At 57.1% G+C, this 115,343-nt stretch carries 95 protein-coding genes, 1 tRNA gene and 1 pseudogene (2 of these 97 cut by a window edge); 40 read left to right on the forward strand and 57 right to left on the reverse strand.

All coding sequences use genetic code 11. The annotated features are described in order from the left end of the window. The 5 genes from C6A40_RS07215 to bglX form a co-directional block, all read right to left on the reverse strand. Positions 1-682, reverse strand: partial view of an ABC transporter permease gene (locus C6A40_RS07215; protein WP_045334394.1) — the 5' portion only. It extends 56 nt beyond the left edge of the window; 682 of the gene's 738 nt are visible here — the first part of the coding sequence; it begins with the start codon at positions 680-682; its stop codon lies beyond the left edge, outside the window. Then, on the reverse strand, positions 666-1,616 hold the full coding sequence (locus C6A40_RS07220) for an ABC transporter ATP-binding protein (protein WP_045334392.1): 951 nt from the start codon (positions 1,614-1,616) through the stop codon (positions 666-668). The genes C6A40_RS07215 and C6A40_RS07220 overlap by 17 nt, the downstream gene beginning before the upstream one ends. Further along, the gene (locus C6A40_RS07225; RefSeq protein WP_008500898.1) at positions 1,609-2,766 is read right to left on the reverse strand and encodes an ABC transporter permease; all 1,158 of its coding nucleotides are present in this window, start codon (positions 2,764-2,766) and stop codon (positions 1,609-1,611) included. Before C6A40_RS07225 ends, C6A40_RS07220 begins: the two co-directional genes overlap by 8 nt. A gap of 12 nt (positions 2,767-2,778) precedes the next feature. Then, a complete protein-coding gene (osmF, locus tag C6A40_RS07230) occupies positions 2,779-3,696 on the reverse strand; it encodes a glycine betaine ABC transporter substrate-binding protein OsmF (protein WP_021241490.1) in 918 nt (305 codons plus the stop codon). A gap of 146 nt (positions 3,697-3,842) precedes the next feature. Continuing rightward, complete coding sequence (bglX, locus tag C6A40_RS07235) at positions 3,843-6,140, reverse strand: beta-glucosidase BglX (RefSeq protein ID WP_045334389.1); 2,298 nt, start codon at positions 6,138-6,140, stop codon at positions 3,843-3,845. 189 nt (positions 6,141-6,329) lie between these two features. Between bglX and dld the strand changes: the two genes are divergently transcribed. Together dld and C6A40_RS07245 are read left to right on the forward strand one after the other, a co-directional pair. Continuing rightward, positions 6,330-8,078, forward strand: a complete 1,749-nt coding sequence (gene dld, locus C6A40_RS07240) for a D-lactate dehydrogenase (protein ID WP_023293821.1) — start codon at positions 6,330-6,332, stop codon at positions 8,076-8,078. 111 nt (positions 8,079-8,189) lie between these two features. Further along, positions 8,190-8,744, forward strand: a complete 555-nt coding sequence (locus tag C6A40_RS07245; protein ID WP_008500902.1) for a GNAT family N-acetyltransferase — start codon at positions 8,190-8,192, stop codon at positions 8,742-8,744. Between the two features lie 83 nt (positions 8,745-8,827). Here the strand turns inward: C6A40_RS07245 and pbpG are convergent, their stop codons facing one another. Both pbpG and C6A40_RS07255 read right to left on the reverse strand, forming a co-directional pair. Further along, complete coding sequence (pbpG, locus tag C6A40_RS07250) at positions 8,828-9,751, reverse strand: D-alanyl-D-alanine endopeptidase (protein ID WP_023293820.1); 924 nt, start codon at positions 9,749-9,751, stop codon at positions 8,828-8,830. Between the two features lie 167 nt (positions 9,752-9,918). Next, complete coding sequence (locus C6A40_RS07255) at positions 9,919-10,506, reverse strand: Yip1 family protein (protein ID WP_008500904.1); 588 nt, start codon at positions 10,504-10,506, stop codon at positions 9,919-9,921. 157 nt (positions 10,507-10,663) lie between these two features. On the opposite strand from C6A40_RS07255, the gene C6A40_RS07260 reads away from it, so the two are divergent. Beyond that, positions 10,664-11,236: a DedA family protein gene (locus C6A40_RS07260; protein WP_008500905.1), complete on the forward strand. Its 573-nt coding sequence runs from the start codon at positions 10,664-10,666 to the stop codon at positions 11,234-11,236. Positions 11,237-11,318: 82 nt separating this feature from the next. Here C6A40_RS07260 and C6A40_RS07265 read toward each other — a convergent pair whose 3' ends face one another. The 8 genes and pseudogenes from C6A40_RS07265 to C6A40_RS07300 form a co-directional block, all read right to left on the reverse strand. After that, positions 11,319-12,083 (reverse strand): SDR family oxidoreductase, encoded by a 765-nt coding sequence (locus tag C6A40_RS07265; protein WP_008500906.1) that lies wholly within the window; start codon positions 12,081-12,083, stop codon positions 11,319-11,321. A gap of 50 nt (positions 12,084-12,133) precedes the next feature. Continuing rightward, a complete protein-coding gene (mdtQ, locus tag C6A40_RS07270) occupies positions 12,134-13,552 on the reverse strand; it encodes a multidrug resistance outer membrane protein MdtQ (RefSeq protein WP_039025040.1) in 1,419 nt (472 codons plus the stop codon). A 201-nt stretch (positions 13,553-13,753) separates the two neighbouring features. Beyond that, the gene (locus C6A40_RS07275; protein WP_032652739.1) at positions 13,754-15,148 is read right to left on the reverse strand and encodes a glycoside hydrolase family 1 protein; all 1,395 of its coding nucleotides are present in this window, start codon (positions 15,146-15,148) and stop codon (positions 13,754-13,756) included. A 12-nt stretch (positions 15,149-15,160) separates the two neighbouring features. After that, a pseudogene (bglF, locus tag C6A40_RS07280) lies at positions 15,161-17,126 on the reverse strand (PTS beta-glucoside transporter subunit IIABC). 24 nt (positions 17,127-17,150) lie between these two features. Next, positions 17,151-17,984 carry a BglG family transcription antiterminator LicT gene (gene licT / locus C6A40_RS07285; protein ID WP_045334384.1) on the reverse strand — a complete coding sequence of 278 codons (834 nt, stop codon included), beginning with the start codon at positions 17,982-17,984 and terminating at the stop codon, positions 17,151-17,153. A 166-nt stretch (positions 17,985-18,150) separates the two neighbouring features. Then, complete coding sequence (locus C6A40_RS07290; RefSeq protein ID WP_369804044.1) at positions 18,151-19,440, reverse strand: carbohydrate porin; 1,290 nt, start codon at positions 19,438-19,440, stop codon at positions 18,151-18,153. Between the two features lie 359 nt (positions 19,441-19,799). Then, positions 19,800-20,732 (reverse strand): tRNA dihydrouridine(16) synthase DusC, encoded by a 933-nt coding sequence (gene dusC, locus C6A40_RS07295; protein WP_008500912.1) that lies wholly within the window; start codon positions 20,730-20,732, stop codon positions 19,800-19,802. 41 nt (positions 20,733-20,773) lie between these two features. Next, positions 20,774-21,571, reverse strand: a complete 798-nt coding sequence (locus tag C6A40_RS07300; RefSeq protein ID WP_045334381.1) for an AraC family transcriptional regulator — start codon at positions 21,569-21,571, stop codon at positions 20,774-20,776. A gap of 59 nt (positions 21,572-21,630) precedes the next feature. Between C6A40_RS07300 and C6A40_RS07305 the strand changes: the two genes are divergently transcribed. The 6 genes from C6A40_RS07305 (at position 21,631) to C6A40_RS07330 (ending at position 26,984) form a co-directional block, all read left to right on the forward strand. Then, positions 21,631-22,335: a type 1 glutamine amidotransferase gene (locus tag C6A40_RS07305; RefSeq protein ID WP_045334378.1), complete on the forward strand. Its 705-nt coding sequence runs from the start codon at positions 21,631-21,633 to the stop codon at positions 22,333-22,335. A gap of 190 nt (positions 22,336-22,525) precedes the next feature. Then, the gene (locus C6A40_RS07310) at positions 22,526-22,921 is read left to right on the forward strand and encodes a CidA/LrgA family protein (RefSeq protein ID WP_014884558.1); all 396 of its coding nucleotides are present in this window, start codon (positions 22,526-22,528) and stop codon (positions 22,919-22,921) included. Further along, positions 22,918-23,613: a CidB/LrgB family autolysis modulator gene (locus C6A40_RS07315; RefSeq protein ID WP_008500916.1), complete on the forward strand. Its 696-nt coding sequence runs from the start codon at positions 22,918-22,920 to the stop codon at positions 23,611-23,613. The genes C6A40_RS07310 and C6A40_RS07315 overlap by 4 nt, the downstream gene beginning before the upstream one ends. A gap of 129 nt (positions 23,614-23,742) precedes the next feature. Then, positions 23,743-24,627, forward strand: coding sequence for a cytidine deaminase (gene cdd, locus C6A40_RS07320; protein WP_045334375.1), 885 nt, complete (start codon positions 23,743-23,745; stop codon positions 24,625-24,627). 127 nt (positions 24,628-24,754) lie between these two features. Further along, the gene (sanA, locus tag C6A40_RS07325) at positions 24,755-25,471 is read left to right on the forward strand and encodes an outer membrane permeability protein SanA (protein WP_008500918.1); all 717 of its coding nucleotides are present in this window, start codon (positions 24,755-24,757) and stop codon (positions 25,469-25,471) included. A gap of 124 nt (positions 25,472-25,595) precedes the next feature. Continuing rightward, positions 25,596-26,984, forward strand: coding sequence for a glutamine synthetase family protein (locus C6A40_RS07330; RefSeq protein ID WP_045334423.1), 1,389 nt, complete (start codon positions 25,596-25,598; stop codon positions 26,982-26,984). Between the two features lie 49 nt (positions 26,985-27,033). Here C6A40_RS07330 and mglC read toward each other — a convergent pair whose 3' ends face one another. The 7 genes from mglC to C6A40_RS07365 form a co-directional block, all read right to left on the reverse strand. Further along, on the reverse strand, positions 27,034-28,044 hold the full coding sequence (gene mglC / locus C6A40_RS07335) for a galactose/methyl galactoside ABC transporter permease MglC (RefSeq protein WP_008500921.1): 1,011 nt from the start codon (positions 28,042-28,044) through the stop codon (positions 27,034-27,036). Positions 28,045-28,059: 15 nt separating this feature from the next. Then, positions 28,060-29,580, reverse strand: coding sequence for a galactose/methyl galactoside ABC transporter ATP-binding protein MglA (gene mglA, locus C6A40_RS07340; protein ID WP_008500922.1), 1,521 nt, complete (start codon positions 29,578-29,580; stop codon positions 28,060-28,062). A gap of 79 nt (positions 29,581-29,659) precedes the next feature. Further along, positions 29,660-30,658 (reverse strand): galactose/glucose ABC transporter substrate-binding protein MglB, encoded by a 999-nt coding sequence (gene mglB, locus C6A40_RS07345; RefSeq protein ID WP_008500923.1) that lies wholly within the window; start codon positions 30,656-30,658, stop codon positions 29,660-29,662. Positions 30,659-30,953: 295 nt separating this feature from the next. Next, positions 30,954-31,976, reverse strand: a complete 1,023-nt coding sequence (gene galS, locus C6A40_RS07350) for an HTH-type transcriptional regulator GalS (RefSeq protein ID WP_021241505.1) — start codon at positions 31,974-31,976, stop codon at positions 30,954-30,956. A gap of 155 nt (positions 31,977-32,131) precedes the next feature. Continuing rightward, complete coding sequence (gene yeiB, locus C6A40_RS07355) at positions 32,132-33,289, reverse strand: DUF418 domain-containing protein YeiB (protein ID WP_045334373.1); 1,158 nt, start codon at positions 33,287-33,289, stop codon at positions 32,132-32,134. A gap of 19 nt (positions 33,290-33,308) precedes the next feature. After that, positions 33,309-33,977, reverse strand: coding sequence for a GTP cyclohydrolase I FolE (gene folE, locus C6A40_RS07360; protein WP_008500927.1), 669 nt, complete (start codon positions 33,975-33,977; stop codon positions 33,309-33,311). 102 nt (positions 33,978-34,079) lie between these two features. After that, positions 34,080-35,228 (reverse strand): YbfB/YjiJ family MFS transporter, encoded by a 1,149-nt coding sequence (locus tag C6A40_RS07365; protein ID WP_045334369.1) that lies wholly within the window; start codon positions 35,226-35,228, stop codon positions 34,080-34,082. 138 nt (positions 35,229-35,366) lie between these two features. Here C6A40_RS07365 and fghA point away from each other — a divergent pair, with 138 nt between their 5' ends. After that, on the forward strand, positions 35,367-36,194 hold the full coding sequence (gene fghA, locus C6A40_RS07370; RefSeq protein WP_045334366.1) for an S-formylglutathione hydrolase: 828 nt from the start codon (positions 35,367-35,369) through the stop codon (positions 36,192-36,194). A 99-nt stretch (positions 36,195-36,293) separates the two neighbouring features. Here fghA and cirA read toward each other — a convergent pair whose 3' ends face one another. The 3 genes from cirA to yieE all read right to left on the reverse strand — a co-directional run bounded on the left by cirA (position 36,294) and on the right by yieE (position 40,983). Continuing rightward, entirely contained in the window at positions 36,294-38,264 is a 1,971-nt protein-coding gene (cirA, locus tag C6A40_RS07375) for a catecholate siderophore receptor CirA (RefSeq protein WP_045334363.1), read from the reverse strand. Positions 38,265-38,488: 224 nt separating this feature from the next. Beyond that, on the reverse strand, positions 38,489-39,958 hold the full coding sequence (locus tag C6A40_RS07380; protein WP_008500931.1) for an amino acid permease: 1,470 nt from the start codon (positions 39,956-39,958) through the stop codon (positions 38,489-38,491). A gap of 158 nt (positions 39,959-40,116) precedes the next feature. Further along, a complete protein-coding gene (yieE, locus tag C6A40_RS07385) occupies positions 40,117-40,983 on the reverse strand; it encodes a DNA-binding transcriptional regulator YeiE (RefSeq protein ID WP_008500932.1) in 867 nt (288 codons plus the stop codon). A gap of 97 nt (positions 40,984-41,080) precedes the next feature. On the opposite strand from yieE, the gene C6A40_RS07390 reads away from it, so the two are divergent. Together C6A40_RS07390 and nfo are read left to right on the forward strand one after the other, a co-directional pair. Continuing rightward, positions 41,081-42,127 (forward strand): YeiH family protein, encoded by a 1,047-nt coding sequence (locus C6A40_RS07390; RefSeq protein ID WP_023294037.1) that lies wholly within the window; start codon positions 41,081-41,083, stop codon positions 42,125-42,127. A gap of 64 nt (positions 42,128-42,191) precedes the next feature. Further along, positions 42,192-43,049 (forward strand): deoxyribonuclease IV, encoded by an 858-nt coding sequence (gene nfo, locus C6A40_RS07395; protein ID WP_023294038.1) that lies wholly within the window; start codon positions 42,192-42,194, stop codon positions 43,047-43,049. A gap of 45 nt (positions 43,050-43,094) precedes the next feature. Here the strand turns inward: nfo and fruA are convergent, their stop codons facing one another. Genes fruA through fruB form a run of 3 tightly spaced genes read right to left on the reverse strand, consistent with a single transcriptional unit; the run spans position 43,095 to position 46,865 of the window. Next, complete coding sequence (gene fruA, locus C6A40_RS07400; RefSeq protein WP_045334361.1) at positions 43,095-44,780, reverse strand: PTS fructose transporter subunit IIBC; 1,686 nt, start codon at positions 44,778-44,780, stop codon at positions 43,095-43,097. A gap of 16 nt (positions 44,781-44,796) precedes the next feature. After that, positions 44,797-45,735 carry a 1-phosphofructokinase gene (gene fruK, locus C6A40_RS07405; protein WP_008500936.1) on the reverse strand — a complete coding sequence of 313 codons (939 nt, stop codon included), beginning with the start codon at positions 45,733-45,735 and terminating at the stop codon, positions 44,797-44,799. Further along, positions 45,735-46,865, reverse strand: coding sequence for a fused PTS fructose transporter subunit IIA/HPr protein (fruB, locus tag C6A40_RS07410; RefSeq protein WP_045334358.1), 1,131 nt, complete (start codon positions 46,863-46,865; stop codon positions 45,735-45,737). Before fruB ends, fruK begins: the two co-directional genes overlap by 1 nt. 361 nt (positions 46,866-47,226) lie before the next feature. Here fruB and setB point away from each other — a divergent pair, with 361 nt between their 5' ends. Next, the gene (setB, locus tag C6A40_RS07415) at positions 47,227-48,408 is read left to right on the forward strand and encodes a sugar efflux transporter SetB (protein WP_032663187.1); all 1,182 of its coding nucleotides are present in this window, start codon (positions 47,227-47,229) and stop codon (positions 48,406-48,408) included. Here the strand turns inward: setB and C6A40_RS07420 are convergent. Continuing rightward, positions 48,405-48,659 carry a YkgJ family cysteine cluster protein gene (locus tag C6A40_RS07420; protein WP_045334419.1) on the reverse strand — a complete coding sequence of 85 codons (255 nt, stop codon included), beginning with the start codon at positions 48,657-48,659 and terminating at the stop codon, positions 48,405-48,407. The genes setB and C6A40_RS07420 overlap by 4 nt on opposite strands. A 164-nt stretch (positions 48,660-48,823) precedes the next feature. On the opposite strand from C6A40_RS07420, the gene yeiP reads away from it, so the two are divergent. Then, a complete protein-coding gene (yeiP, locus tag C6A40_RS07425; protein WP_008500940.1) occupies positions 48,824-49,396 on the forward strand; it encodes an elongation factor P-like protein YeiP in 573 nt (190 codons plus the stop codon). Positions 49,397-49,513: 117 nt separating this feature from the next. On the opposite strand, the gene uxuA is transcribed toward yeiP, so the two are convergent. After that, the gene (gene uxuA / locus C6A40_RS07430; protein ID WP_044597895.1) at positions 49,514-50,704 is read right to left on the reverse strand and encodes a mannonate dehydratase; all 1,191 of its coding nucleotides are present in this window, start codon (positions 50,702-50,704) and stop codon (positions 49,514-49,516) included. 203 nt (positions 50,705-50,907) lie between these two features. Here uxuA and C6A40_RS07435 point away from each other — a divergent pair, with 203 nt between their 5' ends. From C6A40_RS07435 to yejF, 9 genes are all read left to right on the forward strand, one after another. Further along, a complete protein-coding gene (locus C6A40_RS07435; RefSeq protein ID WP_045334355.1) occupies positions 50,908-52,374 on the forward strand; it encodes a mannitol dehydrogenase family protein in 1,467 nt (488 codons plus the stop codon). Positions 52,375-52,496: 122 nt separating this feature from the next. Continuing rightward, a complete protein-coding gene (locus tag C6A40_RS07440) occupies positions 52,497-53,483 on the forward strand; it encodes a CobW family GTP-binding protein (protein WP_045334352.1) in 987 nt (328 codons plus the stop codon). A gap of 33 nt (positions 53,484-53,516) precedes the next feature. Further along, positions 53,517-54,218 (forward strand): phosphatase PAP2 family protein, encoded by a 702-nt coding sequence (locus C6A40_RS07445; RefSeq protein ID WP_165473151.1) that lies wholly within the window; start codon positions 53,517-53,519, stop codon positions 54,216-54,218. A 427-nt stretch (positions 54,219-54,645) separates the two neighbouring features. Continuing rightward, complete coding sequence (gene mepS, locus C6A40_RS07450; RefSeq protein ID WP_008500946.1) at positions 54,646-55,215, forward strand: bifunctional murein DD-endopeptidase/murein LD-carboxypeptidase; 570 nt, start codon at positions 54,646-54,648, stop codon at positions 55,213-55,215. Between the two features lie 127 nt (positions 55,216-55,342). Next, complete coding sequence (locus C6A40_RS07455; protein WP_045334347.1) at positions 55,343-56,899, forward strand: cyclic di-GMP phosphodiesterase; 1,557 nt, start codon at positions 55,343-55,345, stop codon at positions 56,897-56,899. Between the two features lie 74 nt (positions 56,900-56,973). Then, positions 56,974-58,779 carry an extracellular solute-binding protein gene (locus tag C6A40_RS07460; RefSeq protein WP_045334345.1) on the forward strand — a complete coding sequence of 602 codons (1,806 nt, stop codon included), beginning with the start codon at positions 56,974-56,976 and terminating at the stop codon, positions 58,777-58,779. Between the two features lie 9 nt (positions 58,780-58,788). Continuing rightward, positions 58,789-59,883, forward strand: coding sequence for a microcin C ABC transporter permease YejB (locus C6A40_RS07465; RefSeq protein ID WP_045334343.1), 1,095 nt, complete (start codon positions 58,789-58,791; stop codon positions 59,881-59,883). After that, entirely contained in the window at positions 59,883-60,908 is a 1,026-nt protein-coding gene (locus C6A40_RS07470) for an ABC transporter permease (protein WP_114191253.1), read from the forward strand. Before C6A40_RS07465 ends, C6A40_RS07470 begins: the two co-directional genes overlap by 1 nt. 1 nt (position 60,909) lies before the next feature. Then, a complete protein-coding gene (gene yejF / locus C6A40_RS07475) occupies positions 60,910-62,499 on the forward strand; it encodes a microcin C ABC transporter ATP-binding protein YejF (protein WP_045334339.1) in 1,590 nt (529 codons plus the stop codon). Positions 62,500-62,502: 3 nt separating this feature from the next. Here the strand turns inward: yejF and C6A40_RS07480 are convergent, their stop codons facing one another. From C6A40_RS07480 to rsuA, 3 genes are all read right to left on the reverse strand, one after another. Beyond that, a complete protein-coding gene (locus tag C6A40_RS07480; RefSeq protein ID WP_045334337.1) occupies positions 62,503-62,847 on the reverse strand; it encodes a YejG family protein in 345 nt (114 codons plus the stop codon). Positions 62,848-63,125: 278 nt separating this feature from the next. After that, on the reverse strand, positions 63,126-64,322 hold the full coding sequence (locus tag C6A40_RS07490; protein ID WP_045334334.1) for a Bcr/CflA family multidrug efflux MFS transporter: 1,197 nt from the start codon (positions 64,320-64,322) through the stop codon (positions 63,126-63,128). A gap of 15 nt (positions 64,323-64,337) precedes the next feature. Further along, positions 64,338-65,045 (reverse strand): 16S rRNA pseudouridine(516) synthase RsuA, encoded by a 708-nt coding sequence (gene rsuA, locus C6A40_RS07495; protein ID WP_021241522.1) that lies wholly within the window; start codon positions 65,043-65,045, stop codon positions 64,338-64,340. Positions 65,046-65,326: 281 nt separating this feature from the next. Here rsuA and C6A40_RS07500 point away from each other — a divergent pair, with 281 nt between their 5' ends. Next, a complete protein-coding gene (locus C6A40_RS07500; RefSeq protein ID WP_045334330.1) occupies positions 65,327-67,087 on the forward strand; it encodes a DEAD/DEAH box helicase in 1,761 nt (586 codons plus the stop codon). 125 nt (positions 67,088-67,212) lie between these two features. After that, positions 67,213-67,497: a 50S ribosomal protein L25 gene (gene rplY / locus C6A40_RS07505; RefSeq protein WP_008500956.1), complete on the forward strand. Its 285-nt coding sequence runs from the start codon at positions 67,213-67,215 to the stop codon at positions 67,495-67,497. A 50-nt stretch (positions 67,498-67,547) separates the two neighbouring features. Here rplY and yejK read toward each other — a convergent pair whose 3' ends face one another. Then, complete coding sequence (gene yejK / locus C6A40_RS07510; protein WP_008500957.1) at positions 67,548-68,555, reverse strand: nucleoid-associated protein YejK; 1,008 nt, start codon at positions 68,553-68,555, stop codon at positions 67,548-67,550. 134 nt (positions 68,556-68,689) lie between these two features. Here yejK and C6A40_RS07515 point away from each other — a divergent pair, with 134 nt between their 5' ends. The 3 genes from C6A40_RS07515 to C6A40_RS07525 all read left to right on the forward strand — a co-directional run bounded on the left by C6A40_RS07515 (position 68,690) and on the right by C6A40_RS07525 (position 70,846). Further along, positions 68,690-68,917, forward strand: a complete 228-nt coding sequence (locus C6A40_RS07515; RefSeq protein ID WP_008500958.1) for a YejL family protein — start codon at positions 68,690-68,692, stop codon at positions 68,915-68,917. Between the two features lie 19 nt (positions 68,918-68,936). Continuing rightward, the gene (yejM, locus tag C6A40_RS07520) at positions 68,937-70,697 is read left to right on the forward strand and encodes an LPS biosynthesis-modulating metalloenzyme YejM (protein WP_039024005.1); all 1,761 of its coding nucleotides are present in this window, start codon (positions 68,937-68,939) and stop codon (positions 70,695-70,697) included. A gap of 72 nt (positions 70,698-70,769) precedes the next feature. Continuing rightward, positions 70,770-70,846 (forward strand) — tRNA-Pro (locus tag C6A40_RS07525). Between the two features lie 37 nt (positions 70,847-70,883). Here the strand turns inward: C6A40_RS07525 and C6A40_RS07530 are convergent. Both C6A40_RS07530 and C6A40_RS07535 read right to left on the reverse strand, forming a co-directional pair. After that, on the reverse strand, positions 70,884-72,071 hold the full coding sequence (locus C6A40_RS07530) for an MFS transporter (RefSeq protein WP_023294093.1): 1,188 nt from the start codon (positions 72,069-72,071) through the stop codon (positions 70,884-70,886). A gap of 124 nt (positions 72,072-72,195) precedes the next feature. Further along, complete coding sequence (locus C6A40_RS07535) at positions 72,196-72,456, reverse strand: DUF2534 family protein (RefSeq protein ID WP_008500962.1); 261 nt, start codon at positions 72,454-72,456, stop codon at positions 72,196-72,198. Between the two features lie 209 nt (positions 72,457-72,665). Here C6A40_RS07535 and eco point away from each other — a divergent pair, with 209 nt between their 5' ends. Next, positions 72,666-73,169, forward strand: a complete 504-nt coding sequence (gene eco / locus C6A40_RS07540; protein ID WP_032652775.1) for a serine protease inhibitor ecotin — start codon at positions 72,666-72,668, stop codon at positions 73,167-73,169. Positions 73,170-73,262: 93 nt separating this feature from the next. Here the strand turns inward: eco and mqo are convergent, their stop codons facing one another. Next, on the reverse strand, positions 73,263-74,912 hold the full coding sequence (mqo, locus tag C6A40_RS07545) for a malate dehydrogenase (quinone) (RefSeq protein WP_023325740.1): 1,650 nt from the start codon (positions 74,910-74,912) through the stop codon (positions 73,263-73,265). A gap of 187 nt (positions 74,913-75,099) precedes the next feature. On the opposite strand from mqo, the gene C6A40_RS07550 reads away from it, so the two are divergent. Continuing rightward, positions 75,100-76,389: a SulP family inorganic anion transporter gene (locus C6A40_RS07550; protein ID WP_045334326.1), complete on the forward strand. Its 1,290-nt coding sequence runs from the start codon at positions 75,100-75,102 to the stop codon at positions 76,387-76,389. Here C6A40_RS07550 and mgtE read toward each other — a convergent pair. The 6 genes from mgtE to C6A40_RS07580 form a co-directional block, all read right to left on the reverse strand. Continuing rightward, positions 76,352-77,788, reverse strand: a complete 1,437-nt coding sequence (gene mgtE, locus C6A40_RS07555; protein ID WP_045334325.1) for a magnesium transporter — start codon at positions 77,786-77,788, stop codon at positions 76,352-76,354. The two genes, C6A40_RS07550 and mgtE, sit on opposite strands and share 38 nt — an antisense overlap. 191 nt (positions 77,789-77,979) lie before the next feature. Further along, positions 77,980-79,623, reverse strand: coding sequence for a multidrug ABC transporter permease/ATP-binding protein (locus C6A40_RS07560; protein WP_032664075.1), 1,644 nt, complete (start codon positions 79,621-79,623; stop codon positions 77,980-77,982). 69 nt (positions 79,624-79,692) lie between these two features. Beyond that, positions 79,693-80,349, reverse strand: coding sequence for a DNA oxidative demethylase AlkB (gene alkB / locus C6A40_RS07565; RefSeq protein ID WP_045334324.1), 657 nt, complete (start codon positions 80,347-80,349; stop codon positions 79,693-79,695). Continuing rightward, entirely contained in the window at positions 80,349-81,407 is a 1,059-nt protein-coding gene (gene ada / locus C6A40_RS07570) for a bifunctional DNA-binding transcriptional regulator/O6-methylguanine-DNA methyltransferase Ada (protein WP_045334323.1), read from the reverse strand. Before ada ends, alkB begins: the two co-directional genes overlap by 1 nt. Before the next feature lie 72 nt (positions 81,408-81,479). Then, on the reverse strand, positions 81,480-82,535 hold the full coding sequence (apbE, locus tag C6A40_RS07575) for an FAD:protein FMN transferase ApbE (RefSeq protein WP_008500243.1): 1,056 nt from the start codon (positions 82,533-82,535) through the stop codon (positions 81,480-81,482). A gap of 115 nt (positions 82,536-82,650) precedes the next feature. Beyond that, the gene (locus C6A40_RS07580) at positions 82,651-83,763 is read right to left on the reverse strand and encodes a porin OmpC (protein WP_008500242.1); all 1,113 of its coding nucleotides are present in this window, start codon (positions 83,761-83,763) and stop codon (positions 82,651-82,653) included. 743 nt (positions 83,764-84,506) lie between these two features. Here C6A40_RS07580 and rcsD point away from each other — a divergent pair. Both rcsD and rcsB read left to right on the forward strand, forming a co-directional pair. Continuing rightward, a complete protein-coding gene (gene rcsD, locus C6A40_RS07585) occupies positions 84,507-87,179 on the forward strand; it encodes a phosphotransferase RcsD (protein ID WP_021241536.1) in 2,673 nt (890 codons plus the stop codon). 16 nt (positions 87,180-87,195) lie between these two features. Further along, positions 87,196-87,846: a response regulator transcription factor RcsB gene (rcsB, locus tag C6A40_RS07590; RefSeq protein WP_003859405.1), complete on the forward strand. Its 651-nt coding sequence runs from the start codon at positions 87,196-87,198 to the stop codon at positions 87,844-87,846. A gap of 111 nt (positions 87,847-87,957) precedes the next feature. On the opposite strand, the gene rcsC is transcribed toward rcsB, so the two are convergent. Then, positions 87,958-90,804, reverse strand: a complete 2,847-nt coding sequence (gene rcsC / locus C6A40_RS07595; protein WP_008500240.1) for a two-component system sensor histidine kinase RcsC — start codon at positions 90,802-90,804, stop codon at positions 87,958-87,960. Between the two features lie 135 nt (positions 90,805-90,939). Next, entirely contained in the window at positions 90,940-93,576 is a 2,637-nt protein-coding gene (gyrA, locus tag C6A40_RS07600) for a DNA topoisomerase (ATP-hydrolyzing) subunit A (RefSeq protein WP_008500239.1), read from the reverse strand. Positions 93,577-93,722: 146 nt separating this feature from the next. Here gyrA and ubiG point away from each other — a divergent pair, with 146 nt between their 5' ends. The 4 genes from ubiG (at position 93,723) to yfaE (ending at position 98,524) form a co-directional block, all read left to right on the forward strand. Then, complete coding sequence (gene ubiG / locus C6A40_RS07605) at positions 93,723-94,451, forward strand: bifunctional 2-polyprenyl-6-hydroxyphenol methylase/3-demethylubiquinol 3-O-methyltransferase UbiG (protein WP_021241539.1); 729 nt, start codon at positions 93,723-93,725, stop codon at positions 94,449-94,451. Positions 94,452-94,799: 348 nt separating this feature from the next. Continuing rightward, positions 94,800-97,085: a class 1a ribonucleoside-diphosphate reductase subunit alpha gene (gene nrdA / locus C6A40_RS07610; protein WP_008500237.1), complete on the forward strand. Its 2,286-nt coding sequence runs from the start codon at positions 94,800-94,802 to the stop codon at positions 97,083-97,085. Positions 97,086-97,139: 54 nt separating this feature from the next. Continuing rightward, on the forward strand, positions 97,140-98,270 hold the full coding sequence (gene nrdB, locus C6A40_RS07615; protein ID WP_008500235.1) for a class Ia ribonucleoside-diphosphate reductase subunit beta: 1,131 nt from the start codon (positions 97,140-97,142) through the stop codon (positions 98,268-98,270). Then, entirely contained in the window at positions 98,270-98,524 is a 255-nt protein-coding gene (gene yfaE / locus C6A40_RS07620; protein WP_008500234.1) for a class I ribonucleotide reductase maintenance protein YfaE, read from the forward strand. The genes nrdB and yfaE overlap by 1 nt, the downstream gene beginning before the upstream one ends. Before the next feature lie 83 nt (positions 98,525-98,607). On the opposite strand, the gene glpQ is transcribed toward yfaE, so the two are convergent. Together glpQ and glpT are read right to left on the reverse strand one after the other, a co-directional pair. Continuing rightward, on the reverse strand, positions 98,608-99,669 hold the full coding sequence (gene glpQ, locus C6A40_RS07625; RefSeq protein ID WP_045334321.1) for a glycerophosphodiester phosphodiesterase: 1,062 nt from the start codon (positions 99,667-99,669) through the stop codon (positions 98,608-98,610). 11 nt (positions 99,670-99,680) lie between these two features. Further along, positions 99,681-101,033, reverse strand: coding sequence for a glycerol-3-phosphate transporter (glpT, locus tag C6A40_RS07630; protein WP_021241541.1), 1,353 nt, complete (start codon positions 101,031-101,033; stop codon positions 99,681-99,683). Between the two features lie 251 nt (positions 101,034-101,284). On the opposite strand from glpT, the gene glpA reads away from it, so the two are divergent. The 3 genes from glpA to glpC are packed head-to-tail and all read left to right on the forward strand — an operon-like array spanning position 101,285 to position 105,307. Further along, on the forward strand, positions 101,285-102,913 hold the full coding sequence (gene glpA, locus C6A40_RS07635; protein ID WP_114191254.1) for an anaerobic glycerol-3-phosphate dehydrogenase subunit A: 1,629 nt from the start codon (positions 101,285-101,287) through the stop codon (positions 102,911-102,913). Beyond that, positions 102,903-104,120 carry a glycerol-3-phosphate dehydrogenase subunit GlpB gene (gene glpB / locus C6A40_RS07640; RefSeq protein ID WP_045334318.1) on the forward strand — a complete coding sequence of 406 codons (1,218 nt, stop codon included), beginning with the start codon at positions 102,903-102,905 and terminating at the stop codon, positions 104,118-104,120. Before glpA ends, glpB begins: the two co-directional genes overlap by 11 nt. After that, the gene (glpC, locus tag C6A40_RS07645) at positions 104,117-105,307 is read left to right on the forward strand and encodes an anaerobic glycerol-3-phosphate dehydrogenase subunit GlpC (protein ID WP_045334316.1); all 1,191 of its coding nucleotides are present in this window, start codon (positions 104,117-104,119) and stop codon (positions 105,305-105,307) included. The genes glpB and glpC overlap by 4 nt, the downstream gene beginning before the upstream one ends. A gap of 33 nt (positions 105,308-105,340) precedes the next feature. On the opposite strand, the gene C6A40_RS07650 is transcribed toward glpC, so the two are convergent. The 10 genes from C6A40_RS07650 to C6A40_RS07695 all read right to left on the reverse strand — a co-directional run bounded on the left by C6A40_RS07650 (position 105,341) and on the right by C6A40_RS07695 (position 115,210). After that, complete coding sequence (locus C6A40_RS07650; protein WP_045334314.1) at positions 105,341-106,540, reverse strand: nicotinamide mononucleotide deamidase-related protein YfaY; 1,200 nt, start codon at positions 106,538-106,540, stop codon at positions 105,341-105,343. A 94-nt stretch (positions 106,541-106,634) separates the two neighbouring features. Next, the gene (locus C6A40_RS07655) at positions 106,635-107,174 is read right to left on the reverse strand and encodes a YfaZ family outer membrane protein (RefSeq protein WP_045334312.1); all 540 of its coding nucleotides are present in this window, start codon (positions 107,172-107,174) and stop codon (positions 106,635-106,637) included. A 124-nt stretch (positions 107,175-107,298) separates the two neighbouring features. Beyond that, on the reverse strand, positions 107,299-108,660 hold the full coding sequence (menE, locus tag C6A40_RS07660) for an o-succinylbenzoate--CoA ligase (RefSeq protein ID WP_045334310.1): 1,362 nt from the start codon (positions 108,658-108,660) through the stop codon (positions 107,299-107,301). Next, entirely contained in the window at positions 108,657-109,622 is a 966-nt protein-coding gene (gene menC / locus C6A40_RS07665) for an o-succinylbenzoate synthase (RefSeq protein ID WP_045334308.1), read from the reverse strand. The genes menE and menC overlap by 4 nt, the downstream gene beginning before the upstream one ends. Then, positions 109,622-110,479 (reverse strand): 1,4-dihydroxy-2-naphthoyl-CoA synthase, encoded by an 858-nt coding sequence (gene menB, locus C6A40_RS07670; RefSeq protein WP_045334306.1) that lies wholly within the window; start codon positions 110,477-110,479, stop codon positions 109,622-109,624. The genes menC and menB overlap by 1 nt, the downstream gene beginning before the upstream one ends. Then, a complete protein-coding gene (gene menH, locus C6A40_RS07675; RefSeq protein WP_045334305.1) occupies positions 110,476-111,252 on the reverse strand; it encodes a 2-succinyl-6-hydroxy-2,4-cyclohexadiene-1-carboxylate synthase in 777 nt (258 codons plus the stop codon). The genes menB and menH overlap by 4 nt, the downstream gene beginning before the upstream one ends. Next, entirely contained in the window at positions 111,249-112,919 is a 1,671-nt protein-coding gene (gene menD / locus C6A40_RS07680; RefSeq protein ID WP_045334303.1) for a 2-succinyl-5-enolpyruvyl-6-hydroxy-3-cyclohexene-1-carboxylic-acid synthase, read from the reverse strand. Before menD ends, menH begins: the two co-directional genes overlap by 4 nt. A gap of 88 nt (positions 112,920-113,007) precedes the next feature. Further along, on the reverse strand, positions 113,008-114,303 hold the full coding sequence (menF, locus tag C6A40_RS07685) for an isochorismate synthase MenF (protein ID WP_045334301.1): 1,296 nt from the start codon (positions 114,301-114,303) through the stop codon (positions 113,008-113,010). Between the two features lie 86 nt (positions 114,304-114,389). Then, positions 114,390-114,695, reverse strand: a complete 306-nt coding sequence (elaB, locus tag C6A40_RS07690; RefSeq protein ID WP_008500219.1) for a stress response protein ElaB — start codon at positions 114,693-114,695, stop codon at positions 114,390-114,392. Between the two features lie 53 nt (positions 114,696-114,748). Continuing rightward, entirely contained in the window at positions 114,749-115,210 is a 462-nt protein-coding gene (locus tag C6A40_RS07695; protein ID WP_032663163.1) for a GNAT family N-acetyltransferase, read from the reverse strand. 71 nt (positions 115,211-115,281) lie between these two features. Here C6A40_RS07695 and rbn point away from each other — a divergent pair, with 71 nt between their 5' ends. Beyond that, positions 115,282-115,343: the 5' end (the start) of a ribonuclease BN gene (rbn, locus tag C6A40_RS07700; protein ID WP_045334299.1), read on the forward strand. It continues 856 nt past the right edge of the window; only the first 62 of its 918 coding nucleotides appear in the window; its start codon is at positions 115,282-115,284; its stop codon lies beyond the right edge, outside the window.

A 115,343-nucleotide genomic window follows, 5' to 3' on the forward strand; every position in this document is an offset into this window, starting at 1 on the left:
CGACGACGATTGCCGCCAGCGCAACCAGCAGCGCTCCCTGCACAATATACGCCGTATTAAACCCGCTTAAGCCGATAATGATCGGCGTGCCCAGCGTATTAGCGCCGACCGTCGACGCAATGGTCGCCGTCCCGATGTTAATGATGACCGACGTGCGGATCCCGGCAATGATAACCGGTGCCGCTAGCGGCAGTTCAACCTTGCGCAGCCGCTGACCGCGACTCATCCCCATCCCTTCCGCCACGCTCAGCACGGACGCAGGTACCGCCGCGAGGCCCGCCAGCGTGCCCTGCAGCACCGGCAATACGCCGTACAGAATCAGCGCAATGATGGCAGGCTGTTGGCCAAAGCCCATCACCGGCACCGCTATCGCCAGCACCGCCACCGGGGGAAATGTCTGTCCGATGGCCGCAATCGTCTCCACCAGCGGGCGAAACTCCCGGCCCGCGGGCCGCGTGACCGCGATGCCCGCCCCCACGCCCAGCACAACCGCGATGGCGCTTGAGAGCGCCACCAGCCAGAGATGCGCCAGGGCGAGATTAATGAATCTCTCCTGCTGATACACCGGCCGCGGCAGCCCGGGAAAGAGACTGTTAAACAGCGCCGCGCTGTGGGGCATCAGAAACAGTAAGCCGACAAAGAGCGCTACCAGCCAGAGAAGCGGATCACGCAGTGCCTTCACGCGTCACCTCCCCGGCCAGCAGATCGCGAAAGTGTAAGGTGCCGCACGGCGCGCCCCGGGCATCCGCAACGGGCAATACCTCGCACTGGCGCGCGACAAACGCGGAGAGCGCATCCCGCAGGCTCATCTGCGCCTGCAGCGGTTCGCCGCTCACCGGCGCCGCCTCCCGACGCATATAGTCGCTGACCGTTCGCAGGGAGAGCAGCCTGACGCCCAACTCGCTGCGGCCAAAAAACTCGCGCACAAAGTCGTTCTTCGGCCAGGTTAACAGCTCAAGCGGCGAGCCCTGCTGCACCACTTCGCCATGATCCATCAGCACCAGATGGTCGGCCAGGCGCAGGGCTTCATCAATATCGTGCGTCACGAGCACGATCGTGCGTCCAAGAATGCGGTGAATGCGGGTCATCTCCGCCTGCAGCGCCCCGCGCGTGACCGGATCCAGCGCGCCGAAGGGTTCGTCCATCAGCAGCACCTGCGGGTTGGCCGCCAGCGCACGCGCCACGCCCACGCGCTGCTGTTGCCCGCCGGAAAGCTGGTGCGGATAGCGGTCGCGCAGCGCGGGCTCTAGCCCCAGCAGAGACATCAGCTCATCAACACGTTCGGCGATTTTCGTCCGCGACCATTTCTCCAGCTGCAGCACGGTGGCGATGTTCTGCGCCACCGTCCAGTGCGGAAACAGTCCGATGGACTGTATGGCATAACCCATCCGACGGCGCAGCTCCAGGACCGGCAGGCTGCGGATCTCTTCCCCGGCAAAGCGGATCAGCCCGCTGTCATGCTCCACCAGCCGGTTGATCATCTTCAGGGTGGTGGATTTGCCCGACCCGGAGGTGCCAATCAGCACGGAAAACGCGCCCTCGGCAAAGTTCAGGTTCAGGTGGCTCGCCGCCGGGCGACCGGCAAAGATTTTACTGACATCATGAAACTCAATCATTGGCTCTTCTCCCGAGCAGCGCGAGCCATAAGGCAAACAGTGCGTCGACGACCACCGCCAGCGCAATCGTGGGCACCACGCCCAATAACACCAGATCCAGGGCACTGCTCAGCAGCCCCTGGAAGACCAGCGCGCCAAAGCCGCCCGCGCCAATCAGCGCCGCAATCACCGCCATGCCGACGGTCTGAACTGCCACCACCCTCAGGCTGCGCAACAGCAGGGGCAGCGCCAGCGGCAGCTGAATTTTCCAGAAACACTGCCGCGCGCTCATTCCCATCGCATGGGCGCTTTCCAGCACGTCAGGTGCGACCTGACCTAAGCCCGCGACCACGCCGCGTACCAGCGGCAGCAGGGCATACAGCACCAGCGCGATAAGCGCGGGCGTTAATCCCGTTCCGGCTATTCCCAGCATTCCCAGCGCCGGAAACGACTTCACCAGCCCGGCCAGCGGCGCAATCAGCAGGCCAAACAGCGCGACGGAAGGAATGGTCTGGATAACGTTGAGCACGGTAAAAACCCCGCCCTGGCGTGAAGGATGGCGATAGCACCACATGCCCAGGGGGATCCCAACCAGAAGCGCCGGAAAGAGCGTACCGAAGAGGATCGTCAGGTGCTGCGCGAGGGCATCATCAAACACCTCCTGACGGTTGGCGTACTCTTTTAACAGCGAGAGGTTGTTCAGCTCACCGCTGAACAGCAGGAGTAAAGGAATACACCATATCTGCGCATTGAGCACCCATCGCCAGACGGCGCTGGGGATGAGTCGACGAATCGCATCGCTGCAGGCCAGCAGGCAGAGCGCCAGCCACAGCCACAGGCCGCTGCCGATAGTGGTTCTCGCCAGCGGACTTTCCGCCGAGGCCATATGCGTCGCCGCCAGCCCGGCGCTCCAGAACAGGAGAATAAAAAGCCCTTCAGAGAGAAGCAGCGTCAGCCACTGGGCCGGGCGTCCCTGCCAGAGCGACAGGATCACCCACGCGCCCAGCGCCGCCGCCAGCCACCCCGGCGTAAACGACCAGACCTGCCAGAGCGCTTTACCCTCCCCCGACATCAGGCGGTTTGGGGCAACGTTGACAAACGGTAACGCGACCGCTGCGATGGCCACGCAGGCCAGCAGCAGCAGGACGCGGTTATGACATTTTATTGGCACAGCCTTTTCCCGTTACTTCACAAGCCCTTGTTGTTTCAGGAAGTCGGCGGCCACTTTTTTGGCATCCAGCCCCTCGACGGCAATGCTGGCATTCAGCTGCTGCAGCGTTTTTTCATCCAGCTTTTCGAAGACCGGTTTGAGCCATTCTGCAATGTCCGGGTACGCTTTCAGCACCGCCTCACGCACCACCGGGGTCGGAGCGTAAATTGGCTGTACGCCTTTTGGATCGGTCAGGGTCTGCAGGCCAAGCGCCGCCACCGGGCCGTCGGTACCGTAGGCCATGGCCGCGTTAACGCCGGAAGTTTGCTGTGCCGCCGCTTTGATGGTCACCGCGGTATCCCCACCCGCCAGCGAGAGCAGCTGAGCCTGGTCGAGCTTGAAGTCGTAGGCTTTTTCAAACGCGGGCAGCGCGTCAGGACGCTCGATGAACTCCGCCGACGCCGCAAGCTTAAAGTCGCCCTTCTCTTTCAGGTAGCGGCTGAGATCCGCCAGGGTAGTCAGCTTCCCTTTCTCCGCCACGTCCTTGCGCACGGCGATAGTCCAGGTATTGTTGGCCGGTGCCGGGGTCAGCCAGACCAGTTTGTTCTGTTCCGCGTCCAGCTTTTTGACTTTCTCATACCCGGCTTTGGCGTTTTTCCATGCCGGATCGTTTTCATCTTTGAAGAAGAATGCGCCGTTGCCGGTGTATTCCGGGTAGATATCCAGCTCGCCGGAGGTAATCGCGCCGCGCACGACGGGCGTGGTGCCGAGCTGGACTTTATTGACCGTTTTCACGCCGTGGCTTTCCAGCACCTGCAAGATGATATTGCCGAGCAGCGCGCCTTCGGTATCGATCTTCGAACCCACTTTTACCGGCTCCGCCGCCTGTAACGGCAGGCTCAGCGCCGCCAGTAACACCGCAGATCCCAACATCCCCTTTGCAATCGTCATTCCGCTATCCTCATTTTTTTGCTGCCTTTTTCAGAGGCTTGAGAGAAAAGCGTAGCTTAAAACGGCGGAATTAACCGTCAAAATGCCTTTTTAGCATAAGGTAAGACGCCTCCCCCGCAGGACGGGGGAGGCAAAGGAGGGAAAGGTTACAGCAGCTCGAACTCGCCTTTATTCACGCGGGCGGAGTCCACGCCGATAAAGACGTTAAATTTGCCCGGTTCCGCATCGTATTTCATCTGCTGGTTCCAGAACTTCAGCGCATCCACGTCGATCGGGAAGCTGATGGTTTTGGTTTCCCCCGGCTTCAGCGTGACCTTCTCGAAGCCGCGCAGCTGTTTCACCGGACGGCTCATCGACGCGGTGACATCCTGCACGTACATCTGGATCACCGTAGCCCCTTCGCGCTTGCCGGTGTTGGTCACCTCAACGCTGGCGGTGACGTTGCCGTCACGCTTCAGGGTCGGCGCCGACATTTTCACGTCGGAGACCTTGAAGGTGGTGTAGCTCAGGCCGTAACCAAACGGATAGAGCGGGCCGTTAGCTTCGTCGAAGTAGCGAGAGGTGTACTTGTTCGGCTTGTCGGCGTTATACGGGCGACCGGTGTTCAGGTGGCTGTAGTACACCGGAATCTGCCCGACGGAGCGCGGGAAGGACATCGGCAGCTTGCCCGACGGGTTGTAATCGCCAAACAGCACGTCGGCGATGGCGTTACCGCCTTCGGTACCGGCGAACCAGGTTTCCAGAATGGCGTCAGCCTGCTGGTCTTCCTTCACCAGCGCCAGCGGACGACCGTTCATCAGCACCAGCACCAGCGGCTTGCCGGTGGCTTTCAGGGCGGCGATCAGATCGCGCTGGCTCTGTGGAATGGTGATATCGGTACGGCTGGAGGCTTCGTGCGCCATACCCTGCGCTTCACCCACGACCGCAACAACGACGTCAGACTGCTTCGCGGCGTTCACCGCTTCGTCAATCATCTCCTTCGGCGTGCGCGGATCGACCTTCACCGCTTCCTCGTACTGGTTGAGGAAGGTCACGATATCTTTATCGTTGGTGACGTTCGCCCCTTTGGCGTAAACCACTTTGGCGTTTTCACCGACGGCACTCTTGATACCGGTCAGCACGGTCACGGACTGGTCAGCCACGCCCGCCGCAGACCAGCTGCCCATGACGTCGCGCTTGCTGTCGGCCAGCGGACCCACCACGGCAATGGTGCCGGATTTTTTCAGCGGCAGCGTGTCGAGGCGGTTCTTCAGCAGCACCAGGCTTTCGCGCGCGACGTCACGCGCCTCTTTGCGGTGCAGGCGGCTTTCGGCATTGGTATCTGCCGGGTCGGAGTCTTTCGGACCCAGGTGGCTGTACGGATCGTTAAACAGCCCCATGTCGTATTTCACGTTCAGCACGTGACGGGTGGCATCGTCCAGCTCCGCCATCGTCACCTTGCCGCTCTTCACCAGCCCCGGCAGGTACTTGCTGTAATACTCGTCGCTCATGCTCATGTTGATGCCGGACTTGAGCGCGACGCGCACCGCGTCTTCCGGATCGGAGGCGGTCCCGTGTTTGATCAGCTCTTTAATCGCGCCGTGGTCGGAAACGGTGATGCCCTTAAAGCCCCACTGGTCGCGCAGCACGTCTTTCAGCAGCCAGGAATCAGAGGTTGCAGGCGTGCCGTTCAGCGAGTTCAGCGCTACCATCACCGCGCCGCTGCCCGCATCCAGCCCTGCCTTGTACGGCGGCATGTAGTCGTTGAACAGGCGCTGCGGGCTCATGTCGACGGTGTTGTACTCTTTACCGCCCTCCACCGCGCCGTAGGCCGCAAAGTGTTTGACGCTGGTCATTACCGAGTAGCGGTCCGCCGGGCTTTTGCCCTGCATCGCTTCCACCATGGTTTTACCCATCGTGGAGGTTAAATACGTATCTTCACCAAAGCCTTCCGAGCCGCGGCCCCAGCGCGGATCGCGCGAGACGTCCACCATGGGCGCCCAGGTCATGTTCAGCCCGTCGTCCGCCGCTTCATAAGCCGACACGCGCCCGACGGTTTTCACCGCGTCGAGGTTAAAAGAAGACGCTAAGCCGAGGCTGATGGGGAAGACGGTACGCTGACCGTGCACCACGTCATAGGCAAAGAACAGGGGAATTTTCAGGCGGCTGAGATCCATCACCTGGTCCTGCATCTTGCGGATATCCTGGCGGGTGACGGTATTAAAGATGGCCCCTACCTGCCCGTCTTTGATCATCTCGCGGATGGCCTCTTTCGGATTATCCGGGCCGACGCTGATCAGACGCAGCTGGCCGATTTTCTCATCGACCGTCATTTTCTTGAGCAATTCCGTGACAAACGCGTCCCGCGCTTCAGGCGTGAGCGGGTGATTGCCAAACAAATCCTCTGCCAGCGCAGGTTGCAGCGCCAGGCTGACGGCGACACCTACAGAACATAGCCATTTCATGTCGTTTTACTCTCTCATCAATAACCGCCGGACGATCTCGGCCATACCGTGCGAAAAGCGCAGTGTGCCACAAACCCTCCGATCGTTGCAGGGTTATTCTCTGATTTTTCTCGTGAATACTCGACCGCTTAACAGTTAATCGCGCTATGCTTTACAGCGAGAAATTTGCCCCACCACAAGGAGTGGAAGATGTCTTCTGTTCGAACTGACGATAACAAAACCTTTATTAACGAACTGTCGCGCCTGGTTGGCTCCTCTCACCTGCTTACCGACCCGGCTAAAACCGCCCGCTACCGCAAGGGCTTCCGCTCCGGTCAGGGCGAGGCGCTGGCGGTGGTTTTCCCCGGCACGCTGCTGGAGCTGTGGCGCGTCCTGAGCGCCTGCGTCGCCGCCGACAAGATTATTTTAATGCAGGCGGCCAACACCGGCCTGACCGAAGGCTCCACGCCGAACGGCAACGATTACGATCGTGACATCGTGATTATCAGCACCCTGCGCCTCGACAAGCTGCACCTGTTGGATAAAGGCGAGCAGGTGCTCGCGTTCCCGGGCACCACGCTTTACTCCCTCGAAAAAGCGCTTAAGCCGCTGGGCCGCGAACCACACTCGGTGATCGGCTCCTCCTGCATTGGCGCCTCGGTGGTCGGTGGGATCTGCAATAACTCTGGCGGCTCGCTGGTGCAGCGCGGTCCCGCCTATACCGAGATGTCCCTGTTTGCCCGTATTGACGAAAACGGCAAGCTGACGCTGGTGAACCACCTGGGAATCGATCTCGGCGTCACGCCAGAACAGATCCTCAGCAAGCTCGACGACGATCGCGTGAAGGATGAAGACGTTCAGCACGACGGTCGCCATGCGCACGATCACGACTACGTGACCCGCGTGCGGGATATCAATGCCGATACGCCGGCGCGCTATAACGCCGACCCGGATCGCCTGTTTGAATCCTCCGGCTGCGCGGGCAAGCTGGCCGTTTTTGCGGTGCGTCTCGACACCTTCCCGGCCGAGAAAAAGCAGCAGGTATTCTACATCGGCACCAACCAGCCTGAGGTTCTGACGGAGATCCGCCGTCATATTCTGGGCGAATTCACCCACCTGCCGGTGGCGGGCGAATACATGCACCGGGACATTTACGACATCGCCGAGCGCTACGGCAAAGACACGTTCCTGATGATCGACAAGCTCGGCACCGACAAAATGCCGTTCTTCTTCACCATGAAGGGCCGTACCGACGCGATGCTGGAGAAAGTGTCGCTGTTCAAACCCCACTTCACCGACCGCTTTATGCAGAAGCTGGGCAACGTTTTCCCGGCGCATCTGCCGGAGAGGATGAAAACCTGGCGCGACAAGTACGAACATCACCTGCTGCTGAAAATGGCCGGAGACGGAATTGCCGAAGCGCAGAGCTGGCTGACCGAATTCTTTAAAACCGCCGAAGGGGATTTCTTTGCCTGTACGCCTGAAGAGGGCAGCAAAGCGTTCCTGCACCGCTTTGCCGCCGCAGGGGCCGCCATCCGATATCAGGCGGTACATTCCGAAGAGGTGGAAGATATTCTGGCGCTCGATATCGCCCTGCGGCGTAACGACACCGAGTGGTTTGAACACCTGCCGCCGGAAATCGACAGCAAGCTGGTGCACAAGCTCTATTACGGCCACTTTATGTGCTATGTCTTCCATCAGGATTACATCGTCAAGAAAGGGGTCGATGCACACGAACTGAAGGAGCAGATGCTCGCCCTTCTGCGTGAACGCGGCGCACAATATCCTGCGGAACACAACGTCGGACATCTTTATAAAGCCCCTGACGCACTTAAGCAGTTTTATCGCGCGAATGACCCTACAAACAGCATGAATCCCGGCATCGGTAAAACAACGCGGAAGAAATACTGGAAAGAGAGCGCAGACGCGGAGCGGCACATAACGCAAACGTCTGATTAATTCCTACAGCCAAATTTGAGAGATTGTTAAGCGCTCCTTAATCGTAATAGAGTAACCGCTTATCGCCGGAGAAACGTTTCTCCGGCCTTAGATAAGAGGAGCAGGCACATCATGTCGGCTATTGATGTTTTATCCGAGACCGAGCTGGAAGTGCGCGACGCCCGTCCCGATGATGTGCATGCCATTGCCGCGATCTATGCCTGGCATGTGCTTCACGGGCGCGCGTCATTTGAAGAAGTCCCCCCGACTATTGACGAAATGCGTCATCGCATGAAAAGCGTGGCGGAGAACGGTTTACCGTGGCTTATCGCGCTGTACCGCGGCATTGTGGTGGGCTACTGCTATGCCACCCCTTACCGACCGCGACACGCCTACCGCTATACCCTGGAAGAGTCGATTTACGTGGATGCCAGCATCACCGGGCGCGGTTTTGGCACGGCACTGATGGATGCGCTGATCGCACGCTGCGAGCAAGGGCCGTGGCGGCAGATGATTGCCGTGGTAGGAGATGGCAATAACAATGCCGGCTCGTTACGCCTGCATAAAAAACATGGCTTTGTGATTGTCGGTCAGCTGCGCAGCGTAGGCTACAAGAAAGGTGACTGGCGGGATACGGTGATTATGCAGCGCCCGCTCAACGATGGTGACTGGACGCTGCCGGAATAAACGCAAAACGGTAACCTGGGTTACCGTTTTTAGTGTTTGTAGGCCGGGTAAGGCAAAGCCGCCACCCGGCGCTGACAGACGGCTCAGTCGTTCTGCGCCGTCGCCATCTGCTCCGCTTTCTGCTTTTTATACGTCAATGCCGCGGCCGGGACAGGCTGCACTTTTCCTGTTTCAATCCAGGTCCGCAGGCGGCTCGCATCCGCGAAGTGCGTGTATTTGCCGAAGGCATCCATCACTACCAGCGCCACCGGTTTACCGTTAAATACGGTGCGCATCACCAGACAGTGTCCCGCCGCGTTGGTAAAGCCGGTTTTGGTTAGCTGAATATTCCAGTTATCCCGGTATACCAGATGGTTAGTATTGCGGAACGGCAGCGTATAGGCCGGGTTCGCAAAGGTCGCCATCTCTTCACGGGTGGTACTGAGCTGACCAATCAGCGGGTACTGTTTGCTGGCAATCAGCAGTTTCGTCAGATCGCGCGCCGTGGAGACGTTGTTGATCGACAGCCCCGTCGGTTCCACATAGTGCGTATTGTTCATCCCCAGCGCTTTGGCTTTGGCGTTCATCGCGCGGATAAACGCGTCGTAGCCGCCCGGATAGTGGTGCGCCAGGCTCGCCGCCGCGCGGTTTTCAGACGACATCAGCGCCAGCAGCAGCATATTTTTACGGCTGATCTCACTGTTCAGCCGCACGCGGGAGTAGATCCCTTTCATCTCCGGCGTGTGGCTAATATCCACTTTCAGTTTTTCGTCCAGCGGCAGATGGGCATCAAGCACCACCATCGCGGTCATTAATTTGGTAATTGAGGCGATCGGTCGCACCAGGTCCGGATGGCTGGCGTAAATCACCTTATTGGTGTTGAGATCGACAATCATCGCGCTGCCGGACGCAATTTGCGGCTGAGCAGCAGCGGTGGTCACCGCGGGCGTTTTGGCGACGGCCGGTACGACTGCGGACGCACCCAGCAACAGCGCCAGGCTAAGTAAAGAGACTCGGAATTTCAGCATGGTGAGACTTCTGATAATTATTCACGCACGTTATGACGTACACCGCCTGGGTTGTTAGATAAACACAGGCTGGCTTCGGCATCATAGCCGCCAGCGGGCGTTGTCGCCAGAGGATAATCGTGAACGGATGCTGCATTGCTGGCATTTACGCCAGCAATGCAGTGAACTCAGAAGAGACGGTATCCATAACCCCAAAGAATTACCGTCAGCGCCAGGAGCGCCTCCAGCACCAGCACCCCGATGGCGAGCGTTGAGCTCGAGAAGCTCAGCCCCTCTTCTTTATTGATATTCAGGAAGGTAGGAACCCCCAGATACAGCAGATAACCGGTGTAAAAGAGGGCAATGGTACCGATCAGCGCGCACAGCCAGACCAGTGGATAGAGCGCAACAATACCGCTTAAGAACAGCGGGGTCGCGACATACCCGGCAAAGACCATACAGTGCGCCAGCGATGGACGCTGCGGATAGTTACGCGCCATCCAGTGAATGACGCGCCCCATGACCGCCACCCCCGCCAGCATCAGGCCATAAAAGATGATGGCAAGATAGAGTCCGGTAAACCAGGAAAGCTGAACCACGGTGCCGTCACCGAAGTTCCAGCCGATTTGTGTCGTTCCGATAAAAGCGCATATTACCGGCACCGCGGCCATCAGCAGCACGTGGTGCGTGTAATGATGCGAGACCGTTTCGTTCTCACTTTTAATGACATGCATTTCACGATCGGGATGGGAGAAAAGTCCCCAGACATGGTTCATAGCGCCCCCTTGTTGTCGGCCCGTCAGCGATACCTTAAGTATAATGCAGGCTTTAGATTATTTTATGTACAGTGGGAAATTTCCGTTGATTTCCCCGCCGTTGATTCAAGGGGTATATGATTAAACGAGGCACGCAGAGGGAGAAAACCGTTACGTAATGGATATTAACGCACTCATTGAGCAATATGGCTATGCCGCGCTGGTCATCGGCAGCGTGGCAGAAGGTGAAACCATCACGCTGTTAGGGGGCGTCGCCGCGCATCAGGGGTTACTGAAGTTCCCGCTGGTTGTTGCCGCGGTCGCGCTGGGCGGGATGATAGGCGATCAGCTGCTCTACTTTCTGGGGCTGCGCTTTGGGCCCACGCTGCTCAAGCGTTTCGCAAAGCATCAGAAGAAAATCCGCCGCGCTCAGCGGCTCATTCAACGTCATCCCTACCTGTTCGTTATTGGCACGCGCTTTATGTATGGCTTTCGCATTATCGGGCCGATACTGATTGGCGCCAGCCATCTGCCGCCCAAAATTTTTCTGCCGCTCAATATTGTGGGCGCGATTGCCTGGGCGCTGATCTTTACGACGCTCGGTTATGTAGGGGGCGAAGTGATTGCGCCCTGGCTGCATAATCTCGACCAGCACCTGAAGCACTGGGCGTGGTTGATTCTGGTGGTTGTGGCGGTGATTGCGGTACGACTGTGGCTGAAGCATCGGGAAAAGACGCGGGATGAGGAGTGAGTGCGGCCTGATGCCCTCACCCTAACCCTCTCCCACAGGGAGAGGGAACTAAAAATACCCTCTCTCACAGGGAGAGGGGAATCTATCCCTCCGGCTTAAACTGCGGGTTCGCCAGCATAAAGCCCCCGTCGACGATAAACGATTGCCCTGTTGTATAGCTGGCGTCGCTGTCACACAGCCACGCCACCAGGCTGGCAATCTCTTTCGTGTGGCCCGGCCTTGCCAGCGGGATTTCCGGCATGGAGCCTTCCTTCACTTCGCTGTCGTCCATGTCGTTCATCGGCGTGGCAATCGCACCCGGCGCGACGGCGTTCACCAGAATGTTGTGCTTCACCAGCTCCATCGCCATGGATTTGGTTAACCCGCCGAGCGCGTGTTTAGCCGCCGTGTAGGCACTCGCTTGCGGCAGAGGCGTGTGTTCATGCACCGAGGTGATGTTCACAATCCGTCCCCCTTCCCCCTGCTTCACCATCTGCCTTGCGGCTATCTGTGAACAGAGAAACGCACCGTCCACGTCGACGGTGAAAATATTCCGCCAGTCGTCAAACGGCATCTCGAGGAATGGCGCTTTGGTCATCGCCCCTGCATTATTGACCAGCACGTCCAGCCGGCCAAAGCGCGCAATCAGCGTCTCTATTGCCTCAGCGCCTTCCGGCAGCGTGCTTAGATCAAGATGGACAGCTTCCGCGCGCTGCCCCTGCGCTTCGACTTCACGGCAGGTTTCCAGCGCCCCTTTCTCATCCGAGTGCCAGGTGACGCCAATATCAAACCCGCGCTCTGCCAGCATCAGGGCCGTGGTTTTACCGATCCCGGAATCCGATGCGGTCACAATCGCTACTCTGGTCATACTCACCTCCTGAAAAACTGCAAAGAGGTAAGTATAGTTAATGACCTTTTTTAGCCATGATGATAGCCACCGCCCAGCGCGGAGGTCAGCTGCAGCGTGGCGTCCACATACTGCCCCTTCAGCAGCAATCCTTCGAGGTGCTCTTTAAGGGCCGGTATTCTGGCTTCACTGACCCGGGAGCCCGCAACGATCCCCGCGCTGAAACGCGCCTGCGCCAGCGCCACAACCCGTGCCGCATCTTTTTCAACCTGCTGCTGGTGGCTGTTTTTCGCCATGAGCGTTTCGACTTCACTGGCCGTGTGTGCCACCTGATTGACGGCCTCTACCACCGCTTTGTTGTAGTTGGCTACTGAAAGGTTGTTCTGCGCCTGAGCGATATCCAGCCCGGCGTTAAGCCTGCCGCTGTCGAAAATCGGCAGCGTCAGCCCGGCGGTCACGCCCATCTGCTGCGCGGACGAACGGAACAGATCGCTCAGATGGAGGGCATCCTGCTGTAAGAACGCCATCAGGTTCACGTCAGGATAAAACGCCGCTCGGGCGGCCTCCACTTCGCTCATGGAGGCTTCGATATACCAGTGCGCCTCCTGCAGATCCGGACGGCGTGCCAGCAGTTCATAGCCGAGCGTCGACGGTAGCGAGGCTTCCACCGTCGGCAGGGCGTGCCGCGTCAGCTTCACGGAGGAGGCGTTCGTCAGCGCGACCAGGCGCGCCTCAATGGCTTTCATTTTCCCGTTGACTTCGGCCAGCTGCTCTTCGGTTTTGCTGGCGTTGATATCCGTTTCAACGCCCTCCACGGAGGAGGTGATCCCGTGCTGATACAGCTCGCGATCGGCACCGATAATATTGTCCTGCTCATGTTTAATCTCCGCGAGGACCTCCCCCACGGCGGCCTGCGTTTGCCACTCCCAGTAGAGCCGCGCCACGCTGCTGGCCAGCAGCTGACGGGTCTGCTCCAGCTCCGCTTTTTGCGCATTCACTTTGCCAATCCGGGCTTCGACCTGCGCGCGATTTTTTCCCCACAGATCGAGATCCCAGCCTGCCGTCAGGCCAAAGGTGCCGTTGGTGTACCACGGCCCGGTTGTCCCTGCCGCCGGGTCGGTAATGGCAAAGGGCCCCATCAGCCCCTCGGCGGACATTTTCTGACGTTCGGCATCCGCTGAAAAATCAATCTGCGGACCGTCGGATGCCATAGCCGCTTTGGCCTGGGCTTCCGCAAGCGTAATGCGCTGACGGGCAATCTGCATATCCGGCGCATCGCTTAATGCTTTCGCAATAAGCCCGTTAAGTTCCGGATCGTTATATGCTTTCCACCACTCATTTTTCGGCCAGTCCTGATGATTCAGAACCGTATTCACCGACGCCGCCGTGGTTTGCGTTTTAATGGGAGATACCGTGGCATGTTCAGGCGCACAGGCAGCCAGAATAAAAACGAAGGGAGCACTCAGAGATAAAATAAGAGAACGTTTCATGACGCCATAAACTCAAAAAATAAAGGCGCAAATTACGCTTGATTCTCTTTATTTTTTTAGTAATGCGTGGCAATGCGTAAATTGTCATAGATTTAAATATACGGAAAAATATTCACCAAAATTATTATTTAAATTGAATTATGCAAATAAAAAATAATCAACCCGACAGGGTGAACATCCCCTGTCAGGTTGATCGCTTTATTAAACTTTCAGCGAAGCGCCTTTTGTCGCAATAACCTCTTTATACCAGTAGAAACTTTTCTTACGGCTGCGCGCCAGCGTGCCTTTCCCGCTGTCATCGCGATCGACGTAAATAAAGCCGTAGCGCTTAGAGAGTTCAGCTTTTGATGCGCTCACCAGGTCGATGGGCCCCCAGCTGGTGTAGCCCATCACCTCAACGCCGTCTTCAATGGCTTCCCGCACCTGCACCAGGTGATCGTTGAGATAGCTGATGCGGTAGTCATCCTGCACCGTGCCATCTGCGTCCGGTTTATCCTTCGCCCCGAGGCCATTTTCCACGATAAACAGCGGCTTCTGATAGCGATCCCAGAGCACGTTTAGCAGAGTACGCAGGCCGATGGGGTCAATCTGCCAGCCCCATTCGGAACTGGCCAGATGCGGGTTTGGCACCATGCTCAGGATATTGCCGCGCGCCTGCTGGTTGAGGGCTTCATCCGCGGTGACGCAGCCCGTCATGTAGTAGCTGAAGGAGATAAAATCGACGGTCGATTTCAGCGCCTCGCGGTCGGCGTCAGTGACCTCTAGCTGAATGCCGTTGTCGCGGAAGAAGCGCTGCATATAGCCCGGGTAGGCGCCGCGGCACTGCACGTCGCCAAAGAATTGCCACGCGCGGTTTTCCTGCAGCGTCTCCAGAACATCTTCCGGCTTGCAGGTCAGCGGATACATCAGGCCGCCCAGCAGCATATTGCCGATTCTGGCATCCGGGATAATCTCATGGCAGGCCTTCACCGCCAGCGCGCTGGCCACCAGCTGGTGGTGGATCGCCTGGTACACCTCCCCTTTGCTGCTGGTTTCCGGCAGACCGACGCCGGTCATCGGCGCGTGCAGAGACATATTGATCTCGTTGAAGGTCAGCCACAGCTTGACCTTCTCTTTGTAGCGCGCAAACACGGTACGGGCATAGCGCTCAAAGAAGCCGATAGTCTGACGGCTGCCCCACCCGCCGTACTGCTTCACCAGCCCCCACGGCATCTCATAGTGCGACAGCGTCACCAGCGGCGTGATGTTGTGCGCGGCCAGCTCGTCAAACAGCCGGTCGTAAAACGCCAGCCCCGCCTCGTTCGGCTGCTGCTCGTCACCGTTCGGAAAAATGCGGGTCCAGGCAATGGAGACGCGCAGGCAGCTAAAGCCCATCTCGGCGAACAGCTTGATGTCTTCCGGGTAGCGATGATAGAAGTCGATGGCGACATCCTTGATGCCGCTGTCCCCAGGGACGCGCTCAACTACCGGGCCGAAGACACCCTGCGGCTGAACGTCAGAGGTGGACAGCCCTTTCCCCTCCTCCAGATACGCACCCTCTACCTGATTCGCGGCAACCGCGCCGCCCCATAAAAAATCGTCCGGGAAAGTTTTCATCACGTTCTCCTGTTATTGATGACTGACGCTGAGTAACGGCGCACCGGCAATGACGGACGTTGCCGCCACGGTCGCCACCTCGCGATACTCGTCGCTGTTACTGATAATAATCGGGGTCGCCAGGTCGTATCCGGCATCGATAATCGCCTGTCGGTCAAACTCCAGCAGCAGATCGCCGGGCCGCACCGTGTCACCGACCTTCACATGGGCGGTAAACGGCCTGCCGTCGAGCTTCACGGTGTCGATACCCACGTGGATCAACACTTCAATCCCGCTGTTACTGAGCAGGCCGATGGCGTGTTTGGTCTGGAACAGCGAAGCCACCACACCGGCAAACGGGGCAACCACTTTGTTATCGGAGGGAATAATCGCGGCGCCGCTGCCCAGCAGGCCGCTGGCAAACGTGGTATCCGGCACCTGGTCGAGAGCAAGAACGGTACCGGTCATCGGCGATAGCACATCGTTTTCGCCCGCGGAGACCATATTCTCTGGCGCGGTGTTTCCTGGCATACCGGCGAGCAGCGTCAGGCCGCAGCTCAGCACCAGCGCCACCACCGTGCCGATAATGCCTCCCCACAGCGTGGCGTCAACGCCGCCCGGCGGAATCATCTGGGCGATGGTAAAGATATTGGCGAAGCCGAAGGAGTAAACGTGGGTGTCGCTGAAGCCGACAATCGCCCCGCCGATAGCGCCAGCCACGCAGCCAAAGATAAACGGACGGCGCAGCGGCAGGTTTACGCCATACACTGCGGGTTCGGTGATACCAAAAATACCTGCCGTCACGGATGAACCGGCCAGCATTTTCTGACGCGCATCGCGGGTACGCAGGAAAATGCCCAGCGCCGCCCCCACCTGGCCAAACACCGCAGGCAAAAGCATGGGCAGCATGGAGTCATGCCCCAGCACCGCCAGGTTGTTGATCATCAGCGGCACCAGCCCCCAGTGCAGGCCAAAAATAACGCAGACCTGCCACAGCGCGCCCATCGCCGCGCCCGCCAGCCACGGTGCCAGAACGTAAATAGTCTGATAGCCGTTCGCCAGCATCTGGCTCAGCCAGGTCGCCAGCGGCCCGATAACGAGGAAAGTCAGCGGCACGGTCACGGCCAGACAGATCAGCGGCGCGAAGAAGTTTTTCATCGAGGAAGGCAGCAGCCTGGTGCTCTGTTTTTCCAGCCAGCAGCTGACCCACGCGGCGAGAATAATCGGGATCACTGACGCGCTGTAGTTGAACCACGTGACGGGGATGCCCAAAAAGGCTTCCGATACCGCCCCCGGCTGCTGGCTGGCGTTGAACGCCGCAATCATCACCGGATGGGTGAGCGCCCCGCCGATCACCATGGTAATAAACGGGTTGCCGCCGAACTTTTTCCCGGCGGTATAGCCCAGCACCAGCGGGAAGAAGAAAAACAGCGCATCGCTGGCGGCAAACCAGATTTTATACGTGCCGCTCTCGGTCGTGAGCCAGCCGCAGACCACGGCCAGCGCCAGCAGCCCCTTCAGAATACCGGACGCGGCCAGAATGCCGATAAATGGGGTAAAGATCCCGGAGACGATGTCAATCAGGCGGCCCAGCAGGTTCCCCTTTTCGCCCTTCTCTTCCACGACAGGGGCGTCGTCGGTCAGGCCTGCTTCATTGCGCACTGCCTGCCAGACGTCGTGAACATGGTTGCCAATCACCACCTGAAACTGACCGCCGCTTTCGACCACCATGATCACGCCCGGGTTTTTCTTGAGCCCTTCCGCATCCGCCCGTTGATTCTCTTTCAGTTTGAAGCGAAGCCGGGTCGCGCAGTGCACAAGATTGACGATGTTCTCTTTTCCGCCAACGTGGCCGAGAATATCCTTCGCTAACGCCTGGTATTCCATCTCGATTTCCTTACATCCGATGCCCGCAGGCACCTGTTGACTGAGTACAAAAATAAAAAAACCCGAGAACGACCTTCTGACGAAGGCCGCGCTCAGGTTTTGCCTGCGTGATGCAGTAACAATCCTGTTTTGAGGCTTAACGCCCCTCTTTTCTCACCCGCTCGATATGAATGGCGAGGAACATAATTTCTTCGGTTGTCAGCTCACGCTGATAGCTTTTGTTCAGGTGCTGCGCAATTTTCTCGGCGCATTTCCACGCCTTCGCGTAGTTGTCTTTGACTGCGGTATGCAGCGAGACATCGTCATCTTCCACCACGGTGCGGGTGAGCATCCGCTGGGCAAAAAACTTCAGGTGGGTGACGAAACGCTGGTAGCTGAGCGACTCTTCGTCATACTCAAGCTGCAGCTGATACTTCACCAGCTGCAGGATCTCCTGCATCACCCGCGTCACGTGCATCACCTCCGGCATTTCGCTGTTCAGCTGCGCGGTAACCAGATGCAGCGCGATAAAACCGGCCTCATCCTCCTCCAGTTCGACGTTAAGGCGTCTGGCGATAATGGCCCGCGCCTCCTGCCCTAACTCAAACTCCTTCGGATACAGCCGTTTAATATCCCACAGCAGCACGTTTTTGATGGCCAACCCGTTCTTCTGCCGCTCAATCGCAAAGTAGCAGTGATCGGTGAGGGTGATATACAAGCTCTCCTGTAGCTTGCCCAGCCGCTGCGCCGCCAGCCCGATGATGCGGTCGCAGGTGGTCATCACCTCCAGCGGAATCTGACTCAGCAGCTCGCCGAGCCGATGCACCAGTTCATCGCTTTGTAACGCAAACACCTTTTCAACCCGCGCGGTATCCAGCGCTTCACCGACGCGCTTCTGAAAGGCCAGCCCACGGCCCATCACCACCTGTTCGCGCCCGCGCTCATCCTGAACAACCACCACGTTATTATTGAGTATCTTGGCGATTTTCATCTGAACCCCAGAAACAAAAAAACCTGACCTCCGGCAGATGCCAGAAAATCAGGTTTTGCCTGCCTAAGCAGTAACAATCCAGTTCTGGCACTCTATCAGTTTCATTCGTAGCCTCAATGCGTCACGCGTCAGAAACGTGACGCGGATCGAACTTGCTACCGTGATATCAGAAGGTCACCACCGTTTTCAGCTCGGTGACCCAGGCATCCTGGGTGCGGCTGACCCCGCCGGGATGGTGCCAGTACTGAATGCCCGGCTGCAGTTCAAGCCATGACACCGGACGAAAGCGGTAGTAAAACTCGCCGTTCAGGGAATGGCCCGGCACCGGGTGCCAGGCCGGATTGTTGTAGTCGCTCACGCCGCTCAGGCTGTTCAGGTAACGCTGGTTGCGGGCGTACTGGCTGCTCATATCAATCCAGGTTAAGCCAAAGCCAATCCAGTCTTCCGGTCGCGCATCAAACAGTCCGCGGTAGCGCAGCGAGGCGGCGTAAACCTGATGCATGTAGTTAGTGCGCTGATCCGCAAGGCTCATGCTGAACGAGGTGCTCAACCCGCGATTCGGGTCATCCTGATGCTGCGTAAGCTGCTGGTTCAGCCCGGCGTACATGAACCAGGTCCGGTTGTGGGTATCGAATCCGTCCGGGTCCGTCGCGCCCGCCCCGCCGGATTTGCCGCGATAGAGATCGGTTTGCGGCGCGTTGGTAAACACCACGCCCAGGTTGTACGCGCCCGGCAGGCCGTTAATCAGCGGACGCGCTTCGATTTCAACCGGCAGTAAGACCCCTTTGCTGCCCTTCGTCGACCAGCTCCAGGCATGGCTGCGGCTGGCGGCCTGCGGATTCTGCTCCATCACGCCGCCTTTTAAGGTCAGCGTCGGCGTGAGTTTATAGGCAAGCGTGGTGCCCCAGGTGTGGACGTTCCAGTTGTTCCAGGTCAGCGAGTTGGCTGACTTTCCGCCGCACTGGGACAGCAGCTGAAAATCACAGGGGATAATTTGATCGAAGGTTTGCACCTTGTTCATCATCCCGATGCGCCAGGTCAGACGCCGGTCGTCAAAGCTGCGGGCAAAGGTCAGCCAGCCCAGACGGGTAATCGACTGCCCGCCCCAGCTCTCCTGGGTCAGATCGTTGAAGTTGACGCGCGGGTCCTGCACGCGTTTGGTGGTGAGATCGTCATTGTGGTTGCGGTTGACGATGTTCCCCTCGATACGCGCGTCCGGGATACCGGTCCAGCGCTCCAGGTCCTGATTGAAGGTCAGCGCGAACTGGTCAATATAGGCCACGTGGGAGTCGTGGTTATATCCGCCACCGCCGTTCCAGCCAATTTCATTCAGGTATCCGAGGTTATAGGTAAAACCGTTATCGTTAAGGATTTTACGTATGCCGAGCATTTCGCCCAGCACAGGCTCCGGCGGAGCTTCAAACCCTAATACCGTACCGTTCCAGTCTTGCGCCATCGACAGCGGGGATATCGCCAATAAGGCGAACGCATAGAGTTTATTTTTATATGCCATGATAACAACCTGTGATTGAGTATTGAGTGCGTAACCGGCCGCAGGAAATTTTTCTATTTCCTGTCGCTATTTCTTTTTTTAAAAATCATTAAAAAGCGCTAAGCCAAATATCTCTCCTGCGTAAATGACAGGCAAAAAAAAACCTAAGCGCCCCACAGCGAAAATGCTGTGGAACGCTTAGGTTTTGCCTGTTAACCAGTCACAATCCTGCGTTGAAAACAGTGGCACCTTAACACCGTCGCGCCACGTTGAAAACCTGAACTGTTTTCTGTTTTAAAAAAGTGTGAGCAATTTAACGCTTATTATTTGGACTGAATCACCCGCGCAATATCAGCCGACGTCTGTAAAGTACGAATCTCCTGAAATAACTCCAGCGCTTCCTCGTACTCTTTGCGTAAATAACTCAGCCACTGCTTAATACGCGCGACGTGATACAAACCGGTATCGCCCTGCTTTTCCAGACGGCTGTATTTTTGCAGCAGCGTGACGACATCTGCCCACGGCATACGCGGTTCGTTATATTTCACCACCCGGCTGAGGTTAGGCACATTCAGCGCGCCGCGGCCGATCATTACCGCATCGCAGCCGGTGGCCTGCAGACAGGCCTGCGCGCTCTCGTAGTCCCAGATTTCGCCGTTGGCGATCACCGGAATGGAGAGGCGTTTGCGGATCTCACCGATCGCCTGCCAGTTTATGCGATCGGCTTTGTAGCCATCTTCTTTAGTGCGGCCATGCACCACCAGCTCGGTGGCCCCGGCCTGCTGCACCGCATCGGCGATCTCAAACTGTCGGGCATCGCTGTCCCACCCCAGCCGCACCTTTACCGTCACCGGCAAATGCGCGGGCACGGCCTCGCGCATGGCTTTCGCGCCGCGGTAAATCAGCTCGGGATCTTTCAGCAACGTCGCCCCGCCGCCGCTGCCGTTCACCAGCTTCGACGGACAGCCGCAGTTGAGATCTACCCCGTAAGAGCCCAGCTCAACCGCGCGGGCGGCGTTTTCCGCCAGCCATTCCGGATACTGGCCGAGGAGCTGAATCCGCACCAGCGTGCCGGAAGAGGTCCGGCTCTGGTTGTGCAGCTCGGGGCAAAGCCGGAAGAAGGATTTTACCGGCAACAGCATATCGACCACGCGCAAAAACTCCGTCACGCAGAGATCGTAGTCGTTCACCTCGGTCAGAAGCTCGCGCACGAGGGAGTCGAGCACGCCTTCCATTGGGGCCAGTAAAACACGCATAGCAGTACCTGTGAAAAAAGACGCGCTATAGTAGCCGCTCTCTATTTCGCTGGGAAGCGCTTCTGTTCAGGCAGAAAGTCACCCGGCGTTGCCCCAACAATGGCGCGAAACGCCGCCGCAAATGCCGCCGGGCCGGAAAACCCCAGCATCCAGGCCACCTGCTTAACCGGGTATCCGTTGGCGAGAAGATCCAGCGAGGCACAAATCCTTGCGCGCTGTCGCCAGGCCCGGAAACTAAAGCCGGTATCGTTGATAAACGCACGTGAAAATGTGCGTTCTGACATCGCGGCCCGTTCCGCCAGCCTTTCCAGAGAGAGATCCCAGAGATTGTTGGCAATGATGTCACAGGCCACGCGATGTAAGCGCTCATCCACGGGCATCGGCAGCTCGGCTGAAATCTGCTGCGTCTCGCTGAGGATGTCGAGCAGCAAAACGGCCATGCTGCGCTGGTTTGCCGGCCGGTATTCCGCGCTGAACAGCCCGGCAATCAGCTCTTTGAACAACGCTGTGGCCATAATCACGTGAACCTCGTCTTTCCGCTTAAAAGGTTCGCATTGCGAAATCAGTGCCGGGCTAAACCAGACCGCGCGAAGCTCCGTTGCGGATAACACGCTGTAGGTATGCTCCTGAAAGGGAGGGATCCACAGCGCGCGCTGCGGCGGTATGACCCAGCGTTTGCTGCCGGTTTCGACCAGCATGACTCCTTTGATGGCAAACAAAAGTTGTCCCTGCGAATGCTGGTGAGGCGGATCGACTTCGCCGCGCGTATAGCGAATTGCCCCTCTTGACCATCCGATGGCATCGTCGTGAATTGGCGTTTTATCGATAACGGTTGGCATTTCACATTCTCCCCTTCCTCTTATGATGCTGCTTGTACACGTAACCGGAGAGAGACGCAATGCACATCCATTTTATTATTCATGAACATTTCGAGGCGCCAGGCGCCTATGAAATCTGGGGGAAAAGTCGCGGCTGCAGTCTGAGCTACACCAGAGTGTATCAGGGCGAACCGTTACCTGAGGAACTGGGGCACACAGACCTGCTAATCATCATGGGAGGCCCGCAGTCCCCCGCCACCACGCGTGAGGAATGCCCCTGGTTTGATGCGCAGGCGGAAAAGGCACTCATCAGCCGCGCGATAGAGGCAGGTAAAACGGTGATAGGCGTTTGTCTGGGCTCACAGCTTATCGGCGAAGCGCTGGGCGCCGCGTTTTGCCACAGCCCGGAAAAAGAGATCGGCACATTTCCCGTCAGGCTCACAGATGCAGGCAAGGCGAACCCGCTGTTTGAGGGCTTTGGCAGCGTGCTGAACGTCGGTCACTGGCATAACGACATGCCTGGGTTGACGCCGCAGGCTAAGGTTCTGGCTTACAGCGAGGGCTGTCCCCGCCAGATCGTGCAGTACAGCGAACGGGTTTACGGTTTCCAGTGCCATATGGAGCTAACGCCGGAGGTGGTAGAGTTGCTGATTGAGCATTCGCAGAATGACCTCCGCCGCGCGGGTGAATTCCGTTTTGTCGAAACGGCGGAAAAACTCCGCTCGCATGATTATCGCGAAATGAACCAGGTGCTGTTTTCTTTTCTCGATAAACTGACCGCCTGACGCTGATGCCTTCTCTGGCGCGTTACTTCGCCAGCGCAATCCCTTTCCTCTAAACTGTAGCCTGCACCAGTAAGGTGATACCGGACGTTCCATTCCGGAATGTCTGGTATGCTCAAAATTCATGATGTGATCCGTGGCACATTTTTAGGTTTAATTGTATGATGAATGCGTTTCAGCAAGGACTATCACCATGAGCAAATCATTGAACATTATCTGGCAATATCTGCGCGCATTCGTCCTGATTTACGCCTGCCTGTATGCCGGGATTTTCATCGCGTCGCTGCTGCCCATCACCATTCCCGGCAGCATTATCGGCATGCTGATCCTCTTCGTGTTGCTGGCGCTGCAAATCCTGCCTGCAAAGTGGGTCAATCCCGGCTGCTTCGTCCTCATTCGCTATATGGCGCTGCTTTTCGTGCCTATCGGCGTCGGGGTCATGCAGTATTTTGATTTGCTCAAAGCCCAGTTCGGCCCGATTGTTGTTTCCTGCGCGGTGAGTACGCTGGTGGTTTTCCTGGTGGTGAGCTGGAGTTCACATCTGGTGCATGGCGAACGTAACGTGATTGGGGAGAAAACAAAAAAATGATGGACAATATCTGGTGGTCCCTGCCGCTGACCCTGGCAGTGTTCTTCGCCGCACGTAAGCTTGCCGCGCGTTTCAAAATGCCCTTGCTGAACCCCCTGCTGGTGGCGATGGTGGTGATTATTCCGTTCCTGCTGCTCACCGGAATTCCTTACGAACGCTACTTTGCCGGCAGCAAAATCTTAAACGACCTGCTGCAACCCGCCGTCGTGGCGCTGGCGTTTCCTTTATATGAGCAGCTGCACCAGATCCGCGCCCGCTGGAAATCCATCATTACCATCTGTTTTGTGGGCAGCCTGGTGGCGATGATCACCGGCACGTCGGTGGCGCTGCTGATGGGCGCTTCCCCACAGATTGCGGCGTCAATCCTGCCTAAATCGGTGACCACGCCTATCGCGATGGCGGTTGGGGGCAGCCTCGGCGGCATTCCGGCCATCAGCGCGATGTGCGTCATTTTCGTCGGTATTCTCGGCGCGGTGTTTGGCCACACCCTGCTGAACGCGATGCGTATTCATACTAAGGCGGCACGGGGGCTCTCGATGGGCACCGCCTCGCACGCGCTGGGCACTGCCCGCTGCGCGGAGCTGGATTATCAGGAAGGGGCGTTTAGCTCCCTGGCGCTGGTGATCTGCGGGATTATTACCTCTCTGCTGGCCCCGTTCATTTTCCCGCTGATTCTGGCAGTGATGGGCTAAAATTTGCGATGCGTCGCGCAAATTTCATTTTGATTTCATAAGTTGCATACATAATGAGAAGTGGATCACATATAAAGCCCTGACGGCTCCGTAAACTACCGATCCATTAACCTTTATGAGGCAAACGCCATGCACCCACGTTTTCAAGCTGCTTTCGCCCAGCTTGCAGAGAATTTGCAGTCAGCCCTTACTCCCGTTCTGGCAGATGCGCACTTCCCCGCCCTGCTGACCCCGGAGCAGGTCACGATGCTGAAACAGGCAACGGGACTGGACGAAGACGCGCTGGCTTTCGCACTGCTTCCTCTGGCTGCCGCCTGCGCGCGGGCCGATCTCTCCCACTTCAACGTCGGGGCCATTGCGCGCGGCGTCAGCGGCACCTGGTACTTCGGCGGCAACATGGAGTTCCTGGGCGCAACCATGCAGCAGACCGTTCACGCCGAGCAGAGCGCCATCAGCCACGCCTGGCTGCGCGGTGAAAAAGCGCTGAGCGCCATTACCGTGAACTACACCCCCTGCGGCCACTGCCGTCAGTTTATGAACGAGCTGAACAGCGGGCTGCAGCTGCGCATCAACCTGCCGGGTCGCGCACCGCACACGCTGGCGGATTACCTGCCTGACGCGTTTGGCCCGAAAGATCTGGAGATCAAAACCCTGCTGATGGACGAGCAGGACCACGGTTTCGCCCTGTCCGGCGATGACCTGAGCCAGGCCGCGATTACCGCCGCCAACAAGAGCCACACGCCGTACAGCAGGTCCCCGAGCGGCGTGGCGCTGCAGTGTCGCGATGGCCGAATCTTCACCGGCAGCTATGCGGAAAACGCCGCGTTTAACCCAACGCTGCCGCCGCTGCAGGGCGCACTCAACCTGCTGAGCCTGAACGGCTATGATTATCCTGACATTCAGCGCGCTATTCTGGCAGAAATTGCTGATGCGCCGCTGATTCAGTGGGATGCCACTGCCGCAACGCTTAAAGCGCTGGGCTGTACGACGATTGACCGCGTGCTGCTGGCGTAACCCTTCCGGCGGGTAGAAATGCCCGCCAGTTTGTTGAAAAACCCCTCAGTTGAGTCGCTGTTTCTTGCGCTAACCAGGCGGGTAAAGTAGCCTGAGTTAAATTTCACCTTCGGTACGAGCCATCTGCATGTTAAAGCGCGTTTTTTACAGCCTGTCTGTCCTGGTCGGCATACTGCTGTTGATCGTGCTCGGCCTCGACCGGTGGATGAGCTGGAAAACCGCCCCCTACATCTTTGACGACCTGCAGGACCTGCCCTATCGTCAGGTTGGGGTAGTGCTCGGCACCGCCAAGTACTACCGCACCGGCGTCATCAACCAGTATTACCGTTACCGCATTCAGGGCGCGCTGAACGCCTACAACAGCGGCAAGGTGAACTACCTGCTGCTGAGCGGCGATAACGCCCTGCAAAGCTATAACGAACCGGTGACGATGCGTAAGGACCTGATTGCCGCGGGCGTGGATCCTGCCGATATCGTGCTCGACTATGCGGGCTTCCGCACCCTGGACTCCATCGTCCGCACGCGCAAGGTCTTCGACACCAACGACTTCATCATCATCACCCAGCGCTTCCACTGCGAGCGCGCGCTGTTTATCGCCCTGCACATGGGCATTCAGGCGCAGTGCTATGCGGTGCCGTCGCCAAAAGATATGCTGAGCGTGCGCGTCCGCGAGTTCGGCGCCCGCTTTGGTGCCCTGGCCGATCTGTATATCTTCAAACGCGAACCGCGCTTTTTAGGCCCGCTGGTGCCGATTCCGGCGATGCACGAAGTGCCGGAAGACGCGCAAGGTTACCCCGCCGTCACGCCTGAGCAACTGCTCGATATGCAGAAAAAAGAGAAATAGCGGGACCGCCTTTATACTTTCTTTACGCCGGGCCTGACGCTTTTTATCTCCCCTTTACGTCGGCTCTTTTAAGCTGAGTTCACTGCCGCTACGGCTTCATTGAAGAATGACTATGAACTCGATAATGAATGCGTTTTTCCTCAAAAGTCTCCGTCCGTACTTTAACTTTCCCGGCTTATCACTCCCTGGCGCACTCAATTCTGGCCTCTGGCTGGATGAAAAAATTGACGCCCTGCAGCACAACGTTGCCGTGGAAGTGGCCGATTATCTGGAACGTTACCCGCAAACGAAACATGTTGACGTTTACCTGAACGATATCAACGGCACGATGCGCGGCAAGCGCCTCTCGGTAGAGAGCATGCTGAGCCTGGAAAAAGGCTGTTATTTTCCGCTTTCCGTCTACTCAATGGACCAGAAGGGAAACATCGCCACCCCGCTTTATGATGAACCCGACCGGCTGTGCGTCCCGGTCGCCGGTTCTCTACGCCCCTGTCCGCAGGATCCGGAGCACACCGCGCAGATCCTGCTGACGATGAAAGACAGCGACGGTAACCCCTGCCCGCTTGAGCCGCGCGCGATACTGCAGAACGTCGTGGCCCGCTTCCACCAGCACGGCCTTTTCCCGGTGATTGCCCCGGAAATCGAGTTTTACCTGACGGGACAGGGCGAACGCGATCCGCAAAATCAGGGCTGTTTTCACATGGATACCTCGTCGGCGCACGCGGCGCTGTTTGACGAGCTGGAACAGCTGGCGCACCTGCAGCGCATCCCGCTGTCAGGGGTGGTAGCGGAAGCCGAGTCCGGACAGTACGAATTAAACCTGAAGCACAGCCAGCGCGTCGTAGAGGTCTGTGATAACGTGCTGGCCCTGCGCCGCCTGACCCGCTATGTCGCTGAAAAGCACGGTCTTCAGGCCAACTTTATGGCTAAGCCGTTCAGCGAGCTTTCCGGCAGCGGTTTGCACATCCATTTCAGCCTGAACGATAGCCGTGGCGAAAACGTTTTTGCCTCGCCGGTGAACGCGCTGAGCAGCATGATGCGTTTGTGCATCGCGGGCCAGCTGGCGCTGATGCCCGCCTCCGTCGCTATTCTTGCGCCGGGGGTCAACGCGTTTCGTCGCCTGCGTAAAAACCTGACGGAACCCGTCTTTAACTCCTGGGGCTATAACACCCGCTCCGCCGCCTTGCGTATTCCCTGCTCGGATGAGAGCAACCGTCGTATCGAGTACCGGCTGGCCGGGGCCGATGCGAATCCGTATCTGGTGGCGGCCACTATCCTGACCGGCATGCTGTACGGGCTGGAACATATCGACGAGGGGGATCTCCCTGAGCCGCAGCACGACCAACCCGAGCTGCCGCTGTTCCAGCAGGAGGCGATTGAGGCCTTTGCCCGCTGTCAGTATCTCACCGACAGCCTGGGCGACGCCTTTTCCGAACAGTGGGTCGCCTGCAAGCTTTGTGAACTCGACTGGTTTGAGCGGATTGTGACGCAGGAGGAGTCCCATCTGGCATAGGGCATAAAAAAGCCCGCTCGGTGAGCGGGCCGGGTATGGCGAGTGACGATTACTTCTTACGGGCGTACTTCAGTGAATCCAGCGCAACCGCGAAGATAATGATGGCGCCCTTGATGATGTACTGCCAGTAAGGGTTCACGCCGATGTAGGTCAACCCGTAGTTGATGACGGTGAAGATGATCACACCGGTCACCACGCCGAGTACGGTACCCACGCCGCCGCTGAAGGAGACGCCGCCCACCACGCAGGCTGCAATCGCATCCAGTTCGTACATAAAGCCAAGGTTGTTCGTTGCAGAGCCGATGCGGCCCGCTTCCAGCATCCCGCCGAAGGCGTAGAACACCCCGGACAGGGCATAGATGATGAGCAGGTTCAGGGCAACGTTCACGCCGGAGACTTTCGCCGCTTCCGGGTTACCGCCGATAGCGAAGATGTTTTTGCCAAAGCGCGTTTTGTTCCACAGGATCCAGACGAAGGCGACCGCAATCAGCGCATAGAAGGTGATGTACGACAGGCGGAAGCTGCCCAGCGCGATAAACCCTTGCGTAAAGGTCGAGAAGCCGCTGTCAAAGCCCGAGATGGGCGAAGCACCGACGAAGTCGTAGTACAGGGAGTTGATACCGTAAACGATGATCATCGTGCCCAGGGTGGTGATAAATGGCGTCACGTTCAGGTAAGCGATGATAATACCGTTGATCAGACCAATCACCGCACCGATGGCGCAGACAATCAGGATCACCACGAAAATCGGCATGGTGGCCATTTCCGGGAAGACCTTGTTGGCGTTTTCCATCGACTGCAGCAGGGTTGCCGCGATAACCGCCGCCAGACCTACCTGACGACCGGCAGAAAGATCCGTCCCCTGGGTCACGATCAGACCCGCCACGCCCAGCGCAATGATAATACGCACGGAGGACTGGGTCAGAATGTTACTCAGGTTCAGCAGGCTTAAGAACGTAGGGTCCTGGAAAATGATGATTGCCAGCAAGACTAAAAGAACAACGTAAATACCGCCTTCTTTCAGGTAAGTGAGAAAACTTTTTTTATTTAACGCACTCATGAGGAGCCCCTGATCTTAAAGGTGCAAAGACGCAAGACGCAAAATTTCGTTTTGCGTTGTCGTTTTGGTGTCAACAATACCGGCGACGAGACCATTGCTCATAACCAGAATACGGTCTGTGATCCCTAACAGTTCCGGCATTTCGGAAGAAATGATAATGATCCCTTTATTCTTTTTCGCCAGCTCGGCAATTAGCTGATAAATTTCAAACTTCGCGCCGACGTCAATACCGCGGGTCGGCTCATCCAGCATCAGGATTTCGGGCTGCGTTAATAACCAACGGCCAATAATCACTTTCTGCTGGTTACCGCCTGACAACGAACCAATCTGGGTGCGGTGGCCTGGCGTTTTTACGCGCATGGAGTCAATCACCCATTGGGTATCGCTCTTCATGCGGGAGTTATCCAACAGCCCAACTTTGTTTTTGTAATTGCGAATGTTAGAAATTAACGAGTTAAAGTTAATATCCAGATAAGCATAAATACCGGTCGAACGACGCTCTTCCGTCACCAGCGCAAAACCATTATTAATGGCTTCGTTGGCGTTGTGGTTATTGATTTTCTTACCGTGCAGCGTAATGGTGCCTTCGGCTTTCTCACGAATGCCAAACAGGGTTTCCACGATATCGGTACGCTTTGCCCCCACCAGGCCGGCAATCCCCAGGATTTCACCCTTGTGCAGGTCGAAGGAGACATCGCGAATAGACGGCTGACGTAACGAGGTCAGATTGCGCACTTCCAGAATCACTTCACCCGGCTTGTTTTCTTTGTCCGGGAAGCGCTGGTTCAGGGAACGGCCGACCATCATGGCGATGATCTTGTCCATGTCCAGCCCTTCCAGCGGCTGCGTGGCAATCCACTGGCCGTCGCGCAGGATGGTGATCTCATCGCACAGCTGGAAGATCTCTTCCATTTTGTGGGAGATGTACACAATGCCGCAGCCGCGATCTTTCAGCTTACGAATAATGGTAAAAAGGTGGTTAACCTCTTTTTCCGTTAATGACGATGTCGGTTCGTCCATGATGACAATTTTCGCATCATAGGAGAACGCTTTGGCAATTTCGATCATCTGCATCTGGGAGACGGATAATGTTCCCACGCGGGCGCGCGGATCGATATCAATATCCAGCTCGTCGAAAATCGCCTTGGTGTCGCGATACATTTTGTCCTGATCGACAAAAACACCTTTGGTGGGATAACGCCCCAACCACATGTTATCCATGACTGAACGCTGCAGCACCAGGTTTAATTCCTGGTGAACCATCGAGATACCGTTTTCCAGTGCTTCTTTCGCTGAATGGAAATCGATCTCTTTCCCCTGAAAAAGAATGCTGCCAGAATCTTTTTGATAGATCCCAAAAAGACATTTTAATAATGTTGATTTACCCGCACCGTTCTCCCCCATTAAGGCATGAATAGAGTGAGGACGCACTTTTAAATTAACATTATCGAGTGCCTTAACGCCGGGAAATGACTTGTTGATACCGCTCATTTCCAACAGGTATTCACCGGATGACTGAGTTGTTGTGCTGACCATAATTATACCTTGTTGGCCTCGCATATCGCGTTATAAAAGGGCGCAACGAATTGCGCCCAGTGGAGACAGTACCGCTTACTTATTTACCGATAAACTCAGCCAGGTTGGACTGGTCTACGCCCACGTAAGGTACGCGAACGATTTTGTTGTCAATTTTCCAGTTGGTGCCATCTGCCGCACCTTTGCCATCGGCCAGGTTTTTCGCCAGGTCGAAGGTGGCTTTCGCCTGGTTGTTGGCATCGTTCAGCACGGTACCGGCCATCGCACCGGATTTAACCAGCGCCAGCGCTTCTGGCAGCGCATCTACGCCGAATACCGGGATAGAGGATTTGTTGTGTGCTTTCAGCGCTTCTACCGCACCCATTGCCATCGCATCGTTGTTGGCGATAACCACTTCGATTTTGTTGGCGTTAGGGCCGGACAGCCACGCGTCCATCTTATCTTTCGCCTGAGCGGTATCCCACATCGCGGTATCTAACGCCAGCTGCTGGGTTTTCAGGCCCTTGTCGTTCAGCTCTTTGATAACGTAGGTGGTACGCGCTTCAGCATCCGGGTGGCCAGGTTCGCCTTTCAGCAGCACGAACTGAATCTGACCGTCTTTGTTCAGGTCCCAGTTCGGGTTCGCCGCCCAGTGTTTCGCGATCAGATCGCCCTGAATAATACCGGACTCTTTGGAGTCGGTACCGACGTAATACGCTTTGTCGTAGCTATCCAGCGCCTTACGGGAAGGTTCTTTGTTGAAGAAGACGATCGGCACGTTCTGGCCGCGCGCTTTTTCAATAACCGTGCCTGCTGCAGCCGGGTCAACCAGGTTGATGGCCAGGGCTTTCACGCCTTTCGCCAGCAGAACGTCGATCTGGTCGTTCTGTTTGGACTGGTCATTCTGGGAGTCGTTCATCAGCAGCTGAACGTCTGGCGCTGCTTTCGCATCTTTCTCAATCGCTTTACGCACAACAGACATGAAGTTGTCGTCGTATTTATAGATGGTCACACCAATACGGGTATCCGCAGCGTGCGCTGCTGCACCAAAAAGCATGCTTGCCATTACAGCAGACAGGGTCAACACCTTCTTATTCATGGTATCTCCGGTTTTTTTTATGCAGGGTAGTTCTTGTGAATAACGAGCGGCGGGCAGATGTTAATAAAACGTTACTGACAGCCGAGGTTCACTTATAAAATTTCTCTCTTCCGTGTTCGGTAACGCTCCAGAAATGCGTTTTATTCGTTGTTTGCGGCACATTGGCTATAGTGAAAGTGAATAATCACTGTTACATAGCGTTTCAGCCCCTAAAACGCTGACATCATAGTCAGCGCCTTGTTAAGATACTGTGAATTTACTCACAGATTGAAAACGGTTACATCACCACATGTAATCAGTTAGTGATCGGAACCACAATTTGCCGGGCAGCGACGGAGTGGCGGCGCACTAAAGTCGGCATGAAACAGTGTGTTGCCCCCGGATCCAGCACGCCTGCGGCCCCCTGTAACGCCAGCTCAGTCGCCAGTTTCGCCATAGAGGCAATCGGGTAACGCACGGTTGTCAGCTGCGGGTCGGTGTAACGGGCAATCGGGATATCATCGAAACCAATGAGTGATAAATGCTGTGGCACCGCAATGCCGTTATCCTTCAGCGCGGTCAGGGCGCCTGCCGCCATGCTATCGTTATAGGCAAACACCGCAGACAATTGCAGATTGCGGCCCAGCAGCTCTACCATCGCCGCTTCACCGCCCTGCATGTCCGGCGTGCCGGTTCCCACCCAGCTTTCGGAAGGCGTAATGCCATGCTCTTTCAGGGCGTTTTGCCACCCCTCGCGCCGCAGTTCGTCATCTTCAATCGCGTGGCTGGAGGCCAGATAACCGATCCGCTGATGCCCGTTATTGATGAGCATTTTCGTGGCCATCATGGCGCCGCTGACGTTATCCAGCCCGACGCAGCGGTGGGCATAGCCGGGGACGATGCGGTTGATCAGCACCATGCCCGGGATCTGCTCCATCAATCCGGTTAGCTCTTCATCGCTTAAGGCTTTTGAGTGGACAATCAAGGCGTTACAGCGCTGGCGGATCAGCACTTCAATGGCATGGCGTTCTTTTTCCGCCTCATGATAGCTATTGCCGATCAGGACATATTTCTCGTGCTGCTGGGCGACCATATCGACCGCTTTCACCAGTGCGCCGAAAAAGGCATCCGAGACATCCATCACCACCACGCCGATGGTGTCGCTGACCTGCGTCGCAAGCGCCTGGGCATTGGCATTTGGCCGGTACCCGAGCTGGGTCACGGCCTTCATTACGGTTTCTCGGGTTTCAGGGCTGACCAGCGCGCTATTGTTCAGCACGCGTGAGACGGTAGCCACAGAAACGCCCGCCTGACGGGCGACGTCACGAATGGTGATCATATTCACCATCCTTCAAAGGATTGCAGCAACTCACAGACACCCCCTGTGTTTAGCAAGGTGGCTATTTTGGCAGCGAGAGAAAGGGGACTACGTGAAGAAGCTCACAGTCATGAAAACGCTTACATCCGTTTTGTTAATGATTGTGATCCAGATCGTTATCTGGATGTATTTTTCAATGATATCCCTGAAGCACGTACGGTTAACTGACGCCATACCCACTCCAGCGGTCCCTGGCGGAAATAGCGTAGCCAGAGAACAGAAAACGCCAGGTTTACCGCCCAGACCGGAATAACAAACGCCAGCAGCGTAAAGCGGTCGAATTTCATAAACAGGCCAAAGCGATAGAAAAGCGTGGTGCAGATTAGCGTTTGCAGGAGGTAATTGCTTAACGCCATGCGTCCCACGCAGGCGATAGCGCTGACCATCCACAGACGAGAAAGCGAGGGCCAGAAGCCGTAGATCAGCGCCGCGTAGCCGATGGTCTGGAACGGCGCGCTCAGTTCACGCGGCACCTGGAGCAGGAACGCGCACCAGCGGTAATCCCAGTGGATATGCCACTGCGCTATCACCGCCGGGAGGTTAATCAGCACACCGAGCAGCACCAGACCGGCGCCTGTGCGACGATAGTGACGCAGGCTGAATTCCCCTTTCAGCCAGCCGGTGCGCATCAGTGACGCGCCCATCAGCATCATGCCCGCCAGCTGCCAGCCGTATTGCGCGCCCAGCGCGAGGAGGTTATCCCCCAGCATATCCGCGCGGTTGCTTATCGCTTCCGTACCGCCTTTCAGCTTCCAGAACTGTTCGTACTGCAGGTTAGCGGCATCCGGGATCCAGGCACGATTCGTCGTCTCCCCGGAGATCATCCCCAGCAGCAGCAGTACCCCAAGCCCCATGACATAGAGCATCACGCCGGTGTTGAAAAGGCTTTTAACGCTGTGCGCATCGCGAATGAGGCGCCAGCAGATGAGCCCGACTAACCCATACGCGAGAAGAATATCGCCGTCCCAGAAGAACAGGCCATGGATAAAACCGAGGATAACCAGCAGCGTCAGGCGCGACTGGATCCAGCGCGTACCGCGTTTGAGGAGGAGCTGCAGGCCTGCGCCAAACAGCAGGGCAAAGAGCGTAAGGAATTTGACCTGCGCAAAGAGATCGAGGATTGCCCAGGTCCAGGCATCACTGCGGGTAATGTCGCCATACCACGCGGGATTGAGATACGCCGCCTTCGGCAAACCGAAGGCGGTGATATTAAGCAGCAGGATACCGAGAATGGCGACGCCGCGAACAAAATCGAGCGTGACGTTTCGCTCCATGGTCCCTGCCCTGTCAGACTTAGTTGTGGTGACGTACGGCGCGCAGGAACTCCTGGCGGGTATTCTGGCTCGATTTAAACAGACCGCCCAGCGAGGTTGTGGTGGTCGCACTGGTGGCATCGCGCACGCCGCGCGCTTTCACGCAGTAGTGAACCGCGTCGATAGAGACGGCCACGTTATTGGTGCCCAGCAGCGTTTGCAGCGCGGTCAGGATCTGCTGGGTCAGGCGCTCCTGCACCTGCGGACGCTGAGCGAAGAACTGCACGATGCGGTTAATCTTCGACAGGCCAATCACCGTGTCTTTAGGGATATACGCCACGGTCGCTTTACCGTCGATGGTCACGAAATGGTGTTCGCAGGTGCTGGTCAGCGTGATATCGCGGACCGTTACCATCTCATCCACTTTCATCTTGTTTTCAATGACGGTGATTTTCGGGAAGTTGGCGTAATCCAGGCCGGAGAAAATTTCGTCGACGTACATTTTCGCGATGCGGTGCGGCGTCTCCATCAGACTGTCGTCACTCAGATCGAGATTCAGCAGCTCCATGATGTCGGTCATGTGACCGGCAATCAGACGCTTGCGGGTTTCATTGTCCAAATCCTGTACGGGCGGACGCAGTGGCGTTTCAAGACCGCGCGCAACCAGGGCTTCGTGGACCAGGGCAGCTTCTTTACTGAGTGATGACATTTTGTTCTCCTGCAGGTGTGGCGTCTTTTGCCCTCGTTGTGGCAAAAGTATGCGTTCATTGTGCGTGAGGCGGCGCACATAATCCAGTATTCACGACGATAATTATTGCGATTGCTGTTGCCTTTCAGCGTGACGATTCCAGACAAGCGCTCCTCCAACGAACAGCGCAATGCCCGCCAGCCCCAGCGCGGGCTCCAGCCGGTGGGTAAGCCAGGTTGATAACGCCGAGGTGACCGGACCAATCAACTGCCCAATCGCATACCCGGTGGTGAGCAGGCCTGCCATATAACGCGTGTGGTTTGGCGCCAGCTCGCGGCCGTATAAAAGAGAGAGCTGCACGGCACACAAAAAGCCGCCGCCCACCAGCAGCCCGCCCGTCAGCAAACCGCCAATGCCCGGCAGCAGCCAGGCCGCCAGCACGCCAGCTCCCTGTAACCACAGCACGATCGCCAGCCTGCGGTTAGCCGTTGAGGTATGGCGTAACAGAATACTGAGCGCGATGCCCACCACGGCGGCGAGACCAAAAATCGGCCAGGCAAACTGGGCAAACAGGCTGCCGGGAAAACGCACGGCCGCCATTTGCGACAGGAAGGTCGCCGGGAGGATATAGCCAAACCCGGCCAGGCTGTAGCTCCAGACCAGACGCCTTAAATCCGCCGTCAGCACCAGCGGCTCCGGCGCGGTGCCGGGTCGATGGAGCTGCCCGGATCGCGGCAGGTAGCGCGCCACCAGCGCAATCAGCACCAGCGCCAGCACGCCGTAGATTTGCCATGCCGCCCCGGCCGACAGGGACTTCGCCTGAATATAGACGGCGAGCAGCCCGCTCAGGGCAATGCCCGCCCCCGGTCCGGCAAACACCGCAGCGCTCAGGCCCGGTTTACCCAGCTGTCCCAGCCGTTCGTTGGTCCAGGCGGCAATGAGTACCATCGACCAGCCGCTCATGCAGCCAATCACGAAGCGCAGCAGGCCGTGCACGACGGCGTTATCCGCTGCCGCGGAGAGCAGCGTCAGCGCCACCGCGCCGGTGATGCCCAGCCAGAGGCGCGTTTCAACGAAGCGGTGCGCACGCATCGCATCCCACGCACCCACCAGATAGCCCAGATAATTCATCGCCGCCACCAGACCCGCGCTGGTCAGCGTAAGCTGTCCGGCAGCAATCATCAGCGGTACCTGAGGCGTAAAGGCAAAGCGCCCTATCCCCATCGCCACCACCAGAACGACAAACCCACTGAGCGCAATACGCAGCGCCATGACCGCTCCAATTGTTAAAGAAAAGTAAATTTATGATGCAGCATCTCGCCGCCTGGCGAAAGTGAAAGTTACTCACAGGTCAATGAAAAAGCTGTATTATGGGTTTTATGAATACGCATTCTCATTAAGGAGCCCTGCATGGAACTGCTCGAAGAGCACCGTTGTTTTGAAGGTCGACAGCAGCGCTGGCGGCACGACTCCACCTCTCTGAACTGTGCAATGACGTTCAGCATTTTCCTGCCGCCGACGGAAAACCCGCCGGTTTTGTTCTGGCTTTCCGGCCTGACCTGTAACGACGAAAACTTCACCACCAAAGCGGGCGCGCAGCGTATTGCCGCCGAGCTGGGCATTGCGCTGGTGATGCCAGACACCAGCCCGCGTGGCGACGATGTGGCCGACGATGCCGGATACGACCTGGGCAAAGGCGCCGGGTTTTATCTCAATGCGACCGAGCAGCCCTGGGCGCGCCACTACCGCATGTATGATTACCTTCGCGATGAACTTCCTGCGCTGGTGCAGTCGCAGTTTGCGGTTGGCGAGCGCTGCGCGATCAGCGGCCACTCGATGGGCGGGCACGGGGCGCTCATCATGGCGCTGAAAAATCCGGGGAAATACGTCAGCGTGTCGGCATTTGCACCGATTGTGAACCCAACGCAGGTGCCGTGGGGGCAGAAAGCCTTCACACACTATCTGGGTGAGGATGCGGAAAAATGGCAGGCATGGGACAGCTGCGCGCTGATGCTGGCCAGCAAAGCTGAAGAAGCCATTCCTACCCTTATCGATCAGGGTGATGCGGACCAGTTCCTCGCCGGTCAGCTGCAGCCTGCGGTGCTGGCAGAAGCGGCACGCCAGAAAGACTGGCCGCTGACGCTGCGCATTCAGCCGGGATACGATCACAGCTATTATTTCATCGCGTCCTTTATTGAGGATCATCTCCGCTTCCATGCGGAGCATTTGTTCGGGTAAATGCGGCCGATTGCCGGGTGGCGGCTTCGCCTTACCCGGCCTACATTCGTGGATTTTGTAGGCCCGGTAAGCGAAGCGCCACCGGGCATCAAGGCTACATCAGAACTTATAATCCACGCCGACAAAGTAGCGACGGCCATCTTCCGTGTAGCTGTAATCGTCGCGGCTCAGATCTTTGTCCAGCAGGTTCTGCACGCCCGCGCGCAGCTTCACGCTTTTCGTCGCCTGCCACGCGGCGCCGGTATTCCAGATAACATAGCCACCCGGCGTTGGGTCGCTGCTGGTCAGCGCGCGTTTCTCACCGGTATAGTTGCCCTGAACATAGAACGACCAGTCCTGCGTCGCCTTCCAGTCAACGGTCCCGTTGGCGGTGTGGAACGGCAGATCGGACAGCGGCTTGTTGCCGCCGTTGCTGATATCACGACCGTCGTTGTAGGTGTAGTTCAGCGTCACTTTCCAGTCGTCCGCCAATGGGAATTTCAGCTCGGTCTCCACCCCACGGATGCGCGCCTTGTTGACGTTGTAGTAGCGGAAAATCGGCTCACCGTCCGCATTCAGGCCAACGTAGTTAGGGTAGCTCTGCGCCTGTTTCGCATTGGCCGTACGGCTGAGGCTGATGCGGTCATCGACGTTATTCTGGAAGGTGGTCACGCTGGCCTGTACGCCCTCTAACCAGCCCTCTTCCCCGCTGTAGTAGAGACCGAATTCGAAGCTCTCGCTGGTTTCCGGCTTCAGATCCGGGTTACCGACAATCTCACAGGCACCGCGGCACGAGCCGGTGACCCAGTCCGGGCTCAGCTGCAGCAGTGACGGCGCTTTAAACGCGGTCGCCCAGCCCCCTTTCACCGTGACGGTATCGGTCGCGTTGTAGACCAGATAGGCGCGCGGGCTCCAGTGGTCGCCGTAGGTATCATGGTCATCCATACGGATGCCGGTGGTCAGCGCCAGAGGTTCAAAAATACGCCACTCGTCCTCCAGGAACAGGGCATACTGGCTTGTCGACGTACTGCTGCTGGAGCCGCCCGTCAGGTTGACCGGGTCCTTCAGCTTATCGTGACGCCATTCGCCGCCGAGGGTCATCAGCTGGTTGATGTCGCCCAGCGGCAGCACGTATTTCCCGTCTACCGCGTTGCTCTCGGAGGTGATCGGATTGCTGTTGCCCGGGTTTTTGTTATCCACCTTCTCGCCGTAAACCTTCAGCTCGCTGTTGCCGATGCCCCAGCGGCCGTTGTGGCTGAGAGAGTAGTTCTGACGCTCAAGGCGGTTTTTGTCGAGGGAATCCGAGTCACGATCCTGACGGTCGAAACCGTAGCCCGCCGTAAAGTCGTGATTTTCAGACGGCGTCCAGGCGAACTCCACATTCGCATCGCGGCTGGTGAAGCCTTCAATGCGCGGTGTTTCACCGCTCGCCGTGGTAGAAGATTTCTGCTGACCGTCTTTCTCACGCTTTGCGAGGCTACCGTAGGCTTTCAGCCCCAGCAGGCCGTCCACCAGCGGACCGCTGGTATAGAACTGGCCGTCGTACGTATCACCACGATCGCGATGTTCCTGAATTGTGGAATCAGCGCTCAGGGTGCCCGTCCATTTCTGGCCGATTTTTTTGGTGATAATGTTCACCACGCCGCCCAGCGCATCGGAGCCATAAAGCGAGGACATCGGCCCACGCACGACTTCGATTCGTTCGATGGCGTCAACCGGCACCCAGTTGAGGTCGAAATCATTATGGCGGAACACTGCGTTACGGGAATTGACGCGCTTGCCGTCGATCAGGATCAGCGTGTAGCTGCTGTCCAGCCCGCGAATACTTACCCCTTTACGGTTGTCCCCTTCGCTTGTGAGCTGCACGCCCGGCACATCCCGTAACACATCTTTCAGATTTTGAACGGGTTTGCGCTGCAAATCTTCCTGGGTAATCACGCTGATGCTTGCCGGTGCGTCTTTCAGGTTTTGCTCGGTCGCGGAGGCCGTAACAACCATTGTGTCGCCGGATTCCGCTGCGATAACAGGCAGGGCCAGGGACATTGCGGACGCACAAAGTCCTCCCCTGACGAAGGGATTCAACCTAAACATTCCATATCTCCATGAGGTAAATACAACTCAATCAAATCATCATTGCTCACAGCGTCTTCCTTGCCGCCCACATCTCCGGTGGGTCGGTGACACGCTTATTTTTGATAACGATAAAGCAAACGATAATTATTATCAATTAAATTGTTAAGAAATATATCTTTGTTACAGGGGGCGGGAATAAAAAAGCCCGCTCAAACGAGCGGGCTAAGAGAGAGGAAGTGCGATTATTGTTTAAATCGTTCCGGGAATTCCATTTCACTGTAGCGAACGAAGTGTGTTCCTTTCGTCAGCTTGTAGCCAAACCAGATGACGAGGAACAGCGGAATACCAATGTAGGTTGCCGTGACGGCGCCCCAGTCAATGGTGTCCGCCAGGAACGCTTCATAGTTCTGTCCCAGCGTAATAATCAGGCACAGAATGAAGGCGAAAATGGGACCCAGCGGGAAGAACCCTGAGCGATACGGCAGCTGGTTAACGTCATAACCCTGTTTGACGTAGCCACGGCGGAAACGATAGTGGCTAATGGCAATCCCCAGCCAGGCAATAAAGCCCGTCATCCCGGAGGTGTTAAGCAGCCACAGGTACACCGTCTGGTTGCCAAACATAGAGGTCAGGAAGCACAGGCCGGCAATCACCGTTGTGGCGTACAGTGCGTTGCGCGGTACGCCGCCACGGGACAGCTTCGCGAAAATACGCGGCGCTTTACCGTCGCATGCCAGCGTGTAGAGCATACGGGTGGACGCGTACATTCCGGAGTTACCGGCAGAAAGTACGGCGGTCAGGATAACGGCGTTCATCACTGCTGCGGCTGAAAGCAGGCCGGCATGCTGGAAGACCAGCGTGAACGGGCTGACGCTAATGTCTTTGACGTCATTACGCAGCAGGCTTGGATCGGTGTACGGAATGATCAGGCTGATAATCAGGATCGCGAACACATAGAACAGCAGGATACGCCAGAAGACCTGACGAACCGCGCGCGGAATATTCTTCTCCGGGTTTTCTGACTCACCAGCAGCAATGCCAATCAGCTCGGTTCCCTGGAAGGAGAAACCGACAATCATTGCCACGCCAATCATTGCCGACAGTCCACCGGCAAACGGCGCATCGCCTATTGTCCAGTTACTCCAGCCCGCAGGTTCAGCGCCTTTGAAAATACCAACGATCATCGCCACACCGACGACGATAAAGATGATGACGGTTGCCACTTTGATCAAAGAGAACCAGTATTCCGCTTCGCCGAAACCGCGCACGGAGATGTAGTTCAGCAGGAAGATGACGGCCAGGAACAGGGCGCTCCAGATCCAGCCCGGCGTATCCGGGAACCACCAGTTCATCACCAGCTGTGCGGCGACAAGGTCAACGGCGATGGTGACCGCCCAGTTGTACCAGTAGTTCCAGCCCAGCGCGAAGCCGAAGCCTTCTTCAACGTATTTTTGACCGTAGGTCGAGAACGAACCGGATACCGGCATGTACGCGGCCAGTTCGCCGAGACTGGTCATCAGGAAGTACACCATCAGGCCAATCAGGATATAAGAGAAAAGTGCCCCACCCGGGCCGGCTGCCGAAATCGTTGCGCCAGAGGCAACGAAAAGACCTGTACCGATGGAGCCGCCAATGGCGATCATCGTCAGGTGACGCGCCTTGAGTTCACGACGTAGCGTGGGCGCTTCTGTGGTTTTAATTTCTGAAACCATGTGAAAATGCTGTCCATTTAATAAATGAGGCGCGATTGTAGCAGACGATCCGCATTCCTTCCGGCAGAAATACTCAGTTATAAGAGAGCTTCATGACGCGGCCAGGATTATAAGTAAAGCATAATTTTTCCCTCTTCCCTTTGGGGTGAGGGACGATGTCAGATTTCGCAATAGCGCAGAAAACGCTGCAGGGAGCTGGAAAGGTGTTTCTGGCGATGATGAATGCACCACAGCGTGCGCACCAGTTTCGGGAGCGGAACGGGAATTTCCACCAGCGATCCGGTTTCCAGCTGTTCGGCAATAACGCGCCGGGAAAGGCAGCTGATACCCAGCCCGTGGCGCACCGCGTGCTTAATCGCCTCTGAGTTCCCCAATTCCATCCCCAGCTGGAAATGCGGCAGATGGGACAGCAGCAGGTAATCGACAATTTCACGCGTGCCGGAGCCCTGCTCGCGCAGGATCCACTGCGCCTGCGCCAGCCGCTCCAGCGTCACCTCGCCCTGCAATAATGACGAGGCCGGGGACGCAAACACCACCAGCTCGTCTTCCAGCCAGGGCTCGGCAATGATATCGACGTTGTGGCAGGGTCCTTCGATGAGGCCGATATCCACGCGGAAGTCGATCACCGCGTTGATGACGTCCTGGCTATTGCCCACGCTCATCTCCAGCGGCAGGGTCGGGAAATCCCGACGATAGCGGGCGATCACCTCCGGCAGGATGTAATTGCCGATGGTGCTGCTGGCGTAGACGCGGATCGCGCCGTTATCTTCGCGGAACAGCTGTTCGATTTCGATAGCCTGCTCCAGCAGCGCCAGCGCGCGTGGATAAAGAAGACGACCGTGTTCGTTGACCACCAGACGCTTCCCTACCCTGTCAAAAAGCTGAACGCCCAGCTGTCCTTCAAGATCGGTCAACGCCGCGCTGACCGCAGACTGCGAGAGCGCCAGCATTTGTGACGCCTGGGTCGTCGAGCCGCTTTTCAGCACCTCGGCAAACACTTCCAGCTGACGCAAAGTAATGTGCATGGTTACTTACCACTTATATAGATTGATTATAAGTATATAATCAATTTTATTTTTAAGCCAGACCGCCGTAACCTTTAGCCAGACAAAGGAGAAGGTTATGTCAGAAATCACCTTACAACATCATCGTACAGTGTGGCACTTCGTGCCGGGTCTTGCGCTCAGCGCCGCAGTGACCGCCGTAGCGCTATGGGGCGGCAGCATCCCAGCCATCGCAGGCGCAGGTTTCAGCGCGCTGACGCTCGCCATTTTGCTCGGCATGGTCGTGGGTAACACCGTTTATCCACATATCTGGAAATCCTGCGACGGCGGCGTAATCTTTGCCAAGCAGCATCTGCTGCGTCTTGGGATCATTCTTTATGGCTTTCGTCTCACCTTTTCGCAGATTGCGGATGTGGGTGCGAGCGGGATCGCCATCGACGTTCTGACCCTGACCAGCACTTTTTTACTGGCCTGCTTTATCGGTCAGAAAGTGTTTGGCCTGGACAGGCAAACCAGCTGGCTGATCGGTGCCGGGAGCAGTATCTGTGGCGCAGCGGCGGTGCTGGCAACGGAGCCGGTCGTGAAAGCCGAAGCCAGCAAGGTAACGGTTGCCGTCGCGACGGTGGTGATCTTCGGTACGCTGGCGATTTTCCTCTACCCGGCCATGTATCCGCTGGTCGCCCACTGGTTTAGCCCGGAAACCTACGGCATCTATATCGGCTCGACCATGCACGAAGTGGCCCAGGTGGTCGCAGCAGGACACGCCATTAACCCGGACGCTGAAAACGCGGCGGTGATTGCCAAAATGCTGCGCGTGATGATGCTGGCGCCGTTCCTGATTTTCCTGGCCGCACGGGTTAAACAGCTGGCTCCGGCGGGCGGCAGCGAGAAGAGCAAAATCACCATTCCGTGGTTTGCGATCCTGTTCATCGTGGTCGCTATCTTTAACTCCTTCCACCTGCTGCCGAAAGCGGTGGTGGATATGCTGGTGACGCTGGATACCGTACTGCTGGCGATGGCCATGGCGGCCCTGGGGGTGACCACACACGTCAGCGCGCTGAAAAAAGCCGGTGCGAAACCGCTGCTGATGGCGCTGGTGCTCTTCATCTGGCTGATTGTCGGCGGTGGCGCAATTAACCTCGCGGTCCATAGCCTGATGGCATAAACCACTACATCCTTCTCCTGTTAACCCGCTATCATAGGCATTTCGGGTTAACAGGAGTCCCTTTATGAAATATGTTGGAGCGCACGTCAGCGCTGCAGGTGGCCTTGCGAATGCCGCCATTCGTGCCGCCGAAATTGAGGCGACCGCTTTCGCCCTGTTCACCAAAAATCAGCGCCAGTGGCGCGCCGCACCGCTCACCGCTGAGGTGATTGATGATTTCAAAGCCGCCTGTGAGAAATACCGCTACGGGCCCGGCCAGATCCTCCCCCACGACAGCTACCTGATCAACCTCGGTCACCCGGTTGAAGAAGCGCTGGAAAAATCCCGAGAGGCGTTTCTGGATGAAGTGCAACGCTGCGAACAGCTGGGGCTGACGCTGCTGAACTTCCATCCGGGCAGCCATCTGATGCAGATCGACGAAGATGCCTGCCTGGCGCGCATTGCAGAGTCCATTAACATCACGCTGGATAAAACCAAAGGCGTGACGGCGGTGATTGAGAACACCGCCGGTCAGGGCAGCAACCTCGGCTTTAAGTTCGAACATCTGGCGGCGATTATCGACGGCGTGGAGGACAAATCCCGCGTCGGCGTGTGCATTGATACCTGCCACGCCTTTGCCGCCGGTTATGACCTGCGCACCACCGAGGCAACAAAAAACACGTTTGATGAGTTCGAGCGCATTGTGGGCTTTAAATACCTGCGTGGAATGCACTTAAACGATGCGAAAAGCGCCTTTGGTAGCCGCGTTGACCGCCATCACAGCCTGGGCGAAGGCAACATTGGCCACGATGCGTTCCGCTTTATCATGCAGGACGCTCGCTTCGACGGTATTCCGATGGTGCTGGAAACCATCAATCCGGACATCTGGGCAGAAGAGATTGCCTGGCTGAAGGCACAGCAAACCGCTGAACAGGCGGCATAAAAAAAGCCGGGTTGCATCAGCACCCGGCTTTTTTTTGCTTACCGCTTACGCTGCTTTCGCCACAACTTCCGCTTCCGGACGTTTCAGCACCGCGTAAGAGAGGCCCGCCACCAGCGTACCGGCAACAATCGCCAGCAGGTAGCCCAGTACCGGGGTGATGGCGCCAGGGATCAGCAGCACGAACAGACCGCCGTGTGGTGCCATCAGTTTTGCGCCAATCGCCATGGAGATTGCACCCGTTACCGCACCACCTGCGATACAGCACGGCAGCACACGCATTGGGTCACGCGCCGCGAACGGAATCGCGCCTTCGGTGATGAAGCACAGACCCAGCACCAGCGCGGCTTTACCGCCTTCCTGCTGCGCTTTATCGAACTTACGACGGGCAATAATCGTCGCCAGGCCGAGCGCCAGAGGAGGCACCATGCCTGCCGCCATGATCGCCGCCATTGGCGCGTAGGTCTGGGTACTCAGCAGGCCCACACCAAAGGCGTACGCCGCTTTGTTCACAGGCCCCCCCATGTCGGTACACATCATGCCGCCGAGGATTGCACCCAGCAGAACCGCGTTCGCGGTGCCCATGGTCTGCAGCCAGTGGGTCAGACCCGCCAGGATGCCTGCAACCGGCTTACCAATCAGGTAAATCATCGCCAGGCCGACCACCAGGCTGGAAATCAGCGGGATGATCAGGATCGGCTTCAGCGCTTCCATACTCTGCGGCAGCTTCAGCTTCGAGCTAATCAGCTTCGCGACGTAACCGGCGAGGAAGCCCGCGATGATACCGCCGATAAAGCCAGAACCGGTGCTCACGGCCAGCATGCCGCCGATAAGACCCGGGGTCAGACCCGGGCGGTCAGCAATGGAGAAGGCAATAAAGCCCGCCAGTACCGGCACCATCAGGGCGAAGGCTGAGCCCCCGCCGATCTGCATCAGCGCTGCCGCCAGGGTACCTTGTTCTTTAAACGCGGTGATACCAAACGCGAACGAGAGCGCGATACACAGACCGCCCGCGACCACCATCGGCAGCATGTAAGACACGCCGGTCAGCAGGTGGCGATAGGCGCCTGCTGACTCTTTCTTCCCTTCCGTCGCGGTCTGGCGCGCGCCGGTTGCCTGATACGGCTTCGCTTCCACCAGCGCTTTATCAAACTCCTGCGCGGTCTTTTTCAGCGCCAGGCCGGTGGAGGTGCGGTACATTGGCTTACCGGCAAATTTCGCCAGGTCCACTTCGATATCCGCCGCCACAATCACCAGATCGGCCTCAGCCACTTCCTCTGGGGTGATGGCATTGCCGGCACCGACGGAGCCGCGCGTTTCCACTTTTACCCACCAGCCGCGTTTTTTTGCTTCGGTTTCAATGGCTTCAGCCGCCATAAAGGTGTGAGCCACCCCCGTCGGGCAGGCCGTCACCGCCACAATGCGTTTCGGGCCCGTGGCCGCAGCCGGTGCCGTCGCGACAGGCGCGCTGTAGAAAGACGCGTGGCCTTTCGCTTCGCTCAGGAACAGTTCCGGATGTGCCACCGCGCGATTAATATCGCCCAGCCACACTTTTTTGCCGTTCAGCGCACTGTCAGCCGGGATGTTGTCGCCCAGGACAATGGCCAGTTCGGCATCGCCCGGGTTATCAGTCATCTCGAGATGTGCTTTGTTCGCCGCCGCTCCCAGCAGGGTCTTCGCCATATAGGCGCGTGCCTGTCCGAGACCGGAGTCAATGATCAGCAGCGTTTTCATTATTCCTCTCCTGCTGTTAGTTAAAAGGTTTTAAGTCAACGCGCGCCATCATCGCGGCTAACTGGGTACGATCGGTAATACCGACATTGCTCTGGCTGACGGCCAGGGCAGCAACGGCAGTGGCAAGACGTAAAGTATGTTCACTGGATTCCCGCATCAGCAGACCATAAATCAGTCCGCCAACCATGGAATCCCCTGCGCCAACGGTACTCACAACCTCCATTGACGGCGGTTTGGCGATCCATTCGCCAGACGCGTTAACCCACAACGCGCCTTCTGCACCAAGCGAGATCACCACGTGAGCGATACCCTGCTCGCGCAGCGCATGGGCAGCGTCAATCACATCTTTTAATTCTGGCAGCTTACGGCCCGCCCAGATCTCCAGTTCGCGGCGATTAGGCTTCACCAGCCACGGCGAGGCTTTCAGGCCCGCGACCAGCGCGTCACGGCTGCTGTCAAAAATAATGCATGGGCACTGGCTGCGCAGGCGCGTCATCCAGTCGGTAAACGCTTCCGGACTGACGCCGGACGGCAGGCTGCCGCTGACGCACACCATGTCAAACTGCCCCAGCCAGGTCAGCGAGTCGTTGACAAAGCGTTCCCAGTCTGACGGCGTCACTTCGAAGCCAGAGAAGTTCAGATCGGTCACTTCACCGTCTTTCTCCGTTAGCTTAACGTTGATACGGGTACGGCCCTGAACAACCTGGAAACGGTTGGCAATGCCCAGCTCGCTGAACAGCTGCTGGAAACCATCCTGGTTGTCTTTGCCGAGGAATCCGCCCACGGTGACATCGATACCGAGATCCTTGAGCACTTTCGCGACGTTAATCCCTTTGCCCGCAGCGTGCAGGCCGGTGGTACGCACGAGGTTAACTTCGCCGCGCTCAATTTCCGGGCAAAACCCCACCAGGTCATAAGCCGGGTTCAGCGTAATAGTCGCAACACGTCTGCTCATTATGCGCCCTCCCCCAGACCCGCCGCGATGGCATCGCCAATCGCTTTCAGCGCCTGTTCAGCATCGGCACCCTGCGCGGTGAAACGCAGACGGTGGCCTTTCTTCACGCCCAGCGCGACCACTTTCATCAGACTACGGCCGTTGGCCGGTTTGCCCGTGCCGTCAAGATTCGCCACGGTAATCTCACTCTCGAATTGTTTAATGGTATTCACCAGCATGGTACCCGGACGGGCATGCAGGCCGTGTTCGTTACGTACCACGAACTCCGCGGTTTGCACGTCATCCGTCAGCGCATCATCACTGGTCAGCAGTGCCAGCACGGTGGATGCATCAGCGTTCAGCAGTTTTTCAGCTTTGTTGTTCAGCAGCAGATCGCCAAGACGCTTCAGCACGGAAACCGGCTGTTCATCAGCCATCGCCACGGTCACCAGCATGGCTGCGCGCTCGCCTTCTACCTCAAACGCCGAGGCAGCACGGCTCACGGCAATCGCACTGCGCAGGTTGCCTTCAGCACTGTCGTTCAGCCAGATGCCCTGACCCAGATTCAACGGCTTATCGTTAATCACGCGCGTCACAAAGGTGGCATCCGCCGCGCCGGCTTCTTTCAGACGACCCGCGTTCAGCGCCTGCAGCGTCACCAGATCGGAAGCAACCACATCCAGCATCAGCGTTTCATTATCCAGTTTCAGCGCTTCACTCTGTTTTTCGCCCATCAGCAAGGCGCGCAGCTCTTCCGCGGTGGTGGCGGATTTAAGCTGTTCAGCCACCGCGTCATCGCTCAGAACATGCGTCAGCTGACGCAACAGACCTAAATGTTCATCGCTGCTGGCCGCGATACCGATGGCCACATACGCCACCTGACCGTCGCCCCAGAGCACGCCCTGCGGGAACTGATACACCTTAACGCCGGTTTTCAGCACCTGATCGCGGGTGTCGGTGGTACCGTGCGGAATGGCAATGCCATTGCCGAGGAAGGTTGAAGTCTGCTGCTCGCGGGCCAGCATGCCGTTGACATAGCCGTCCGCGACGTTACCCGCCTGCACAAGCGCAGCGGCAACCTGGCGAATAGCCTCTTCTTTATCCCCGGCCTGAGCGCCCGGGTGGATATCCTGAACAGATAACTGGAACATGGTTCTCCACTCCTGCTGAACTTGAATCGTTTCAGCTTTAATGAGAAAAAATGCGCTAGCCTGCTCCGTTTGTTAAAACAAGATAGCGCTGAAACGTTTCAAAAAGTCTTGCGCTTTCTGCTGTGCCTTGCAAGTAAACTCGTCTTTCTGATATCAGAATTTAGAGATACAGCACATTTCTTCTTCATTGAGCTGAATTTTGCTGAAGTTCAGCAAGTCAGTTTCAGCTAAGGTCAGCAGCGTGAGATGCAAGTTGAAATGCCATTTTGATTTTTCGTGGCATCATTGACCGCACCCACTGTTTATTTTTTAGCTGACGGCGTACACTCCGCCCCTCTCTGCTACTCGCTAATTATAAAACATGCATAACACCCCTGCGGCTGCCTCGCCAAAGCCCTTTGACTTGACCTCAGCGGCCTTCCTGATTGTTGCCTTTTTCACGGGCATTGCCGGTGCGTTACAGACGCCGACGCTGAGCTTATTTCTGACCAATGAGGTCCATGTTCGTCCGGCGCTGGTTGGCTTCTTTTTTACCGGAAGCGCCATCATCGGCATCCTGGTCAGTCAATTTCTGGCGGGGCGCTCCGACAGAAAAGGCGATCGTAAAAGCCTGATCGTTTTCTGCTGCCTGCTGGGGGTCATGGCCTGCGTTCTGTTTGCCTGGAACCGCAACTACTTCATTCTGCTTTTCGTCGGGGTATTCCTGAGCAGCTTTGGCTCGACGGCTAACCCACAGCTGTTTGCGCTTGCCCGCGAACACGCCGACCATACCGGACGTGAAGCGGTGATGTTCAGCTCTGTCCTGCGTGCGCAGGTGTCGCTGGCGTGGGTGATTGGCCCGCCGCTGGCCTACGCGCTGGCGATGGGTTTTGGCTTTACGGTGATGTACCTGAGCGCGGCAGTCGCGTTTGTGGCGTGCGGCGCGCTGGTGTGGTTCTTCCTGCCGTCAATGCGCAAAGAGCCCAAGGTGGCAACGGGTGTGCTGGAAGCGCCCCGCCGTAACCGCCGCGATGCCCTGCTCCTGTTCGCGATCTGCACGCTGATGTGGGGCACCAATAGCCTCTATATCATCAATATGCCGCTGTTTATCATTAATGAACTGCACCTGCCGGAGAAGCTGGCGGGGATCATGATGGGCACCGCAGCCGGGCTTGAGATCCCGACCATGCTGATCGCAGGCTATTACGCTAAGCGCTTCGGGAAACGTTTTTTAATGCGCATCGCCGCCGTCGCCGGTCTGCTGTTTTATATCGGTATGCTGACGGTACATACGCCAGGGCTGTTGCTGGCGTTACAGCTGCTGAACGCTATCTATATTGGTATTCTCGCCGGGATAGGCATGCTTTATTTCCAGGATCTGATGCCGGGCCAGGCAGGCTCCGCCACCACCCTTTATACTAATACCACCCGCGTGGGCTGGATTATTGCCGGTTCAATGGCCGGTGTCGTGGCCGAAATCTGGAACTATCACACGGTGTTCTGGATTGCGCTGGTGATGTGTACGCTGACGATTGGCTGCCTGGCGAGGATTAAAGACGTTTAAGGCGCGGTGAGCGCTTCCAGCTCAAGAAGGTACGTTATCGCCTGCTCTCGCGTGCTGCCGCACATTTCAGCCGTGGGCTGAAGCCCGGAGCAGACCTTCGGGCGCAACGGTGAGCCAAAGATCTTGCACAGGTTCGTTTCCGAGAGCTGAACGCAGCGGGTATTGGCAGGTTTGCCCTCGGGCATTCCTGGAATGGGGCTTGAAATGGACGGTGCAGTACAGCACGCGCCACAATCGGGACGACAATCCATAAATGCTCTCTTCCGCTGGCGAATGCCCGTACGGTCGGGCATCGCGCGCACAGTAACACCTTTTGTGTATTGATAGCAAAAGCCACGAATTCCTCTTGCCTGAAAGGCCGCGCGCGAGTAATTTGGCGCGATATTTTTTACCTCCCGTAAACAGGATTACTGCAATGCCAAGAGCGAACGAAATTAAGAAAGGTATGGTACTGAATTACAACGGCAAACTGCTGATTGTGAAAGATATCGATATTCAGGCACCAAGCGCCCGTGGTGCAGCTACGCTGTACAAAATGCGTTTCGCCGATGTGCGTACCGGCCTGAAGGTGGAAGAGCGCTTTAAAGGTGACGATATCGTCGATACCGTGACCCTGACCCGTCGCTATGTTGATTTCTCCTACATCGACGGCAACGAATATGTGTTCATGGACAAAGAAGATTACACCCCGTATATCTTCACCAAAGACCAGATTGAAGAAGAGCTGCTGTTCATCCCGGAAGGCGGTATGCCTGATATGCAGGTTCTGACCTGGGACGGCGTGCTGTTGGCGCTGGAACTGCCTCAGACCGTCGATCTGGAAATCGTTGAAACGGCACCAGGCATCAAAGGCGCATCCGCCAGTGCCCGCAACAAACCGGCGACCCTGACCACCGGCCTGGTTGTGCAGGTGCCGGAATACCTTTCTGCTGGCGAGAAAATCCGCATCCATATCGAAGAAAAACGCTATATGGGTCGCGCTGACTGATTGCGGCGTTTGTCGGGTGGCGCTACGCTTACCCGACCTACGAAAAAACCGGCCCTGAAGCCGGTTTTTGTGTTTTTGTAGACTGGGTAAGGCGAAGCCGCCACCCGGCAATTCCGGTTACAGCAGCTCCGGATACTTCGTCATCTTCAGCGCCAGCTCAACGCCGCGCACTTCCGCCATCCCTTTAAGACGGCCAATCGCCGAATAGCCCGGGTTGGTTTTCTTACGCAGATCGTCCAGCATCTGGTGTCCGTGATCCGGACGGAACGGGATAGGACGCACATCGCCAGCCTGCTTACGACGCGCCTCTTCCGCCAGAATAGCGTCCACCACCGCGACCATATTCACATCGCCGCCCAGGTGCGCCGCCTCGTGGAAGGTTTTTGGGTTCTCTTCACGGCAGGTCGCACGCAGATGCGTAAAGTGAATGCGATCGCCGAAGGTTTCAATCATCCGCACCAGATCGTTATCGGCCCGCACGCCGTAGGAGCCGGTACACATGGTAAAGCCGTTGTGGATGCTGTCGACCGTCTCTTTCAGCCACTGCATATCTTCAATCGTAGACACGATACGCGGCAGGCCGAGGATAGGACGCGGTGGATCGTCCGGATGTACCGCCAGGCGAACCCCTACCTCTTCCGCGACCGGCACAATTGCGCGCAGGAAATACGCCATGTTTTCACGCAGCTGGTGCTTATCAATATCGCCGTATTCCGCCAGGCGGGCGCGGAACTGATCCAGCGTATACCCCTCTTCGGCACCCGGCAGGCCCGCAATAATATTACGGGTCAGCTTTTCGATATCCGCGTCGCTGGCGGCATTGAACCATTGGAGCGCCTGCTGCTGCTCTTCAGCGGTGTAATCCGCTTCTGCGCCAGGGCGTTTCAGAATGTGCAGTTCGAATGCCGCAAAGGCAATCTGATCGAAACGCAGCGCTTTTGAGCCGTCCGGCATTTGATATTCGAGGTCTGTACGCGTCCAGTCCAGAATGGGCATGAAGTTGTAGCAAACGGTATCAATACCGCAGGCCGCGAGGTTACGGATGCTCTGCTGATAGTTGGCAATCCAGGTCTGATACTCGCCGGAATGGGTTTTGATGTCTTCGTGAACCGGAATGCTTTCCACCACAGACCAGGTTAATCCCTTTTCCGCCAGCAGCGCCTGACGCGTCTGTATTTCCTCTACCGGCCAGACCTGACCGTTAGGAATATGATGCAGCGCCGTGACGACACCCGTTGCGCCAGCCTGACGCACATCATCAAGAGAAACCGGATCGTTCGGCCCGTACCAACGCCAGGTTTGTTCCATTGCCTCACCCTCTTAAGTTGTTATACCAATATGCGTTACTACAATGACGACTACCATACATGTTTACCGCGAAGGGTCAATACACCGCCACACATTGATTGATCAAACTCACATAACGGGGATATTTACGGCTCACCAATTTTATTTGCTGTCATATAACTTTACACTGGTATTGTTAATTAATGGTTAATCAGGTGTATCTCATGAAGACAATTGCCTCCACCACCCTTCCGGCCCGGGTTCAGCAACCGCGCTACGATCGTCAGCAACTGCGCTCCCGCATCGTCCACTTTGGCTTTGGCGCGTTTCACCGTGCGCACCAGGCATTGTTAACAAATCGGGTGCTGAATGAAAAAGGCGGCGACTGGGGGATTTGTGAGATTAGCCTTTTCAGCGGCGATGTGCTGATGAGCCAGCTGCGCGCGCAGGATCATCTGTTCACCGTGCTGGAAAAAGGGGCTGAAGGAAATGAGGCCATTATCATCGGTGCCGTCCATGAATGCCTGAACGCAAAGCTGGACTCCCTGCCCGCCATTATTGAGAAATTTTGCGAGCCTCAGGTTGCGATTGTCTCGCTCACCATCACGGAAAAAGGCTATTGCATCGATCCCGCGACCGGAAAACTCGATCTGAATAACCCCCGGATCGTCCACGACCTTGAAAACCCCTCCGAGCCACATTCGGCCCCTGGGATCCTGGTCGAAGCCCTCCACCGCCGCCGCGAGCGCGGCTTGCCTGCGTTTACCGTGCTGTCCTGCGACAATATCCCTGACAACGGGCACGTGGTGAAAAACGCGGTGCTGGGCATGGCGCAAAAACGCTCCGCAGGGTTATCTGAATGGATCGATACCCACGTCAGCTTCCCCGGAACGATGGTCGACAGGATTGTTCCCGCCGCGACGGAGGCCTCGCTGGCGGAAATCACCGACGCGCTCGGCGTGGAAGATCCGTGCGCCATCAGCTGCGAGCCGTTCATTCAGTGGGTCGTGGAAGATAATTTTGTCGCCGGGCGTCCCGAGTGGGAAGTGGCGGGTGTCCAGATGGTGCAGGATGTGCTGCCTTGGGAGCAGATGAAATTACGCATGCTCAACGGCAGCCACTCTTTCCTGGCGTATCTGGGGTACCTCGCCGGCTACGCGCATATAAATGAATGCATGGAGGACGCGGCGTTCCGCGAAGCCGCCCGTCGGCTGATGCTGGACGAGCAGGCCCCCACGTTGCGCATCAAGGATGTCGACCTCACGGCATACGCCGATAGTCTGATCGAACGCTTTGCCAACCCGGCCCTCCAGCATCGGACCTGGCAAATCGCGATGGACGGTAGCCAAAAGCTGCCCCAGAGAATGCTGGACGGGATCCGCGTTCATCTTGAGCGAAATACACCGTGGTCGCTGCTGGCCCTGGGCGTGGCCGGCTGGATACGCTACGTCAGCGGTACCGACGAACGCGGAAACGCGATTGACGTTCGCGATCCCCTCAGCGATAAAATCCGCGCCATCGTCAACGCCAGCAGCGACGCCAACCGCGTCCACGCGCTGCTGGGGCTGAGTGAGGTCTTCGGTCACGATCTTGCGCATAATCGCGTTTTTGTGGAGGCTGTCAGCCAGGCCTATGAGCGCATTACCCGCCACGGCGCGCGTCAGGCTGTTATCGAAACGTTAAATCTTTAACGATTATTGCGCTTAATGCGAACGGATGAGGCCTCCGTTCGCCCTTCCCCTTCTCACGGGGCCCGTTTTTCGCCAGGATAGAGAACAGTGTTATAGCATCACAATTCTCATCCGGAGCGCACGTGACCAAAACCAACCTCATCACCGGTTTTCTCGGCAGCGGTAAAACCACCTCAATTCTCCACCTGCTGGCGAATAAAGATCCGGCCGAGAAGTGGGCCGTGCTGGTCAATGAATTTGGCGAGGTGGGCATTGACGGCGCGTTGCTGTCATCCAGCGGCGCGATGATTAAAGAGATCCCCGGCGGATGCATGTGCTGCGTCAATGGCCTGCCGATGCAGGTCGGGCTCAATACCCTGCTGCGTCAGGGCAAACCTGACCGCCTGCTGATTGAACCCACCGGGCTGGGTCACCCGAAGCAGATCCTCGATTTATTGACCGCACCGGTTTACGAGCCGTGGATCGATCTGCGCGCCACCCTGTGCCTGCTCGATCCGCGTCAGCTTCTGGATGACAAGGCGGTGGCCAACGAGAACTTCCGCGATCAGCTCGCCTCGGCGGACGTTATCGTCGCCAACAAGGAAGATCGCGCCACGCCAGAAAGCCAGGCCGCGCTGGAGGCGTGGTGGCAGCATTTTGGCGGCAATCGCACGCTTGTGCAGGCCACCCAGGGGAATATTGATAGCGCCCTGCTTGACCTGCCTCGTCTGAACCTCACCGAGCTGCCCGCCAGCGCGGAGCATGCGCACAGTCACGCGGTTAAGCAGGGGCTGGCAGCCCTGAGTCTGCCGGAGCACCAGCGCTGGCGTCGTAATCTGAACAGCGGTCAGGGATATCAGGCCTGCGGATGGATTTTTGATGCTGAAACCGTTTTTGACACCATTGGGATCCTGGAGTGGGCCCGCCTTGCGCCCGTCGATCGCGTGAAAGGGATCATGCGCACGCCGGACGGACTGGTGCGGATCAACCGCCAGGGCGACGATTTCTTTATTGAAACGCAAAACGTGGCGCCGCCCGACAGCCGAATAGAGTTAATTAGTGCGGTTAACGCCGACTGGAATGCCCTCCAGTCCAGCCTGTTGAGGATTCGTTTAAGTTCGGGCGGCTAACGTTGCCCCAGTTTTCACTCTATGCAGAACGTTATGACAACTCGATTTCCCCTGATATTACTGCTTAATGTCGCCGGTCTGGCGCTTTTCTTCTCCTGGTATATCCCGGTGAATCATGGTTTCTGGTTCCCACTGGATTCTGCCCTCTTCCACTTCTTCAACCAGGAGCTGGTGAAGAGCAAGGCGTTCCTGTGGCTGGTGGCCATCACCAACAACCGCGCCTTTGACGGCTTCTCGCTGCTGGCGATGGGCTGCCTGATGCTCTCTTTCTGGTTGAAAGAGGATAAAGCAGGACGCCGACGTATTCTTATTATCGGTCTGGTGATGCTGCTGTTTGCTGTCATCATTAACCAGCTGGCCACCGCGATTATTCCGGTTAAGCGTTCCAGCCCAACGCTCTTTTTCACCGATATTTATCGCGTCAGTGAGCTGCTGCATATTCCAACAAAAGATGCGTCGAAGGACAGTTTCCCTGGCGATCACGGCATGATGCTGCTTATTTTTTCCGCAATTATGCTTCGCTATTTCGGCAGAAAAGCGTTTGCCATAGCCCTGATTATTTTTGTGGTTTTTGCCTTCCCGCGCGTAATGATTGGCGCTCACTGGTTCACCGATATTGCAGTCGGTTCGCTTTCCGTTGCGCTGATTGCGCTGCCGTGGTGTTTGATGACCCCACTGAGCGACAGGATAATAGCGCTGTTCGATCGCTACCTTCCCGGTAAAGCGCAACAATAATTGAACAAATAACTAACCTAAATTAACTTGAGCTATCAGGGATCGACATGATCCCCGATAGCCTTCCCGCCACGATCTTTTCCCCGTGTCATATTCTTGTCATCACATTCATGATAAAAATGAAGCAATTGCGCGATAAAGCCTCGGATCTGACCGCATTTTAAGCAATTACGGATTTTTACTTTCTGTATCACATTTTCTTATAAAAAAAAGGCTTTTTTTACTCGCAATACCCCTGGCAATCGGTTAATCTCGAACTCGTTTTGCCCCATAGGGATAATTATTTCGATGGTGAATAATTTTGTGCGCTACGCCACAAATGTGACCAGAAAGAATTGTCTCAATGTGAACAGATAATTAGTCTCGTCACGTTTGGCATTTTTATAACGATATTTGTCGTTAAGGACTTCAAGGGATAATAAACAAAATGGTCAAATCTCAACCGTTTCTGAGATATATCTTACGGGGGATCCCGGCGATAGCAGTCGCGGTACTGTTATCTGCATGTAGTACATCGAACACCGCAAAGAATATGCATCCTGAGACGCGTGTTGTGGGAATGGAAGATTCCTCTTCACTGCAAGCCTCTCAGGATGAATTTGAAAATATGGTACGTAATCTGGACGTGAAGTCCCGCATTATGGACCAGTATGCTGACTGGAAAGGCGTGCGCTATCGTCTTGGCGGCAGCACGAAAACAGGTATTGATTGTTCCGGTTTTGTACAGCGTACGTTCCGCGAGCAATTTGGGTTAGATCTTCCGCGTTCGACCTATGAACAGCAGGAGATGGGCAAGTCGATTTCACGTACCAAACTGCGCACCGGTGATTTAGTTCTGTTCCGTGCCGGTTCGACAGGTCGACATGTTGGCATCTACATTGGTAATGACCAGTTTGTACATGCCTCCACCAGCAGCGGTGTGACCATTTCCAGCATGAACGAACCGTACTGGAAGAAGCGTTATAACGAAGCGCGCCGCGTACTGACCCGCAGTTAATATCGCTATTGTATCGTTGGTTATCCCTTGGCTGGCGATATGATGAAAAAAAGCACTGCTTCGGCAGTGTTTTTTTTTGCCCGTTACACTGAATACATCCAGCGGCTTTTCAGGAATCACGACGTCTATGCTTACCCGCTACTTCTCCAGTAATCGCAAGATACTGATCCTCAGTATTATCACTGGTCTCATTACCGCCCTGCTCCTGGGTTCCCTGCAATTTTCCTGGAGTTACCACAAGCGAGAAGTCAAATTCGACACCCTGGTGAATGATGTGAGCGCCTACATGGGGAGCTATTTCGACGATTTAAAAAAAGCGGTCAATGTTCTCCAGCCCCTCACGCTAAATACCTGCCACGACGTCAATCAGGAACTCACCTCACGCGCGGCCTTCAGCATTAACGTTCGCGCCTTCCTGCTGGTCAGGGACAAGATGGCGTTCTGCTCTTCCGCGACAGGCCCGATGAATGTCCCGATGAAGACGCTGATACCTGAGCTGAACATCGATAAACAGATCGATATGGCCCTGCTTCCGGGTACCCCCATGCTGCCTGATGAGCCTGCGATTGCGATCTGGTACCGCAACCCATTAGTAAAGGATGGCGGCGTGTTCACCTCAGTGAATATTAATCTGACGCCTTACCTGCTCTACACGGAGCGCCAGGACGAGTTCGCGGGTATCGCCATCATCATCGGCGATAACGCGCTGTCGACGCGGTCCAGCACCCTGGTTCATGCACACGAACTGCATGACATCCCGGTCCGCACGGCGACACTGAAAGACGTCCCCCTGACCATCAACCTGTATGCGGATGCATGGACAGGCGATGAAATCCTCTATGCGCTGTTTTTCGGGCTGGTATGCGGTATTTGTGCCGGATCGCTTAACTACTACATCCTCAGCATTCGGCTTAACCCGGGTAAAGAAATTTTAAGCGCCATCAAGCGCGGTCAGTTTTATGTGGTCTACCAACCCGTCGTCGATGCCAAATCGCTCAGGATGACCGGGCTTGAGGTCCTGATGCGCTGGAAACACCCGACAATGGGGGAAATTCCGCCGGACGCGTTTATTAATTTTGCCGAAGCGCAGAAGCTGATTGTCCCGCTGACGCTGCATCTCTTTGATCTTATCATTCACGACGCTCCTGTATTACAAACGCTGTTACCTCCGGGCGCCAAGGTGGGCATTAACATTGCGCCGGGGCATCTGCATGCGGAAAGCTTCAAGGACGATATGCGCACCTTCAAAGCGTTACTGCCGCCGGATTATTTCCAGATCGTGCTGGAAATTACCGAGCGCGATATGCTTAACCATCGGGAAGCCAACAGCCTCTTCGAATGGCTGCATAACGAAGGGTTTGAAATCGCCATTGATGATTTTGGAACCGGCCACAGCGCGCTGATTTATCTTGAGCATTTCACCATGGACTACCTCAAAATAGACCGTGGTTTTGTTAATGCGATCGGTACTGAGACCGTGACGTCGCCGGTGCTGGATGCCGTTCTTACGCTGGCAAGACGACTGAATATGTCGACCGTCGCCGAAGGGGTAGAGACGCCGGAACAGGCGGCCTGGCTACGCGAACACGGCGTTAACTTCCTGCAGGGATACTGGATTAGTCGTCCCATGCCGCTGGCGCAGTTCCGCGAATGGCGTCCTGATATTTCGCCCGAGGGCGATTAATTTCACATTGTCCGCGACGTCACTTATTATTCAGCTTAACCGAGCCGGTCTGTAAAAGAGGGAGCTGCCGCGAGATGCTTATGCGCTTTATGTTGCTGATGTTGGCATTCACGAGCCTGTCCAGCCAGGCGCAAGCCATCAAAGAAAATATCGCCTTCGCGGTCATTGGCGAGCCGAAATACGCGGTCAATTTTACGCACTTTGATTACGTCAACCCTGCCGCGCCGAAGGGCGGTAAGGTCACGCTTTCCGCCACGGGAACCTTCGACAACTTCAACCGCTACGCCCTACGCGGCGTGGCGGCCGCGCGGACGGAATCCCTTTACGATACGCTCTTTGTCACCTCCGATGACGAGCCCGGTAGCTATTATCCGCTGATTGCCGAGAACGTGCGCTACGCCGATAACTTCGCCTGGGCGGAAATCTCGCTGAACCCGCGAGCACGTTTTCACGACGGCACACCGGTTAAGGCCAGCGACGTCGCCTTCACCTTTCATAAATTCATGACCGAAGGCGTGCCCCAGTTCCGCATCGTGTATAAAGGCGCATCGGTCAGAGCCATTGCGCCGCTCACCGTGCGCATCGAACTGAGCGAACCCAACAAAGAGAACATGCTGAGCCTGTTCTCGTTGCCGGTGATGCCGGAATCGTTCTGGAAAGATCATAAGCTGAGCGACCCGCTCTCAACGCCACCACTGGCTGGCGGCCCCTACCGCATCACCGACTGGCGCATGGGGCAATATGTCGTCTATTCCCGCGTCAAAGACTACTGGGCGGCCAATCTGCCGGTAAACCGCGGGCGCTGGAACTTCGACACCCTTCGCTATGATTACTACCTCGACGATAACGTGGCGTTTGAGGCGTTCAAAGCCGGGGCCTTCGATTTGCGCGTCGAGAGCAGCGCCAAAAACTGGGCGACCCGCTATATCGGCAAAAATTTTGCTAAAGGCTATATCGTCAAAGACGAGCACAAAAATGCGTCTGCGCAAGACACGCGCTGGCTGGCGTTTAATATTCAACGTCCGGTATTTAGCGATCGCCGGGTGCGGGAAGCCATCTCCCTGGCCTTTGATTTTGAGTGGATGAACAAAGCGCTGTTTTACGGTGCCTACAGCCGCGCCAACAGCTATTTTCAGAATACCGAATACGCCGCGCGCGATTATCCGAAAGCCGACGAACTGGTCCTGCTGGCGCCGCTGAAAGCGGAACTGCCACCGCAGGTTTTCACCACCGTGTTTCAGCCGCCCGCATCGAAGGGTGACGGCTACGACCGCGACAACCTGCTGAAGGCCAGCAAGCTGCTGGATGAGGCGGGCTGGCACCTGAAAAATCAAAAACGTGTGGATGCCAAAACGGGCAAGCCGCTCAGCTTTGAGCTGCTTCTCTCGTCCGGAGGCAACGATCAGTGGGTGCTGCCGTTTAAGCACAACCTTGAGCGGCTGGGCGTGACCATGAACATTCGCCAGGTGGATAACGCGCAGATCACCAGCCGCATGCGCAGCCGTGATTACGACATGATGCAGCGCCTGTGGCCCGCCCAACCGTGGCCCAGCTCGGACCTGCAAATCTCCTGGGCCTCCAGCTACATCGACTCCTCGTACAATGCGCCGGGGGTAAAAAGCCCGGCGATTGATGCGCTGATTGCGAAAATCGTGGCGGCGCAGGGGGATAAAGACAAGCTTCTGCCGCTCGGGCGCGCCCTCGACAGGGTCTTAACCTGGAACTACTACATGCTGCCGATGTGGTATATGGGCGAAGATCGCCTTGCGCGCTGGGATAAGTTCTCCGTGCCAGCCGTGCGCCCTGTCTACTCCCTGGGCTTTGATACCTGGTGGTATGACGTTAACAAAGCCGCCAGACTTCCCGCTGAGCGGCGATAAGGAATCATCATGGGTGCCTATCTTCTCCGCCGTCTGCTGCTGGTCATCCCTACCCTGTGGGCCATCATCACGATTAACTTTTTTATCGTGCAAATCGCCCCCGGTGGGCCGGTCGATCAGGCTATTGCCGCCATTGAATTTGGCAACAGCGGCGGCATGCCCGGCGGCGGCGGTGAAGGGATGGGTGCCAGCCATGCGCGAACCGGCGTAGGGAATATCAGTGAAAGCCACTATCGCGGGGGACGCGGTCTGGATCCGGAAGTGATCGCCGAGATCACCCACCGCTACGGCTTTGACAAACCGATTCACGAGCGCTATTTCAAGATGCTCTGGGATTACATCCGCTTTGATTTTGGCGATAGCCTGTTTCGCAGTGCGTCAGTGCTGACGCTGATCAAGCAAAGCCTGCCGGTTTCGATCACGCTGGGGCTGTGGGGTACGCTTATCATCTATCTGGTCTCTATTCCGCTCGGGATCCGCAAAGCGGTGTACAACGGCAGCCGGTTCGATATCTGGAGCAGCACGTTCATCATTATCGGCTATGCCATCCCGGCGTTTCTGTTTGCTGTCCTGCTGATCGTCTTTTTTGCCGGGGGAAGTTATTTCGACCTCTTCCCGCTGCGAGGGCTCGTCTCCGCCGATTTCAACTCCCTGCCCTGGTACCAGAAAATTACCGACTATCTCTGGCATATTACGCTGCCGGTTCTGGCAACGGTCATTGGCGGGTTTGCGGCCCTCACCATGTTGACCAAAAACGCCTTTCTCGATGAAATTCGTAAACAGTACGTCGTCACGGCCCGCGCCAAAGGCGTGAGCGAGAAGCAGATCATGTGGAAACACGTGTTCCGCAACGCCATGCTGCTGGTGATCGCCGGGTTTCCGGCCACGTTCATCAGTATGTTTTTTACCGGCTCGCTGCTGATAGAGGTGATGTTCTCGCTCAACGGCCTGGGGCTGCTGGGCTATGAGGCCACCGTGTCGCGCGATTATCCGGTAATGTTTGGCACACTCTATATATTTACCCTGATTGGCCTGCTGCTGAATATCATCAGCGATATCAGCTATACGCTGGTCGATCCCCGAATCGATTTTGAGGGCCGATGATGCTGCGTTTAAGCCCCGTCAACCAGGCCCGCTGGGCCCGCTTTCGCCACAACCGCCGCGGCTACTGGTCGCTGTGGATTTTTGCCGTGCTGTTTGTCTTGAGCCTGTTTTCAGAACTGATCGCCAACGACAAACCGCTGCTGGTGCATTTTAACGATCGCTGGTACGTGCCGGTCATCGCCAATTACAGCGAAAGCGACTTTGGCGGCCCGTTTGCGACGCCGGCGGAGTATCAGGATCCGTGGCTTCGCCAGCAGATTGAGCAGCACGGCTGGGCGCTCTGGGCGCCGGTACGTTTTGGCGCAAACAGCATTAACTTCGCCACCACAAGCCCCTTCCCTTCCCCGCCCTCCGCGCAAAACTGGCTGGGAACGGATGCTAACGGCGGCGACGTGCTGGCACGCATCCTGTACGGCACGCGAATCTCGCTTCTCTTTGGACTGATGCTGACGCTCTTCTCCAGCGTGATGGGCGTCGTGGCGGGCGCCGTTCAGGGTTACTACGGCGGGAAGATTGACCTGTGGTGTCAGCGGATTATTGAAGTCTGGTCAGGCATGCCGACGCTGTTTCTGATCATCCTGCTTTCCAGCGTCGTACAGCCCAACTTCTGGTGGCTATTAGGCATCACCGTCCTGTTCGGCTGGATGGCGCTGGTCGGTGTGGTAAGGGCCGAGTTTCTGCGCACCCGTAATTTCGACTATATTCGCGCCGCGCAGGCGCTTGGCGTGAGCGATCGCGGGATCATTTTCCGCCATATGTTGCCCAACGCCGTGGTGGCAACGCTCACCTTCCTGCCGTTTATTCTGTGTAGCTCCATCACCACCCTCACCTCACTGGATTTTCTCGGTTTCGGGTTACCGTTGGGTTCCCCATCGCTTGGCGAACTGCTGCTGCAGGGCAAGAACAACCTGCAGGTGCCGTGGTTAGGCATCGCCGCCTTTCTTTCCGTGGCCGTGCTGCTGTCGCTGCTGATTTTTATTGGCGAAGCCGTGCGCGATGCCTTTGATCCGAACAAGGCGGTATAAGATGACCCAGCCCCTGCTCAGTATTGATAACCTGTCGATTGCCTTTTCCAAACAGGACGAGACGCGCACCGTGGTCAGCGACCTGACGCTGCAGATCCAGCGCGGTGAAACGCTGGCCCTGGTGGGTGAATCGGGTTCAGGCAAGAGCGTTTCGGCGCTCTCCATCCTGCGGCTGCTGCCCTCTCCACCAGTGAGCTACCCGCAAGGGGATATTCTCTTTCACGGCCGTTCGCTGCTGCACGCCGACGAACAGACCCTGCGCGGCATTCGCGGCAACAAAATCGCGATGATCTTCCAGGAGCCGATGGTGTCGCTTAACCCGCTGCACAGCCTGGAAAAACAGCTCTATGAAGTGCTCTCCCTGCACCGTGGGATGCGCAAAGAGGCCGCGCGGGGAGAAATTCTAGATTGTCTTGAACGCACAGGCATACGCAATGCGGCCAAACGACTGAATGATTTTCCGCATCAGCTCTCCGGCGGCGAACGCCAGCGCGTGATGATCGCCATGGCCCTGCTCACGCGCCCCGAACTGCTGATAGCCGACGAGCCCACAACGGCGCTGGACGTGACGGTACAGGCGCAAATACTGACGCTGCTGCGGGAACTGCGTGACGAGTTGAACATGAGCCTGCTGTTTATCACGCACAACCTGAGCATTGTCAGAAAGCTGGCCGACAGCGTCGCGGTGATGCAGAACGGGCGCTGTGTTGAACAGAATACGGCGTCAACGCTGCTGAGCGCACCGCAGCACCCCTATACGCAGCGGTTGCTCGACAGCGAACCCTCCGGCGACCCGGTTCCTCTCGATGCGGACAGCACGCCGCTGCTGCGCGTTGAGGATCTGTCCGTCTCGTTCCCGATCCGCAAAGGTATTCTGCGCCGCATTGTCGATCGCAACCCGGTGCTGAAAAACCTCCGCTTCTCGCTGCGCCCGGGGGAATCCCTGGGGCTGGTGGGCGAATCCGGCTCGGGTAAAAGCACCACCGGTCTGGCGCTGCTGCGCTTAATTGCCTCCCAGGGCGAGATCCTGTTTGACGATATGCCGCTGCACCGCTGGAACCGCCGCCAGATGCTGCCCGTGCGTCCCCGCATGCAGGTGGTGTTTCAGGATCCCAACTCCTCGCTTAACCCACGGCTCAGCGTGTTACAGATTATCGAAGAGGGTCTGCGCGTCCATCAGCCCGGCCTGAGCGCGCAGCAACGCGAGCAGGAGGTCATGCGGGTCATGACCGAAGTGGGTCTAGATCCCGAGACGCGCCACCGCTACCCTGCGGAATTTTCCGGTGGGCAGCGCCAGCGTATCGCTATTGCCCGCGCGCTGATCCTGAAACCGGAGCTGATTATTCTGGATGAACCCACGTCGTCGCTGGATAGGACCGTTCAGGCGCAGATCCTGGCGCTGCTGAAAGGGTTACAGGAAAAGCACCGGCTGGCCTATATCTTTATCAGCCATGATTTACAGGTGGTGCGGGCGCTATGCCATCAGGTGATTGTGTTGCGTCAGGGAGAGGTGGTCGAGCAGGGTGATTGCCAGCGCGTATTTAGCGCGCCAACGCAGCGCTACACGCGCCAGCTGTTGTCGTCAGACTAGCGCTCAGAACGGGTACTGGCCGGAGAAAGGCTCGGCAATGGCAACGCCAAAATTTTTCAGACGGCAGGTGGCAGCAAACTCGTCCTGGCTTTTCACAAACAGGCACGGCTCACCTTCACACTCCAGCACGGAGCTGTCCACTTCGATATCCGTCAGGGCCTGACTGAGACGCTCCATCACCCGCCAGGCATTTTCGTCACTCGGGCTTAACAGCTTGAGCGCCACCAGGCAGTTTTCACAGCCCGCGACGTTTTGCGGAATCGGTTCAACTTTCGAACCAGCAAAACCCGTCGACCAGCGATAGCTCTGGGGCAAGCGATGGACAATAGAAAGTTGTAATGTATTCACGTTCGTTCCCCGGAAGCAAAATTTACTTCACAATTTATTTACATTTATAGTAACACATCATCGTCAGCCTGCACTATTCAGCACTTTTTTATCGGTATTCAGGCTCGCGTCGGCGCTATATGTACCCGTTTCTGCGATCTAACTCAACCTTTTTGAATACAATGATGTGACTTTTTACACAAATAGATTTTACATAAAATAAACAAACACAGCATAAACGAACGGGGTTTGGTTGATATGCATCAACAAAAAAGGCCCTGCCGGGCCTTCTCTGTGTTTTAGTGGACCGCTTTTCGCGGTCGGCTGGCGTAAAGATAGAAGAGTATCGAGCTGGTTGCGCAAAAAGCCATCGCCCACAGCATGGGCCATGCCGTCGTAAAGGTGGCCATCGAAAGCAACGCGCCGACGATAGCGCCAATGCCGAAGCGGAATGTCCCGGCCAGGGAAGATGCGGTTCCTGCCATGTGCGGGAACTCATCCAGAATCACCGCCATCGCATTGGATGACACCATCGACACGCAGCCGACAAAGGCCGCCACGCCGACCACCAGCGCCCAGAAGCCCACGCCCAGAAACGCGCTCACCACCAGCCAGATCGCCATCACAAACTGGATCCACAGCCCGGCGCGGAACATGTTCAGCGCCCCCACCCGTCGGACAAAGCGGCTGTTAATGATGGTCATAATGAACAGGAAGACGATGTTAAGCGCAAAGTAATAGCCGAAGTGCTGCGGCGACACGTGGTTAAGCTCGATGTAGACAAACGGCCCGGCGCTCAGGAAGGAGAACATTCCGGCGAAGCTGAACCCGCTCGCCAGCATATAGCTGAGCACGCGCTTGTGGCGAAACAGCGAGGCAAAGTTACCAATTGTGGTTCGGATGTGAAACTTCTGGCGGCGCTCGACGGGAAGCGTTTCATCAATAAAGAAGAAGATCATTGCGGAGGCCAGCAGCGCGGCCAGGGCCAGGATCCAGAAAATCACATGCCAGCTGAACCACACCAGCACCGCACCACCGGCCATCGGGGCCACCAGCGGCGCAATCGTCGTCACCAGCATGACAAACGACATCATGCGGGAGAACTCTTCTTTCGGGTAGATATCGCGCATCAGTGCGTTAATCACCACGCTTGCCGCTGCCGCCGCCAGACCGTGGAAGAAACGCATGATAATCAGATGATCGATAGTCTGCGCCAGCGCGCAGGCAACCGCTGCGGCCGCAAAGACCAGCGTCCCGCCCAGAATGACCGGCTTGCGTCCAAGGCTGTCGGCCATCGGGCCATAAAACAGCTGGCCGAGGGCAAAGCCAAGAATATAGGTGCTGAGCGTCATCTGCGCGCTGCCCGCCGGAACGCCAAACTGCGCGGAAATCACCGGCAGCGCGGGCAGGTACATATCAATAGACAGCGGCATCAGCATGGCCAGCAGGCCAAGAATGAAGACGATTTTGAACGACGAGTGTGGCCTGGTGGTCACAGAGTTCTCCTGAAATTAGTGCGAAGGCAGACCGACGCTGGCGATCTCTTCTTCCGTTAACGGGCGATATTCGCCAGGCGCCAGGTCGGGATCGAGTTCAATCGCACCAATCCGTTCGCGATGCAGGCCAACAACGTGGTTCCCCACCGCGGCAAACATACGTTTCACCTGATGATAGCGCCCTTCGCTGATGGTCAGGCGGACCTCGGTCGGGGTGATGACTTCGAGCACCGCCGGTTTGGTCAGATCTTTTTCATTATGCAGCTGAACGCCTTTCGCGAAGTGCTCTGCCGTGTCATCCGACACCGGTGACTCCAGCGTCACGAGATAGGTTTTCTCGCAGTGGTGGCGTGGAGAGGTGATGCGGTGCGACCACTGACCGTCGTCGGTCATCAGCACCAGCCCGGTGGTGTCGATATCGAGTCGACCTGCGGCGTGCAGCTTGTGCGCCACCGGCTCGTCGAGGAAATAGAGCACCGTCGGGTGATCCGGATCGTCCGTTGAGCAGACGTAGCCTTCCGGCTTATTGAGCATGAAGTAGCGCGGACCGTGCTGCTGGGTCAGCGGATTGCCGTCATACTCCACCTGATGGTCAGGTTGCAGTTTGAACGCGCTGTCTCTCACAATGTCGCCGTCCACGGTAACGCGGCTGGCGCGAATTTCGCGCCCGGCAATAGCGCGGCTTACGCCGAGTTGCTGAGCGATAAACTTATCAAGTCGCATGAAATCTTTTTAGCCTTAATGGTGCAGGAAGTCGGACAACAGGTCCGAAAAAAGAAGCAGTCTGGAACGGTTCAGTATAATGGTCTGGTTGCGCCACTCAAGGGAAAAAGTTTCGTGGCATACTATCTATACCCTAAATAATTCGAGTTGCATGAAGGCGGCAAAGGAGTGAATCCCCGGGAGCTTACATAAGTAAGTGACCGGGGTGAACGAGTGCAGCCAACGCACAGGCAACTTGAAGTATGACGGGTATATGTGCGGAATAAAGAAACCGAGACCCTATGACTTTTACACTTCGTCCCTATCAGCAGGAAGCCGTTGACGCCACCCTCGCCTGGTTCCGCAAACATCGCGAGCCGGCGGCGATTGTGCTGCCGACCGGTGCAGGCAAAAGCCTGGTCATTGCCGAACTGGCGCGTCTGGCCCGCGGCCGCGTGCTGGTGCTGGCGCACGTTAAAGAGCTCGTCGCGCAAAACCATGCCAAGTATTGTGCGCTTGGACTGGAAGCCGACATTTTCGCCGCCGGGCTAAAGCGTAAAGAGAGCCACGGCAAAGTGGTGTTTGGCAGCGTGCAGTCGGTGGCCCGCAATCTGGATCTGTTTCGCAGCGAATTTTCGCTGCTGATTGTCGACGAATGTCACCGCATCAGCGATGACGACGACAGCCAGTATCAGCAAATCCTGTCCCACCTGAAAGAGGTGAATCCTCACCTGCGCCTGCTGGGCCTGACGGCGACCCCGTTTCGTCTGGGGAAAGGCTGGATCTATCGCTACCATTATCACGGCATGGTGCGCGGCGATGACAAGGCCCTGTTTAGCGACTGCATCTACGAGCTTCCGCTGCGCTACATGATTAAACATGGCTACCTGACGCCGCCTGAACGGCTGGATATGCCGGTGGTGCAGTACGACTTCAGCCGCCTGCAGGCGCAGAGCAACGGGTTATTCAGCGAAGCGGATCTTAACCAGGAGCTGAAAAAGCAAAAGCGCATTACGCCGCATATCATCAGCCAGATTGAGGAGTTCGCCGCGACGCGCAAAGGGGTGATGATCTTTGCCGCCACCGTTGAGCATGCGCGAGAAATCACCGGGTTACTGCCCCCCGGCGACGCGGCGCTCATCACCGGCGAGACGCCCGGCCCGGATCGCGATCGCCTGATTGAGGCCTTTAAAGCCCAGCAGTTCCGCTATCTGGTTAACGTGTCGGTGTTGACCACCGGCTTTGACGCCCCGCACGTCGACCTGATCGCTATTTTGCGTCCGACCGAATCGGTCAGTCTATATCAGCAAATTGTTGGCCGCGGCCTGCGTCTGGCGCCGGGGAAAACCGACTGCCTGATTCTGGATTATGCCGGTAACCCGCACGATCTCTATACGCCTGAGGTCGGCGCGCCAAAAGGGAAAAGCGACAACGTGCCCGTGCAGGTCTTTTGCCCTGCCTGCGGGTTTGCCAACACCTTCTGGGGCAAAACCACCGCCGACGGCACGCTGATCGAACATTTTGGCCGCCGCTGTCAGGGCTGGTTTGAAGATGATGACGGGCATCGCGAGCAGTGCGATTTTCGTTTCCGCTTCAAAAACTGCCCGCAGTGCAACGCCGAAAATGACATAGCCGCTCGCCGCTGTCGGGAGTGCGACACGGTGCTGGTTGACCCGGACGACATGCTGAAAGCGGCGCTAAAGCTGAAAGATGCGCTGGTGCTGCGCTGTTCCGGCATGGCGCTACAGCCCGGCGCCGATGAAAAAGGCGAATGGTTGAAAATCACCTATTACGACGAGGACGGGGCGGACGTCAGCGAGCGCTTCCGGGTCCAGACGCCTGCCCAGCGAACGGCCTTCGAACAGCTGTTTATTCGCCCGCACACCCGCACCCCGGGCGTGCCCCTGCGCTGGATCACCGTGGCCGATATCGTGCGCCAGCAGGTGTTGTTGCGCCATCCGGATTTTGTCGTCGCCCGTAAGAAAGGCCAGTACTGGCAGGTGCGCGAGAAGCTCTTTGACTACGAAGGTCGCTTCCGTCGCGCCAACGAATTGCGCGGTTAGCGGGACTTTTCATTGATGTGAGGGGCATTTGAGTATAAAATGCCGCCCGCCTCACATCCGTGAGGCAGAACACTCACCTGCTGCTGGGTCGCCTGTAGTAGGGTTTTAAATACAGAGAGAAATCAATGTTCACTATCGAAGCAGAAGTACGTAACGTGCAGGGTAAGGGTGCGAGCCGCCGCCTGCGTACCGCTAACAAGTTCCCGGCTATCGTTTACGGTGGCGAAGCTGCTCCAGTTGCAATCGAACTGGATCACGACAAACTGTGGAACCTGCAGACCAAAGCTGAATTCTACAGCGAAGTTCTGACCATCGTTGTTGGCGGTAAAGAAGAAAAAGTGAAAGTTCAGGCTGTTCAGCGTCACGCGTTCAAGCCAAAACTGACTCACATCGACTTCGTTCGCGCGTAATCGCAAACCTGTCGAAAAAAACCCCGCTTCTGCGGGGTTTTTTGTGCCTGCTATTTACCGCCCGAGGTGCGGCGCTGAAGCTGATCGCGCAGATTCGGCGGCGTCCCCTTAATGGTCAGCGTATCGGTGGCCGGATCCCAGAAGATTCGTTCCCCCAGCAGCATCGCATCAAAGTTGATGGTTAACCCGCCGCCGCTGCCGGCAAACTTGGTTAACTGACGCAGCGTGCTGCGATCCGCCGGGAAACTCTCTTCAAGCTCATAGCCCTTCTCTGCGGTAAATTCCTGGAAGCTGACTTCGCTAACGCCCGCCAGCTCTTTTGACAGCGACTCCAGCTCAATCTCTTCCCCAGCCTGCAGCTGTTCGTTGCAGTAGCTGTAAACCTGCTGGCGCACCGTCTGGCGCTCAGATTTATCAAGCTGCGCTTCGGCTGTGAAATCGTCAACCGCCTGGAGCAGCCCTTTGTTCTGCGCTTTGGCGTTAAGCCCTTCACTGGCACCGAGGAAGTCCATGAAGAAATCCGCCACTTTGCGGCCCACGCGTCCCTTCAGGAAAGTCAGGTAGCGGGTCGACTCCGGGTTGGTTTCCCACTCGGTCAAATCAATACGCGCCACGATATCCGCATGGTTGATATCCAGATAATGCGTCGAGCTGATATCCAGCTGCTCGTTCACGCGCATGCTGCTTAAGTTATTCAGCACGGTAACCAGCAGGTACTCGACCGCCAGGTAGCGGTAGTGGCAGAACAGCACGATCCCGCCGTCGGCGAACGGATATTTCGCCAGCTCATCGCGCAGACGCCCGGTTGCCGCACGGCTAAACGCCAGGAAATCCTCTTCACCCTGGCGCTGCAGGCGCAGGCTATCGGCCAGTTCACTCTCTTCGCTGAACAGCCCATAGGCTTTATTTTTGGCGCTGTAGACGCGATGCAGCTCTGCCATCATCTCCACAACGGTCGCCGTGGGTTCCAGTAACGAATCGCGCAGCACCACTTCAAGGGTTTGCTCATCGCGCTTGATAAGCTGGTGCAGGGCAATCTGGTTGATTTCCAGACTCATGATAAACTCTCCTTTTAGACCGGGCGGTATTCAACCACCACCAGGACATGTGTGCAACAACAGATAAAAAAGGGGAAAAAAAGCTGTTGCTACGGTAATATGTTGCCCTTTCATCAACAAACTGATTTTGATTTATGCCACAACATTCCCGCTACAGTGATGAACACGTTGAACAACTGCTCAGTGAGCTGGTCAACGTACTGGAAAAACATAAAACGCCGACCGATCTCTCCCTGATGGTTTTGGGAAATATGGTCACCAACCTGATTAACACCAGCGTTGCTCCGGCTCAGCGTCAGGCGATCGCAAAATCTTTCGCCCAGGCTTTACAGTCGTCCGTCAGCAACGACCCGGCCCATTAAGGGATACGAACAACAGTTTATGGTGACGAATCGTCAGCGCTACCGTGAAAAAGTCTCCCAGATGGTCAGCTGGGGGCACTGGTTTGCCCTGTTCAACATTCTGCTGGCGACGGTCATTGGCTGTCGTTATCTGTTTGTCGCAGACTGGCCAACAACGCTCACCGGGCGTATCTACTCCTGGATAAGCGTTGTCGGTCACTTTAGCTTTTTGGTTTTCGCCACCTATCTGCTGATCCTGTTCCCCCTGACGTTTATCGTCATGTCGCAGCGTCTGATGCGATTCTTGTCCGCCATCCTTGCGACGGTGGGGATGACGCTGCTGCTTATCGACAGTGAAGTGTTCACCCGCTTCCACCTGCATCTCAACCCCATCGTCTGGGAGCTGGTGATTAACCCCGACCAGAACGAAACGGCCCGCGACTGGCAGCTGATGTTTATCAGCGTCCCGGTGATCCTGTTGATTGAGATGCTGTTTGCCACCTGGAGCTGGCAAAAACTGCGTAGCCTGACCCGGCGACGCCATTACGCGAAGCCCGTCGCCGCGCTCTTCTTCGTCTCCTTTATCAGTTCGCACATCATGTATATCTGGGCGGATGCGAACTTCTATCGTCCTATTACTATGCAGCGCGCGAACCTGCCGCTCTCGTACCCGATGACGGCCCGTCGCTTCCTCGAGAAACATGGCCTGCTTGATGCGCAGGAGTACCAGCGCCGCCTTATCGAGCAGGGTAACCCGGAAGCCGTCAGCGTTCAGTATCCGCTGAGCGACCTGCGCTATCGCGATATGGGCCGCGGGCAAAACGTCCTGCTCATCACCGTCGACGGCCTGAACTATTCCCGTTATGAGAAGCAGATGCCTGCCCTGGCCGATTTCGCGAGTCAAAACGTCACGTTTACTCAGCACATGAGCTCCGGTAACACAACCGACGCGGGCATCTTTGGCCTCTTCTATGGCATTTCAGCCGGATACATGGACGGCGTACTCTCTACCCGCACGCCTGCGGCGCTGATCACCGGGCTGAATCAGCAGGGCTATCAGTTAGGGTTGTTCTCATCCGATGGCTTTAACAGCCCGCTCTACCGCCAGGCGCTGCTGTCTGATTTCTCACTGCCGGCGGCACAGAATCAGTCCGATGCGCAGACCGCCAGCCAATGGATAAACTGGCTGCAGCGCTATGCCCAGGAAGATAACCGCTGGTTCTCATGGGTTGCCTTTAACGGTACAACGCTTGCTAACAGCAACAAGAGTGATTTCGCGCGCCGCTACGGCCGCGCGGCGGGTGATGTTGATGCGCAGATTGCCCGCGTGCTTGACGCGCTACGTGAGTCCGGCAAGCTGGACAACACCGTGGTGATCGTGACGGCAGGCCATGGCGTCCCGTTAGGTGACGAGACGAAGAGCATGAGCTGGTCACGCCCTAACCTGCAGGTTCCGCTGGTCATCCACTGGCCGGGCACCCCGGCGCAGCGCATCACTATGCTTACCGAGCATAAAGATGTGATGACCACCCTGATGCAACGCCTGCTGCACGTCAGCACGCCAGCAAACGAGTATTCGCAGGGCCAGGATCTCTTCAGCGCCGCGCGCCGCCATAACTGGGTTACGGCAGCAGGGAATAATACGCTGGTGGTGACCACGCCGAAGCTGACGCTGGTGCTGAACAGCAACGGGAATTATCAGACGTATAACCTGCAGGGTGAACGGCTGAAAGACCAGAAACCGCAGCTGAGCCTGCTGCTGCAGGTCCTGACGGATGAGAAGCGTTTTGTCGCTAACTGATTAATAATAAACCAGTTAGCGACGGATTTCCTTGCATTCAAAACGGAATCGAGTAGTATTCTTTCTATGCGTCGGCACGTAGCGCAGCCTGGTAGCGCACCGTCATGGGGTGTCGGGGGTCGGAGGTTCAAATCCTCTCGTGCCGACCAAAAACACATTGAAAACCAGCCTCTTATGGCTGGTTTTTTATTTCGCCTCGTCCGGCGTTTTGCGCAGGTATACAAGCGTTACCAGACAAATCACCGCCCCGGCATAAAACGTATATTCCGCCCCAAACGTTTCCCAGATGGCTCCTGCCCCCAGGCTGGCGACTAACAATCCCACGCCGCTGACCAGACTAAAAATGCCGTAGGCGGTACCGCGCAGGTCCGCAGGCGCCGTTTTTGCGATCATTGCCGCCAGCAGCCCCTGCGTCATCCCCATATGCACTCCCCAAAGCGCAACGCCCAGAAGCATTCCAGCCCAGTGGGTGCTCAGCGCCAGCACAATATCTGCTCCAATCAGCATCACCAGACCCCACTGCAGTAGCCGGGTGTGGCTCATCCGGTCCGATAACTTGCCAAACGGATAGGCAGAGAGGAAATAGAGCAGATTCATGGCCACCATCACCAGCGGGATCAGCGCCAGCGGCACCCCCGACTGCTGTGCGCGCAGGACAAGAAAGGCTTCACTGAAGCGTGCGAGCGTGAAGATGGCCCCCAGACCAATCACCCACCAACAGCCTTTCCCGAGACGCCTGAGGTTCTCTTTTTTGATGGGGTTCGTGCGTTTATGTTCGACGGGCGTTTTCGGCTCATGCAGGCCGAAGAAAAGCAGCGCCACGGCGAGCACGCCGGGGATCACCGCGATCCAGAAAATCGTGCGGAAATCATCGTTCCACAGCAGCATCAATCCTACGGCCAGCAGCGGCCCGAGAAATGCGCCGATGGTGTCCATCGACTGACGCAGCCCAAAGGCCGCGCCGCGAAGTTCCGGCGGCGTAACGTCAGCAACCAGCGCATCGCGCGGCGCTCCCCGTATCCCCTTCCCGACCCGGTCGATTAAGCGCGCCCCAAGGATCATGCCGGAAGAAGAGGCGATAGCGAACAACGGTTTACTCAACGCGCCAAGACCGTAGCCCAGAACCGCCAGTCCTTTACGCTTGCCCAGATAGTCACTGATGGCGCCGGAAAACACCTTGATAAACAGCGCAGTGGCCTCAGCCAGGCCTTCAATCAAACCAATGAAAATCACGCTGGCGCCCAGCGTCGTGACCATAAACAATGGCAGCAGGCTGTGAATGATCTCCGAAGAGATATCCATCAACATACTTACTCCACCGACCACCCAGACACCTTTTGGGATCTGGCGGAGCGTGGCAAACCGGGATTGCATTAAGCCTCTCCTGCTTTCTGTAAACAAAGGTGCTCTCAACAGAATATCCTGGAAAGGCGAATAAAAATTATCAGGCATAAAAAAAGCCACCCCGCAGGATGGCTCAGTTATCGCAAATCGGTGCTTAGTGCTTCTCACGTCCGCCCAGGAAAAAAATACCCAGCGGTATAGCCAGCAGAACGGTGAATACCAGACTGTAGACAAAGATCATCGCCGACTGCAGGACGTACATGCTGGTTGTCCAGGCAGAGAGAGGAATGTTGTACTGTTCGATGACGCCAACAATCGTGGCACGCCCCACGCACGCGGCAGCAATCATAAACACGACCAGCAGCGCCAGGAGAAACTTGCGGCCTTCAGGCGTTTTCAGTTTTGCACGAACCATCTCTCTTCCCTTTTACAGATGAATAACATTATATAGCGTCTAAAATAACACAAACGCCTGCCAGACTCCACGCCAGTATAAACACCTGCATAAATAACAAATATCTGGTTTATTACGCTGTATATATTGAAAATGTAAGTAAATAACACCAATCATTCACGGCCGCTATGTTAACCTGTGCAAAATCGTTTTGACATAAAGGAATGACAATGAAAAACGCACCTAAATTTGCTATCGCACTCATCGCTGCCGCGTGTGTCAGCACCAGCGCTTTCGCCAGCGAAACACCTAAAGCGCAGCCGCTGGAAAAAGTCGCCCCGTATCCGAAAGCGGATAAAGGGATGACGCGTCAGGTGATTCAGCTTCCGGTTCAGCAGGATGAAGCGAACTACAAAGTGGAGCTGTTAATTGGCAAGACGCTGGAAGTGGATTGCAACCAGCATCGTCTGGGTGGTCAGCTGGAAAGCAAAACGCTGGAAGGCTGGGGTTACGACTACTACGTCTTTGATAAAGTGACCTCGCCGGTCTCCACCATGATGGCCTGCCCGGATGGCAAGAAAGAGAAGAAATTTGTGACAGCGTATCTGGGCGACAACAGCCTGCTGCGCTACAACAGCAAGTTGCCGATCGTGGTCTATACGCCTGAAAACGTGGAAGTGAAGTATCGCGTGTGGAAAGCTGAAGAGAAGATTGAGCAGGCTGTCGTACGTTAAAATTAAGTCGGGTGGCGGCTTCGCCTTACCCGACCTACAAAACAACACCGAACATAGGCCGGGTAGGCGTCAGCGCCACCCGGCTTTTTTACCTTACAGCGCGATATCCGCAACTGGTTTGTTTTCCGGCTGAGGCTTCAGCTCCGCTTTTGGCGCAGCATCCGCAGCCTGCGGTTTGATGTACTGCAGCTGCAGTACGCGGCTGGTGTATTCCAGCTCCTGCTCCGTCGCGCTCACGTTACCGTTCAGCTTCGTGCCGTAGGATGGAATAATGGTCTTCAGCTTCGCCTGCCATTCCGGACTGGCGACTTTATCTTTAAACACTTTTTCCATCAGGTGCAGCATGATTGGCGCAGCGGTAGATGCACCCGGTGACGCACCCAGCAGCGCGGCGATGGTGCCGTCCTTATCGCTCACCACTTCGGTGCCCAGACGCAGCACGCCACCCTCTTTCGGATCGCGCTTGATGATTTGCACGCGCTGACCCGCCTGCCACAGACGCCAGTCTTCTTTCTTGGCCTCAGGATAGTACTCTTTCAGCGCTTCGAAACGGTCGTCGTCAGAGAGCATTACCTGGCTAATCAGGTATTTCACCAGATCGAAGTTATCCAGCCCCACGTCCATCATCGGCTTGACGTTAGAGGTGGTGGTTGCGCTCAGCAGATCCCACAGGGAGCCGTTTTTCAGGAACTTCGTGGAGAAGGTCGCGAACGGGCCAAACAGCACCACGCGTTTGCCGTCAAGCATACGGGTATCGATGTGCGGAACAGACATTGGCGGTGCGCCCACGGAAGCCTGACCGTACACTTTTGCCAGATGACGATTCACCACTTCCGGGTTATCGGACACCAGGAACTGGCCGCCGACCGGGAAGCCCGCGTAGTCATCCGCTTCCGGAATACCGGACTCCTGCAGCAGTTTCAGCGCGGCACCGCCCGCACCGATAAAGACAAACTTCGCCTTGATGACGTGCTCGGCTTCGTTGTTTTTCAGATCGGCAACGGTCACGCTCCAGCTGTTATCCGCGTTGCGCTTGAAACCGCGCACTTCGGTGCTGAGCTGCAGGTTGAAGTTCTCTTTTTTCTTCAGAGACGTCACCAGCTGACGGGTAATTTCACCGTAGTTGACGTCGGTACCAATTTCGGTACGGGTCGCCGCCACTTTCTGGTTCGGGTCACGACCTTCCATGACCAGCGGAGCCCACTCTTTAATCTGCGCGTGGTCTTCAGAGTATTTCATCCCGCGGAACAGCGTGCTCTGCTGCAGCGCGGCGTAGCGCGCGCGCAGGAAGTTGACGTTCTGCTCGCCCCACACAAAGCTCATGTGCGGTACGGTGTTGATGAAAGAGTGCGGGTCGTGCAATACGCCGCTGTTGACCTGGTGAGACCAGAACTGGCGAGATACCTGGAACGCCTCGTTGATCTCTACCGCCTTCTCGATACTAATGGAACCGTCCTTTTTCTGCGGCGTATAGTTCAGTTCCATGAGTGCCGAATGGCCGGTACCGGCGTTGTTCCAGCCGTTCGAACTCTCCTGCGCCACGCCATCAAGGCGCTCGACCATGGTCATTGACCAGTCCGGCTGCAGTTCTTGCAGATAGGTTCCCAGCGTGGCGCTCATGATACCGCCACCGATTAAAAGGACGTCCGTTTCCTGCTCTTTTGGTGCGTCAGCTTTCGCCGCCATAGAGACGGTGTTAAGCCCCACGGCCAGAGAAAAGAGCATGGCAGTCATTTTTTTCATAATTTATGCCTTAGTGTAAAAGTGCTTGATGCGTGGAAATTGCAGGTGAAACAAGCTGCGGGGGCACGGTAACAACTTTTAAATATTGTTTAAAGGTTACGAAATTATTGTAATTGTGAAATTTAATGATGGATTGTTTGTGAGGAATTATCGAAGCGTCTGGTAAAGCGCGGTTTAACTGGCTAGTATGTTGCGTTTTGTGATCGCGCGCACGGAAGCCTGCCCTAACCAGCGAAACGTTATGTCCCTACCCCATTCTGCTGTCTCTCCCGAAAACCGTGTCGCCAGCGTGCTGCGTTCCCCTAAGCAGCTGACGCGTGAAACGCTGGCTGGCGTGATTACCGCCCTGGCGCTGATCCCCGAGGTCATCTCATTTTCGGTGGTGGCGGGCGTTGACCCGAAGGTCAGCCTGATCGCTTCCGTGGTGCTGTGTCTTGCCCTGTCTGTACTGGGCGGTCGCCCGGCGATGGTCACGGCCGCGGCCGGTTCCGTGGCGCTGGTTATTGGACCCATGGTGCATCAGCACGGCGTACAGTACATTCTTCCCGCCGTGCTCATGGCTGGCGTAATTCAGATTCTGTTTGGCGTGCTGGGCATGGCAAGGCTGATGCGCTTTATTCCCCAGTCGGTCATGACCGGGTTTGTTAACGCCCTCGGGATATTGATTTTCTTTGCGCAGGTTCCGCATTTCTGGAGCCGAAGCCCGCTGATTGTGGGCCTGTTCGTGCTGACGGTACTGATCGTGCTGTGGGTGCCGCGCTATTTCAAAAGCATCCCTTCCCCACTGATTGCGATTGTGCTGTTAACCTTGTTTACCGTTTCAACCGGGCAAAGCCTGCCGACCGTAGGCGATGAAGGCGCCATGAGCGGCGGCTTGCCGGGTCTTAGCGAACTTCTGGTCCCACTCAATCTACAGACGCTGAGCATAATCTGGCCGTGCGCGTTGAGCATCGCGTTTGTCGGCCTGCTGGAATCCCTGCTGACCGCAAAGCTGGTGGATGAGCTGACCGCGACGCCGTCAAGTAAACGCCGCGAAAGCATTGGATTAGGCGTCGGCAATATCCTGGCCGGATTTTACGGTGGGATTGCGGGCTGCGCGATGATCGGACAAACCATCGTTAACGTGGAGATGGGGAAAGGCCGAAGCCGCATTTCAACCTTCGCTGCGGGCATCGTGCTGCTGATCCTGGTGACGGCGCTTAGCGACGTGATGGCCAACATCCCGATGGCGGTGCTGGCGGGCATTATGGCCATCGTCGCCGTTAAAACCTTCAGCTGGCACAGCCTTCAGCCGGCCGCGCTGAAAACGGCCCCGATTGCAGAAACGGTCGTCATGCTGGTCACCGTTGCCGCCACGGTATCAACCGGCAATCTGGCGATTGGCGTGCTGGGCGGGATTATCGTCATGGGGCTGCTTCCCGCCCGCATTAAGCGTCGGCTTAAAGCAGAAAAATCGTCGCCAGCCCAAGAAAAATAAAGAAACCGCCGGTATCGGTGATGGCGGTGATCATCACGCTCGACCCCACCGCGGGGTCGCGACCCAGTTTGGTCATGGTCAGCGGGATAATAACGCCCATCATCGATGCCACCAGAAGATTCAACACCATCGCCAACATCATCACCCCACCCAGCGCCATATCGTCATACAACCACCAGGTGATACCCCCCATAATGCTGCCCCAGACCAGGCCGTTGATCAGCGCCACACCCATCTCTCTGAAGATCAGAAAGGCGAAGTTGCCGGGTTGAATATTCTCCAGCGCCAGCGCGCGAACGATCATCGTGATAGTCTGATTGCCAGTATTTCCGCCTATTCCGGCCACAATCGGCATCAGCGAGGCCAGCGCCACCAGCTGCGAAATGGTGTGTTCGAAACCGTCAATCACGCGGGAGGCGATAAACGCGGTACACAGGTTAATGGCCAGCCACGCCCAGCGCGTTTTCACCGCCTTGCCGACGGAAGCATGGACGTCATCTTCCGCGCTGATCCCCCCCAGCGCACGCAGATCGTTATCGGTTTCTTCATAAACGACGTCAACGATCTCGTCGATGGTCAGACGCCCCATCAGTTTGCCGACGGAGTCCACGACGGCGGCACTCACGAGGTCGTCACGTTCGAAGGTACGCGCCGCTTTCTCCGCATCGTCCTCCGGGGAGAAGACCATCGGCTCGTTTTCCATCACCTCGCTCACCTTCCGCTGGGTGCTGTTGAGCAGGATGGTTTTCAGCTCCAGCTCGCCGAGCAGGGTTTTATCCCGGGAGGTGACAAACAGCTTATCGGTGTTATCCGGCATTTTGCCCAGGCGACGCAGATAGCGCTGCACGGTGCCGAGCGTCACGTCCGGGCGCACTGTGATAACGCCGAACTCCATAATCGCGCCGACGCTGTTTTTCTCGTAATGCATCACCTGGCGCACGCGCGCGCGTTCATCGGCAGGCAGTGACGCCAGCAGGCGGCCGGTCAGGTTTCGCGGCAGGTGTTGAACCAGGTAAATCTGTTCGTCGATATCCAGGGTTTGCAGAGCGTCGAGAATATCCCGGTCGCTCATCTCGTCGATCAGGTCGTCCCAGACGTTTTCGGAGGCCTCAAGCAGCACCTGCCCGCGCTCGTGATCCTGCACCAGCCGCCACAGGGCGTGACGCTCTTCCGAGGGAAGTGCTTCAAGGGTGTCCGCCAGATCCGGCGGGGGTAAGTGAGCAACCAGCGCACCTACCTCAGCAATATCGTCGGCTAACGTGCCGACATCATATTGCTCAGCCAGGGTCAGTTTGCCTAATAGCGTAGACGTGACCGCTTTATCGGTCGTAAGAAGCCAGATCAGTCGCGCACGTTCCTGGTCACGCTGTCTGGCGCTGTTTTTCTTTAATACCGACATCAATCATAAATCCATGAAATAAGTTGGTATTAAGCATAGCGCGAGGATATGTAAATAAGAATAAACAACGGGCCGGGATGGAGAAAAAAGCGACATATCGTGCAAATCATTGTGCCCGGCAGCGCTACGCTTGCACGGGCCTACAAAATCCCAGGCCGGGTAAGGCGAAGCCGCCACCCGGCACACGGGCATCAGGCCGTGCGCGCCACCGCGTCACGCGAGGCCGCATCGCGCGCTTCACCGGTCAGCTCGCTCAGCCTGCCGTCGCGCATCTCCAGCAAGCGGTCAGCGTGAATAAAGTAATGATCGTCGTGGCTGATGGCGAAAATGGTTTTGCCCATCTCCTGCATCAGCGGCAGCAGCACCTGATAAAACTCGCGGCGGAAGTGCGGGTCCTGATCCGCCGCCCACTCGTCGAGCAGAATGATGTCACGCTCTTCCGCCAGCGCCAGCAGCAGCGCCACGCGTTTTTTCTGCCCTTTGGAGAGTTTGAGGTTAAGGATCTTGCCGTCCTGAAGTTCCAGCTTGTGCGACATCTGCAGGTGCGCCAGCCATTTTTCCACCAGCGCAGGATTGGCCTGCTGCCCTTCCGGACCCAGCAGCCGATCAAACAGCCAGACGTCGGTGAACACCGCCGAGAAAAGCTTGCGGTAATCCTCGGGCTTCTCCGCGCTCAGCGCCGTGCCATCCAGTAAAATCTCGCCCGACTGCGGCTGATAAAGCCCGGTGAGCAGCATCGCCAGCGTCGATTTACCGCTGCCGTTGCCGCCAATCAGGAACAGCAGCTCGCCGCGGCGGATCGTCAGATTGAGCGGCCCCACGGAGAAGGCGCTGTCCTGATAGCGGAACGTGACGTTACGCAGCTCGAGCGTCTGCCAGTTCGGGAAGGCCTGCGGGCGCGGGAATTCGGGCTTAAACGGCGCGAGATCGAATTTTTTGAGTTTATTAAAGGCCACCTGCGCACTCAGCAAGGTGGGCAATGCGCCGACCGCCGAGAGCAGCGGCGTGCGCAAAAACAGCAGCGTCAGTGAGTAGGTTGCCGCGACGTTGGTATCCGCCCAGCCCAGGCTATTCGCCATCCAGAACACAAGGCCAATGGCGCCCAGCATCATAATGTTTGACCAGTTCACCGCGCTCAGGTGGAAGGTATCGGCGCGAATGATATGGTGCCGGTATTCGCGCGCGTCCGGAATATAGAGATGGTTAAAGATATACTCGGCGCGCTCGCGGTTCAGGGTGAGTTCTTTGCGCCCTTCCAGTACCGTCTGGTAATCGTTATAGAGCTTATCTTCGGTTTCGCGCAGGACCGCCATGTGTTTATAGACGCGGGACACCAGCACAAAACCGCCCCAGATGGTGATGGCAATCCACAGCGCAGTCACCGCCAGCATTTTGCTGGAGAGCCAGGCGAGATAGGCCGCCGAGCCGAAGGTCAGAATGATCCCCTGCACCAGCTCCGGCAGACGAACGAACGCGATAGTAATGGCGCGAACGTCGCTGGTCAGCCCCGCCAGCAGGGAGGCGCTGCCGAGCTGCTCGACGCGCTCGACCTGAGTGTCCAGGATGCGCTTGATAAACTCGCTGCGCAAACGGAAAACGAAATGGTGGCCGAGCGCGGTCAGTGCCAGCTGGGAGCCGAGCGTAACCGCCATCAACAGCAGCAGCAGGCCAAGAAACTCCGGCAATACGGAGAGCGAGGTGTCGACCATTTCAATCAACCGCACGTTAATAAACGCGATCAGGCCAATACCCAGCGCGGCGCTGGCCAGGCTTAACGCCATGACGGCGACGAAGGGCCAGCGGTACTGACGCCAGACGAGGAGAAGTAGTTGCATGCAGGCAATCCGGACAATAAAAATCAGCCAGCAGTGTAAACTGCCCTGCGCGGACATCAAGAATAATTCTTATTTTAGTTTACTGTACCCCGCCTGACGGAAGGTCAGATTAAAGCGGTACTCGCCCGTGAGGGGGTGAACGCCGGGTTTCAGCGGCTGAATGCCGTGATAGTAAAGCCGCGATTCCCTGCCCCACACCACCACATCGCCATGTTCCAGCATGATGCGTTTGAGCGGATCGTTGCGGCGTAATCCCCCAAACTGAAAGACGGCGGGCAGGCCTAACGATACCGAAACGATAGGCGCGCGCAGATCGGGCTCATCCTTGTCCTGATGCAGCGAGAGCTTCGCCCCGACAGCGTAGCGGTTGATCAGGCAGGCGTCAGGACGGAAGTCAGGATAATCCGCCGCCACGGCAGCCTCGTGACAAAGTGCCTGGAAAACCGCAGGCATGGGAGGCCACGGCCGACCTGTCGTGGGATCGTTCGGAGCATACACATACCCACGTTCGTTTGTCGCCCAGCCCAGTTCGCCGCAGTTAGTCATGGCCACCGACATGGTGTAGCCGCCCGGCGTCACCATATGGCGAAACGGTGAAGCCGCTGTGACCTCTTCAATACCGGCAAGCAACGCCTCCGCACGGGAGAGAGCAAAGCGGCGCAGGATAACCGCCCCCGGCGCAAGCGGCTCCTGCCAGGGTTCAGCATCCGCAAAAAGATCGAGCATTATCCCTCCCGGCGTTTCGCCTCACGTTTTAGCAATAGCGCTTTTCGCGCCGTTCCCCAACGATAGCCCGACAGCGCGCCGTCGTTACGAACCACGCGATGACAGGGGATCACAATCGCCAGCGTGTTGGCCGCACAGGCGCCTGCTACGGCGCGTACCGCACCGGGTTGACCAATCGCCTGCGCCACCTGCTGGTAACTTGCCGTTTCACCGCAGGGAATTGCGCGAAGGGCCTGCCAGACGCGCTGCTGGAACGCGGTACCGCGAATATCCAGCGGCAGCGCAAGCGGTACGTCGCGGTTATCAATACTGGCAATGACCTGGTGGATCCGCTGTACGAAGGCGTCGTCCCGCGGCGCGTGCGTTGCTTTTGGAAATTGCGTGGCAAGCTCTGCGGTTAATTCAGCATCGGTGTCACCCAGCAGAATCGCGCAGATCCCCCGCTCGCTTTCGGCGACCAGACAGCGTCCTAACGAACAGTCATCGATGGCATACCGAACGGCCACCTCTCCTTTACGGTACTGCTTCGCCGTCATGCCCAACGCATCGTTGGCTTTACGATAATAGCTGCTGCTGTCGGGAAATCCCGCTGCCAGCACGGCATCGGTAATTTTGTCTCCCTGCGCAAGCGCGGTGCGCAGACGCTGACCCCGCGCCGCCTGCTGCCAGGCTTTTGGCGTCATGCCGGTCACGGATTTAAACAGGCGGTGGAAATGGAAAGGACTCATGGCAACCTGCTCCGCCAACCTCTCCAGAGTTAGCGCAGGATCCTGCTCCAGAAGCCGGCAGGCGTGTTCCACTTTTGCCAGCTTTTGCGCCTGCGGATCGCGCTTGTCCGGCATGCAGCGCTTGCACGGACGAAAGCCCGCCTGAGCGGCGTGCCGGGCATCGGGATAAAAGCGGACATTTTTACGCAGCGCGTGGCGGGCGCGGCATGACGGACGGCAGAAAATACCGGTCGTCTGCACGGCGAAGACAAACTGATCGTCAGCGAGCGGATCGCGGGCCAGCACGGCCTGCCAGCGATCCTCATCGGTAGTGAAGGTTGGGTTTTTCATGATCGGCTCCTCGTATAAGCATACATAGAGCGTGCCTGAGCGCCACCGATAAAAAACCCGCAACCTTGCTTTTTAATTTTTGTCGCTGACCAGGAAACTGTTGAACTGCGGCGAGCTCCAGGTTTTAAACCCGTCGCCCTCTTTGGTGATCATATAAACCGCCAGCCCTTCCTGACGGACCACCTCTTTGGCTTTCTCCGGGCCAAGAACCATTAATCCGGTATCCCAGGCATCCGCTTCGAGCGCGGTGGGGGCAATGACCGTCACCGAGACCAGGTTATGCGTGATGGGGCGGCCGGTCTGCGGATCAATCACGTGCGAAATACGCTTCCCGTCAAGCTCGTAATAGTTGCGATAGCTTCCGGAGGTGCTGATGCCATGTCCGTTGATATCCACTATCGCCTGCACGGCATTTTGCCGATCCGTCGGTTTTTGAATCGCCACGCGCCACGGTTTATCGCTGGCGTTCATGCCCCGACTGACCAACGCGCCGCCCACGGAGACCAGATAACGGGAAATCCCCTCCTGCGCCATCAGTGCAGCAAGATGATCCGCCGCGTAGCCTTCCCCGACCGTCGACAGATCGACAAACAGATCGGGGATATCTTTTTGCAGGTACTGCTGCCCGTACTGGTTGATGACGGTCAGATGCTGTAGCCCGGTCCGGGCGCGGGCGTCATCAATGGCCGCCTGTTCGGGCGTCTTCACCGGCTGTTTATTCGGGCCAAATCCCCAGAGGTTCACCAGAGGACCGACGGTCACATCCATCGCCCCGTTGGTTTTATAACCTACGCGCATTGCCTCGGTCACGATATCGGCCATCGCCTCGCTCACCGGCCACAGAGAGGTGCTGGTTGAGAGGTTAAAGCGCATCAGCGCCGAGTCATTTTTATAGGTCGACAGCAGCTGATCGTCGGCGTCCAGCTGTGCCTGGATTTTGCCGCGAAGCTCATCCGTGCGCGTTTTATCGAGGTTCATCACGCTGACGCGCCAGAAGGTGCCCATCGTTTTGCCTTCGAGCACCGTCGCGGCAGGTGCGTCGGTTTTCGCCACGGGCGCGGGATCGTTACACGCGGTCAGGAAAAAAAGCATAGCCAGAAAGCTGGCGCGTAAAAAAGTCATGTCCATTCATTATTATCCTCATGCCAGGGCGGCAAGAGTACACCAAAACGGGTGAGTTGTGAGAATCAGAAAGGCACAAAAAAAGGGGCCATCAGGCCCCTTACGTCACACGATGGCGCGATTAGAACTGGTAAACCAGGCCCAGCGCGACGATATCGTCAGTACCGATACCCGCCTGACGGGTGAATTCATTTTCATCAACCAGGTTGATTTTGTAATCCACGTAGGTGGACATGTTTTTGTTGAAGTAGTAAGTCGCACCCACATCAACATATTTCAGCAGATCCTGATCGCCGAAGTTTTCGATGTCTTTGCCTTTAGACTGCAGGTAAGCCACGGATGGACGCAGGCCGAAGTCGAACTGGTACTGAGCAACCACTTCGAAGTTCTGCGCTTTGTTAGCAAAGCCGTAAGCGGTAGTTGGGTTGCTGCCGTTAGAGGTACCAAAACGAGTTGCGTTGTAGGTCTGAGAGTACTGTGCTGCCAGATAGATGTTGTTGGCATCGTACTTCAGGCCACCAGAATAGACTTCTGCGTGATCCCCTTTACCGTATACGCCCAGTGCGTTCTGATCGGCGGTACGTTTGGAGGAGGACATCGCACCACCCACGCTGAAACCTTCGCCCAGGTTATAGGTCACGGATGCACCGTAGCCATCGCCGTTCTGGTTCAGCAGGCTGCGACCGTCGGTGTTTTCACCGCTTACGCTGCCGTTTTTGCCCTGATACTGCAGAGCAAAGTTCAGGCCATCAACCAGACCAAAGAAGTCCTGGTTACGGTAGGTTGCCACGCCGTTAGCACGAGACTGGAGGAAGTTGTCGGCACCATAGGTGTCTCCACCGAATTCAGGCAGAACGTCGGTCCAGGAGGTCACGTCGTAAATCACGCCGTAGTTACGACCGTAATCGAATGAACCTGCTTCCGCGAACTTCAGACCTGCAAAGGCCACACGAGTCCAGGACTGGTTGTCGCCTTCGTCTTTGTTACCCTGAATCTGGTATTCCCACTGGCCATAACCGGTCAGTTGATCGTTAACCTGAGTTTCACCTTTGAAGCCAAGACGCATGTAGGTCTTGTCGCCGTCGTTACCCTTGTCGTCAGAGAAATAATGCAGACCATCGACTTTGCCGTACAGATCTAATTTGTTGCCATCTTTGTTATAAATTTCGGCCGCATTTGCTGCGCCTGCTACCAGGAGTGCTGGTACCAGGAGGGACAGTACTTTAACTTTCATTTTATTAACCCTCTGTTATATGCCTTATAATTGCCACTGCTTACTGGTTAACCCTCATTAACCAGTCGGCAATTTCATTCTCCGCAAAATTACAGAATAATCCAATGCGAATATGATACGAAAACTTTGAAGATGTTTCATTTTTCCATCAAGATGTTTCAAAATGTAAATATCAAGGAACTTTTACAAAGCACAAATAGCTTATAAATTTAGCACTTATAATCAAAAGAAAAATCATACATATAGTAATCAATAACTTATAATAAAAATCGTTACAGCACTGAATGACAAAACAAGATCGCGGCTAATCTCTAAAATATCTCTCGCTATCATCATTAACTTTATTTATTACCGTCATTCAGTTTTGAATGTCTGTTTATCCCTAATTGAGCCGGATGCTTCGCATTCGGTTTTTTTTTACCTTTCTTTACGCAACGCCTCATTTTTTGTGCTACCGCACCGAAATTGTAACGACTATTAACTAAATTCTCCCCGGCGATCGTTCGCTAACACACAATTGATGTAAAACTTAATTTCTTGTTAATTCGTGCTATTTGCTGGCCAGCCGCACTTTTTATTTGTACGCGCAGGACGAGTTTGTACATGTTTACCGCGCCACCCGCCGCCGGTATTGTCCGTTGAAAAAGTCGCCTGTTCCCGGACGGTGGCGCTGGAAATTCAGTTATTACCCTTTATACTGCCCTATCGCCACAGAGCATGACCATGACGGGTTAAAGATATCAATGAGTCAGACTGAAACCACCGCCCCGAGCAAATTCTCCCTCCTCCCCGGGAGCATCACCCGTTTCTTTCTTCTTTTGATCGTTGTGCTGTTAGTGACCATGGGGGTGATGGTACAAAGCGCGGTTAACGCCTGGCTGAAGGATAAGAGCTATCAGGTCGTCGATATCACCCACGCCGTGCATAAGCGCATCGATACCTGGCGCTACGCCACCTGGCAGATTTACGACAATATTGCGGCCGCCCCGGCCTCCTCATCCGGAGATGGACTTCAGGAGACGCGGCTTAAGCAGGATGTCTATTACCTCGAAAAACCGCAGCGTAAGACTGAGGCGCTCATTTTTGGCTCTCACGACAGCGCAACGCTCGAGATGACACAGCGTATTTCGACCTATCTGGATACCCTCTGGGGGGCCGAAACGGTGCCGTGGTCGATGTACTATCTGAACGGTCAGGACAACAGCATGATCCTGATCTCAACGCTGCCGTTAAAAGATCTCTCTTCCGGGTTTAAAGAGACCACCGTGGGCAGCATCGTCGACTCCCGCCGGGCAGAGATGCTGCAGCAGGCGAATGCCCTTGATGAACGTGAGAGCTTCTCTTCCCTGCGTCGTCTGGCCTGGCAAAACGGTCATTATTTTACTCTGCGCACCACCTTCAACCAGCCAGGACATCTGGCGACGGTAGTGGCCTTCGATTTACCGATTAACGATTTAATCCCGCCGGACATGCCGCTCGACAGCTTCCGTCTGGAGCCCGACAACAGCACCCAGAACATGCGTGCGGCATCTGACAAAGAAGCCGCAGAAAGCGTCTCGATCTCCTTTAACGGCTCAAAAATCGAAATTGCCTCATCCCTGAACTCGACCGGTATGCGTCTGGTGTGGCAGGTGCCGTTTGGCACGCTGCTGCTCGACACGCTGCAAAATATCCTGCTGCCTCTGCTGCTGAATATCGGTCTGCTGGCGCTGGCGCTGTTTGGCTACAGCACCTTCCGTTTCCAGCCGGGGCGTCAGAGCGACGCCTCTGCGGTCCCGGCAGGCACCAGCAATGAACTGCGCGTGTTACGTGCGCTAAATGAAGAGATTATTTCCGTGCTGCCGCTTGGGGTCTTAGTTCACGATCAGGAAGCGAATCGTACGGTAATGAGCAATAAAATTGCCGACCATCTGCTGCCGCATCTTAACCTGCAGAACATCACCACCATGGCGGATCAGCACCAGGGGGTGATCCAGGCCACCATCAACAATGAGCTGTACGAGATCCGTCAGTTCCGCAGCCAGGTCGCCTCCCGCACGCAAATTTTCATCATTCGCGATCAGGATCGCGAGGTGCTGGTGAATAAAAAGCTCAAGCAGGCGCAAAGACTGTATGAGAAAAACCAGCAGGGGCGCGCCGCATTTATGCAGAACATTGGCGATGCCTTCAAGCAGCCGTTAAAAACGCTGGCGACCCAGGCGGCGGCGTTAAATACGTCAGAAAGCCACCAGCTTGCCTGTCAGGCCGACTCGCTGGTCAGAATGGTTGACGAGATCCAGCTGGCGAACATGCTGGAGAATGATTTCTGGAAAGGAACACCAACCCTCTTCTCTATTCAGGACCTGATCGATGAAGTCGTTCCGGAAGTCCTGCCCGTGATTAAGCGTAAAGGGTTGCAGCTGCTGATCAATAACAATCTTCCGGCAAATGACGAGCGCCACGGCGATCGTGAAGCGCTGCGCCGCATACTGTTGATGATTATTCAGTACGCGGTGACGACCACGCAGATCGGCAAGATCACCCTCGAAGTCAGTACGGAGGAGTCGGCAGAAGACCGCCTGACGTTCCGCATCCTCGACACCGGGGAAGGCGTCACCACGAGTGAAATTGATAATCTCCACTTCCCGTTCCTGAACGACACGCAAAGCGATCGCTACGGCAAGGCCAATGCCCTCACCTTCTGGCTGTGCGATCAGCTGGCGCGTAAGCTCGGCGGCCATCTGAATATCAAAGCCCGTGAATCCCTCGGCACCCGCTATTCTCTGCACGTGAAAATGGCGGCCAATCCGCAGGAAGAAGATGAAGAGCGTCTGCTGGATGATGTCGTGGTGATGGTCGATGTGACCTCGAACGAGATCCGCAATATTGTCGTTCGTCAGTTAGAAAACTGGGGGGCGGCCTGCATCACGCCGGATGAAAGACTTGCAAGTCAAGAATTTGATCTGTTTTTAACTGATAATCCGTCTAATCTTACTGCCTCCGGCTTGCTTTTAAGCGATGATGAGTCAGGCGTGCGGAAAATCGGCCCTGGCCAGCTGCGCGTCAACTTTAATATAAGCAATGCGATGCAGGAAGCTGTACTACAACTAATAGAAGAGCAGCTGGCGCAGGAAGAGATAGCGGAATCCCCGCTTGGCGGTAATGAAAATGCCGAGCTTCACGCCAGCGGATACTATTCACTCTTTGTTGATACAGTACCAGATGATGTTAAGCGGTTGTATACTGAGTCCGCTGCGAATGATTTTGCAGCGCTGGCACAGACAGCACACCGGCTTAAAGGGGTGTTTGCCATGCTTAATCTGGTTCCCGGCAAGCAGTTATGTGAAACGCTGGAACATCTAATTCGTGAGAAAGATGCCTCTGGCATTGAAAAATACATCAGCGACATTGACGCCTACGTCAAAAGCTTGCTGTAGCAAGGTAGCCTTATACATGAACAATATGAACGTAATTATTGCCGATGACCATCCGATTGTACTGTTCGGTATTCGCAAATCACTTGAACAGATCGAGTGGGTGAATGTAGTCGGTGAATTTGAAGACTCTACAGCACTGATCAATAACCTCCCAAAGCTTGATGCACACGTGCTCATTACCGATCTCTCCATGCCCGGAGACAAATACGGTGATGGGATCACGCTCATCAAATATATTAAACGTCACTTCCCGGATATCTCGATCATTGTTCTGACCATGAACAACAACCCGGCGATCCTGAGCGCGGTACTGGATCTGGATATCGAAGGGATTGTGCTGAAACAGGGCGCACCGACCGATCTGCCTAAAGCGCTTGCGGCGCTGCAGAAAGGCAAGAAGTTCACGCCTGAAAGCGTTTCTCGTCTGCTGGAAAAAATCAGCGCGGGTGGCTACGGTGATAAACGTCTGTCGCCGAAAGAGAGTGAAGTTCTGCGCCTGTTCGCAGAAGGTTTCCTGGTGACCGAGATTGCCAAGAAGCTGAACCGCAGTATTAAAACCATCAGCAGCCAGAAGAAATCAGCGATGATGAAGCTGGGTGTGGACAATGATATTGCGCTGCTCAACTATCTCTCCTCCGTGACGCTGAGCGCAACGGATAAGGATTGATCTCCACTGTAAATGCCGGGTGGCGCTGGCGCTTACCCGGCCTACAAAACCCGCAGGCCCGCGCAAGCGCAGCGTCGCCGGGCAAATAAAAAAGGCCCTTCCGGGCCTTTTTTATATTCTCGTTTTTCTCACGCGCTCTGCGTAAATCGACAATGTCTGCTTCAGCACGTCCAGCGTCACCGGTTTCGACAGACAGCTGTCCATGCCTGACTCCAGACAGCGCTGCTTCTCTTCCGCCAGCGCGTTCGCCGTTACGCCCACCACCGGCAGCGTCAGGCCAAGCTGCCGGATGCGCTGCGTCAGACGGTAGCCGTCCATGTTAGGCATGTTGACGTCGCTCAGCACGATATCAATATGATTCTTACTCAGCACGTTCAGCGCATCCACGCCGTCATTGGCAGTTTTGCACTGGTAGCCCAGCGATCCAAGCTGGTCAGCCAGCAGGCGGCGGTTAATCGGATGGTCATCCACCACCAGAATCATCATATCGTCATTCACCGACGCCAGAGACTCCGGTGACGGCAATCCGCCCGCGCCGTCGCGCTCTTCCAGCTCCACTTTGTAGATGCGTGCCAGCAGGCTCAACAGCTCGTGCGGCGTCGCAACACTGTGTACCCATTCCCCAGGCGCGCGCTCGACGGGAATGCCGATGTGGCGACGGCAGAAGAGCACCGACCCTCTCCCCTGCCACGGCTGCTCCTGCATCTCGTCGGCGATCAGCACATCGTCAACGTCCGGTGTTTGACCTTCATAGCGGCACACCCTCACGCCGCAGTGGGTCAGCAGCGCCGTCAGATAGTCATTCAGCGAGGCGTTATGCACCGCCAGCCAGCAGCGCTTATCGCTCAGGCCATCTACCGTGGCTTTTGCCGGATATTGCGCAGAATAGAGCGGAATGCGGATGGTGAACTGGCTGCCCATGCCGGGCTCGGTATCTACGGAGATATCGCCGTCCATCATGCTGACGAGCTTCTCACAAATCGCCAGCCCCAGTCCGGTGCCCTGGAAGTTACGCTGCACGCCGGTACCGACCTGGAAGAACGGATCGAACAGGCGAACCACCTCCTTCGCCGGAATGCCGACCCCCGTGTCGCGCACGCGAATGCTCAGGTAATCCCCTGCCCGGCAGACGTGCAACACAATACAGCCGGTATCCGTAAATTTGATGGCGTTGCTGAGCAGGTTAGAGATGACCTGCTGCAGGCGCATCGGATCGCCGTGCAGCGTCAGCGGCACGTCCGGTTCGATAAAGCAGTAGAGCCCCAGCTGTTTACGCACCACCAGCGGCAGATAGTTGGCGCTGATGTGGTTCATCACCTCGCGCGGTGAAAACTCGCGCGGCTCGATTTTCAGCTGCTCGGACTCAATTTTAGAGAAGTCGAGAATATCGCTGATGATTTTCAGCAGCAGGCTGGAGGAGTTGTTCATCGCCGTCACCAGCCGGTCGACGCCTTTCGGCAGCTCTTTAGTCTGCAGCAGGTCGAGGTTACCGATGATCCCGTACAGCGGCGTACGCAGCTCGTGGCTGACGGTGGCAAGGAACATGGATTTTGACTGGCTGGCCTGCTCCGCCGCCTGCGCCATCTCCTGCAACGACTCTTCCATCTTCACGCGCGCGGAGACATCCACCAGCACGCAAATCGCCACGTTTTCATTGCGATAGCGGGAATGGACAAAGCTGATCTGCAGGTTGGTGTGCGTACTGGTGAGCACGTCAACGAAGTTAACCTGCTGACCGCAGATAATCTGCGTCAGCCTCTGCCGGTCTTCGTGCGTCAGCATGTTCAGGTAGTTATGCGCCAGTTCGTTACTCAGGATGTTGGTCCCGTCCTGGGTACGCAGGATACAGATCCCCACCGGCGCCGAGGCAACAATCTTGCGGTTAAACTGCTCGTGTTCCTCCAGGCGCTGGGCGTCGCTTTCGGCGGGAATAAAGATTTTCCGCTCATACATGCGCGCCAGCGTAAACAGCGCGCCCCCCGCCAGCAGGTTGAGCAGAATTGCATTCATGATAAGAATGCGTATCCGCTCAAGCACCATATCCACCGGCAGCGAATAGACGATACTCAGCGACGAAGGCGGCAGACTCTTCTTCAGCACCAGCTCGCGGAAGCCCGAGGTATAGCCAAACCACGACCGCTCCTGCATCCAGTGCGGTTCGACGTTCAGCCGGTTATCGGGCCCGGCAAGCGAGATCAGCTGATGGCCGTTTTCATCCAGAATGGTCACCCCCATGGGCAGGCTGCCAGGGGTGAAGAAGTTTTCCATGCGGATGGTCTGCTCAATCCCCATCAGCGCCTGCAGGCGATTACCGAGATAAACCGGCGTCAGGGCATAGAAATAGCCCACGCCGGGGCGCGGGCCCTGGCTCACCCAGAAGATGTTATTCCCGCGCTCGTCCTGTGGTGCATTGCGGTATTTCACAATACGTTCATGCAGGCTTTTCAGCGCATTGTCACGCTCAACGGGCACGTCGCGCAGGCCAAAGTCAGCCATGCAGAGATTTTCGCTGCCAATCAGGAAGACGCGGTTCAGGTCATAGGCGGCGGAGAAGTTGTCGCGCCAGTAGCGCATAAACCAGGCTAGCGATTCCAGCGACCCGCGCCAGGTATTGCTCATGGTGGAGCAATCGGAATCCGGGAACAGCGGCTGGAAGTCCGGAACTTCGGTTTTGTCGTTACGCCCGCGGAGCGCAAGAATACCGTTTTCCGCCGTCAGACGATTCTCGGCAATATACTTCAGCTCCTTCATGACGTCAGACGTTCGCTGAATGTAGCGCTGGGCCTGGTCGGAGCTTAAGTTAAACTCCTGGCGGATCTCCGCTTCTTTCTGATGCAGCGCATTAACGATGTAAAACACCGAGAACAAGGCCACCAGCAGCCAAAGCAGGAGCGCCAGCGCTCTAAACAGATAGCGAGAGACTTTCAGCGTAGTACGAAAGGAGACGAGGTATTTCAAGGGGGCGAGGCTCCGCCGTCGGGGTCAAAAGAATGTGGTTAAGGTAGCGGTAAACGCGCCAGGTCGCAACGTTGACTTATCTGCTTCTGCAAAAGAAAAGGGCCGGAATCCGGCCCTTTTTTACATCAGGAGACATTACTCGTCAGCGTCATCCGCTACGTCATCGTCGGTGTCGGCTTCTGGCGCGATGTCCTCATCGCCTTCCGCGACGCTACCGTCGATGGAGTCGAGCTCTTCGTCATCCACCGGCTCGGCAACGCGCTGCAGACCCACCACGTTTTCATCTTCCGCTGTACGGATGAGGATCACGCCCTGAGTGTTACGGCCCACCACGCTGATCTCAGACACGCGGGTACGCACCAGCGTACCGGCATCGGTGATCATCATGATCTGGTCGGCATCGTCTACCTGCACCGCGCCGACAACGGAACCGTTGCGCTCGGTCACCTTGATGGAGATAACGCCCTGCGTGCCGCGAGACTTGGTTGGGTATTCCCCTTCCGCCGTACGTTTACCGTAACCATTCTGCGTGACGGTCAGGATAGCCCCTTCACCGCGCGGAATAATCAGAGAAACAACGCTGTCTTCGCCAGCCAGTTTGATACCACGCACGCCCGTCGCGGTACGGCCCATTGCACGGACGGCGTCTTCTTTGAAGCGCACCACTTTACCGGCCGCAGAGAAGAGCATGACTTCATCGGAGCCCGAGGTCAGATCCACGCCAATCAGCTCGTCGCCTTCGTTCAGGTTCACGGCGATAATACCGGCAGAACGCGGACGGCTGAATTCGGTCAGCGCGGTTTTCTTCACGGTACCGCTGGCGGTCGCCATAAAGACGTTCACGCCCTCTTCGTACTCGCGTACCGGCAGAATGGCGGTGATACGTTCGTTCGCTTCCAGCGGCAGCAGGTTAACGATTGGACGACCACGTGCGCCACGGCTTGCTTCCGGCAGCTGATAGACTTTCATCCAGTACAGACGACCGCGGCTGGAGAAGCAGAGGATCGTGTCATGGGTGTTCGCCACCAGCAGGCGGTCAATAAAGTCTTCTTCTTTAATACGTGCTGCAGATTTACCTTTACCGCCACGACGCTGTGCTTCGTAGTCCGTTAACGGCTGATACTTCACGTAGCCCTGGTGAGACAGGGTCACCACAACGTCTTCCTGGTTGATCAGGTCTTCGATGTTGATGTCCGCGCTGTTGGCGGTGATTTCGGTGCGGCGCTCGTCGCCGAACTGATCGCGGACCAGCTCCAGCTCTTCGCGAATCACTTCCATCAGGCGCTCTGCGCTGCCCAGGATATGCAGCAGCTCAGCAATTTGTTCCAGCAGCTCTTTGTATTCGTCGAGCAGTTTTTCATGCTCAAGGCCGGTCAGTTTCTGCAGACGCAGATCCAGAATCGCCTGGGCCTGCTGTTCAGTCAGGTAGTATTGACCGTCACGCACGCCGAACTCAGGTTCCAGCCATTCAGGACGCGCCGCGTCATCGCCCGCACGTTCCAGCATCGCGGCGACGTTGCCCAGATCCCACGGACGGGAAACCAGCGCGGTTTTCGCTTCCGCCGGGGTTGGCGCACGACGGATCAGCTCGATGATCGGGTCGATGTTGGCCAGCGCAACCGCCAGCGCTTCAAGGATGTGCGCACGGTCACGCGCTTTGCGCAGTTCGAAGATGGTACGACGGGTCACCACTTCACGGCGGTGACGGACGAACGCGCTCAGGATCTCTTTCAGGTTCATGATCTTCGGCTGACCATGGTGCAGCGCAACCATGTTGATACCGAAGGAGACCTGAAGCTGCGTCTGGGAGTACAGGTTATTCAGGACAACCTCACCCACCGCGTCGCGTTTGATCTCAATCACGATGCGCATGCCGTCTTTATCAGACTCGTCACGCAGCGCGCTGATGCCTTCAACGCGTTTTTCTTTTACCAGCTCGGCGATTTTTTCAATCAGACGCGCTTTGTTCACCTGATACGGGATCTCGTGAACAATAATGGTTTCACGGCCAGTTTTGGCGTCCGCTTCTACTTCAGCGCGGGCACGGATGTAAATCTTGCCGCGGCCGGTACGGTACGCTTCTTCAATGCCGCGACGACCGTTGATGATCGCCGCCGTCGGGAAGTCCGGGCCCGGGATGTGTGCCATCAGCCCTTCAATGCTGATGTCTTCATCGTCGATATAAGCCAGACAGCCGTTGATCACCTCGGTGATATTGTGCGGCGGAATGTTGGTTGCCATACCGACCGCGATACCGGACGAACCGTTCACTAACAGGTTCGGGATCTTGGTGGGCATCACATCTGGGATGCGCTCGGTGCCGTCGTAGTTATCGACGAAATCAACGGTCTCTTTTTCCAGGTCGGCCATCAGCTCATGAGCGATTTTCGACATACGGATTTCCGTATAACGCATCGCCGCAGCGGAGTCGCCGTCGACTGAACCAAAGTTACCCTGACCATCTACCAGCATGTAGCGCAAGGAGAATGGCTGCGCCATACGAACGATGGTGTCATAAACGGCGGTATCACCATGCGGGTGATATTTACCGATGACGTCACCGACGACGCGGGCAGATTTTTTATAGGCTTTATTCCAGTCATTGCCCAATACGTTCATGGCGTATAGTACGCGACGGTGTACCGGCTTAAGGCCATCGCGGACGTCCGGCAGCGCACGGCCAACAATGACCGACATCGCATAGTCCAGATAGGAGCTCTTCAGCTCTTCCTCGATGTTAACCGGTGTAATTTCTCTCGCAAGGTCGCTCATCTAACCGCTATCCCTCTACTGTATCCCGGATTCAAAGGTCGCAAATTATAACACAGCCGAGGTGATTGAGGTAAACCTATACGCTTTATTCACAGGGATTGCCTGATATACTCATTCGTCTTGCTAAATAAGGAGTAAAAGCGCCCATGAATGCCGAAAAATCCCCGGTGGCTCACAACGTTGACCACGAAGAGATTGCCAAATTTGAAGCGGTGGCGTCCCGCTGGTGGGATCTCGAAGGCGAGTTCAAACCGCTGCACCGTATTAACCCGCTGCGTCTGGGCTATATCGCGGAGCGCTCCGGCGGTCTGTTCGGTAAAAAAGTGCTCGATGTCGGCTGCGGTGGCGGTATCCTGGCGGAAAGCATGGCGCGCGAAGGGGCGAACGTCACGGGCCTGGATATGGGCTTTGAACCGCTGCAGGTTGCTCGTCTTCATGCGCTGGAGTCTGGCATACAGGTGGACTACGTGCAGGAAACCGTGGAAGAACACGCGGCAAAACATGCCCATCAGTACGATGTGGTGACCTGCATGGAGATGCTGGAACACGTTCCCGATCCGCAGTCCGTGGTGCACGCCTGTGCAAAACTGGTGAAACCGGGTGGACAGGTCTTCTTCTCGACCATCAACCGCAACGGTAAAGCCTGGCTGATGGCCGTCGTTGGCGCGGAGTATGTGCTGCGCATGGTGCCGAAAGGCACGCATGACGTGAAGAAATTCATCAAGCCTGCGGAACTGTTAAGCTGGGTCGACCAGACGTGGCTCAAGGAGCAGCATATCACCGGCCTGCATTACAATCCGCTGACCAATAAATTCAAACTCGCACCGGGCGTTGATGTTAACTATATGTTGCATACAACCGCCAAAAACGACTAACGTCATTCGTTATTCTTATAAAGATTGCGCGACATCATGTTGCGCAATTCTGACCGCCCGTTGAAGAAATCAGCACTCGATCAAATTTTGAATTTTTTTTCTTAATTATTGACATGTCTTCCAGGCCTTACAGCACGAGGACTTAGCCTTTTTTACCCTTTCACAACCTCAATTTAACGTCAAAATCAACCCTTGTACTGAAAAGAATCCTTACTAGAATACTCACCATATAGCGTTTTTCTTATCGCAAACCCCCTATATGTAGTATTTATCCACAGAGTTAGTCACAAGACGGTTCTGTGGATAAGCGGGGGATATTTTTTTATTTCACGGACAGGTAAACCCCACATGAATCAGAGTCTGCTGGTGACAAAGCGCGACGGTACTACCGAGCGTATCAATCTGGACAAAATCCATCGAGTTCTCGACTGGGCAGCAGAAGGACTGAACAACGTATCTATCTCCCAGGTTGAACTGCGTTCACACATCCAGTTCTACGACGGCATCAAAACGTCTGATATCCACGAAACGATCATTAAAGCGGCGGCGGACCTCATCTCCCGCGAAGCACCGGATTATCAGTACCTCGCTGCACGTCTGGCGATTTTCCACCTGCGTAAAAAAGCCTACGGCCAGTTTGAGCCGCCGAAGCTTTACGATCACGTGGTGAAAATGGTTGAGCTGGGCAAATACGACACGCATCTGCTGGAAGACTATACGGAAGAAGAGTTCGAGCAGATGAACGGGTTTATCGATCACTGGCGCGACATGAACTTCTCCTACGCGGCGGTGAAGCAGCTCGAAGGCAAATACCTGGTTCAGAACCGTGTAACCGGTGAGATCTACGAAAGCGCCCAGTTCCTCTATATTCTGGTGGCCGCCTGCCTGTTCTCTAACTATCCGCGTGACACCCGTCTGGATTACGTGAAGCGTTTCTACGATGCGGTATCGACGTTCAAGATTTCACTGCCGACGCCAATCATGTCTGGCGTGCGCACCCCAACCCGTCAGTTCAGCTCCTGCGTACTGATCGAGTGCGGTGACAGCCTGGATTCCATCAACGCCACGTCCAGCGCCATCGTGAAATACGTTTCCCAGCGTGCCGGTATCGGCATCAACGCCGGTCGCATCCGTGCGCTGGGCAGCCCGATTCGCGGCGGTGAAGCGTTCCACACCGGCTGTATCCCGTTCTATAAGCACTTCCAGACGGCAGTAAAATCCTGCTCTCAGGGCGGCGTGCGCGGCGGTGCTGCGACCCTGTTCTACCCTATGTGGCACCTGGAAGTGGAAAGCCTGCTGGTCCTGAAAAACAACCGTGGTGTTGAAGGCAACCGCGTGCGTCACATGGACTACGGCGTGCAGATCAACAAGCTGATGTACACCCGTCTGCTGAAGGGCGAAGAGATCACCCTGTTCAGCCCGTCCGACGTCCCGGGCCTGTATGACGCGTTCTTCGCCGATCAGGACGAATTCGAGCGTCTGTACACCAAATACGAAAAAGACGACAGCATCCGCAAGCAGCGCGTGAAGGCGGTGGACCTGTTCTCCCTGATGATGCAGGAACGTGCCTCTACCGGCCGTATCTACATCCAGAACGTTGACCACTGCAACACCCACAGCCCGTTTGATCCGGTGGTTGCACCAGTGCGCCAGTCTAACCTGTGCCTGGAGATCGCCCTGCCGACCAAACCGCTGGAAGACGTGAACGACGAAAACGGTGAAATTGCGCTGTGTACGCTGTCCGCGTTCAACCTGGGTGCCATCAAGAGCCTGGACGAGCTGGAAGAGCTGGCCGTGCTGGCGGTTCGTGCGCTCGACGCCCTGCTGGACTACCAGGATTACCCAATCCCGGCCGCGAAACGCGGTGCGATGGGGCGTCGTACCCTGGGTATCGGCGTGATCAACTTCGCCTACTGGCTGGCGAAAAACGGCAAGCGTTACTCCGACGGCAGCGCCAACAACCTGACGCACCAGACGTTCGAAGCGATTCAGTACTACCTGATGAAAGCGTCCAACGAGCTGGCGAAAGAGCAAGGCGCGTGCCCGTGGTTCAACGAAACCACCTACGCGAAAGGCATTCTGCCAATCGACACTTACAAGAAAGACCTGGATGCGATCGTCAGCGAGCCGCTGCACCTCGACTGGGAAGGCCTGCGCGAGTCCATCAAGACTCACGGCCTGCGTAACTCCACGCTCTCTGCCCTGATGCCGTCTGAGACCTCTTCGCAGATCTCTAACGCCACCAACGGTATTGAGCCGCCGCGCGGCCACGTCAGCATCAAAGCCTCGAAAGACGGCGTGCTGCGTCAGGTGGTACCGGATTACGAGACGCTGGGTGACAACTACGAGCTGCTGTGGGAAATGCCAAACAACGACGGCTACCTGCAGCTGGTGGGTATCATGCAGAAGTTTATCGACCAGTCGATCTCTGCCAATACCAACTATGACCCGACGCGCTTCCCGTCCGGCAAGGTGCCGATGCAGCAGCTGTTGAAAGACCTGCTGACCGCCTACAAGTTTGGCGTGAAAACACTGTACTATCACAACACCCGTGACGGTGCGGAAGACGCGCAGGATGACCTGGTTCCGTCAATTCAGGACGATGGCTGCGAAAGCGGCGCATGTAAGATCTAATGTAAATGCCGGGTGGCGCTACGCTTACCCGGCCTACGTTTTTAGGACACACTCATGGCATATACCACCTTTTCACAGACGAAAAACGACCAGCTCAAAGAGCCGATGTTCTTCGGCCAGCCGGTCAACGTGGCACGCTACGATCAGCAAAAATATGACATCTTCGAAAAGCTGATTGAAAAGCAACTCTCCTTCTTCTGGCGTCCGGAAGAAGTGGACGTCTCCCGCGACCGTATTGACTACCAGTCTCTGCCGGATCACGAAAAACATATCTTCATCAGCAACCTGAAGTACCAGACGCTGCTGGACTCCATTCAGGGCCGTAGCCCGAACGTGGCGCTGCTGCCGCTGATCTCGATTCCTGAGCTGGAAACCTGGGTGGAAACCTGGGCGTTCTCCGAGACGATCCACTCCCGCTCTTACACCCACATCATTCGCAACATCGTGAACGATCCGGCGGTGGTGTTTGACGATATCGTCACCAACGAGCAGATCCAGAAGCGCGCGGAAGGCATTGCCCATTATTATGATGAGCTGATCGAGATGACCAGCTACTGGCACCTGCTGGGCGAAGGCACTCACCATGTGAACGGTAAAACCATCACAGTGAACCTGCGCGCGCTGAAAAAACAGCTGTACCTGTGCCTGATGAGCGTTAACGCGCTGGAAGCGATCCGCTTCTACGTCAGCTTCGCCTGCTCCTTCGCCTTTGCCGAGCGCAAGCTGATGGAAGGCAACGCCAAAATCATCCGTCTGATTGCCCGCGATGAAGCCCTGCACCTGACCGGCACCCAGCACATGCTGAACCTGCTGCGCAGCGGCACGGACGATCCGGAGATGGCGGAAATCGCCGAAGAGTGCAAGCAGGAGTGCTACGACCTGTTCGTGCTGGCGGCTCAGCAGGAGAAAGAGTGGGCAGACTACCTGTTCCGCGACGGCTCCATGATTGGCCTGAACAAAGACATCCTGTGCCAGTACGTTGAGTACATCACCAACATCCGCATGCAGGCGGTCGGTCTCGACCTGCCGTTCCAGACGCGCTCTAACCCTATCCCGTGGATCAACACCTGGCTGGTGTCCGATAACGTGCAGGTTGCGCCGCAGGAAGTGGAAGTGAGTTCTTATCTGGTCGGTCAGATTGATTCTGAAGTCAACACCGACGACCTGAGCGACTTCCAGCTCTGATGTCACGCGTCACGTTAAGTCTTTCCGGCACTGAGGTACTGTGTCGGGAAGAGCACCCTTCTCTGCTGGTGGCGCTTGAGGCGCATCAGGTCGAAGTAGAGTACCAGTGTCGTTCCGGCTACTGCGGCTCTTGCCGCTGCCGTCTGGTCGCCGGCCAGGTGGACTGGCTGACCGAACCGCTGGCCTTTATCAACGAAGGGGAAATTTTGCCCTGCTGCTGCCGGGCAAAAGGCGATATCGAAATCGAGATGTGATGGTGTCGGGTGGCGCTTCGCTTACCCGACCTACAAAACCGCAGTTCGTAGGCCGGGTAAGGCGCAGCCGCCACCCGGCAATTTCAGCGTTTATCCTTCAGGAAGCTCACCGCTTTATCCGGGAAATCCGTAAACAGTCCGTCCACGCCCGCCTGGTTATATAACACCTTATAAAGCTGATTTACATCCGTGGCATACGGCGGCAGCTGGTCTGCACGCACGGTGTACGGATGCACCTGCATCTTGCTGGCATGCGCCTCTTTCACCATCGCCGTCAGCTTCACGTGTCCCGGCGTTGAGCCTTCCGCCACCAGCATGTGGTAATCCGGCCCGATGCCGTCGGCGTACTGCGCAATCTGCTTCATCGCACCCGGCTTAAACATCCAGTCGTAGCTGTAGTTCACCCACTTGCCGTCCGGCTGCTTCTCCTGGGTTTCATTCCAGTCGGTATAGGCAATCAGCTGCACCAGATTGAGATCCATCCCCCTCTTCGGCTCCAGCTTGGTTTTGATGCGCTTCAGCTCGGCGGCGTCAAAACACTGCAGGTAGACTTTGTCCTGCTTGCTGGTGTAGCCGTACTGTTTGAGCACCTCCAGCGTCTTCGCGGCAATGTCTTTCCCTTCCTGATGGTGGAACCATGGGGCTTTGATTTCCGGGTAGATGCCGATGTTTTTACCGGTGGAGTGGTTCAGTCCCTGAACAAACTCAATCTCTTCCTGGAAGGTATGGATCCGGAAGTCAGATTTGCCCATCGGGAAACGTCCCGGATAGACCTGCACCTTCTTGCCGTTTTCAATCTCGAAGCCTTCGGTAAACTTCAGGGAGCGGATCTCCGCCAGCGTGAAGTCAATGGCGTAGAAGCGGCCATCTTTGCGGGCGCGATCCGGGAAACGCTCTGCCACGTCCGTCACGCGGTCAAGATAATGGTCGTGCAGGACGACCAGCTGGTCGTCCTTCGTCATCACCAGATCCTGCTCCAGGTAATCCGCCCCCTGCGCATAGGCCATCGCTTTTGCCGGCAGCGTATGCTCTGGCAGATAGCCGCTCGCACCGCGGTGGGCAATAACGATTTTATCCGCCGCCAGCGCGGAGCCTGTCATCAGGCCCGCCAGCAGCAGGCCGGTTGCTAACTGAGTTAATTTCATCGCAAAGCTCCTTATTGACGACGCGCCAGCACTTCCGCGTGGTGACGTTTTTCACCGATCATCACAACAACCAGCAGCAGTACCGCCAGCACGCTTCCGCCGATCATCACCATAAAGCCGCCGTCCCAGCCGAAGAAGTCAACGGTATAGCCCACGATGGCGCTCGCCGCGACCGAACCGCCGAGGTAGCCGAACAGGCCGGTAAAGCCCGCCGCCGTTCCCGCCGCTTTCTTCGGCGCCAGTTCCAGGGCGTGCAGACCGATCAGCATCACCGGACCGTAAATCAGGAAGCCGATGACGATCATACAGGCCATATCCACACCCGGATTTCCCGGCGGGTTGAGCCAGTACACTACCGTCGCGATGGTCACCAGGGTCATAAAGAAGACGCCCGTCGCACCGCGGTTGCCCTTAAACACCTTGTCCGACATCCAGCCGCAAATCAGGGTGCCCGGGATACCGGCGTATTCATACAGGAAGTACGCCCAGGAGGATTTATCCAGCGCGAAGTGCTTCACCTCTTTCAGGTAGGTCGGAGACCAGTCGAGGATGCCGTAGCGCAGGAGATAAACGAACACGTTGGCGACCGCGATGTACCACAGCAGCTTGTTCGGCAGGACGTACTTCATGAAGATTTGCTTCGCGGTCAGCTCTTCTTCGTGCTTCTCGCTGTAATCATCCGGATAGTCATTTTTGTACTCTTCAATCGGCGGCAGGCCGCAGGACTGCGGCGTATCGCGCATCAGGGCGAAAGCAATAATCGCCACCAGAATGGCACCAAAGGCAGGCATGTAGAGCGCCGCGTGCCAGTCGTTGAACCAGGCCATCCCCAGCAGGAACAGCAGCGGCGGAATACCGCCGCCCACGTTATGGGCGCAGTTCCACACCGACACGATGCCGCCGCGCTCTTTCTGCGACCACCAGTGCACCATGGTGCGTCCGCACGGCGGCCACCCCATTCCCTGGAACCAGCCGCAGAGGAACAGCAGCACGAACATGATGGCAATGCTGGAGGTTGCCCATGGCACAAAGCCCATAAACAGCATCACCGCTGCCGCCAGGATCAGACCGGCAGGCAGGAACACGCGCGGATTCGAGCGATCCGACACGGAACCCATGATGAATTTGGAAAAACCGTAGGCGATGGATATCCCCGACAGCGCGAACCCCAGATCGCCGCGGGAGAAGCCCTGCTCTACCAGATACGGCATGGCGAGCGCGAAGTTTTTACGTACAAGGTAGTACGCCGCGTACCCGAAGAAGATCCCCAGGAAGATTTGCCAACGCAGACGGCGATAGAGCGGATCTATTTCTGCCTCTGGCAGACGCGCCCTGTGGGGCGCAGGTTTGAAGATACTGAGCATAACAGCCTCCGTGGCCTTGAAATGAGTGAGCAGGTGGCTCGCACCTGAATTCCAGAGGCGGGGATGTTAAGAAATCACGGTGATTGTTACTGTGAATCAACGCACAGATTGTTACAGAAATATGACAGAATGCGCAAAAAAGCGCATGAAATCACGTTTCACTTTCGAATTCCGCGCGTTTATGTTCGAAATCAAACAAACCACAAAATTACTATGGCTAAATGATAAAAAACGAACATAGAGGGTAAACAATGACCAGTCACGATCCTCGTTATAGTGATGTGATAATCATTGGTGGTGGCGCAACCGGCGCCGGGATCGCGCGCGATTGCGCCCTTCGCGGCTTAGGCGTTACGCTTCTGGAACGCCATGATATCGCCACGGGCGCAACCGGACGGAACCACGGCCTGCTGCACAGCGGCGCCCGGTATGCGGTCACCGACGCGGAATCCGCGCGCGAATGTATTGCTGAAAACCAGATCCTCAAGCGTATCGCACGCCACTGCATTGAGCCGACCGACGGCCTCTTTATTACCCTTCCCGAAGATGACCTCGCCTTTCAGGACACCTTTATTACCGCCTGCACTGCCGCGGGCATTCAGGCGGAGGCCATGGATCCGGCGCTGGCGCGGCGGCTGGAACCGTCGGTCAACCCGGCGCTTATCGGCGCGGTGAAAGTCCCTGACGGTACCGTCGATCCGTTCCGCCTGACCGCCGCCAACATGCTGGACGCCCGTGAGCATGGCGCACGCATTCTGACCGGACATGAAGTGACCGGGCTTATTCGCGAAGGTCATCGCATCTGTGGGGTGCGGGTGTTTGATACGCAGTACAACGAGCACGGCGAGCTGTATGCCGCCGTAGTGGTTAACGCGGCGGGGATCTGGGGGCAGCGGATTGCGGAATATGCGGACCTGTCGGTGCGCATGTTCCCGGCGAAAGGCTCGCTGCTGATCCTCGACCACCGCATCAACAACCACGTGATTAACCGCTGCCGCAAGCCGTCTGACGCCGATATCCTCGTTCCGGGCGACACCATTTCGTTAATCGGTACGACTTCAACGCACGTGGACTACAGCGAGATAGACTACAACCGCGTGACCGCCGAAGAGGTCGACATCCTGCTGCGCGAAGGGGAAAAACTGGCCCCGGTGATGGCCCAGACGCGCATTCTGCGCGCCTACGCGGGCGTGCGTCCGCTGGTCGCCAGCGACAACGACCCGAGCGGACGGAACGTCAGCCGGGGCATCGTGCTGCTCGATCACGCCGCGCGCGACGGCATGGACGGGTTTATCACCATCACCGGCGGCAAGCTGATGACCTATCGCCTGATGGCCGAGTGGGCGACCGATGCCGTCTGCCGCAAGCTCGGAAATACCGAGCCGTGCGTCACGGCAGAACAGCCGCTGCCGGGATCGCGGCAGTCCACCGAAAAAACGCTGCAGAAAATCATCTCCCTGCCCGCGCCGCTGCGCGGGTCCGCGGTATACCGCCACGGCGACAGAACGCCACCGTGGCTTGGTGAAGGAAGATTGAGCCGCAGCCTGGTGTGCGAGTGCGAAGCCGTGACGGCCGGTGAAGTGCAGTACGCGGTGGAGAACCTGACGGTCAACAGCCTGCTCGATCTCCGCCGCCGCACCCGCGTCGGAATGGGCACCTGTCAGGGCGAGCTGTGCGCCTGCCGTGCTGCGGGGCTGCTGCAGCGCTTTCATACCACCACAGCCACCCAGTCGCTCGATCAGCTCAGCGCGTTTTTAAACGAGCGCTGGAAAGGCATTCAGCCTGTCGCCTGGGGCGATGCCCTGCGTGAAAGTGAATTTACCCGCTGGGTCTACCAGGGGCTTTGCGGTCTGGAGAAGGAGCAACACGATGAAATTTGATACCGTGATTGTCGGCGGCGGGCTGGCGGGCCTGCTCTGCGGCATTAAGCTCACGAAGCAGGGGCTGCGCTGCGCCATTATCACCCGGGGGCAGAGCGCCCTGCACTTCTCGTCGGGCTCGCTGGATCTGGTGGACGAAGCGTACCGCGATAAGCTGCCGCCGGAGCACCCGTATCACCTGGTTGGCGCACAGCATATTGACCGCTTTGCGCTGGAAACCGAAGCGCTGCTGGCGGAGTGCGGCGCGCGTCTGCAGGGCAGCGCCAGGTTCAATCACCAGCGCGTTACGCCGCTAGGCACCCTGCGTTCCGCCTGGCTCAGCCCGGAGGAAGTGCCCGTTGCCCCCATTCACGCGGGACGCGTGCGGGTGGTAGGGATTAGCGGCTTTCTGGATTTTCAGCCCCATCTCGCGGCGGCGTCACTTTGTCGCCAGGGCGTTAACGCCGAAACGGCAGAGATAGAGCTGCCTGAGCTTGATGTCCTGCGCGATAACCCGAGCGAATTTCGCGCGGTGAATATCGCCCGTTTTCTGGATAACGAGGACAAATGGCCGCTGCTGTATGAGGCGATCAGCCCGCTTGCGGCAGGATGCGATGTGCTATTGATGCCCGCGTGCTTTGGCCTGAACGATAACCGACTCTGGCGCTGGCTCTCAGACCGTCTGCCCTGCACGCTCGGTTTGTTGCCCACGCTGCCGCCTTCCGTACCGGGTATTCGCCTGCATACCCAGCTCCAGCGCCAGTTTGTTGCGCAGGGTGGCGTCTGGATGGCCGGTGATGAGGTGAAAAAAATCACCCTGACGGACGGCGCGGTGAGCGAAATCTGGACGCGCAACCACGACGATATTCCACTTCGCGCCCGCTATACGGTGCTGGCAAGCGGCAGCTTCTTCAGCAACGGGCTGCTGAGCAGCCGGGAGGGCATCCGGGAAGCCATTATGGGGCTGGATGTTCGCCAGCGAGCCTCCCGCGCGGACTGGTATCAGAGTGATTTCTTCTCGCCGCAGCCCTGGCAGCAGTTCGGCGTGATTGTCGATAACCACCTGCATCCGCAGCTTGCCGGTAAGCCCGTCAGTAATCTCTTTGCCATCGGCTCGCTGCTGGGCGGGTACGATCCCATTACCCAGGGATGCGGTGGCGGAGTCTGCGCCGTCACGGCGCTGTATGTGGCAGAGCAGATTAGCCAGCGCACGGAGGCTGAACAATGAACGATACCCGTTTTGAAAGCTGCATCAAATGCACGGTGTGTACCACCGTCTGCCCGGTCAGCGGCGTCAACCCACGCTATCCCGGGCCTAAACAGGCCGGGCCGGACGGCGAGCGTCTGCGCCTGAAGGACGGCAAGCTGTACGATGAAGCGCTGAAATACTGCATCAACTGCAAACGCTGCGAAGTCGCCTGCCCGTCGGATGTGAAAATCGGCGATATTATCCAGCGCGCCCGGGCGCGCTACAGCACGCAAAAGCCGTCGCTGCGGGACGCGATTCTGAGCCATACCGATCTGATGGGTAGCGTCTCGACGCCGTTTGCCCCGCTGGTGAATGCCGCGACCGCTCTCAAGCCGGTGCGCCAGCTGCTGGATGCCACGCTGAAGATTGACCATCACCGCAGCCTGCCAAAATATTCTCACGGTACGTTCCGTCACTGGTATAAATCCGTGGCGGCAGAGCAGGCGCAATTTGCCGAACAGGTGGCTTTTTTCCACGGCTGCTACGTGAATTACAACCACCCGCAGCTGGGTAAAGATCTGCTGAAGGTGCTGAACGCCATGGGAACGGGCGTTCAGCTACTGAATAAAGAAAAGTGCTGCGGCGTGCCGCTGATTGCCAACGGGTTTACCGATAAAGCGCGCAGGCAGGCTCAAAGCAATGTCACCTCCCTGCGCGAGGCGATTGTCGAGAAAGGCATACCGGTATTGGCGACCTCATCCACCTGTACCTTCACCCTGCGCGACGAGTATCCGCATCTGCTGGACGTGGACAACACCGGCCTGCGCGAGCACATCGAGCTGGCGACGCGCTTCCTGTGGCGCAAGCTGGACAGCGGACAGACGTTGCCGCTGGGGAAATTACCCCTGAAAGTGGTGTACCACACGCCGTGTCATATGGAAAAAATGGGCTGGTCACTCTATACGCTTGAGCTGCTGCGGTTAATTCCGGGGCTGGAGCTGACGGTGCTGGATTCACGCTGCTGCGGGATTGCGGGAACCTACGGCTTTAAGCGTGAAAACTACGAAACGTCGCAGGCGATCGGCGCTCCGCTGTTCCGTCAGATTGAGGAGAGCGGCGCGGATATCGTGGTGACGGACTGCGAAACCTGCAAGTGGCAGATTGAGATGTCCACCAGCAAGCGCTGCGAGCATCCGATTACGCTGCTGGCAAAGGCGCTCGGGTGAACATGGCCGGGGCGAAAGGCCCCGGCACAGGCGTTACTCCACGAACAGCGATTCAACCACGTTAATCCAGCCGTGCTCGCTGGCCACCTCTTTGCCATTCAGCCAGCGGCGCAGCATGTTCAGCGCCATCATGGCGCACACCTCCTGACGCACCGCCAGGCTGTGGCGGGTAATGCTCATTTTTACCCGCAGGGCGTGGGTGCCCTCGGGCGTCGCCAGCGCGAAGTTGAGGTATTCCTCATCCAGCCCGCCGACAAACAGCGCCAGACCGGCAAAATGCTTCACCCTTCTCTCGGACGCCCAGCGGGCGGTCTGCGCCAGAGTCTCCTGCTGGAACGGCACCACTTCGCTGGCCAGCAGCGGCGCGTTGACGCGCGACAGCTGCAGCGCCAGCAGGCCACCGGTGAACTGTTCGCTTAAGGTCACGCTCAGCTGACGCGACTGCAGATGCTTCGCAATCTGCGCCGGTAGCCCTTCCGTGCCTTCAAAGATCAGGCTTTCACCCGCTACGCGCTGCACCTCAGGCCACAGCGCCAGCATCGCCTCTTTCTGGGTGGCCGGTCCGGTCAGCTTAAGCTCAATGATCGGCATGGAGGAGCGATAGCCCATGGAGACGCCCGGCGGGAGTGAGAGGTGATCGAGGCTCTGGGCCAGATCGCTTTCCGAACGGCCAAACGTGGTCAGACGCAGGCACAGCGGGGGTTCCGGCAGGGTAAAACGCTGGCGAAGGCGCGGCAGGATCTGCTGCTCGACCATCACTTTAAATTCTGAGGGCACGCCCGGCGTGAAGAACATCAGGCAGCGGTTCAGCTGCATGGCAAACCCGCACGCGGTACCGACCGGGTTATCGACCAGTTCAGCACTGGCGGGAATTTCAGCCTGTTTGCGGTTGCTGGGGGCCATGACGCGGCCACGTTCGGAGAAAAAACGCGCCATCTGCGAGAGCCACGCCTCATGCAGCACCAGCCCTTCGCCTTTTGCGGTCGCGGCGGCCAGGGCACTGAGATCGTCACTGGTGGGGCCGAGCCCGCCGTTCACAATCAGCACGTCGCACTGTTCACTGCGCTCGCGCAGAACAGCGACCAGTGACTCAAGATTGTCGCCCACCGTATTGCAGCGCGTTAACGGTAATCCTTGCTCAAAGAAAAGATCGGCAAGCCAGGCAGCATTGGTATCAATAATTTGTCCATGCAGCACTTCGTCGCCGGTGGATAACATCTCCACGTTAATCATTGTGTTCTCCCGCTTATTTGGTCAAAACACTATAGCGCAAACGCGGGGTGGAGAAGAGGAGAAACTGGCGCGACAGCATGCCGCGCCGGAGAGATTAGAAGCCTGCGCTCACGCCCACGTATGGACCGTCGGCCAGCGCGTTGTCGCGGTTGCCGTCTTTACCGGCCAGGTTCAGATAGCGATAGCCTGCTTCGATGGTGATTGGACGCATGATGGTCCAGCGCGCGCCGGCGTTGGCTTCCTCATAGCTGTCGATACCGCTTGAGAGGGAATCTGGAGAGTAGTAGTACTCGCCAAACAGGCCGAAGCTGTCGCCAATTTTCCACTGCAGGCCGCCGCCCACTGCCGCCGCATATCCTTCGTCACCGTCATTTGGGTTGGTATAGATACCTTTACCGCCGACGGTCGCCAGGAACGGGCCCAGAGGAACGTTGAGGCCCAGGCCGAGGCTAGCCGCGTCGCCGTCGTCATCGTTATGCGTCCAGCCGCCGGTCATCGCCAGACCGGATGTCTCGGTACCCATGCCGAAGCCCAGGTGGGTATAATCCTGACCCGCCGAGCCGTTAATGCTAATGGCGTTCGCCGCCGCAGATACAACCATCAGGCCGAGGCCCAGTAATGCCACTTTTTTCATTGTCGTGATCCCGCACAATTTTTATAGAGAAGTCCCAAAACCGCGAGATTTTAACCTGGGTCTTCCGGGGATCAAGCACTCTGCGTGCGGCAGGCCAGTAGATTGTAACTATTTGAAACGGCTATTATCCCTTCAGCGTTGCGTTCACCCACTCCTGCAGCGCGCGGCGCGAAACTTTAATGCCGCCATTTTTGAGTTCGGTCGGCAAAAGCAGCCAGCGGACGGGTTGTTCAAAACGCGCCACCTTGTCCCTGACCCAGTCGGGTAAAGTGGTGATATCCGTTCCCGGCTCGCACTCCACCACCGCCACCGGACGTTGCCCGAACTCAGCGTCGTCCAGCGGAACGATAAACACCTGGTTAACCTGCGGGTGCGTGGCGATAACGCGCTCGAGCGATTCCGGCTGGATCCCTTCTCCGCCGCTAAAAAAGAGGTTATCCATGCGGCCGAGGATCGTCAGACGGCCGTCATGCCATTCCCCGCGATCGCGAGTGGCAAACCAGCCCTGCGCGTTGGTCAGCGGTATCAGCGCGCCGTCCCGCCAGTAGCCTGAGGCCATGCTTTGCGCTCTGATCCAGACTTCACCGTTAACGACCTGCACCTCTCTGCCCGGCAGCGCATAGCCCACGTCCGGCTCGCCGTCGGCCTCTTTCGCACAGACGGTAGAGGCGAACTCGGTCAGACCGTAGCCGCAGAAGGTGCGTATATCCTGCTCTCGCGCCTGTTCGGTCAATTCCACAGGGATGGCCGCCCCGCCCAGCAGCACCGCTTTCAGTGCGACAGGCTGGTGGGCATTCAGCAAACGCCAGAGCTGGGTTGGCACCAGCGAGGCGTGGGTGCAGCCGCACAGCGCCTGCTCCAGAGGCTGTTTCTCGCGCACGGTTAACCGCGCGCCAGCCTGCAGCCAGCGCCATAAAATCCCCTGGCCGGAAACGTGAAACAGCGGCAGCGAAAGCAGCCAGTCGTCATCTTCACCGTAGGGCATCAGCGCCAAAACGCCGCGCGCGCTGGCAAGATGGGCCTCGCAGGTATGGACCGCCGCTTTCGGCAGCCCGGTGGAGCCTGAGGTCAGCGTCATGGAGGCCAGCCGCGCCGGTTGCCACGCAGCGCAATACGCATCGGCGAACTCGCGCATGCTCAGGGCAGGAAGGCCGTCGTAGCTGCCGTCCAGCACCAGCGCAAAGCGCAGCGTCATCTGCGGGAGCAGCACGTCCAGCAGCGGGCGCGGCAGCTGCGGATTAACGGGAAGAATACGCGCCCCGCACTGGAGCAGCGCCAGCCACGCCAGCAGGGTGTGCGGGTGGTTATGGGCCAGCAGCAGCACGCCGTCGCCCTCCTCCACGCCCTGACGGTGAAAGCCCGCCGCAAGGCTGTCGATGCGCGCGCACAGCTGTTGCCAGCTGAGCACCTCGTCGTTCAGCCTCAGAGCCGGTTTATCGGCAAATTGCGCACGCCAGTGCCGCCACGGCCAGTCGGTAAAACTCATCGCAACGGCTCCAGCGCCGCGACGTCGAGGCACGGCAGCGCGCTGTCCGGCCACGGGCGAAGAAGCTGAGCCTGCATCAGGTTCAGCGTGTCGAGGCCGGGGACCGTGTCAGGCGTTAACCAGGCGGCAATGCGCGCCAGCTGGGTTAGCCCAAGGCTGGACTCAATCGACGAGCTGATGACCGCCGTCAGCCCTAAGGCGTGCGCCGCCGCGACCTGCTCGCGCACTTTCGCCAGGCTGCCGGTCAGCGTCGGTTTAATCACCACCGCGCTGACGCCGGGCTCGGCAGCGAATTCAAAATCGGCCTCGCGCAGGCTTTCATCCCAGGCGATGGCAATCCCCGTTTCGCGGGCGAACGCGCGCGAATCGTCGCGGGTTTTGCACGGCTCTTCGAGGAAGGCAATGCGGCTGCGGTACGCCGGATTGACGTACTTTGCAAACTGCTGCGCCTTAAGCGGCGTCCAGGCGCGGTTGGCGTCCAGACGCAGATGCAGATCGGGGATCGCCTCCAGCAGCAGGTTGGCGACCATGCCGTCACGCACCGCTTCATAAAGCCCGACTTTGATTTTCGCGACCTTCTCGCCCGGCATAGCAGAGAGCAGCGCGAAGAGCTCGTCCGGATCCCCTGTACAGAGCGGTGCCGCGCGGTAATTCCCGGCTTCTGGCAAGCTGCCGTCCAGCTCCGCCAGCGCGCAGCTGATACCAAAGGCCGCGGAAGGGACATCCGGTAACGCCGGGTTCTCGCCCTCACGCCACGCGTCCGCCCACGCCAGCAATGCAGCCTGCGCATCCTCCAGCGACTCGAGGCTAAAGCCAGGCAGAGGCGAAATCTCGCCCCAGCCTTCCCGCTCGCCCTGCTGCAGATGCACGAAGAAGCCGTCACGGGTTTTTAACCGCCGTTCACGCAGCACCACGCCCGCGTCCATCGGTATCTGCCAGCGGTAAACCTGCGCGCGACGCATTACGGATTCCGTTTGTATTTGCTGAAGTCTGGCTGGCGTTTTTCGTTAAACGCGTTGCGCCCTTCCTGACCCTCTTCGGTCATGTAGAACAGCATGGTGGCGTTGCCCGCCAGCTCCTGCAGACCCGCCTGACCGTCGCAGTCGGCGTTGAGTGCCGCTTTCAGGCAGCGCAGCGCCATCGGGCTGTTTTGCAGCATTTCGCGACACCAGCGCACGGTCTCTTTTTCGAGATCGGCAAGCGGCACCACGGTATTCACCAGGCCCATATCCAGCGCTTCCTGCGCGTTGTACTGACGGCACAGGAACCAGATTTCACGGGCTTTTTTCTGCCCGACGATGCGCGCCATGTAGGAGGCACCCCAGCCGCCGTCGAAAGATCCCACTTTCGGGCCGGTCTGGCCGAAGATGGCGTTTTCAGCGGCAATGGTCAGGTCGCACATCATGTGCAGCACGTGGCCGCCACCGATGGAGTAGCCCGCCACCATCGCCACCACCGGTTTTGGACAGGTGCGGATCTGACGCTGGAAATCGAGGACGTTCAGGTGGTGCGTACCCGTATCGTCCTGGTATCCGCCGTAGTCGCCGCGCACTTTCTGATCGCCACCGGAGCAGAACGCTTTCTCGCCTTCGCCGGTCAGGACAATCACGCCGATGTTGTCGTCATAGCGCGCATCCGCCAGGGCCTGAATCATCTCTTTCACGGTCAGCGGACGGAAGGCGTTACGCACCTGCGGGCGGTTGATGGTGATTTTGGCAATACCGTCGGTGGATTTGTGGTAACGAATGTCGGTGTAGCCTTCGGAGCAGTCCTGCCATTCAACCGGGGCGTAAAGCATGTGTTCATCAGGATAGATCATAGAGTGTCCTTTATTCGAAGACGCAGTATCTGAGCCAGACTCGCGGCAACCGCGTCGGGGTTTTCCCGGTGGGCGTTGTGTCCGGCGTTGGGAATTGCATGGCAGACGGCGTTCAGCTCCGCAGCAAGGGCCGCAAACTTCTCATCACGTTCGCCATAGAGATAATCAAAAGTGAAATCACGTGCGCTTAACGCGGTACGCAGGTCGGGCTGCACGGCCAGCGACGTCGCCTCGAGCATCATCGCCAGCGCCGCGCCGTTGTTCTGGCTGCGCAGGGTAATCAGCGCGTCGCGCTGGGCGTCCGTCAGGGAGGCAAACACGGGCTGTTGGTACCAGTCAGCGAATACCTTTTCCAGCGGTTCGCTGCGAAAACGCGTCGCCCAGCGGCGGTCGGATGCCAGCCGCGCCTGTCGCGCATCGGCATCCTGCAGGCCCGGATGGCCGCCTTCTACCGTCACGCCCAATAGCCCCTTTGGCTGCTGGCAGGCATGGAACATCGCAATGCGGCCGCCGAGGGAGTACCCGACGAGCCAGAATTTCAGTATGTTGTAACTAATAAAAGTTCGGGTAAGCAACGCGCTCATCTCGTCGAAGCCCGTCACGCCCAGATTCCGGGATCCGCCGTGTCCCGGCAGATCCAGATACAGCCTGGGGTAATCGCAAAGCCGCTCACCAACACCCTGCCACTCGCGGCAATCGCCGGAAAAACCGTGCAAAAAGACCAGCCAGGGATAGCCTGGTTTTCCAGCCTGCTGCACGCCCGAGAGGATCACAGCTGGCTCACCTGCGCCAGCAGGCTTTGCAGGGCCTGCGCACCGTCAGCCTCGTTCACCACCAGCTCAATCAGCGTCGCGCCGGGCTGCTTCCAGGCGGAGCTTAGCGCCGCATCCAGCTGTTCCCAGCTTTCCGGGCGATGGTATTTCAGGCTGAACATTGCCGCGGCATGTTCGAACTGCACGTTCTGCGGCATCAGATAGAAGCGCTCGCGCTCGCTCTGCGGCGTGGGCAGCAGGGAGAAAATCTGCCCGCCGTTGTTGTTAACCACAATCAGCACGAACGGGGCAGACGCCTGACGCAGCAGCGCCAGCGCGTTGAGGTCGTAGAGCGCGGAGAGATCCCCCACGATGGCCAGCGTCGATTTTGCGCTGGCGCGCTGCACGCCCGCCGCCGTAGAGATCAGCCCGTCGATGCCGCTGGCACCACGGTTGCTGTACACCGGGTAGCCCGCGGGCAGCTGCGAAAAGGCGTCAATCAGCCGCACGACCAGGCTGTTGCCGACAAACAGCTGCCCCTGCTCGGGCAGGTACTGGCGAATACGGTGCGCCAGCCCGGCCTCGCTGAACGCTTCACAGCGCGCATGGGTCAGTTCCCACGCCTGGCGCGACAGGTCCGGGAGGGTAACCGCCCAGGGTTTGCGTTTTTCAGCCGGATGGAGCGCCAGCCAGGCGTCGATACGGCTGACCAGACGACGACCGCGATGGTGCGCCGGGTCAAGACGCCCTTCCAGCGCGTCCACCAGCCAGTATTCGTCCGGCGTGCAGGTGGCCTGCCACTGCAGTAACCGCTTGCCGGTTAAACTCGATCCAAGCTGGACCACAATCTGCGCCTGCGACAGCTCGGTGACCGCTTTGGCATTACCCAGCCAGAGATCCGCGCACGGCAGCGGCTGCCCGGTCTGGGAAAGCACGTCGCCGATCAGCGGCCAGCCCAGGGTTTGCGCCCATTCGGCGACCAGCTTGCCTTCGGCAGCGCTCATGCGCCCGGCGATAACCACGCCGCGCTTCTGCCGCCAGAAGAACCAGTCGCGCTGCTTCGCGCTCTCAAGGTGCGTCTGCTCGCGCAGCCACGGTTTTTCACTCTGCCACCAGTCACCGAGGGTCTGCTGCCAGTCAAGACCCGTATCGTCCAGCTCGCCGTACAGCGGCTCGGCAAACGGGCAGTTAATATGCAGCGCCCCGCCGCGCAGCGTCTCCATGGTATGATCGACGGTGGAGACCAGCCAGCTTGCCGGAATATCCTGGGTGGGACGGGGCAGCGAAATCGTCTGCGAAGGATGCGAAGAAAAGAGTCCCGGCTGACGGATGGCCTGATTGGCGCCGCAGTCGATAAGCTCAGGGGGACGATCGGCCGTCAGCAGAATCAGCTTTTCACCGGTTAACCCGGCTTCAATCAGAGCCGGATAGAGGTTCGCCACGGCAGTACCGGAAGTGACAATCACCGCCACGGGTTCTTTGCTGACCTTCGCCAGACCCAGCGCGAGATGCCCGAGGCCACGCTCATCAAAGTGGGTGTGGTGAATCAACGCCCGGTTTTCGGCGGCCGACAGCGTCAGCGGCGTTGAGCGAGAACCCGGTGCAATACACACGTGCCTGACGCCATGGCGCGTCAGGGCTTCAAGGATCACCGCCGCCCAGCGTCGGTTAAAAGAACTTACTGACATGAGATTGTCCGGTATCAAGAATGCGACACAGTATAAATAATAGAAAAAATTGGAATTTTGATGTGAATCGGGATTGCGCGATTCAGTATTAATCCCTTAGGAGCAGAGAGCGCAATCCGGCCGCTTTGTTTTCAATCTCCTGCCACTCCTGCTCCGGGTCAGATCCGCTGACAATACCGGCGCCGGCATAGAGCCGCAGCGAGTCCTCATGGACGCGGGCTGAACGCAGCGCCACGCAGAACTCACTCTGGTCAGGCGATAAATACCCGGCCGAACCGGCGTACCACTCGCGGTTAAAGGGCTCAACCTTCTGAATAAACTCGCGCGCAGGCTGTCGCGGCAAACCGGCAACGGCCGCCGTCGGCTGTAGCATATGCAGGCACTGCTCGTCGTCGGCCTGTTTGAGCTCGGTCCAGATACAGCGGCGCAAATGCTGCACCTTACGCAGGCGCACCACCTGGGGGGGCAGTACCTCAAGCGTCTGCGTAGAGTGCTGAAGACGCTGGCAGATATCCTCCACGACCAGCATATTTTCGCGCTGGTTTTTATCGTCGTTCAGCAGCCACTCGCCCAGACGCTGCGCCTTTTTATCATCGGTATGGCTGGCGACGGTGCCCGCCAGCGCTTCGGTGCGCAGCAGCGTGCCGCGTCGCCGCCAGAGACGCTCGGGCGTCGAGCCGAGAAACGCGTTGCTGGCGTCGAATACCATGCAGAAGTGATAGCAATGTAAATTGAGGGCGCGGCTGGCCGCCATCAGCGCGACGGGGTTAATGCGCTGTGTAAACTGAAGATCGGTGGCCCTCGCAAGGACAACCTTTTCAAAATCACCGCGCGCGATGGTTTCGGTCGCCCTGCGGACAAGTTTCAGCCATTCGGCCCGTTGAGGCTGATGGTTTTCGTGCTCAACCTGAACGGCCAGCGGACGGATAGGCCTGGCTGGCTGGAGCTGCTGTAAAAAATCCCGCGCGGCATGGGCATCTTCCTGAAGTGAATAATCGCTCCACAGCTGCAGACGCAGCGTAGCGGTGCCGGCGGTACGTCGCCAGAGCAGTCGCGGTAAAAAGAGGCTGCCCTGCTCCGGATTAAAGGCGTTCAGGCCGCAGATGCGGGTATCACCTGCCGCGTTTTGCTCGCGCAAAAACTGCGTGGCTAACGCCAGAGAGGAAAAGGTGATAACCGCCCCCAGCGCGGCCAGCTCTTCATCGCCGTTACGCTGCTGCCAGTAAAACTGCGGATAGCACTGCTGCGCCCCAAGCCAGGCGAGAGGGTCGAAGGCATCGTTTAACGGGAAAGAGACGTCGAAATGACGTATGCCGGGCGTTGCGGGTAACGCTTGCGAAAGCTGGGTACGCAATTGCTCCAGCGCGAGGAAAATCGAATTCACGCGAACCTCTCCCTGTTAAAACCTCGTATTATACGGGGTACTGGCAATAAATAGCAGTACCCACGTATAGGGAGTGGTTAAGCGGCTTAACGACGGGCCAACAGCAGCCCCAGTACCAGGCCTACGGCAGCCCCCACGCCAATACCCTGCCACGGTTTTTCATGCACGTAATCATCGGCACGATACACCGCTTTTTTGGCGCGGTAGTAGTAGGTATCAGACGCATGGCTGACGCGGTTTTTCACTTCATGAAGCGCCTGTTCGGCACGGGCTTTTAGCTCAATATATTTCTGATCGGCAGGGTCGCCCGAGGAACGTAACACCTCTTCCAGCGTTTCGCTCAGTAAGGCCAGGTCGTCGTCGATACGGGTATCCCAGGATTGAAATGACATATTTTTCTCCATGTTAGTACACCAGTTCGCTAACTATAGCCAACGACTCGCCATTACGCCTGCTTCGCTTCCCGCGCCATGCCGACGTGGGGAATGCCGTCTTCGTCGTATACTTCGGTGACCGGCACGAAACCAAAGTGGCCGTAGAAGGACTGCAGGTGCGCCTGTGCGCCCAGGTATAACGCCTTGTTCGGCCACTGTTTCTGGCATGCCTCCAGCGTTTTCTCCATCAGCTGATAGCCCAGTTTTTCACCGCGCGCTTTGCCGCTGATGATGACCCGACCAATCACGACAGGCTCGAATTCGTCCTCGCTTTTCAGAATCCTCGCATACGCCACCAGCTCGTTATCCCGCCAGCCAAGGATATGGCGGTTCTCGCCGACGAGATCGTCGCCGTCGATGTCCTGATACGGGCAGGTCTGTTCAACCACAAACACTTCGCAGCGCAGTTTCAGCAGGGCGTAAAGTGAATGAACGGTGAGGTCACTATGGTGTAAATCTTGCCACTGGATCATCTCTTTCTCCTTCCTGGGGTTCATCACGTTATACTAAACCCCTCCCCGTTCGGCAAAGGGCTGATTGCGTTATGGAACTGATTTTTCTGGGTACGTCCGCTGGCGTGCCAACCCGCTCACGAAACGTGACGGC

Source organism: Enterobacter sp. GER_MD16_1505_Eko_090, assembly GCF_003331015.1.
Taxonomy (GTDB): domain Bacteria; phylum Pseudomonadota; class Gammaproteobacteria; order Enterobacterales; family Enterobacteriaceae; genus Enterobacter; species Enterobacter roggenkampii.

What these genes read in the sequence shown, in the direction of transcription:
- C6A40_RS07220 (WP_045334392.1), bottom strand. Translation starts at nt 1,616, where the DNA reads ATGATTGAGTTTCATGATGTCAGTAAAATCTTTGCCGGTCGCCCGGCG.
- osmF (WP_021241490.1), bottom strand. Translation starts at nt 3,696, where the DNA reads ATGACGATTGCAAAGGGGATGTTGGGATCTGCGGTGTTACTGGCGGCG.
- bglX (WP_045334389.1), bottom strand. Translation starts at nt 6,140, where the DNA reads ATGAAATGGCTATGTTCTGTAGGTGTCGCCGTCAGCCTGGCGCTGCAA.
- dld (WP_023293821.1), top strand. Translation starts at nt 6,330, where the DNA reads ATGTCTTCTGTTCGAACTGACGATAACAAAACCTTTATTAACGAACTG.
- C6A40_RS07245 (WP_008500902.1), top strand. Translation starts at nt 8,190, where the DNA reads ATGTCGGCTATTGATGTTTTATCCGAGACCGAGCTGGAAGTGCGCGAC.
- pbpG (WP_023293820.1), bottom strand. Translation starts at nt 9,751, where the DNA reads ATGCTGAAATTCCGAGTCTCTTTACTTAGCCTGGCGCTGTTGCTGGGT.
- C6A40_RS07255 (WP_008500904.1), bottom strand. Translation starts at nt 10,506, where the DNA reads ATGAACCATGTCTGGGGACTTTTCTCCCATCCCGATCGTGAAATGCAT.
- C6A40_RS07260 (WP_008500905.1), top strand. Translation starts at nt 10,664, where the DNA reads ATGGATATTAACGCACTCATTGAGCAATATGGCTATGCCGCGCTGGTC.
- C6A40_RS07265 (WP_008500906.1), bottom strand. Translation starts at nt 12,083, where the DNA reads ATGACCAGAGTAGCGATTGTGACCGCATCGGATTCCGGGATCGGTAAA.
- mdtQ (WP_039025040.1), bottom strand. Translation starts at nt 13,552, where the DNA reads ATGAAACGTTCTCTTATTTTATCTCTGAGTGCTCCCTTCGTTTTTATT.
- C6A40_RS07275 (WP_032652739.1), bottom strand. Translation starts at nt 15,148, where the DNA reads ATGAAAACTTTCCCGGACGATTTTTTATGGGGCGGCGCGGTTGCCGCG.
- licT (WP_045334384.1), bottom strand. Translation starts at nt 17,984, where the DNA reads ATGAAAATCGCCAAGATACTCAATAATAACGTGGTGGTTGTTCAGGAT.
- C6A40_RS07290 (WP_369804044.1), bottom strand. Translation starts at nt 19,440, where the DNA reads ATGGCGCAAGACTGGAACGGTACGGTATTAGGGTTTGAAGCTCCGCCG.
- dusC (WP_008500912.1), bottom strand. Translation starts at nt 20,732, where the DNA reads ATGCGTGTTTTACTGGCCCCAATGGAAGGCGTGCTCGACTCCCTCGTG.
- C6A40_RS07300 (WP_045334381.1), bottom strand. Translation starts at nt 21,571, where the DNA reads ATGCCAACCGTTATCGATAAAACGCCAATTCACGACGATGCCATCGGA.
- C6A40_RS07305 (WP_045334378.1), top strand. Translation starts at nt 21,631, where the DNA reads ATGCACATCCATTTTATTATTCATGAACATTTCGAGGCGCCAGGCGCC.
- C6A40_RS07310 (WP_014884558.1), top strand. Translation starts at nt 22,526, where the DNA reads ATGAGCAAATCATTGAACATTATCTGGCAATATCTGCGCGCATTCGTC.
- C6A40_RS07315 (WP_008500916.1), top strand. Translation starts at nt 22,918, where the DNA reads ATGATGGACAATATCTGGTGGTCCCTGCCGCTGACCCTGGCAGTGTTC.
- cdd (WP_045334375.1), top strand. Translation starts at nt 23,743, where the DNA reads ATGCACCCACGTTTTCAAGCTGCTTTCGCCCAGCTTGCAGAGAATTTG.
- sanA (WP_008500918.1), top strand. Translation starts at nt 24,755, where the DNA reads ATGTTAAAGCGCGTTTTTTACAGCCTGTCTGTCCTGGTCGGCATACTG.
- C6A40_RS07330 (WP_045334423.1), top strand. Translation starts at nt 25,596, where the DNA reads ATGAATGCGTTTTTCCTCAAAAGTCTCCGTCCGTACTTTAACTTTCCC.
- mglC (WP_008500921.1), bottom strand. Translation starts at nt 28,044, where the DNA reads ATGAGTGCGTTAAATAAAAAAAGTTTTCTCACTTACCTGAAAGAAGGC.
- mglA (WP_008500922.1), bottom strand. Translation starts at nt 29,580, where the DNA reads ATGGTCAGCACAACAACTCAGTCATCCGGTGAATACCTGTTGGAAATG.
- mglB (WP_008500923.1), bottom strand. Translation starts at nt 30,658, where the DNA reads ATGAATAAGAAGGTGTTGACCCTGTCTGCTGTAATGGCAAGCATGCTT.
- galS (WP_021241505.1), bottom strand. Translation starts at nt 31,976, where the DNA reads ATGATCACCATTCGTGACGTCGCCCGTCAGGCGGGCGTTTCTGTGGCT.
- yeiB (WP_045334373.1), bottom strand. Translation starts at nt 33,289, where the DNA reads ATGGAGCGAAACGTCACGCTCGATTTTGTTCGCGGCGTCGCCATTCTC.
- folE (WP_008500927.1), bottom strand. Translation starts at nt 33,977, where the DNA reads ATGTCATCACTCAGTAAAGAAGCTGCCCTGGTCCACGAAGCCCTGGTT.
- C6A40_RS07365 (WP_045334369.1), bottom strand. Translation starts at nt 35,228, where the DNA reads ATGGCGCTGCGTATTGCGCTCAGTGGGTTTGTCGTTCTGGTGGTGGCG.
- fghA (WP_045334366.1), top strand. Translation starts at nt 35,367, where the DNA reads ATGGAACTGCTCGAAGAGCACCGTTGTTTTGAAGGTCGACAGCAGCGC.
- cirA (WP_045334363.1), bottom strand. Translation starts at nt 38,264, where the DNA reads ATGTTTAGGTTGAATCCCTTCGTCAGGGGAGGACTTTGTGCGTCCGCA.
- C6A40_RS07380 (WP_008500931.1), bottom strand. Translation starts at nt 39,958, where the DNA reads ATGGTTTCAGAAATTAAAACCACAGAAGCGCCCACGCTACGTCGTGAA.
- yieE (WP_008500932.1), bottom strand. Translation starts at nt 40,983, where the DNA reads ATGCACATTACTTTGCGTCAGCTGGAAGTGTTTGCCGAGGTGCTGAAA.
- C6A40_RS07390 (WP_023294037.1), top strand. Translation starts at nt 41,081, where the DNA reads ATGTCAGAAATCACCTTACAACATCATCGTACAGTGTGGCACTTCGTG.
- nfo (WP_023294038.1), top strand. Translation starts at nt 42,192, where the DNA reads ATGAAATATGTTGGAGCGCACGTCAGCGCTGCAGGTGGCCTTGCGAAT.
- fruA (WP_045334361.1), bottom strand. Translation starts at nt 44,780, where the DNA reads ATGAAAACGCTGCTGATCATTGACTCCGGTCTCGGACAGGCACGCGCC.
- fruK (WP_008500936.1), bottom strand. Translation starts at nt 45,735, where the DNA reads ATGAGCAGACGTGTTGCGACTATTACGCTGAACCCGGCTTATGACCTG.
- fruB (WP_045334358.1), bottom strand. Translation starts at nt 46,865, where the DNA reads ATGTTCCAGTTATCTGTTCAGGATATCCACCCGGGCGCTCAGGCCGGG.
- setB (WP_032663187.1), top strand. Translation starts at nt 47,227, where the DNA reads ATGCATAACACCCCTGCGGCTGCCTCGCCAAAGCCCTTTGACTTGACC.
- C6A40_RS07420 (WP_045334419.1), bottom strand. Translation starts at nt 48,659, where the DNA reads ATGGATTGTCGTCCCGATTGTGGCGCGTGCTGTACTGCACCGTCCATT.
- yeiP (WP_008500940.1), top strand. Translation starts at nt 48,824, where the DNA reads ATGCCAAGAGCGAACGAAATTAAGAAAGGTATGGTACTGAATTACAAC.
- uxuA (WP_044597895.1), bottom strand. Translation starts at nt 50,704, where the DNA reads ATGGAACAAACCTGGCGTTGGTACGGGCCGAACGATCCGGTTTCTCTT.
- C6A40_RS07435 (WP_045334355.1), top strand. Translation starts at nt 50,908, where the DNA reads ATGAAGACAATTGCCTCCACCACCCTTCCGGCCCGGGTTCAGCAACCG.
- C6A40_RS07445 (WP_165473151.1), top strand. Translation starts at nt 53,517, where the DNA reads ATGACAACTCGATTTCCCCTGATATTACTGCTTAATGTCGCCGGTCTG.
- mepS (WP_008500946.1), top strand. Translation starts at nt 54,646, where the DNA reads ATGGTCAAATCTCAACCGTTTCTGAGATATATCTTACGGGGGATCCCG.
- C6A40_RS07455 (WP_045334347.1), top strand. Translation starts at nt 55,343, where the DNA reads ATGCTTACCCGCTACTTCTCCAGTAATCGCAAGATACTGATCCTCAGT.
- C6A40_RS07460 (WP_045334345.1), top strand. Translation starts at nt 56,974, where the DNA reads ATGCTTATGCGCTTTATGTTGCTGATGTTGGCATTCACGAGCCTGTCC.
- C6A40_RS07465 (WP_045334343.1), top strand. Translation starts at nt 58,789, where the DNA reads ATGGGTGCCTATCTTCTCCGCCGTCTGCTGCTGGTCATCCCTACCCTG.
- C6A40_RS07470 (WP_114191253.1), top strand. Translation starts at nt 59,883, where the DNA reads ATGCTGCGTTTAAGCCCCGTCAACCAGGCCCGCTGGGCCCGCTTTCGC.
- yejF (WP_045334339.1), top strand. Translation starts at nt 60,910, where the DNA reads ATGACCCAGCCCCTGCTCAGTATTGATAACCTGTCGATTGCCTTTTCC.
- rsuA (WP_021241522.1), bottom strand. Translation starts at nt 65,045, where the DNA reads ATGCGACTTGATAAGTTTATCGCTCAGCAACTCGGCGTAAGCCGCGCT.
- C6A40_RS07500 (WP_045334330.1), top strand. Translation starts at nt 65,327, where the DNA reads ATGACTTTTACACTTCGTCCCTATCAGCAGGAAGCCGTTGACGCCACC.
- rplY (WP_008500956.1), top strand. Translation starts at nt 67,213, where the DNA reads ATGTTCACTATCGAAGCAGAAGTACGTAACGTGCAGGGTAAGGGTGCG.
- yejK (WP_008500957.1), bottom strand. Translation starts at nt 68,555, where the DNA reads ATGAGTCTGGAAATCAACCAGATTGCCCTGCACCAGCTTATCAAGCGC.
- C6A40_RS07515 (WP_008500958.1), top strand. Translation starts at nt 68,690, where the DNA reads ATGCCACAACATTCCCGCTACAGTGATGAACACGTTGAACAACTGCTC.
- yejM (WP_039024005.1), top strand. Translation starts at nt 68,937, where the DNA reads ATGGTGACGAATCGTCAGCGCTACCGTGAAAAAGTCTCCCAGATGGTC.
- C6A40_RS07530 (WP_023294093.1), bottom strand. Translation starts at nt 72,071, where the DNA reads ATGCAATCCCGGTTTGCCACGCTCCGCCAGATCCCAAAAGGTGTCTGG.
- C6A40_RS07535 (WP_008500962.1), bottom strand. Translation starts at nt 72,456, where the DNA reads ATGGTTCGTGCAAAACTGAAAACGCCTGAAGGCCGCAAGTTTCTCCTG.
- eco (WP_032652775.1), top strand. Translation starts at nt 72,666, where the DNA reads ATGAAAAACGCACCTAAATTTGCTATCGCACTCATCGCTGCCGCGTGT.
- mqo (WP_023325740.1), bottom strand. Translation starts at nt 74,912, where the DNA reads ATGAAAAAAATGACTGCCATGCTCTTTTCTCTGGCCGTGGGGCTTAAC.
- C6A40_RS07550 (WP_045334326.1), top strand. Translation starts at nt 75,100, where the DNA reads ATGTTGCGTTTTGTGATCGCGCGCACGGAAGCCTGCCCTAACCAGCGA.
- mgtE (WP_045334325.1), bottom strand. Translation starts at nt 77,788, where the DNA reads ATGTCGGTATTAAAGAAAAACAGCGCCAGACAGCGTGACCAGGAACGT.
- C6A40_RS07560 (WP_032664075.1), bottom strand. Translation starts at nt 79,623, where the DNA reads ATGCAACTACTTCTCCTCGTCTGGCGTCAGTACCGCTGGCCCTTCGTC.
- alkB (WP_045334324.1), bottom strand. Translation starts at nt 80,349, where the DNA reads ATGCTCGATCTTTTTGCGGATGCTGAACCCTGGCAGGAGCCGCTTGCG.
- ada (WP_045334323.1), bottom strand. Translation starts at nt 81,407, where the DNA reads ATGAAAAACCCAACCTTCACTACCGATGAGGATCGCTGGCAGGCCGTG.
- apbE (WP_008500243.1), bottom strand. Translation starts at nt 82,535, where the DNA reads ATGGACATGACTTTTTTACGCGCCAGCTTTCTGGCTATGCTTTTTTTC.
- C6A40_RS07580 (WP_008500242.1), bottom strand. Translation starts at nt 83,763, where the DNA reads ATGAAAGTTAAAGTACTGTCCCTCCTGGTACCAGCACTCCTGGTAGCA.
- rcsD (WP_021241536.1), top strand. Translation starts at nt 84,507, where the DNA reads ATGAGTCAGACTGAAACCACCGCCCCGAGCAAATTCTCCCTCCTCCCC.
- rcsB (WP_003859405.1), top strand. Translation starts at nt 87,196, where the DNA reads ATGAACAATATGAACGTAATTATTGCCGATGACCATCCGATTGTACTG.
- gyrA (WP_008500239.1), bottom strand. Translation starts at nt 93,576, where the DNA reads ATGAGCGACCTTGCGAGAGAAATTACACCGGTTAACATCGAGGAAGAG.
- ubiG (WP_021241539.1), top strand. Translation starts at nt 93,723, where the DNA reads ATGAATGCCGAAAAATCCCCGGTGGCTCACAACGTTGACCACGAAGAG.
- nrdA (WP_008500237.1), top strand. Translation starts at nt 94,800, where the DNA reads ATGAATCAGAGTCTGCTGGTGACAAAGCGCGACGGTACTACCGAGCGT.
- nrdB (WP_008500235.1), top strand. Translation starts at nt 97,140, where the DNA reads ATGGCATATACCACCTTTTCACAGACGAAAAACGACCAGCTCAAAGAG.
- yfaE (WP_008500234.1), top strand. Translation starts at nt 98,270, where the DNA reads ATGTCACGCGTCACGTTAAGTCTTTCCGGCACTGAGGTACTGTGTCGG.
- glpQ (WP_045334321.1), bottom strand. Translation starts at nt 99,669, where the DNA reads ATGAAATTAACTCAGTTAGCAACCGGCCTGCTGCTGGCGGGCCTGATG.
- glpT (WP_021241541.1), bottom strand. Translation starts at nt 101,033, where the DNA reads ATGCTCAGTATCTTCAAACCTGCGCCCCACAGGGCGCGTCTGCCAGAG.
- glpA (WP_114191254.1), top strand. Translation starts at nt 101,285, where the DNA reads ATGACCAGTCACGATCCTCGTTATAGTGATGTGATAATCATTGGTGGT.
- glpB (WP_045334318.1), top strand. Translation starts at nt 102,903, where the DNA reads ATGAAATTTGATACCGTGATTGTCGGCGGCGGGCTGGCGGGCCTGCTC.
- glpC (WP_045334316.1), top strand. Translation starts at nt 104,117, where the DNA reads ATGAACGATACCCGTTTTGAAAGCTGCATCAAATGCACGGTGTGTACC.
- C6A40_RS07650 (WP_045334314.1), bottom strand. Translation starts at nt 106,540, where the DNA reads ATGATTAACGTGGAGATGTTATCCACCGGCGACGAAGTGCTGCATGGA.
- C6A40_RS07655 (WP_045334312.1), bottom strand. Translation starts at nt 107,174, where the DNA reads ATGAAAAAAGTGGCATTACTGGGCCTCGGCCTGATGGTTGTATCTGCG.
- menE (WP_045334310.1), bottom strand. Translation starts at nt 108,660, where the DNA reads ATGAGTTTTACCGACTGGCCGTGGCGGCACTGGCGTGCGCAATTTGCC.
- menC (WP_045334308.1), bottom strand. Translation starts at nt 109,622, where the DNA reads ATGCGTCGCGCGCAGGTTTACCGCTGGCAGATACCGATGGACGCGGGC.
- menB (WP_045334306.1), bottom strand. Translation starts at nt 110,479, where the DNA reads ATGATCTATCCTGATGAACACATGCTTTACGCCCCGGTTGAATGGCAG.
- menD (WP_045334303.1), bottom strand. Translation starts at nt 112,919, where the DNA reads ATGTCAGTAAGTTCTTTTAACCGACGCTGGGCGGCGGTGATCCTTGAA.
- elaB (WP_008500219.1), bottom strand. Translation starts at nt 114,695, where the DNA reads ATGTCATTTCAATCCTGGGATACCCGTATCGACGACGACCTGGCCTTA.
- C6A40_RS07695 (WP_032663163.1), bottom strand. Translation starts at nt 115,210, where the DNA reads ATGATCCAGTGGCAAGATTTACACCATAGTGACCTCACCGTTCATTCA.